The 82,636-nt window shown below is 51.0% G+C and carries 55 protein-coding genes; 30 read left to right on the forward strand and 25 right to left on the reverse strand.

The window, feature by feature from the left end:
- The 5 genes from JHJ32_RS20420 to JHJ32_RS20440 all read right to left on the reverse strand — a co-directional run.
- Nucleotides 1–2,307: ABC transporter permease (locus JHJ32_RS20420; protein ID WP_200122225.1), on the reverse strand; the 2,307-nt coding region annotated here is incomplete at its 3' end.
- A 19-nt stretch (nucleotides 2,308–2,326) separates the two neighbouring features.
- Nucleotides 2,327–4,699, reverse strand: coding sequence for an ABC transporter permease (locus JHJ32_RS20425; protein WP_200122226.1), 2,373 nt, complete (start codon nucleotides 4,697–4,699; stop codon nucleotides 2,327–2,329).
- Nucleotides 4,700–4,762: 63 nt separating this feature from the next.
- A complete protein-coding gene (locus JHJ32_RS20430) occupies nucleotides 4,763–7,126 on the reverse strand; it encodes an ABC transporter permease (protein ID WP_200122227.1) in 2,364 nt (787 codons plus the stop codon).
- Nucleotides 7,126–7,800 carry an ABC transporter ATP-binding protein gene (locus JHJ32_RS20435; protein WP_079717864.1) on the reverse strand — a complete coding sequence of 225 codons (675 nt, stop codon included), beginning with the start codon at nucleotides 7,798–7,800 and terminating at the stop codon, nucleotides 7,126–7,128. Before JHJ32_RS20435 ends, JHJ32_RS20430 begins: the two co-directional genes overlap by 1 nt.
- 428 nt (nucleotides 7,801–8,228) lie before the next feature.
- Nucleotides 8,229–8,870 carry a DUF6266 family protein gene (locus JHJ32_RS20440; RefSeq protein ID WP_200122228.1) on the reverse strand — a complete coding sequence of 214 codons (642 nt, stop codon included), beginning with the start codon at nucleotides 8,868–8,870 and terminating at the stop codon, nucleotides 8,229–8,231.
- A 287-nt stretch (nucleotides 8,871–9,157) separates the two neighbouring features.
- Here JHJ32_RS20440 and glgP point away from each other — a divergent pair, with 287 nt between their 5' ends.
- Nucleotides 9,158–10,813: an alpha-glucan family phosphorylase gene (gene glgP / locus JHJ32_RS20445; RefSeq protein ID WP_200122229.1), complete on the forward strand. Its 1,656-nt coding sequence runs from the start codon at nucleotides 9,158–9,160 to the stop codon at nucleotides 10,811–10,813.
- Between the two features lie 104 nt (nucleotides 10,814–10,917).
- Nucleotides 10,918–11,598: a YceI family protein gene (locus JHJ32_RS20450; protein ID WP_200122230.1), complete on the forward strand. Its 681-nt coding sequence runs from the start codon at nucleotides 10,918–10,920 to the stop codon at nucleotides 11,596–11,598.
- Nucleotides 11,599–11,759: 161 nt separating this feature from the next.
- Here JHJ32_RS20450 and nagA read toward each other — a convergent pair whose 3' ends face one another.
- Genes nagA through JHJ32_RS20485 form a run of 7 tightly spaced genes read right to left on the reverse strand, consistent with a single transcriptional unit; the run spans nucleotide 11,760 to nucleotide 23,216 of the window.
- The gene (gene nagA, locus JHJ32_RS20455; RefSeq protein ID WP_200122231.1) at nucleotides 11,760–12,962 is read right to left on the reverse strand and encodes an N-acetylglucosamine-6-phosphate deacetylase; all 1,203 of its coding nucleotides are present in this window, start codon (nucleotides 12,960–12,962) and stop codon (nucleotides 11,760–11,762) included.
- A 15-nt stretch (nucleotides 12,963–12,977) separates the two neighbouring features.
- Entirely contained in the window at nucleotides 12,978–14,288 is a 1,311-nt protein-coding gene (locus JHJ32_RS20460; protein WP_200122232.1) for a sugar MFS transporter, read from the reverse strand.
- Nucleotides 14,285–15,031, reverse strand: coding sequence for a glucosamine-6-phosphate deaminase (locus tag JHJ32_RS20465; RefSeq protein ID WP_200122233.1), 747 nt, complete (start codon nucleotides 15,029–15,031; stop codon nucleotides 14,285–14,287). Before JHJ32_RS20465 ends, JHJ32_RS20460 begins: the two co-directional genes overlap by 4 nt.
- A gap of 30 nt (nucleotides 15,032–15,061) precedes the next feature.
- Nucleotides 15,062–16,501 (reverse strand): Gfo/Idh/MocA family protein, encoded by a 1,440-nt coding sequence (locus tag JHJ32_RS20470; protein WP_200122234.1) that lies wholly within the window; start codon nucleotides 16,499–16,501, stop codon nucleotides 15,062–15,064.
- Nucleotides 16,491–18,536 carry an acetylxylan esterase gene (locus tag JHJ32_RS20475; RefSeq protein WP_200122235.1) on the reverse strand — a complete coding sequence of 682 codons (2,046 nt, stop codon included), beginning with the start codon at nucleotides 18,534–18,536 and terminating at the stop codon, nucleotides 16,491–16,493. Before JHJ32_RS20475 ends, JHJ32_RS20470 begins: the two co-directional genes overlap by 11 nt.
- Before the next feature lie 44 nt (nucleotides 18,537–18,580).
- The gene (locus tag JHJ32_RS20480) at nucleotides 18,581–20,134 is read right to left on the reverse strand and encodes a SusD/RagB family nutrient-binding outer membrane lipoprotein (protein ID WP_200122236.1); all 1,554 of its coding nucleotides are present in this window, start codon (nucleotides 20,132–20,134) and stop codon (nucleotides 18,581–18,583) included.
- A gap of 10 nt (nucleotides 20,135–20,144) precedes the next feature.
- Nucleotides 20,145–23,216: a SusC/RagA family TonB-linked outer membrane protein gene (locus tag JHJ32_RS20485; RefSeq protein WP_200122237.1), complete on the reverse strand. Its 3,072-nt coding sequence runs from the start codon at nucleotides 23,214–23,216 to the stop codon at nucleotides 20,145–20,147.
- Between the two features lie 252 nt (nucleotides 23,217–23,468).
- Between JHJ32_RS20485 and JHJ32_RS20490 the strand changes: the two genes are divergently transcribed.
- The 4 genes from JHJ32_RS20490 (at nucleotide 23,469) to JHJ32_RS20505 (ending at nucleotide 26,903) form a co-directional block, all read left to right on the forward strand.
- Nucleotides 23,469–24,515 (forward strand): LacI family DNA-binding transcriptional regulator, encoded by a 1,047-nt coding sequence (locus JHJ32_RS20490; RefSeq protein WP_200122238.1) that lies wholly within the window; start codon nucleotides 23,469–23,471, stop codon nucleotides 24,513–24,515.
- Between the two features lie 87 nt (nucleotides 24,516–24,602).
- A complete protein-coding gene (locus JHJ32_RS20495; RefSeq protein WP_079717860.1) occupies nucleotides 24,603–24,890 on the forward strand; it encodes a DUF2089 family protein in 288 nt (95 codons plus the stop codon).
- 10 nt (nucleotides 24,891–24,900) lie between these two features.
- Nucleotides 24,901–25,485, forward strand: coding sequence for a hypothetical protein (locus JHJ32_RS20500; protein WP_200122239.1), 585 nt, complete (start codon nucleotides 24,901–24,903; stop codon nucleotides 25,483–25,485).
- 5 nt (nucleotides 25,486–25,490) lie between these two features.
- Complete coding sequence (locus JHJ32_RS20505; RefSeq protein WP_200122240.1) at nucleotides 25,491–26,903, forward strand: S9 family peptidase; 1,413 nt, start codon at nucleotides 25,491–25,493, stop codon at nucleotides 26,901–26,903.
- 4 nt (nucleotides 26,904–26,907) lie between these two features.
- Here JHJ32_RS20505 and JHJ32_RS20510 read toward each other — a convergent pair whose 3' ends face one another.
- The gene (locus tag JHJ32_RS20510) at nucleotides 26,908–27,393 is read right to left on the reverse strand and encodes a glutathione peroxidase (protein ID WP_200122241.1); all 486 of its coding nucleotides are present in this window, start codon (nucleotides 27,391–27,393) and stop codon (nucleotides 26,908–26,910) included.
- Between the two features lie 201 nt (nucleotides 27,394–27,594).
- Here JHJ32_RS20510 and JHJ32_RS20515 point away from each other — a divergent pair, with 201 nt between their 5' ends.
- On the forward strand, nucleotides 27,595–28,539 hold the full coding sequence (locus JHJ32_RS20515; RefSeq protein ID WP_200122242.1) for a LysR family transcriptional regulator: 945 nt from the start codon (nucleotides 27,595–27,597) through the stop codon (nucleotides 28,537–28,539).
- Here the strand turns inward: JHJ32_RS20515 and JHJ32_RS20520 are convergent.
- Together JHJ32_RS20520 and JHJ32_RS20525 are read right to left on the reverse strand one after the other, a co-directional pair.
- The gene (locus JHJ32_RS20520) at nucleotides 28,514–29,299 is read right to left on the reverse strand and encodes a sulfite exporter TauE/SafE family protein (protein ID WP_200122243.1); all 786 of its coding nucleotides are present in this window, start codon (nucleotides 29,297–29,299) and stop codon (nucleotides 28,514–28,516) included. The genes JHJ32_RS20515 and JHJ32_RS20520 overlap by 26 nt on opposite strands.
- Before the next feature lie 91 nt (nucleotides 29,300–29,390).
- Nucleotides 29,391–31,778 (reverse strand): FtsX-like permease family protein, encoded by a 2,388-nt coding sequence (locus tag JHJ32_RS20525; RefSeq protein ID WP_200122244.1) that lies wholly within the window; start codon nucleotides 31,776–31,778, stop codon nucleotides 29,391–29,393.
- 179 nt (nucleotides 31,779–31,957) lie between these two features.
- On the opposite strand from JHJ32_RS20525, the gene JHJ32_RS20530 reads away from it, so the two are divergent.
- From JHJ32_RS20530 to JHJ32_RS20545, 4 genes are all read left to right on the forward strand, one after another.
- Entirely contained in the window at nucleotides 31,958–32,329 is a 372-nt protein-coding gene (locus JHJ32_RS20530; protein WP_079717853.1) for a BlaI/MecI/CopY family transcriptional regulator, read from the forward strand.
- Nucleotides 32,330–32,334: 5 nt separating this feature from the next.
- Nucleotides 32,335–34,308 (forward strand): M56 family metallopeptidase, encoded by a 1,974-nt coding sequence (locus tag JHJ32_RS20535; RefSeq protein ID WP_200122245.1) that lies wholly within the window; start codon nucleotides 32,335–32,337, stop codon nucleotides 34,306–34,308.
- A 199-nt stretch (nucleotides 34,309–34,507) separates the two neighbouring features.
- A complete protein-coding gene (locus JHJ32_RS20540; protein ID WP_200122246.1) occupies nucleotides 34,508–35,869 on the forward strand; it encodes a hypothetical protein in 1,362 nt (453 codons plus the stop codon).
- 12 nt (nucleotides 35,870–35,881) lie between these two features.
- Nucleotides 35,882–36,805: a hypothetical protein gene (locus JHJ32_RS20545; RefSeq protein WP_200122247.1), complete on the forward strand. Its 924-nt coding sequence runs from the start codon at nucleotides 35,882–35,884 to the stop codon at nucleotides 36,803–36,805.
- A gap of 126 nt (nucleotides 36,806–36,931) precedes the next feature.
- Here the strand turns inward: JHJ32_RS20545 and JHJ32_RS20550 are convergent, their stop codons facing one another.
- The 4 genes from JHJ32_RS20550 to JHJ32_RS20565 all read right to left on the reverse strand — a co-directional run bounded on the left by JHJ32_RS20550 (nucleotide 36,932) and on the right by JHJ32_RS20565 (nucleotide 42,394).
- The gene (locus tag JHJ32_RS20550; protein ID WP_200122248.1) at nucleotides 36,932–37,234 is read right to left on the reverse strand and encodes a type II CAAX prenyl endopeptidase Rce1 family protein; all 303 of its coding nucleotides are present in this window, start codon (nucleotides 37,232–37,234) and stop codon (nucleotides 36,932–36,934) included.
- Nucleotides 37,235–37,242: 8 nt separating this feature from the next.
- Nucleotides 37,243–37,527, reverse strand: coding sequence for a hypothetical protein (locus JHJ32_RS20555; RefSeq protein ID WP_200122249.1), 285 nt, complete (start codon nucleotides 37,525–37,527; stop codon nucleotides 37,243–37,245).
- 97 nt (nucleotides 37,528–37,624) lie between these two features.
- Nucleotides 37,625–39,973 (reverse strand): ABC transporter permease, encoded by a 2,349-nt coding sequence (locus JHJ32_RS20560; protein ID WP_200122250.1) that lies wholly within the window; start codon nucleotides 39,971–39,973, stop codon nucleotides 37,625–37,627.
- 57 nt (nucleotides 39,974–40,030) lie between these two features.
- Nucleotides 40,031–42,394: an ABC transporter permease gene (locus JHJ32_RS20565; protein WP_200122251.1), complete on the reverse strand. Its 2,364-nt coding sequence runs from the start codon at nucleotides 42,392–42,394 to the stop codon at nucleotides 40,031–40,033.
- A gap of 295 nt (nucleotides 42,395–42,689) precedes the next feature.
- Between JHJ32_RS20565 and JHJ32_RS20570 the strand changes: the two genes are divergently transcribed.
- The 5 genes from JHJ32_RS20570 to JHJ32_RS20590 all read left to right on the forward strand — a co-directional run bounded on the left by JHJ32_RS20570 (nucleotide 42,690) and on the right by JHJ32_RS20590 (nucleotide 51,131).
- Nucleotides 42,690–43,754 (forward strand): mechanosensitive ion channel family protein, encoded by a 1,065-nt coding sequence (locus tag JHJ32_RS20570; protein ID WP_200122252.1) that lies wholly within the window; start codon nucleotides 42,690–42,692, stop codon nucleotides 43,752–43,754.
- Nucleotides 43,755–44,013: 259 nt separating this feature from the next.
- On the forward strand, nucleotides 44,014–44,598 hold the full coding sequence (locus JHJ32_RS20575; RefSeq protein WP_200122253.1) for an RNA polymerase sigma factor: 585 nt from the start codon (nucleotides 44,014–44,016) through the stop codon (nucleotides 44,596–44,598).
- Between the two features lie 74 nt (nucleotides 44,599–44,672).
- Nucleotides 44,673–45,824, forward strand: coding sequence for a FecR family protein (locus JHJ32_RS20580; protein ID WP_233632783.1), 1,152 nt, complete (start codon nucleotides 44,673–44,675; stop codon nucleotides 45,822–45,824).
- 141 nt (nucleotides 45,825–45,965) lie between these two features.
- Nucleotides 45,966–49,574, forward strand: a complete 3,609-nt coding sequence (locus JHJ32_RS20585; RefSeq protein ID WP_200122255.1) for a TonB-dependent receptor — start codon at nucleotides 45,966–45,968, stop codon at nucleotides 49,572–49,574.
- Between the two features lie 18 nt (nucleotides 49,575–49,592).
- Nucleotides 49,593–51,131, forward strand: a complete 1,539-nt coding sequence (locus tag JHJ32_RS20590) for a RagB/SusD family nutrient uptake outer membrane protein (RefSeq protein WP_200122256.1) — start codon at nucleotides 49,593–49,595, stop codon at nucleotides 51,129–51,131.
- Nucleotides 51,132–51,208: 77 nt separating this feature from the next.
- On the opposite strand, the gene JHJ32_RS20595 is transcribed toward JHJ32_RS20590, so the two are convergent.
- From JHJ32_RS20595 to JHJ32_RS20615, 5 genes are all read right to left on the reverse strand, one after another.
- Complete coding sequence (locus JHJ32_RS20595; protein WP_200122263.1) at nucleotides 51,209–53,587, reverse strand: ABC transporter permease; 2,379 nt, start codon at nucleotides 53,585–53,587, stop codon at nucleotides 51,209–51,211.
- A gap of 39 nt (nucleotides 53,588–53,626) precedes the next feature.
- Entirely contained in the window at nucleotides 53,627–55,999 is a 2,373-nt protein-coding gene (locus JHJ32_RS20600) for an ABC transporter permease (protein ID WP_200122270.1), read from the reverse strand.
- Nucleotides 56,000–56,116: 117 nt separating this feature from the next.
- Nucleotides 56,117–57,370, reverse strand: coding sequence for an efflux RND transporter periplasmic adaptor subunit (locus JHJ32_RS20605; RefSeq protein ID WP_079718670.1), 1,254 nt, complete (start codon nucleotides 57,368–57,370; stop codon nucleotides 56,117–56,119).
- 184 nt (nucleotides 57,371–57,554) lie between these two features.
- Nucleotides 57,555–58,847: a M28 family metallopeptidase gene (locus JHJ32_RS20610; RefSeq protein ID WP_233632784.1), complete on the reverse strand. Its 1,293-nt coding sequence runs from the start codon at nucleotides 58,845–58,847 to the stop codon at nucleotides 57,555–57,557.
- Nucleotides 58,848–58,872: 25 nt separating this feature from the next.
- The gene (locus JHJ32_RS20615) at nucleotides 58,873–60,753 is read right to left on the reverse strand and encodes a CocE/NonD family hydrolase (protein ID WP_200122277.1); all 1,881 of its coding nucleotides are present in this window, start codon (nucleotides 60,751–60,753) and stop codon (nucleotides 58,873–58,875) included.
- 133 nt (nucleotides 60,754–60,886) lie between these two features.
- Between JHJ32_RS20615 and JHJ32_RS20620 the strand changes: the two genes are divergently transcribed.
- Nucleotides 60,887–62,191 carry an aminotransferase class V-fold PLP-dependent enzyme gene (locus JHJ32_RS20620; protein ID WP_200122279.1) on the forward strand — a complete coding sequence of 435 codons (1,305 nt, stop codon included), beginning with the start codon at nucleotides 60,887–60,889 and terminating at the stop codon, nucleotides 62,189–62,191.
- 4 nt (nucleotides 62,192–62,195) lie between these two features.
- Here the strand turns inward: JHJ32_RS20620 and murF are convergent, their stop codons facing one another.
- Complete coding sequence (gene murF, locus JHJ32_RS20625; RefSeq protein WP_317043128.1) at nucleotides 62,196–63,500, reverse strand: UDP-N-acetylmuramoyl-tripeptide--D-alanyl-D-alanine ligase; 1,305 nt, start codon at nucleotides 63,498–63,500, stop codon at nucleotides 62,196–62,198.
- Between the two features lie 219 nt (nucleotides 63,501–63,719).
- Here murF and JHJ32_RS20630 point away from each other — a divergent pair, with 219 nt between their 5' ends.
- From JHJ32_RS20630 to JHJ32_RS20690, 13 genes are all read left to right on the forward strand, one after another.
- Nucleotides 63,720–64,304 carry an RNA polymerase sigma factor gene (locus tag JHJ32_RS20630; RefSeq protein WP_079718657.1) on the forward strand — a complete coding sequence of 195 codons (585 nt, stop codon included), beginning with the start codon at nucleotides 63,720–63,722 and terminating at the stop codon, nucleotides 64,302–64,304.
- 180 nt (nucleotides 64,305–64,484) lie between these two features.
- Entirely contained in the window at nucleotides 64,485–65,657 is a 1,173-nt protein-coding gene (locus JHJ32_RS20635) for a FecR family protein (RefSeq protein ID WP_200122281.1), read from the forward strand.
- A gap of 190 nt (nucleotides 65,658–65,847) precedes the next feature.
- The gene (locus tag JHJ32_RS20640) at nucleotides 65,848–69,309 is read left to right on the forward strand and encodes a TonB-dependent receptor (RefSeq protein WP_176146275.1); all 3,462 of its coding nucleotides are present in this window, start codon (nucleotides 65,848–65,850) and stop codon (nucleotides 69,307–69,309) included.
- 95 nt (nucleotides 69,310–69,404) lie between these two features.
- Nucleotides 69,405–71,162, forward strand: a complete 1,758-nt coding sequence (locus JHJ32_RS20645; RefSeq protein ID WP_200122283.1) for a RagB/SusD family nutrient uptake outer membrane protein — start codon at nucleotides 69,405–69,407, stop codon at nucleotides 71,160–71,162.
- Nucleotides 71,163–71,232: 70 nt separating this feature from the next.
- Entirely contained in the window at nucleotides 71,233–72,195 is a 963-nt protein-coding gene (locus JHJ32_RS20650; RefSeq protein WP_079718662.1) for a sugar phosphate isomerase/epimerase, read from the forward strand.
- A 72-nt stretch (nucleotides 72,196–72,267) separates the two neighbouring features.
- A complete protein-coding gene (locus JHJ32_RS20655) occupies nucleotides 72,268–73,479 on the forward strand; it encodes a nucleoside permease (RefSeq protein ID WP_200122284.1) in 1,212 nt (403 codons plus the stop codon).
- Nucleotides 73,472–74,005, forward strand: coding sequence for a gluconate 2-dehydrogenase subunit 3 family protein (locus tag JHJ32_RS20660; RefSeq protein ID WP_079718664.1), 534 nt, complete (start codon nucleotides 73,472–73,474; stop codon nucleotides 74,003–74,005). The genes JHJ32_RS20655 and JHJ32_RS20660 overlap by 8 nt, the downstream gene beginning before the upstream one ends.
- A gap of 173 nt (nucleotides 74,006–74,178) precedes the next feature.
- Nucleotides 74,179–75,876 (forward strand): GMC oxidoreductase, encoded by a 1,698-nt coding sequence (locus JHJ32_RS20665; protein WP_200122286.1) that lies wholly within the window; start codon nucleotides 74,179–74,181, stop codon nucleotides 75,874–75,876.
- Nucleotides 75,873–76,973, forward strand: coding sequence for a Gfo/Idh/MocA family protein (locus tag JHJ32_RS20670; RefSeq protein ID WP_079718666.1), 1,101 nt, complete (start codon nucleotides 75,873–75,875; stop codon nucleotides 76,971–76,973). Before JHJ32_RS20665 ends, JHJ32_RS20670 begins: the two co-directional genes overlap by 4 nt.
- A gap of 29 nt (nucleotides 76,974–77,002) precedes the next feature.
- Nucleotides 77,003–78,103 (forward strand): S9 family peptidase, encoded by a 1,101-nt coding sequence (locus JHJ32_RS20675; protein WP_079718667.1) that lies wholly within the window; start codon nucleotides 77,003–77,005, stop codon nucleotides 78,101–78,103.
- A gap of 134 nt (nucleotides 78,104–78,237) precedes the next feature.
- Nucleotides 78,238–79,998: an N-acetylmuramoyl-L-alanine amidase gene (locus JHJ32_RS20680; RefSeq protein ID WP_200122288.1), complete on the forward strand. Its 1,761-nt coding sequence runs from the start codon at nucleotides 78,238–78,240 to the stop codon at nucleotides 79,996–79,998.
- A gap of 50 nt (nucleotides 79,999–80,048) precedes the next feature.
- Entirely contained in the window at nucleotides 80,049–81,395 is a 1,347-nt protein-coding gene (locus JHJ32_RS20685; protein WP_079718672.1) for a deoxyguanosinetriphosphate triphosphohydrolase, read from the forward strand.
- 44 nt (nucleotides 81,396–81,439) lie between these two features.
- Entirely contained in the window at nucleotides 81,440–82,429 is a 990-nt protein-coding gene (locus tag JHJ32_RS20690) for a hypothetical protein (RefSeq protein WP_079718669.1), read from the forward strand.
- Nucleotides 82,430–82,636: the final 207 nt, after the last annotated feature.

The following is an 82,636-nucleotide window of genomic DNA, read 5'->3' on the forward strand; positions in this document are numbered from 1 at the left end:
CATAGCAATAGCGGTGATACCAGCGGCAGCAAAGACCCACCACTGAATGTTGATGTGGTAAGCAAAGTCGGTAAGCCAGCGGTGCATTGCCCACCAGGCAACCGGTAAGGCGATGCCGATGGCAACCAATACCAATTTAATGAAATCAGACGAAAGCATCTGCACAATATCTGCAATTGATGCGCCCAGCACCTTCCTTATGCCGATTTCCTTCACACGTTGCGCTGTGCTGTATGAAGCAAGGCCAAATAGTCCGAGGCACGAGATGAAAATGGCTAAAACCGCAAAGTTGACGAACAACCGGCCGAACTGCTCCTCGCTTCGGTATTGCCTATTGAAATATTCATCCAGGAAGAAATAGGTAAACGGCAGGTTCGGAACGGCCGTTTTCCATTCTTTTTCGATGGCCGCCATCGTGGCAGGCAGGTTCCCGGCGGTGAGTTTGACCGATACCAGATTCCAGCTTCCGGGCTCAATGCGCATGGTCAGCGGTTTGATTTTCCCTTGCAAGCCCCTAAAGTGGAAGTCTTTCACCACACCGACAATCGTACCTTCTCTGCCCCACTGTTTGAAACGCTTGCCGATCGCCTCGTTTGGCGAGTGGTATCCAAACAGGCTTACCGCCGCCTCATTGACTACCATCGCCTGCGTCGAATCCGTAGCAAAGTCGCGCGAAAAACCGCGTCCGGCAACCACATCGATGCCGTAAAGGTCGAGGTAGTCGAAATCGACAAAATACAGGTCGAGGTTAGCAATCTGCAAATCGCCATGGCTATTTTCGATTTCGGAGTAAGCGCCAGGATTGCCACCGCCCGGGACACTGCCGGACAGCGCCGTGGCTTTTACCGCAGGGATATGGGCCAGCGCTTGCTTGAATGCCTCCTTGGCGGGGCTGCCCTTCGTGTCTATCACCAGCGTTTGTTCTTTGTCGAAACCGAGGTCCCGGTTTCGCATATACCGCATTTGATTGTATACAATGACGGTGCCGAATATCAGGGCGATAGAAATGGTAAATTGTATCACAACCAACGCTTTCCGCAAAAATATTCCCCGTGTGCCGGAAGCAAAACGGCCTTTCAATACGGCTACGGGACGGAAACCCGATAAGACCAGCGCGGGGTATATGCCTGCCAGCAATCCCACGCAAATGGCGGCGAGAAATAAGATGCCTATATAGCCCGGGTTAGCGAAAAGGATCATGCTAACCTGCTTCCCTGCTAAATAGTTGAACAAGGGAAGCAAGGCGAAGGTGAACCCCAGCGCAAAGACAAACGCGATCAAACAGAGCAATATGGAGTCGCCCAAGAACTGTTTGATAAGCTGAGATTTAGCTGCGCCGACCACCTTGCGTATGCCCACCTCCTTTGCGCGTTCCGCAGAACGGGCTGTGGTCAAGTTGATGAAATTGAACGCGGCAATCAACAAGATGAATACCGCGACAATGGAGAAAATATATACGTTATTGATATTGCCCACATTGGACCCGTCGCGTGTCGAATAGAGGTATACTTCCTTGATCGACTCCAGAAAAAGGGTTACAAACATCTGGCTTTGCTTCATTTCGCTGCCATTTCGCTTTTCGAGAAAATCGGGGAACTTCGCTTGAAGACCGTCGGCCTGGGTGCCCGCCCTCAGCAGGAGGTAAGCCTCGGAGCCATAATTTCCCCACTGTTCATCCAGTCCAGCGTTGAGTTTCTGGGTGAGTGTGGTCATCGATACCACCATGTCTGCTTTCAGCCGTGTATTCTCCGGCATATCTTTCATAATGCCGGTTACCGTTACCGGAAGTTGTTCCTGACCGACGTGCAGTGTTTGGCCTACGGCGTTGTCGCTGCCGAAGTATTTCTTGGCCGATGACTCCGACAGCACCATGCTGAACGGTTCTTTGAGTGCCGTTTGGGCATCTCCTTCAAGAAGCGGGAAATCGAATACGGAGAGAAAAGCAGAGTCCGCAAATGCGCATTCGTCTTCCTGAAATTGTACTTCGTCCCTTTTAACGACGAAGTCGGCTCTCGTAAACCGGACGAATGCTTCCACTTCACCGAACTCATCGATGACATTGGGCGGTACTGCCCACGACGGGCCGTTGGCATTGATGGTCTCCGTCGGGGTTTTGATATCGGCAACCAGGCGATAAGTACGATCTGCCTTTGCATGGAATGCGTCGTAGCTTAGCTCAAAGCAGACATAAACAAAAATGAGAAAACTGGCCGTCAACCCTACAGTGAGTCCCATGATGTTGATGAAGGAAAAGACCTTGCTTTTCTTCAGATTGCGCCAGGCGAGTGTTAAATAGTTCTTGATCATAACTTATGCGTTCTGTCCCTCACTCATCCCTTAGTGCTTCGACCGGGTTGGCCACCGCCGCGCGGACGGCCTGCCAGCAGACAGTCAGCAGGGCAATGCCCACCGCTACGGCACCGGCCAGCACAAACATCCACCATTCGACGTCAATGCGGTAGGCAAAATCTTCCAGCCACGTGTTCGTGGCCCACCAAGCGATGGGTGTACCCACGGCAATCGATATCAGCACCAACCGGATGGAGCCCAGCGACAACAGTTCCACAATGCTGCCCACGCTCGCCCCCAGTACCTTGCGGATACCGATTTCCTTTACCCGTTGGCGCACCGTGTAGGTAGACAGGCCCAGCAGTCCAAGGCACGAAATGAAGATGGCAATGCCGGCAAATATATTGAACAAGAGTCCGGTACGTTGGTCTGTCGTATACTTAGCCTCAAACTGCTTATCCAAGAAACTGAAGCGGAAAGGAATGTCCCCCGCATACTGTTTGTATTGTTTTTCCACCGCTGCGATGGCCTGCTGCGCCGTTTGGGCGTTGGTACGCACGTACAGAATATTGCCACTCCACCAACGGAAAAACAGCAGAGGCTCGATTTTCTTTTTTAAGGGTTGGAAGTTGAAATCTTTCACTACGCCAATGATGGTGCCCGCGCGGCTATGGAAGCTGATGGGTTGGCCGATATAAGGTGGGACGAGCCCCATTTCTTTTATTGCCGCCTCATTGACGATATACAGGTTGCTGTCTGCAGGCGTACCCGAAAAGTTACGGCCTTCCAGCAGTTGCATACCCATGGTAGGGATGAAGTGCTGGTCGATGACAGCTTGGTTGATGATGACCTGGCTGTTGGCCGGTTTCCCCGGCCAGTCAAGGTCGCTGGTAGACGACTCATAATTAGCAAGGTCATAGATGTCAGCCAAGGAAACGCCGGTAATTCCCGGTTTGCCGCCGAGTTCATTTTTTATGGCATCGATATGTCCGCTTACCGCATCGGGCAGCGGTACAGTAAAGACATAATCTTTGTTGTAGCCCAAATCCAGTTTTCGGATATACTCCAGTTGTTTGCCGATGACCAGTGTAGCCACAATCAATACCATGGAGATAGCAAACTGGAATACCACCAGTATTTTACGGAAGTAGGCAGAGCCGATGCCGGAGGCAATCCTGCCCTTCATGGCCTGTAACGGATGGAAATCCGACAGCAGCAATGCGGGATAGATGGCGGTGGCCAGCAAGGTACCCACGGCGGAATAGCCCACTACCGTCCAAATGCCGGCATCGGTAGGCGACAAATGCAACTGTTTGCCGGCAATGAGGTTGTATACGGGAAGAAGCACGAAAATAAGTCCGAAGGCGGCCAATAGCGCGAAGCAAAACAGCAAGGAGGTCTCCGCGATGAACTGGAAGAATAGTTGCCGTCTATTGGCACCGATGATTTTCCGTATACTGACCTCCCGCGCACGCACCAGGGCCCGTGCCGTTGAGAGGTTGATGTAGTTGATGGCGGCGATGGCCAGTACCAGGATGGCGATGACGAGAAAAATCTGTACCATCCGTGCTGGCGCGTTGTTGCCGTCGGCCGCTACCAAATGCAGGCTGGCAAGGGGTTGCAGCCCGTAGCGGGTATCGCTCTTGCCGTTACGCGCTTTGTCGTATGCCGCTGTGAAACCGAGTTCGGCTTCTTGCGGGGCCGTGCCTTCCTGCAATTTGACGTAGGTGTGGAACGCATAATTGCCCAAGTCCGCGTCGATGGTTTTCCATTCGCCATTGCCGCCGTTTGCGGTGAACAGCTGCGCGTAATAACCCATGGGGAAAAGTGCATCGAACGCGAGCGTCGAGTTGTCCGGGAAGTCACGCAATACACCGGCAACGGTAAAATTATCGCCCCGGAATTGCAGCACCTTGCCCATGGCATCACCGTCGCCAAAAAACTTCCGTGCCGTCGATTCGGTGACGATAACACTGTTGTTATTCGGAAACAAGGTGGCTCGGCTGCCCTGTAGGAGCTCAAAATCAAACACGGTCAGGAAGGTGCTGTCTACGCAGGCGGCGGCAAAACCATCGAGCACGGTGCTGCGGTCGGCGTTGGCCAGTACCTGATCATATTCACTGTAAACGCGGACGATGGATTCGACACGCGGAATGGATTGGGCATAGACCGATAACGGGCCCGGTACACCTTCCCAAACCATATCCTGCCCATTCGCTTCGAAATGAGCAAGGATTTTGTATATGCGGTGATGGTCGCGATGGAAGCGGTCGTAGCTCCGTTCATGCTGTACCCATAGCAACAGCAGCACGGCGGTTGCCAATCCCAAAGCTAATCCACAGACATTGATGATGCTGTAGAACTTGTTGCCAACTATGTTGCGCCAAGCGGTTTTTAACTGGGTTTTCATCGTTATTTTTGTTTATGCTTTGGCCGTAGGCTATAAGCAATACGCGATAGCCTGCTGCCAAAATCACTCGTTTCTCAGTGACGATACCGGGTTGGCTATCGCTGCCTTGATCGCTTGTGAGCTCACCGTTGCCAAGGCCAATAGCAGTGCTCCCGCGCCGGAGAGGATGAATGTTCCCCAGCCAAGCGGGACGCGATAGTCGAAGGATTGGAGAAATCTGTCCATCGCCCAATATGCGATCGGAAAAGCCACCAGGCAGGCAACGAGTACTAGCACCACAAATTCTTTCGACAACAGCTTGGTTATCGAAAACACCGAAGCGCCCAGTACTTTGCGGACGCCGATTTCCTTGGTCCGGTTTTCGGCCATAAATGCAGCCAGTCCGAATAAGCCGAGGCACGAGATAAGGATCGTCAGGAATGCGAACAGCCCTGCCAACGTGCCCGTCTGCTGGGACTCGGCGAATTTTTTCGAATAAGCGTCGTCGACAAAGGTATATTCAAACGGATATTCCGAATTATAGCGTTTGAAGATGCTTCCCGTTCTGCGCAGGGCTTCTGCAGTGCTGAGTGCCGGGTTGAATTTGATGTGCATGGTGTTGAACCAACCTGCCGCTCCCTCAATGATCATCGGTGGGATGGGATCAAACGGCGAACGCATAATGAAATCCTTGATCACCCCGATGACGTGCCAGTCGCGGCCGTCGTCCTGTATGATCTGTCCGATGGGATCCGCAAAGCCCATCGCTTTCACTGCCGATTCGTTAAGGATAACGCCCAAAGAATCAGTGGGATACTTGGATAGGTCAAAATCCCTTCCCATAACCAGCGTCAAGCCAGCGGTTCCCACAATGTGCTCGTCCACACAGAAACGGTCAAAGACAGTTTTGTCGCCTGGCTGTTTGCCCTGCCATTGGAACCCCCAACTGTTGCTCCATCCCTCGGTGAGGGGAGAGCTGGTGCGGGTCACGGACTGTGCCACGCCGCTGTTAAGCAGCTCGTGTTTGATGAGCGCGCTGTTCTTGGCTACCTCGCCCTGCTCAAATACGTAGATCAAGTTGTTTTGGTTATAGCCGTTTTCCCGTTCTTTTCCGTACTCAATCTGGCGTTGTACGACCAGCGTGCTCACGATCAGGATAATGGCAATCGAAAACTGCACCACGACCAATACCTTCCTTGCACTGAAGGAGGCCTGTGCCCTCCGGAACGTCCCTTTAAGGACCTTTACGGGCTGAAACGATGAAAGGAAGAATGCCGGATAGCTTCCCGCCAATAAGCCGGTGAAGATAATAAATCCGATGGCGGCTAACCAGAAGCGTGCGTGGCCAAAGTCAATGGATAGCTCGCGCTCCACGAGCGCATTGAAGGCAGGCAGTGCCAGCAGTATAAGGCCCAACGCGATTACGCTGGCAATGAAAGCGGTAAGAATGGACTCGCTGATGAATTGCCCGATCAGTGAATGGCGGTAAGCGCCGGCTACCTTTCGGATGCCCACTTCCTTGGCCCGTTTTTCACTCCGGGCGGTGCTCAGGTTCATGAAGTTAATGCAGGCGATCAGCAGGATAAAGCCTGCAATGACCGTAAATAGGCGGACCATCTCGATGCGGCCGCCCGCGATCTGCCCGTTTTCATATTTCGACCGCAACCACCAGTCCGGCAAGGCGTGCAGGAAAACTTCGTTGTCCTCGTTTCCGTCCGAGTGGCGGATCGTGATATCTTGGATTTTGCTATTCACCGCGTCCCGGGAGGCTTTCGGCACCAGCTCCACGTAGGTTTGGACGGAATTGTTTCCCCAGTAATTATCCGAAGCGCCAAGTCTTTCCATATAAGTCCAGGGCATGAAGTACTCCACACCTTTGAACCGTGTATTGCCGGGCAGATTCTTTAGCACGCCCGATACCGTGGCTACATCCAATGTGTCGATGCGGATGGTTTTTCCCAGCGCTTCGTCTTTGCCAAATAGCCGCTCGGCCAGCGCTTCCGTGATCACGATATCGGTAGGGCGGATGAGTGCGCGTTTGGCATCACCGGCCAAAAGCGGGAAGCTGAACATCTGAAGGAATGCAGAGTCAACGAACGCACCGCTGGCCGTGAGCTTTTTGTCTCCCACGGTCATAAGCATGCTTCCGAACTGGGAATACCGGCTGGTGTTGGCAATCTCGGGAAACTCATTCTCCAGCGCAGGTGCCAGGGGCTTGGGTGTGGAAAACCAGGTATGCAGTTTACCGTCAAGCATGGATTTGTTGCCCGCAAGGTAGAGCTGTTCCCGCTTTGCGTGAAACATATCAAAGCTCATCTCGTTCTGTACCCAAAGCAGGATAAGCATTGCCGCCGCCATTCCGAGGGCGAGTCCGCCAATGTTCAGCACGGAATACCCCTTGCTTTTCTGAAGGTTCCGCCAGGCGATTTTTATGTAGTTCTTAATCATTATCCCACAGTTTCCATCAGCACCTGCCCATCGAGCATGCGGATGATGCGGTCGGCGTAGCGGGCGTCATGCTCGCTGTGCGTTACCATGACGATGGTGGTGCCGGCTTCATTAAGCTCCGTGAGCAACTGCATGACTTCATTACCATTGTTGGAGTCGAGGTTACCCGTAGGTTCGTCCGCAAGGATGAGCTTGGGTCGGTTTACTACCGCACGGGCTACCGCTACGCGCTGCTGCTGACCTCCGGAAAGCTGCTGCGGAAAGTGATTGCGCCGATGCATGATCTGCACTTTCTCCAACACTTCCTCCACCCGTTTCTTGCGTTCGGCAGCGGGCACCTTGGTGTAGATAAGCGGCAATTCAACATTCTCGAACACCGTCAGCTCGTCAATCAGGTTGAAGCTCTGGAAAACAAATCCGATATTGTGTTTACGCAAGTCGGAGCGTTTGCGCTCATTGAATTTAGCGACTTCAATGCCGTTGAACAGGTAACTCCCGTTGTCCAAATCATCCAATAGTCCCACAATGTTGAGCAACGTGGACTTGCCACAGCCGGATGGACCCATCACAGCTACAAACTCGCCTTCTTTCACGTGGATGCTCAGGTTATTGAGCGCTACCGTTTCCACCTCCTCGGTGCGGTAAAATTTTTGTAGTTCGGTAATTTTAATCATGTTTATTTTGCTTTCAGCAGTCGGCTATCGGCTATCAGCGGTCGGCCTGATGCGTGGTTCGTTATTTGTTGTTCTTAGCTATCGGCCCCGGAATGCTCCGGGACTTCGTGTTGCTCAGCAGTCAGCTTTTGGCAATCCTTGTTTTTAATCCTTATTCCTTATTCGTTGAATCCTTATTCCTGAACTATTCATTATCGTTCCAATTTTTTAATGAGTTGAAAATCAATATTATGGAATTTTTGGGTTTTTAGGACTGTTCGATATCGAACACCCTGCTGTCCGCTTGCGGACAATTGCATCGCCGCATAGCAGATCCTTCGCTTGATTGTTCAGTTTTATACCAACGGATGTACGTGCTTTGTAGCCTTGGGCGGTGCATTGTCCTTGGCTTAAGGATTCAGGAGCTGTTGTGGTATTCCATCTTTGGGCTATTCGGCCGCCACGTGGACATGGGTGCTATCGGAAACCCGTTCGCTTCCAAACGACATGAACGTGAGAAAGACTTCTATTTCAGTACCGGTCCAATTTGCCGATGCCGGAAGGATGCACGCCCCAGCATCACGGGTTGTTTCGTTGAGGAAATTTTGCCAAACACCCGACGCATGCGAATAAATGAGTATGGATAGCCTATCGGAGCCATAGGCATCTTCTGCGCCGGAGTTGTCCTGCCAGGAGATATGAAGCCCGCCGTCGGTCCATTCGGCGTTTACTGCCTCGGCACCCGGAAGGTTGCCTTGACTGGTACGGAATTGGCTCCAGTCGATTTCAAGGTGCGGATATTCTCCTTTAATCGCCTGTTTTTTGTTAAGGGAAAGTGCGAGGTTAAACGCACTCATGTTTAGCGGCTCCGCTACGTTGCGGAAGCTCGTGCGGATGAATACCGTCAAGGGTTTGAGCGCTTCCATAATGACCTTCATAGCCTGCTCATTAGCCAGCCGGGCCTCGCTTCTCGGTTTGTGGCTTTTACGTGGTAATCCGCGAATGACGTCGAGGCCCTTCCACTTGTAGCCAACCACACTGCCTACTTTTCCGCTGAAGCTCCCGTTTGGTCCGTTCTTGAATACCGCCATGAGTGATCGCCTTGTGTTATAATGTTTTATAATCAAATTTACATTGTTGGTTTGGATAATCAAAATATAAATAAAAGTTAAATAATATTTGATACGGGTTTTATTCGGATTTTCCCCTATGAAATCCCTATAAAAACCCTATTATATGCGAATAATATCTGATTGAAGTTGAACGTTTTTGGTGTTTCAATGTGTAAATAGGGTTATTTTTTGATTATCTTGCTTTTCTCCACCCTATATGTCGGCCTGCTTTGTTTTCTTTGCAATGCGAACATCAAACAATCGGTATGGCCGCTTCACATTACCCCTTTCCTTTTCCGGTACAGGAAGCGTTCACCAAACGGGTGGCGTATTTCTCCATGGAGTTTGCGATTGACCAGGCACTGAAAATTTACAGCGGTGGCCTGGGATTTTTGGCTGGCTCGCACATGCGAAGCGCCTATGCGTTGCGGCAGCACCTTGTGGGAGTAGGCATGCTGTGGAAGTTTGGTTACTATGATCAGGGACGCCATGCGGACCAGACATTGCGCGTGGATTGGCAGCAAAAGCTGTATGCTTACCTCGAAGATACGGGCATTACATTCACTATTCGCATCCATGATGCGGACGTCTGGATAAAAGCCTATTACCTGCCACCCGATGTCTTCCAGAGCGCCCCCCTGTACTTGCTGACAACGGATTTGGCCGAAAATGATTACATCTCCCAGACCATTTCGCACCGATTGTATGATGGCAATACGGCCACAAAGCTGGCGCAGTACATGGTATTGGGCATCGGTGGCGGAAAATTGCTTGATTTGCTGGGATATGACGCCGAAGTGTACCACTTGAACGAAGCTCATGCATTGCCGGTAGCGTTTCATGTGCTGCAAAAGTTCAACAAAGACCGGGAAGCATTACGGGAACGTTTGGTGTTTACCACCCACACGCCCGAAGAGGCCGGTAACGAGAAACATCCCTTCGACTTATGCCTGGCGATGGGTTACTTTAGCGGATTATCCAAGATGGAGGCACAGGAGGTTACCGGAATTGATGATGCGCAATTCAATCTTTCCTTAGCCGCGTTGCGGCTGGCCAGAAGGGCGAATGGCGTGTCCCGGCAGCATGGACGTGTGGCCCGTGAGATGTGGGGCCGGTATGATAATATCTGTGGTATTGGTCACATTACCAACGCCCAGCACTATCGTTATTGGGCGGATGCCGAGCTTTATGGGGCTGCAGATCAAGGAAACGATGCCCGGCTGGCCCAACGCAAGAAGGCCCTGAAACGGCAGACGTTCCTTACCGTGGCCGATCAGACGGGCCGATTGTTCAGCCCAGATGTGCTGACCATTGTCTGGGCAAGGCGATTTGCAGGCTATAAGCGCGCCGACCTGCTGCTTCGCGACCGCAACCGATTTGAGCGATTGATAAAGAATACCGCATATCCCATCCAGATTATCTGGGCAGGCAAGCCCTATCCGGGCGATCAAGGTGCCATCGATCTGTTCAACTCGCTTGTGCATCTCAGCCATCAATATCCCAATGTGGCCGTGCTCACCGGCTATGAGTTGGCGTTGAGTAAATTGTTAAAGCAGGGGGCCGACATCTGGCTCAATAACCCGCGGATACCGCGTGAGGCATCGGGAACCAGCGGTATGACCGCTGCCATGAACGGTGCGCTCAACCTTTCGACCAACGACGGTTGGATACCTGAGTTTATTAAACCGGGAGTCAACGGATTCTTGATACCGGAGGCGGACTACCAGCACATCGGGATTGATGAACAGGATAATCATGATGCGTATTATCTGTACGAGTTGCTGGAGCAGCAGGTGCTGCCGATGTATTATGAGCGGCATCACGAGTGGCTGGGCTTGGTGAAGCAGAGCATGGCAGATGTCCGCACTGCGTTTGGCAGCGACCGTATGGCCAGGGAGTATTATGAACAACTGTATAATTAGCCCCGATCCGTGTATCCGCCGCTCATTTTTTTAAACTACGATGACATTTCGTGTTTGAACATGTATTTGTTTTTGCTTTTCTTTGCTGCCCAAATCGATATGATATGAAAAAAATTAACGTATTTATTTTAGCGGCTGCCGCACTGATTGCGGCTTCATGCGGTAACAATGCGTCCAACAGTGCAGCGGTCAGTGAAGAACAACAGGTTGCTGAAAAACAGGGCGATATTTACTCGGTTGATTTAGCGGCATCAACGATCAGTTGGAAGGCGTTCCATAAAGGAGGCTTTGCGCCGCGCTGGGGAACACTGCCTGTTCAATCCGGAGAGATCGCCTTGGCTGATGGCAACATCACTGCCGGTGATTTTGTCATCAATATGGAAGGCTTGAAAGTGGACTCGGCGTCCGTGACGGAAGGCGATAAAAAGCATACCGATTTGGAGGCGCATCTGAAAAATGAAGACTTCTTCAATGTGACCACCTATCCGACCGCCGGATTCAAGATCACGCAGATTGCCGAGTTGGACGGTACGGCGGCAGCTGGAGCTATTGAGGGAGCAAACAAATTGGTGAGTGGCAACCTGACGCTCCTTGACAGCACGCTGAATATTTCCTTCCCGGCCAAAATCACCGTGACGGAAGGGCGAGCAGAAGTGCAGGCCCAATTTACCGTTAACCGTACCGACTGGGGGATTAAGTTTGGCACTTCCGAGGCTGACCCCGCTGAATGGGGAATCAGCAAAGACATCGAAATCGGTGTTGCGGTAGTCGCTGTCAAACAGTAATGGCATATTAAACTACAAACAAAAAAAGAGATGTTTACCGCATCTCTTTTTTTGTTATATACAGGCTTTATCACCCTTTCGTGCTGCAACCCGACTATGGCCGAGGATGTCGGTGGCACGGAGAGGCTTCCGTTACCGGCCTGCTGTCACCATGCCCGACGTCATGATTGATGGGATGCCAGGAAGATCGGGCTGCCGTTGACCCACGTAGCCGCGATGTTGATGCGGTCGTCAAACACGGCGAGGTCGGCATCCATGCCGATGGCCAGGGTGCCTTTCCGGTCTTGTATGCCTAAGATGCGTGCCGGCGTGGCGGTCATCATCTGCACGGCCTCGGCGAGCGGCACTCCGGCGAGGTGGACCATGTTGCGGATCAGCCTGTCGGCTGTGGCCACGCTGCCGGCAAAGGAGCTCCGGTCGGGCAGTTTGGCTACGCCGTCTTCAATAATCACGTGCAGGCCGGTTTGATGGTTTCCCAAAACGCTTTCCCCTGGGGGCATTCCGGCACCACGCATGGCGTCAGTTATCAACGCTGTGCGGTGCGGCCCCTTGAATTTATGTACCATCCTGAGTAAGGGGGCGGGGAGGTGAACGCCGTCAGCAATGATTTCAACGTCCATTTCATCCAGCAGGTAGGCCGCCTCGATGACTCCCGCATAGCGGAAACACGCACGCCGGGTAACGCCCGACATGCCGGAATAGAGGTGCGTTGTCAGCGTGTAACCGTTTTCGACCGCCGCGACAACGTCTTCGTATATGGCATCTGTGTGCGCCACAGCAGCCAGCACCCCCTGCGTGCGGAGGTAACGCCCGAACTCCAGCGCCCCCGGCAATTCGGGTGCTGCGCTCCAGCGCCGGATATGCGGCGAGCTGGCCAGTATTTCCCGGTATTCGTCGGGGTCGGGGTCGCGGATGTATTTCGGATCCTGTGCTCCCCGCTGGTCCAGTGCAAAATATGGCCCTTCCAGGTGCAGCCCGAGGAACTGTGCACCGCGGGTATTCAGCCGATTGGCCTGGTCATATACTCCCAGCGTTTTGAGCAAATCTTCTTTCTCGGCGGTCAATGTGGTCGGGCACATGGCTGTAGTGCCGTAACGTGCATGAATTTCAGCGATAGCCAGGTAAGCCTCCACGGTGTTGTCCATGAAATCGTGTCCGCCGCCGCCATGGATGTGCAGGTCAATGAACCCGGGAGCAACGTACCGGCCTTCTACGTCAATCACTTCGGCATCCGGAGTATCAATCGAACCGGGCTCCATATCCCGTATCTTGCCGTTCTGGATCACCAGGCAGCAGTGGTCAATAATCCGTTGAGGGGTGATGGCCCGGGCATTGATAATCTTGATGGGTTTTCCAAATTCCATTCGTTTAAGCTTATGTCAGGTCCACCGGCGTATCCGGTGGCCCTTAAATGCATAAAAAATCAAATATACATAACAGGGAACGAGCACCCAATAGCCGTCCCTAAGGGAATAATTGTCGGCCAGGTAGCCATATATCAGGGGCAGGAGTGCATTCCCGCATAGTCCCATAATCATAACGGATCCGCCAAGTTTGGTGAATCTTCCCAACCCATCCAGCGCAAGCGGCCAAATGCCGGCCCACACCAGTGAATTGGCCAATCCAAGGAGTACAACAAACCAGATGGAGACGTCCGCATTGTGCCCCAGCAGTCGTATGTCGCCCGAAAACAACAGGATGCCAAGCGAAAATGATAAACCCAACAGGGTGCAAGTCCGCAAAGCGGTCAATTGGCTGAACAGCTTCGGCGTGCAGGCAATGCCGATCAGGTAGCCGACGATGGTGGCCGCCAGCGTATAGGAGGGAAATGCCTTGGCCTGCAGTAAATCCATTCCCATTGAACCCGCATAGCCAATGATGGTATCAATGGCAATGACCTGCGTGCCTACGTGCAGGAAGATGGCAAACGCACCGAGGATAAGGTGAGGAAACTGGAAGATACTCGTTTTTCCCTCGTTCTGCGAGGCCACCTCGGCCGATTCGTGCTCGGTGTCGATTTCGGGGAGGGGTGAGTAGCGGACGACTAACCCCAAGGCAAACAATACGGCACTCACGCACGCATAAGGAACGATCACCCGCCGGATGAGGGCATCCAGTGTTTGCGCCCGGGTTTGGTCATCCATCAGCGGGATTTGCGCGAACAGCGCACTGTCCGTGGGCCGGAGGATGGCTGCAGCAAACGCCAGTGGCGCAAGGATGCCTGCCCCTTTGTTGCAGATGCCCATGATGCTGATGCGCTGGGCAGCCCGTTCTTTGGGACCCAGCACCGTGATATAGGGATTGGCGGCCGTCTGCAGGATGGCCAGGCCGCCGCCCAGTGTGAAGAGCCCCACCAGAAACAGTTCATACGTCCGCACCAGGGCCGCAGGTACAAAAATAGCCGCTCCCAACGCCATCAACCAGAAGCCCGCCATCATACCCCGCTTGAAACCCACCCGTTTCAGCAGGTACGCCGATGGCACGGATACAACGAAGTACGCGATGTAAAATGCAAAGGCTACCAGGTAAGACTGGAAATGGTTCAGCTCGCAGGCTATCTTGAAGTAAGGAATCAGGATGGCATTCACCCAAGAGACAAAGCCGAAGATGAAAAACAGCATCCCGATAATGCCTATCGAGATGACTGTTTGCTTTTTCGTGAGTGATTCCGCGGTGGTCGTAGGCGTCATACGCTGCTTTTAGAAAGTAGTTGGGCGGACTCGTTGTCCAGGAAAAAGCCGCAGCTCGGATGCTGTTGTAGGATACTCGCCGGATACCGGTTGCTTACCTCCTGTTCGAGGCTGTTTTTGACCGCCTGCGCCTTGCGGGCGTCGGGGACGGAGCAGATGATGTGTTTGGATTTCATGATCTGTTTTACGGACATGCTGATAGCCTGCAACGGCACGTCATCTATCGAGGCAAACCAGCCTTCATGGAATTGCTGGGCACGGCAGGGCGCATCAAGGTTCACCACGAGGTACGGTTTTTCGGTGTCAAAATCTGCGGGCGGGTCGTTGAAGGCAAGGTGGCCGTTTTCACCGATGCCTACCAGTGCCACGTCGATGGGGTGCTGGCCGATCGATGCGCCCAGCCGCTCAGCTTCGGCGTGTGGGTCAGCTTCGCCGTTGATGAGGTAGGCCGCTTTCAGGGGAGGGACATGCTCGATGAACCGCTCCTTCAGGTATTTACGGAAGCTGGCTTGGTGGGTGATGGGCAGGCCGATGTATTCATCCAGATGAAACATGGATACCTTCGGCCAGTCGATCCCTTCTTCGGCAACCAGTTGTCGGAGGGTTTCGAATTGGCTGGTGCCCGTGGCTAATATGATGTTTGCAAATCCTTGCCGGTCGATGGCTTCCCTGATCTGTACTGCCGCTTTTTTCCCTGCGGCTCTTCCTAACTCCTGTGCATTTGCAAAAACGTGAATGTCCATTGTTTGATGTCTGTATTGATAGTGAAAAAATTAAATTAACGTTACATCGGTAGTACCCCCTTTTTCCAGGGTGATGTCCACGGGTTGATTGGTTTTCCAAGCCCCATTGGTAAAATCGGGTAGATCGATCGGCGCGCTGCGGTTGGCTACGGACCATTCGCTGAGGGGAGCGATCACGCTCCATGTGGCCGCATCGTACACATCCATGTCTACGGGCAGGCCATTGCGAAGGCAATCAATGAGCCGCCAATCCATCAGGAAATCCATGCCACCGTGTCCGCCGACCTTTTTGGCAAGCTCGCCGATTTTTCGGACAATAGGCGGTGTATATTGCGCTTCCAACTGTGCGAACCCGGTTTCATCGATCCACCCTTCATGCCCCGTGGCAATACGCCCGGGCAATGGGTATTTCTGTGCCGTCGCTTTTGTGCCGCTAAGCAGGTGAATGCGTGAATAGGGGCGGGGCGAGGAGACATCGTGCTGCAGCATGATGGTACGGCCTTTTTCCGTGCGGATGGTGCTGGTGTTCATGTTGCCACGGAACGTCGGGCCGATATGTTTGCGTAAATCGGGGTTTTTGGCGGCCGCTTCTTCAGCGAGCGGGCCGAGCATAAAGTCGTTCGATGCCATGGAGGTCATATAGACCAGCCGATCGCCCCGGTTGATGTCCATGGCCTGGCATATCGGGCCGAGTCCGTGAGTGGGATACAGGTTGCCGTTGCGGCGGGTGTTTTCCTCCAGCCGCCAGTAGTCGTAACGCTTTTCCGGATCGACCAAACTATCAAGGATGTCGTGGATATAGGCACCTTCACCGTGTATCAGTTCGCCGAAAAATCCCTGCCGTACCATGTTGAGGGTAAGCAATTCGAAGAAGTCATAGCAGCAATTCTCCAGGATGACGCAGTGCCGTTTTGTTTTTTCGGAAGTTTCGACCAGTTTCCAGCAGTCTTCCACCGTGGTTGCGGCGGGAATTTCCAATGCCACATGTTTTCCCTGCTCCATCGCATACAGCGCCATGGGCGCGTGGAGTTTCCAGTGTGTGGCGATGTAAACCAGATCGATGTCGTCGCGGTTACATACCATTTTCCAGGCCTCATCCGTTTCGGTATACAGGGCCGCTTCATGCCCCGGCCGCTTGATCCGCTCTTTGGCTGCTTCGGCTTTTTCCGGCCGGACATCGCAGATGGCGTTGATGGCTACGCCCTGGATGTAGCTCATGCGTTCCACGGCGGCGCTGCCGCGGTTGCCCACACCGATAAAGCCGATGCGCACAGTCTCGATTGGCGGCGCGGCATAACCGCTCATGTTGAAGTGCTGTGTATGGGGCTTTTCGGCTTGTGCGCGGATATGGGCTAAGTGGTCGTCTGCGGCCTTGCCGGTTCCTGCACAAGCGCCTCCCCACACCGAGGCACTTACCAGCGAGGCTCCGGCAAGCCCCGATTGCTTCAGGAATGTTCGTCTATTGCTCATTGGCTAATCCTTCCGTTTCGTTTGTTTTTATTTCAGTTACAAAGGGTGGGCAGTCCAGTTGCCGCACCAGCGTTTCAATTTGCTTGATATAATCTTGGCGTTCTTGGTCGCCCAACAGCCTTCCGGATAAGGTACGTGCACGGTAGATGGTCGTGGGCGTACCCGCCATGGCCAGGAGCAGCGGAATGTCCCCCCACTGCAGGATCCGGGGCACATGGATGGCCATGGAATACGCGTCAATGCCTTCCCGGGAATCAAAAAGGTAGGTGCAGGGCACGTCAATGAGCCGGAGCCGGTCGGGGTGCTTTGCGGATAACGCAAGGGCATATGCCGTAGCAACCCCAGCCTCCCGGTAGGCTTCGATGCAGACGCTTGTGTTGCCGAGGCGCTCGGTGCAGAGTTGTAGCAGCAGCTGGATTTCGGCAGCCCAGATACCCATGACGGGCTTTCCAAGCCAAAGTGAGGAACGCGCCAGGGTATGGAAAGGTGGCAGCCCCCCGTCAATCCGCTGGGCCTCATCCGAAGCCTGCTCTCCCGTTCCCCATAGGTCGGCCACCATCACGCCATATCCTTGGCTCCGCAGCTGTTGGATGCGCTGTTGGGGCAGCTTTGTCTTGCCTGCACCGTGCAGGAGCAAGATATAACTGCCGCCTTGTTTGGGTTTAGTAAACAACACGGGAATGATATTTCCCGCATCGGTTTCGACCACCAGCCGTTGCCAACCGCTGTCTGCCGTCCCAACCGTGATTTGCCGGGCAGCAAGGGGTTGGGCATTCAACAGCTGCCGGAGCGTATCCTGCAGACCGGACAGACGGCGGCGCGTGTTCTTGGCCTGCAGCGCGCGCAGGCGCTGGCCTTCTTCCTGGCAAAAGCGTTCGGTAGACCACACTGCTTCGTCCCGGTTGCCATCGGGATATGTAGCCAACAGCAAAGGGTCAAACAGTTGCACGGGAGGAGTTTCCTGCGGGATGCCCGTCCCTTCCCCTTTCAGGTGGTGGTTAAACCAGCCGAGCAGGTGCTCCCGCATTTCTGCGCTATAATCATGTCCTCCTGCCGCAATGTGATAGGCAATGCGATCGGCGGCGCCCAGTGTACGGTATACGGTCTGAGCCTGGCGGAAAGATACCAGCATCTGCTGGGGCATAAAACTTGGATTCTTTTCTTCCACAGCGTTGACGATTTTCAATGCCCGTGGCGCCACCAGTGCCAATATCCCGCCTTCCTCGGTATAGGTCAGCCCGTTGGGGAGCAGCTCACATACGCAATTGCTGTTCATGATGTACGAGCAGAATGTGCCGACGCTTACTACCGGCATTACGGCTTTCACCCGTTCGTCGAGCGCGGCGAGCCACATGGACTGGTTGCCGCCACCACTCGCGCCTGTGGCACCGATGCGGGTGCTGTCGACGAAGGGCAGCGACGACAGCAGGTCGATGCCGCGCATGTTATCGGCCAGTTGCAGGCCCATGAGGGTGTGGCCGGTCGCCATGAGCGAAGCGCCGAGGTTGGCCCCGTGGTACTCCTGCTGGCCGGCAATGGTACCCCGTTCACCGGCACCCCAAGCGTCCAGTGCAAGGCACACATACCCACTCCGTACGAGGGTCTGTGCTACGGCCTGGAACAACGGATGGCGGCGCCCGTCCGGCCAATGGCCATGAGTAACCACTACCGCAGGGAAGGGGCCACCGCCATCGGGAACATACAAATTGGCTGGCGCCCAAATGCCCCGTTGGGTTTGGAAACTGATGTTGCGTACCGTGAATCCTTCACCGCGGACGGCACCGGTTTCGCGCATCTCCAAAGGAAGGTCACGATGATACGTGAGGGCCAGATCACGGTTTACCTGCGCTTTAAGCGCGGCGGCGTGGACGAACCATTCCGGTGCAGCCTCCGGTACCAGGTGTTTGGATGCGGCCCTGGCGCCATCCAACCGCAGCTGGATGGCCGTAAGGTCGGTCCGGACACCGTCAAGGACGGGTGGCAACGAGTTTTCTTGGCCCGATGAGGAAAGGGCGATGGTACTGATCATGACCATCAAAAATAGCTGTTTTGTTGCCAAGGCTACCACGTCTCGACGGATTAATCGACGTCCCACCATACACGCGTAGCAGCGTTGTCTGCGCCGTTGAGCAGGGCACGTCCCTTTGCCAGTTCCGCTGCATTGTTGTTTTCCTCAACAATGGGGAAAGGCATGCGGTTGATGAATGTGCCTTGGGGCAAATCGGGGTTGTTCGACTGCACCACGGGATACATGGCCGGAAAGCCTGTACGGCGGAATTCCGCCCACGCCTCCATCCCGTCGGGAAAGATTGCCAGCCATTTTTGTACACCGATCTGTGCCCGTTGGGTTGCGGCATCCGCGGCCCAACGGATGGGGGTATTGGCCACGGCAGGCGAGTTTTCCGAATCGCCGGGTGCCACGGGCGTCGCCGTTGATATGAGGTAAGCGTCAATGGCTGCTTGGTTGGCCCCCCATTGGCTGAGGCTCACCGCGATGCCCTGTTCGTAGCATTCTTGGGCGGTGGCGCCCATGTTCCACCCGTTGAGGGCTCCTTCTGCCCTAAGGAACCAAGCTTCTGCCGCATTCATGACGTGTTGCCTGGCCTCCAGGTTGGGCATCCACGAAGCGGAAGCGGCATTCCATACCACCCAGTATGTGCCTACGTTGGCGTTTTGCGCACTGGTGTTCCGTGGATTATTGAGTGCGGCAGCCGGAAGGCCGTTACGTAGGCTGTTATATTCGCCGTTGGTCACATCGGGTTGGAAATACCGTTGCAGGCGGGGGTCGGCGTATCCCTTAAGGTAGGAAGCCATGGTCGAACTCATCGCGAATTCGTTCCAAGCGGCCACCTGCGCCAACCCGTTGGTGTCGTTGCCCCGGAGCGATTTGAGCAGCGATGCATGCTGGCTATTGTCGGTCATCACACCTGCTGCAACCGCCGCTTCGGCTTCGGATTGAGCCCGATCGGGGTCTACCAGGGATATCCGTAAGGCCAAACGCAGGCGCAGCGTATTAGCAAACGCAATCCACTGGTTTACATCACCATCGTACATCAGGTCGAACCCTTGGAATACCCGGGCATCGGCGCCCAGGGCATTGAGGTCGTTGACCGCCTGATCCAGCCGTTTGAAGAAGTCATCGTAAATCTCCGCTTGGCTATCATACGGGATTTCCTCGATGGGGTCAGCCGCCTGGAAGTAGGGCACTGGGCCGAAGTGGTCAGTGAGGCGGTGGAAGGCATACACCCACAAAATATGGGCCAGGGCCTGCTCTCCCGACGCGGGCGGCGCGTTTTCAATGATAGCCTTCAGCTGTGGCGCCGTATTGGTGTAAACCACCGTCCAGAAACGCCGCTGCCAGTCGGGAGTAAGCACATAACGGTCTGTCTGGAAGGAAGTAACCGATAAGGCATAATACTGGGCGTACAGATCGGCCCCCAGGTTTTGCACTGTCTGGTAAAAACTTCTATCCATCACGGCAGCCGATTGGGCCCTCGAAAACATGAAGGGCATTTCTCGGGCACCGACGTTTGGCAGCGCAGACGGGTCGGAGTTTAAGTCCGTAAAGTTGTCGGTGCAGGATATGGCCAGCAAGGCGACAACCAATATCAATAAGCCATTTAATTTTTTCATATTTCGTACGTTAAAAAGACAGTTTGACATTGAGTCCTACACTCCGTACCGGCGGCAACAGCCCTGCTTCCACTCCCTGATAGTTGCCGATGCCGAGGGCGGCCTCCGGATCAATGGGAATGGTGCGCCGTTTCATACCGGGGATGTCAAGTGTAGACTTGCCCCGGTACAGGAAAAACAGGTTGCGTCCGGTAAGCGACAATTGGGCCCGTTTAAACGCGCTTCCGCCCGGCAACGCAAAGGTGTATCCGACTGACGCTTCGCGTAGGCGGAAGTTGGTGGTCGAATAGGTGAAAAATTGCCCCCATGCATCGCGGCCATTCTGTGAGACCGCCGTCCAGAACGTCTGGGCGTCGATCGCTGTCGTGTTGGGCGACCCATCGGCTTTTACACCGGGAAGCACCAACCCGCCGTCGCGGTATTCGGTGGTGTATTCGCCAAGCCCATAGGCACCTAAAAATGAATCGGTACCGGATACCATTTCGCCGCCCACGCGGCCGTCGAACAAGAGCGACAGGGAGAACGCCCCATACCGGAGGTTGTTGCCCCAGCCCAGCAGGAAATCGGGGTTAAAGTTGCCGATCTTCTGGTTAGCCGTTACGATGGGGAGTCCGGCATCGTTGATCAGGAAGTTGCCGTTGGCGTCCTTTTCCCAGGCGAAGCCATACAGGTCGCCGTAAGCCCCGCCTTCAACGGCCACGACGCTGGCTAAGCGCGTGCTTGTGGAGAGGTCTGCGCGGTTGGAGCGTTCGTGCAAGTCGATAATCCGGTTTACGTTCCGGGAAAAGTTGATGTAGGTGGTCCAACTGAACCGTTCGTTCTGTATCGGTGTGCCATTGAGTTGCAGCTCAATACCCTTGTTTTCGATGTTGCCGGCATTGATGTATTGCCGGTTGAATCCGCTGGCGAGCGGCAATCCGATGAACAGCAATTGGTTGATGGTGTTCGTTTTATAAAACGTAGCTTCCAGCCCGATGCGGTTATCGAGGAATTGCCAGTCGAGGCCCAGCTCATACGCACGTGTCAGCTCGGGTTTAAGGTTGTGGATGGCGCGTGTGGCATCCCGGCTTACAAAGCCCTGGCCGGCGCCCAGGGAAAAGCGGTACAGTTGGTCGAGCAAGTAAGGCGCTGCATCATTGCCCACCTCGGTAAAGGAAGCCCTTAACTTGCCGAGGGACACCCAGTCGGGCAGGGTGAAGGCGTCCGAGAGAATGGCCGACAGCCCCACTGAGGGGTAAAAATAGCTGTGGGGTGCAGGCAATGTGGATGACCAGTCATTCCGTGCAGAGACATCGAGGTAAAGATAATCACGAAAATTGAGCTGCATATTGCCATATACCGACTGCAATTCGCGCTCGATGGCCAATACATTGTTAAATGCGGGTGTGGTGGCAAACGCCAGGTTGAACTGGTTAGGGATACTCAATCCGTTGGCCATGTTTTGCAGGCCGTTGCTTTTCCGGGTGAGGAGGCTGCCCCCTACATTGTAATGAATGGAAAAATCCGCCGACAACCTGTTTTCGCCCGAAACCAGTACATCGATATTCCGTTCACTCCGTACGGTATTGGTTTCGAAGTATTGCCCGCCCGGCTGTACGTTGCCAAGCGACACGGTGCCGTTGTAATAACGGCCGGTCTCCTTGTCGTCATATCGGTCAAAACTATAGCGTGCCATCACGCGCAGCCAGTCTGTAAGCTCATAGGTCGCAGAACCTAATAGGGTAATACGGTTGCGTTCGTCGTTGACCGAGGTGCGGTTAAGGTCCCAATAGGGATTGTCGAAAATGGACGAGGTGGTCCAGTATTTCCGTGTAGGTTCTCCGGTGACGGGGTCTGTCCCCTCGAAGTCCCGCAGCTCATCCTCACTCATGTCGCGCGGCATGATGTACGTACCCATGGGTGTACCGGTATCCCCCAGTCGTGGCTTGTTGTGTACCTGCTGGTTGACATAGGTGATTTTCGCATCGGTGCTGAGTTTCGAAAAGAAGCGGTTGGTTATCCGGAGGTTAAGCGTATTCCGGTCCATTTTGTTGCCGGGCAGGATTCCGGCGTTGTGGTTATGGGTATACGAAGCGTAGCCTTGCATCGTTTCTGTACCTCCGGAGAGGTTTATGGAATTGTTGACCGTCGCGCTCGTTTGAAATACGCTGCGGACGTTGCCGGGGTACGTGGTGGCAGGTGCTCCCCAGCTTTCTGCGGCGGTGGCGCCTGCTGTACCGCCATTGCCCCGGCCGTAAACGTTCTGGTAATCCATCAACAAATTTGGCTGGTCGACGCTGATGCCGCCATTGTAATCAATGGCCAACTGGCCTGTTTTACCACGTTTGGTGGTGATCACGATGGCGCCATTGGCGGCGCGGCTGCCATAGAGCGCCGCGGCTGTCGCCCCTTTCAGGATATTGACCGACTCGATATCGTCTGGATTCAAATTACTTGCCCCGTCGCTGCCTCCATAAGAGTTGAACGTGCTATTAGCCTGGGTGTTGGGCGAATTGTCAATGGGGACGCCATCCACAACAATCAGTGCGTTGTTGTCGCCGCTGATGGACCGGTTGCCGCGGAGGACGACCCGTGCGGCGGCACCCGGACCGGTTGCCGCAGGCGTGATAACAGCGCCGGCCACTTTACCGGTCAGGCTGGTCATCACGTTACCGCTGTTATCCCGTACTTCGTTGAGCTGTTCAGACGATAGTTGCTGCGTAGCATAGCTCAACGAACGGGTTTTTCGGGTGATGCCGAGTGCGGTCACCACCACTTCGCCGAGCTCTTCGGCAGCAGAAGGATGCAAAAGTACGTCATACGCACTCGCTTCGGCCACGGTCACCTGGTGGCTTTCATAGCCCATATAGGAGAAGGTCAGCACCTCGCCCGTTGACACTTGTAGCATGAACCTTCCGGCGTCATCGGTAGCAGTCGCAGCATGGCTGCCCTGTACGTTGACCCCGGCCAAGGGTTGTTTGGTCTGTGTATCCATGACCCTACCGTTGATTGTTCGTTTTTCCTGTGCATGGGTGTGAAGCGCTCCAATGGCTTGGCAGAGCAGAAGCCAAAGGCCATAAACAGCAATACGTTGTTTCATCATTTACATTTTTGTTAGTTGTTTGCAGTTACATGATTCCGATGCCCCAGGGCATATTATTATTTGTTTACTCAAGCATGTTCCGATCCCGCTATTTGAATACCCGGTTGTACGTAATTGGTAGTCCAAAAATATCGACGCCATAGGGCTAAACCAACGGATCTTCCGTTTATATTAGCGAGAACGTTACCGAAAATAAGGTATAAGCAGGAGCTTATTTGCGTATCTTCGCTTTCCGGTTATAAGCGCGTTTATATGCCTGAAAACATCACGATCAAAGATATCGCCCGTCTATTGAATATATCGGTGTCAACGGTTTCCCGTGCGTTGCGCGATGCGTACGACGTCAATCAGGAAACACGGGAAAAGGTGCTTCGGCTCGCAAAAGAACTCAACTACAAGCCTAATTTCGGAGCAGCCGGCCTGGCCGGAGGTGGCACGCGGAACATCGGCATCATCTTGCCTTTCATCACGAACTACTACTTCTCGATGGTCATTACCGGAATCCAGGAGGTTGCTTACTCCAGGGGATACAACATTGTTTTGTATGTGACCAACGATGCTCCCGACCGGGAAGAAGATGTTTTAAAGAATCTCAACACCCAAAACTTAGACGGCCTTTTGGTATCCATATGTTCCGATTCCATGTCCAGGGGCTATTTGGAAACGATTATGGCGCAAGGTACGCCGGTTGTTTTTTTCGACCGGGTGTTGGAACGGATTGAGGCTTCCAAAGTGAGGCAGGACGACTATAACGGTGCTTTCGAAGCGGTGGAACACCTCGTCCAGCAGGGGTATCGCCAAATCGCGCATATCGCGGGCCCCGTTGATCTTGAGTTTACCCAACAGCGCTTGTCCGGATATCTTGCGGCTTTGGAGAAACACGGACTGGAGCGGGACGACCTGTTGATCGTGCACTCGGGCTTTTCCCAAGCCGATGGTGAGCGGGATATGGAAATGCTCCTGGCTGCCGGATCGCTGCCGGATGCTATCTTCGCGGTAAATGATCGGAAGGCAATCGGTGCAATGCTTACGCTTAAGAAGCATGGCATCGCCATTGGACGCACGATTGGGGTCATCGGATTCACGGACGATCCGATGGCTTCCATCATCGCGCCTACGCTATCCACTGTCGCCGAGCCCGCCTATGATGTAGGCAAGATCAGCTGCGAGCTGCTGTTGGAGCACATTGTCCGGAAAAATAACTTCCAACCGCGGGAAATTGTCCTGCCGGGCAAGCTAATTCCCCGCGAATCCACTTCCCGCATAGCCTCTACCACCGAGCAAAATGCAGTAACCTGACGTCAAAGCGACTGGTAAATAAAAAATATTCAATAATATTAATTGTTGTATTAATATTATTTAGTTTTGCATTGATAAATTTAAGCTATGAAGTTAAAATTTCCGGTTCATTGTCCAAGTTGCTCGGGTATCCTCACGGTTACTGAACTCACCTGCGGCAACTGCGAGACCCGGGTGTCTGGAAACTACGTGCTGCCGGTGCTGATGCAGCTCACCGCCGAGGAGCAGGAGTTTGTTCTTCAGTTTTTCCTGAGCAGCGGCAGCCTCAAGGAAATGTCTGCGCAGACGGGCAAGAGTTACCCGACGGTTCGCAATCGATTGGATGATATGATAGCCCATATCAGGCAACTGGAGCAGCAACAAAAGACAAAATAAACATGATGCTATGCAACAACGTGCTTTAGTCAACCCTTTTGCATACTACGCTGAAAAACGGCTGGTCGTGGTCGGGTTGGCGGCCACAGCAATCGGCTCGGTACTGGGGTGGTTATTCAACGCCCGTTTTGATGGTGTGCTGGACCTCCACTTCGTGCAGCAACTGAGGGTCTGGCAGCCGCTGCTGGACAATGGCATCAATATCCTGAGCCTTACCCTGCCCCTCTATCTCTTCGGGTTATCCATCAATGGTAAAACTCGGCTAATAGACGTAGTGGCTGCAGTGCTGGTTGCACGCATTCCATTCTATGTCCTTCCCTTGGCAAACATAGGCGGTTACATGTACGGCGCAGCCAACCAGTTGGTGACCGGCACGATGGAAGGAACTCCGGTAGGAATGGGTACGATTGCGGCCAACATTGCTTTTTTTGCGGCGGCCGTATCGGCGATGGCCGTTTTCGTTTTTTGGCTGTTTCAGGGCTTTAAGACCGCCACCAACAGTAAAAAGGCCGCGCATAAATGGATTTTCGGGGCGTGTATTGTACTGAGTGAGGTGATTTCAAAGATGATGCTTGTACTGGTTAGCAAAATTTAATTCCTATGCGGACACTTATACTTTTCTTTCTCTTCCTTGCAGCCAGGCTGCAGGCGCAGGACATTAGCGGTACCTGGCAAGGAGCGCTGGATATCTCGGGGATCAAATTGCGCGTGGTGCTGCATATCAAACATACCGAAGACGATTATACGGCCACGATGGACAGCCCCGATCAGGGTGCAAAAGGTATTCCGGTTGCATCGGTCGCCTTTGCAAGCCCCGTGCTGAAGCTGGAAGCACCCGCTATCGGGGCTCGTTATGAAGGTAGGCTGAAAGCCGATACGGTAATCGCCGGCACCTTATTCCAGAATGGTGCGGAGCTGCCCCTCGAACTGGTGAAGCAGGCTGCCGGGGCGGGCGATACCTCCGATGAACGGCCACAGGAGCCGCAGCCTCCTTTTCCTTATCACATTGAAGAGGTGAGCGTGTCCAACCGAGATGCGGGTATCACCCTGGCGGGGACGCTGACGAGACCATTAGGAGGTGGGCCGTTTCCGGCCGTGGTGCTTATCAGCGGCAGCGGTGCGCAAAACCGCGATGAGGAGCTATTCGGACACAAGCCCTTTTGGGTGATCGCCGATTACCTTACGCGGCACGGATATGCCGTGCTGCGCTGTGATGACCGGGGGGTGGGAGCTTCGACGGGTAATTTTGCGGCAGCAACTACCGCTGATTTTGCATCAGACGCCTCGGCAGCAGTCGATTTTCTCCGGTCGGCAGCAGCCATTGACCCAGGTGGTATTGGCTTGCTGGGCCACAGCGAAGGCGGCATGGCCGCGGCCATGGTGGCGGGTACGCGCAGCGATATCGCCTTTCTCGTGCTTTTGGCATCGCCTGGGGTCCCTTTGGATAGCCTCCTGATGACGCAAACCCGGATGATCGGCGCAGCTTCGGGGCTTTCGCCGGCTCAGCTTAGCGCGAATGCCCGGCTAAACCGCCAGCTTTATGATCTGGTGATTGGGGAAGACAACCCAGACGTGCTGGACAGTAAACTTGAGGGGTTCCTATCATCTTCATTACAAGCAGCAATAAACGACAGCACGATTACCGCGGATGAAGCCACTGCTGCTGTCAACCGGCAAAAAGCGCAGATCAACACCCCGTGGATGCGCTATTTCCTGCGATTCGACCCCGCAAAATACCTCTCGCGCGTGACATGCCCGGTGTTGGCCTTGAATGGCGACAAGGATTTACAGGTCGCTGCTCAGGAAAACCTTGCAGGAATTGCGGCAGCACTGCAAGCAGCGGGAAATGACGAAATAACCATCAAAGTACTTCCCGGCCTAAACCACCTTTTCCAGGAAAGCAGGACCGGCCTTCCCTCGGAATACGGTACCATCAATCAGACCATCTCTCCGGCGGTATTACAGGCGATCGCGGAATGGCTCGATCAATACGTGCGTAAAACGCAAGTATAATGTTTCATGCATTCAGCCATTTCAAGATATCAGGTTCGATGGCTTCCGGCTTGGTGGTGGGTGCGTAGCGCTTGCGGGGCCTGCCATCTTTGTCGATAACGAACTTCGTGAAATTCCACTTGATACGGCTGCCGAACAAACCGCCCAACTGGCTTTTCAGGTACCTGAACACGGGATGGGTGTCTTTGCCATTGACATCGCATTTCTCGAACAGCTGGAAGGTTACCCCGTGATTGACTTTGCATGTTTCCTCCACGGTGTCATTGGTTTCGGGCTCCTGCCCCATGAACTGATTGCAGGGGAATCCCAGCACGACCAGGCCCCGGTCTTTATAACGTTGATGCAGGGCTTCCAGACCTTCAAATTGCGGTGCCAGGCCACATTGGGTGGCCGTGTTGACCACTAAGACCACCTTACCCTTGAAGGTTGACATCGGAATGGCTTTCCCCTGTGGGGTATTGGCGGATAAATCGTGGAACGTCGTTGCCATAAGGCTAAGGTACGGAAAATCCGTTTATTTCTATTTCCAGTTGTTGGCTTTTTGGCTGGCACGCTCACTCCGATCACGCCCCTAGGCCAGAAAGCCAACAACCGGAAATGCTGTGAATAGCTCAGGTCTGAAAATTGTCGTGCATCCGCATGGCATTTATTGTTAAGTACTTTGTATTTTTATCCCCAGTATTTCATAGCTATGTTATCCACAAGTCACCGGGTGTTTTTGGAAGTGGCCGCCCATCTCAGCTTTTCCAGGGCCGCGAAATTGCTCTTCATAAGCCAGCCTGCGGTTAGCCGGCACATCAAACTTTTGGAAGAGCAATATAAATTCGCGTTGTTTGCGCGTTCGGCCAATGGCATCCAACTGACATCGGTAGGCGAAAAAGTTTACAGCTACTTGTCGGAAGCACAGGAGCTCCAACGGAAAATCGATTACGAAATCAGCACCTTGCAATCGGAACAGGCGGCAAAGGGAAACCTCTTGATCGGCGCCAGCACGACGGTCTCGCTATACATCATCCCGGCCTTGGTGTCCGGTTTCTTGCAGGAGTTTAAAAAGGTATTCATCCGGGTAGTCAACCGGAATATGGAGCATGTCATCCATGCGCTGATGAATAAGGAGATAGATCTGGGCATTGTCGAAGTGGACAATAAACTAGGTGCGTTTAGCTACGATTATTTTACCTCCGACCGTATCATTGTGGTCTGCTCCCCCTTGAATCCGATAACACGGAAAGATACATTTACCTTGGATGATTTGGTAAAGGCCCCCATTGCGCTGCGGGAAAACGGTTCCGGCACCCTCGCGGTGGTACAGCGGGAACTGGATAAAGCGGGCGTATCTATTTCAGATCTGAATACGCAGGTGCGGTTGGGCGGCACCGAGGCGCTTAAGAACTACCTGTTGGCCGATAGGTGCATCGGTTTCGTACCGCAAAGGGCCGTTGCGAAGGAACTGGCCAGCGGTGAGCTGGTCGAACTTACTATTACCGGGCTGACGTTTGAGCGCGATTTTTTCTTTGTGAGGCGAAAAGGTGATGATTTTGAGCTGACCAAGCGGTTTATCCGGTTCTGCAAGCAGCAGACCGTGACCGGCAGCCCGTCGTCCAGTAGCCTCAATGTAATTCCTGAAGCAGGATAAAAACGGCCATGCCGATGACCAGCCACCCGAAGCCTTTTTGAAGCTGCGGACCCGATACCTTGCTTGAGGCCATCAATCCCAGCGAAGCGCCCAACGTGGCAAGGGCGGTGAAAGTCAGCAAGAATGGCCACTCGATAGCGGGGTTGGGCAGGCTGCCCAGAAAGCCGATGAAGGTATTGACCGCTACAATGAACAACGTGGTGCCCATGGCTTGCTGTACGGATAGGTTGCCCAGGAATATCAGCGCAGGGATAATGAGAAAGCCGCCTCCATTGCCGACCAAACCACCCAAAGCACCAATAATGATGCCTTCGGCGATAAATAGTGGCCATGTCTTTGTAAGCGATTTGGGGTTGGCTGCCCCTGCCGCCGGTTTCCGGCGCACCATGGAGATGCCTGCCCCGAGCATCAGTGTGGCAAACAGCAAAAGGATACCCATTGGTTTTTCAAGGGGGAAACCGCCGATATGGATGACGGGGTCGGGTATCCGGGGAAGGAGCCACTTCCGCGTCAGGTATAGCGATGCTACGGAAGGCAGGCCGAAGGCACATACCATGCGCCAGTCGACCAACCGTGCCTTCCATTTGCTTGCTACGCCGATAAAGCTCGTGGTGCTCACCATAAACAGTGAGTAGGTGGTCGCGAGCAGCGGATTGATATGGAAAAGGTATACAAAAGACGGAATGGCGAGCAAAGCGCCACCACTTCCGGTAAGGCCGATAATCAGGCCAATGACCAAGGCCGAGCTGTAAGCGATCATGTGGTAAATTTGCCGCAAAGCTATGACCTCCCGGGATATCCCGGTGTTCGAGATTCGTTATCGGCTATAAGCGCTTGTTATAGCGATGGCGTCATTCATCCCGCAGGCTTTCCGCAGGATTGGCCGATGCAGCTTTTATGGCTTGGAAACCGACAGTAGCCACTGCGATGGTGAGGGCGATTAGTCCGCCTAACGCAAACACCCACCATTGGATAGTAATGCGGTAGGCAAAATCATCCAACCAGGTGTTCATCAACCACCATGTGATGGGGGTGGCAATGAGGAATGCAACGCCAACAAGTGTTACAAAATCCGCAGACAATAAACGTACAATGTTGGAGGCGGAAGCGTCGAGCACCTTGCGGATGCCGATTTCTTTCGTGCGCTGAACGATATTCAGCGATGCCAATCCCAGCAATCCCAGGCAGCCAATCATGACCGCAATGGCCGAGGCGGTCCAGATCAATTTCTGCTGGACGTACTCCGCAGCATACAACTGCTCGACCTGTTCGTCAACGAATTGGTAGTCTAACAATTCAGCAGGATAGCGGGCTTTCCACTCCTGTTCGAGGTGATCGATAAACGAGGCGATTTGTCGGCTATCCAGCTTGACGGCGATAGCCTGTATACGGTCTTTGTGGTATCCGATAACCGTCGGCTCGATGGTTTGGTGCAATGAGTGCGTGTTGTAATCGTGTACCACGCCCACAATGACGCCGGGGGCTTCGCTGTACATTCCGCCAAACAGGAGCGGCTTGCCGACGACCGCCGCTGGTTCTTCGAGGCCTAATTGCCGTACCATGGTTTCGTTGACAAGGTATTCGGCCATGGCCGCATCCGTCCGAAGGTTGCGGCCGGCTAATAAATCTATGCCAAAAGTCTGGAGGTAGGCACTGTCGGCAAAAGTGGAACGGGCAGGCCAGGTTTCCCATTCGGATCGGTCGTCGAAGCGCAAGGTGCCGCCGCGCTGGTCATGGTTGGCCGGCGAGCGGAAACAAAAGCTGTAGGATAGCACAGCGGGCTGCGCATCGAGATAGGTTTTCCATGGGCTGGGGTCTTTCGTGCCTTTAGGCAAAGCTATCATCAGCACCGAATCCCTATCAAAACCGATATCGGTGGATTGCAGGTAATGTACCTGTAGCATGATGACAAGGGTGGCCATGAGCAGGCATTGCGAGAGCGTATTCTGGATGATGACAATGGTTTTCCGCCCGCCCGAGGTGCCAAAGGCGACCTGTTGTTTCAATGCATGAAGGATATTCAGCCGACCGATTATCCAAGCTGGATATAGCCCGGCAGCCAAACCCGTAACGAGCCAAGCTGCGGCTGCTACAGGAATGAGTTGCGACCAAGGAAAAGGCGCCAATGGTTCGGCGGCGAAAAGGTGTTTGTTGGCCAACGGTAAGGCCGCAAGCAGCAAACCGATGCCAAGAAGGGTAGCAAGCGCTGCGGTACCGAGGGATTCCACCATGAATTGGCCGAACAGTTGCCCATGGCTGCCGCCAAGGGCTTTCCGGGTGCCAATTTCGGCACTACGTCGTGCATACTGGGCCAGCGAGAGGTTGACGTAGTTAAGCAGCGCCATGATCAGGATGCCCAAGCCGATGATACCCAACGTGGCCAAAAGGGATTGTTGCACGGTGCCGCCATAGCGGCTGTCGAAATGGAGGGTCGATAAGGGTTGCAAGCGGAATTGGAATTGACGGCCAGCCGCTGGACCGAAGGCTTCGTTGGTCAGCATTTGCAGTCGGTCTTCGATGTGCGAAGGAGGCGTGCCGCCCGCTAAACTTACGTATACTTGATTGGGACTATTCAGGTAACCCCAGAATGTGAAAAACTGGTCGTCCATTCCCGGAATAACCGTTTTTAAGGACGGCAAGGAGATGTAATAGTCGCTTTTCAGGCTGGTATTGGAAGGCCGGTCGTCAATGATACCCACCACTTGCAAAGGAACGTTATTTTCCACATGGATGGTCTTTCCCATGGGATCAACGGTGCCAAAGAGCCGCTTGGCAGCGGATGCCGTGAGCGCTACGGTTTGTGGCTGGTCGAGACCGGCGGAACTACCAGCGAGCCAATGATAGTCAAATAGCGCAAACCAATCGGACGAAGCGAATGCACCTTTCTTGTCAGAGCCGAAAATCCGGTCGCCGACGCGAAGGGTAAAATCTTGGTTGACCATGGCATACGCGGCATGGTCGATCCCCGCGATGTCGTTTTTCAGTGTTTGGTAGATGGCGTAGGATACCCCGCCATAGTGCTCGGTTTTTTCAAGGTGGAGATCGTACACAATGCGGTACGTGGTGTTGGCGTGTTGGTGGTGCGTGTCATAGCTCAGGTGGTAGCTGATGTACCGGTAGATAAACAGGCCGCACGCAATGGCCAAACCTAAACCAACGATGTGGATGGCCGTGTAATATTTACGCCGTTTGAGGCTTCGAAGTGCAGTTTTGATGTGGATCGTTAGCATGCTGGCCATCGGTAATCACTTTTCTTCACCCAAAGATAACAATCTTCGCCAAACAAGCGCTGGCCTTCACCGTGCAGGGAGCACTAAACAGAACGTGCCACGCTGCCAGAAACAAAAAACATTAAAAATATTTTGATATTACGAATAACTTCGTACTTTTGAAATACGAAATAAATCGTATATAAAATATGGCGCATATAAAACCAACGGAAAGCGAGTTGGAAATTTTACAGATTTTATGGGAGAAAGGTGAAGCCAGCGTGCGGGAGGTTCATGAAATTTTGGTAAAAAACAAAGATGTGGGTTATACAACCACGTTGAAGATGATGCAGATCATGCACGAGAAGGGACTGGTAAACAGGGATAGTTCAGCAAGGACGCATATCTATAGCGCCAATGTGAGCCGGGAATCGACGCAGCAACATTTGCTTGACAGGATGATTGCTAATGTGTTCAATGGATCGGCTGCGCGGTTGGTTATGCATGCATTGGGCAACAATACGGCTAGTGCGGAAGAAATAGCGGAAATAAAAAAGTACCTCGATAATTTAGAAAAGTAACGGTCATGGAAAATTTTGCACCATTGATTTTTAACGGGCTGGGGTGGGCGATCTTTCATTCGCTTTGGGTGGGGGCTGTCCTTTACGGTTTGTTGATGCTGGTATTCCAGCTAAGCAACTGGCGGGCCAAGACAAAGGCGTCACTGCTGGCGGCGGCACTGTCGGTATTGTTGACGTTTTTTTGCCTAACGTTTTTTTACGATTTGATTAATCGCATCTTGTCCAGCCAGCCCATAACGGTCACAGGCAGCGATATTGCCCTGCTCCAATTGATTGATTACGACAGCTCGGTGTCTATACAATCACATATGGAGCGTTATTTTCCTGTGGTTGCCGCGTTTTATATCCTCGGTGTGTTTTTACAATCGGTATTGGTCGTCAACGGCTTCCGGAAATTGCATGTCATCCGGAAGCAAGGGTTGCTGGAAGTGCCTGATTCGTGGAAAACGCTGTTTGCCAGTACAAAACAACAACTCGGGCTCCACAGGCCTATCGCGTTCCATCTTTCCACGCTGGTAGACCTCCCCATGGTCATCGGGCATCTAAAACCCATCATTTTATTTCCCATGGCGCTTTATACGGGTATGCGCATGGATCAGGTGGAGGCGGTACTTATCCACGAGCTGGCACACATCAAACGGAGTGATTATTTCGTGAACCTTGTCAAAACCCTAACGGAAACATTGCTGTTCTTCAACCCCTTTGTGTGGCTTATCGGCAGGATGCTGGAGGTAGAAAGGGAAAACGCCTGCGATGATGTGGTGGTGGGGTTCATGGGGCGGCCTGTGCAATACGCACGGACGCTCCTGTGGTTGGAAGAGCAACGGCAGCTGCCACGCCACAGCCTGGCTATGCAGGCCATCGATAAGAAAAAACAATTGTTACACCGTATCCAACGAATGACCAACATGGAAAAAAATTATTTGAACGCCAAGCACAAACTGGCTATCCTGACCTTGATACTTGGTTGCATCGCGTCGCTTGCCTGGGTGAAACCTTTTATAAGGGATGCGGCGCCAATTGAAACGACTGATTTACTACGCGCTACCATTGGTGAGCAGACCGGCTTTCCAGCGGATTCGGCAAAGGCAGTGACGTTCCGGTCGGTAGCAAGTGATACGGTGCCCGCGGGTAAAGAACCGTACATCACGTTCATTGGTAAAGATAGCGATACGCTGATCTTCGACGAATATGAAGACCTTCCTGACAGCCTAAAAGAGGAAGTAGATCACCGTCGTTACTTAGCCGACTCCCTCCGCATTATGTACAGCTCATCCGCTTGGAAAGAGAAAATGGATAGAATGCGGTTGTCGAAGGAAGAACGGGACAAAATAACTGCGCAGGTACAGCGGCATATCGATTCGCTGAACAAGCTTTTCGAGTCAAAAGAATGGAAGGAAAAATTTAGTGCCATCGCACAAAATACGGATGTCATCCGTAGGCAAACGGATTCCATCCGCGCTTATTTTGACTCGTCTGCATGGAAGGATAAACTGAAAGCGCATGCAGATTCGCTAAGCGCATTTTTCAATTCTTCGGAGGGAAAAAAGGCAAGGGAGCGATTGAAGCAACAACTGGAAGACAATAAAGCGAATATTACGGAATGGCGCGATATGATTATCCAGCAGGACCGGATTACGCAGCGCTACCTGGATTCTGTCAGGACATACCTGAGTTCACCGGAGTGGAAAAGCAAGATGGAAGAATGGAAGAAAGCATCAAGGGGTGATGATACCACGCTCGTGTGGCCTTCCATGACCCTTACAGGAAAGAAACACCATGTAGAACAACTCTTGGAACAAAGAAGGGTGATGCAACAGTACGAAGCACTAAACCAAGAAGCGTTGGATGCCCTGCAACAGCACTATGCAGTTGTCAGCGAGGAGCAAATGCAGCGGTACCTAAAGGCGCTTAAGCAATTTCAAGAACCGTACATCGACGGTAGTGTCAAACCTTGGGTTCGTTTGGATAGCCGGTAGGCTTACTCATCCCTTAAACTCCTCGTCGGATTGGTCAACTCGGCCATAGCATCTTGCCGACAATGTGTGATCTTCCCCTGTTTTTGCGGATTTACGTAAAAATTCTCGTTATTCCCGAAAAATTTTTGGCGTTTTGCGAAGAAAATGCGATTTTGCTTGTGAACATACTGCCCATATCAACTAACCACGATGGATAATTATGGAAAAGAATCACTCCGCTCTGAACTGGAAAAACATGTTGTGTTGGGCGCTCATTGTATTGGCTTTCGCCTGCAATAAGGATGAAACCCCAAATATTTCCTCGGATACCGATCCTGTAGTCGATGCAAGGGGCTTTTTCGACAGAAAAGGACACCCACAGCCGATAGACACCATGGGTGTGAGCTACAGGTATAAAAAGGGGGCCTTGCCCCTGTGGGATGCCGCAAAAGTGAGGCAAAGGGGAGATACCACAATCATCTTTGTGCCCGTTGTCCCGCAGGAGAATTTTTTTATCGTCAACGGCGATGGAGATGCTCAGGCGGCACTGACGCCCCAACTGCGCGCGATGAAGTGTGCGGGCAAGCCATGGTCTTTTTCACTGCTTACATATGTTCCCGAGGACGGAGGTGAACCGGTGGCCGGTTTCACAGGCACGGTACTGATCAACGACTGGTTTGAGGGGACAACCGGTTATGTGCACTTGTATGATGGAATGCCTTTACAGAAAAATGTACGGGAAAGCATCCGCAAACAGATGGGTTGGGAAACGTTTTGTTATGACAAGACGGTATACGGTTGCGTAAACGGGATATGCAAATTGTACCATGTGTCTGGCAGTACCTGCATAACGGTCTATATAGAGGATAACGATAATGGCCAAGGCCCCGTCCCTGAAGAATACGATCCGCCTGGGGGTGGGCCTCCTGTAAACAGTCCGCCACCACCGCCACCACCTACTGAAAGTTGGGACATCAACAATGAGATTGATGATCCATGCTTAGGACAGACCATAAATAAAGCTTTGGATCGATCAGAGCCAGTAATGGGTTTAATCACCGACATTATCCGTGAGTTGGACGGTGACAAAAGTGTTGAAATCAATGTAGTGGACGGCGTCACACCAAGCGGTAAGCCGGGAGAGGCGATCAATCAAGACCTAACAACCGTGGGCGGTATTCCCACTAAGTTTAGTGCGACAATTATCCTTCATGAGACTTATATGCAGGATGTGTCGCAGGAGGGAGCCGTCGCCATCTTTATTCATGAGGTACTGCACGCGTATCTCGCAAAGGCTGACCTTATCAGTGGGGCACAGACCAATCAACACCAGACTATGGCCACAAAATATGTAGCCCCTATGGCAAGTTATTTACAGGGCTTATTTGGTATATCCCAGTTCGATGCGTTTTCATTGGCTTGGAGCGGATTGACCTATACGGGTGCTTATGCCAGTGTGACTTCTTTCGATATTGGCGGAACAACTTATTCGAAAAGCGATATCGTACAGGCATCTGCAAAATACATGGGCAGAGGAGCAGATGGAAACCTGTTGAAGGGAAAAGAATTATGCGATGATTAAAAAAATGATGCGATGATGAAAACTATCGTAAAAGTTGTGCTTATCGCTTTTTGCAGCGGATCCACTGTTAGCGCTGTAGCGCAAGAGAAAAAATACATCATGGTGGACATGCTGGATAGCTTGGACAAGCGTGACGAGCGGTACAGTTTAAACCGATATACGCTGAAGACCAAGGAACTGTATGGCGTAGACGAAACCATCGAACTATACAATGTACACCTTAGTGGCCTCATTCTGTTTTCCGTCTTGCCCGACTTTACCGGCAATGAAAACTGGAGTGAAGTAACCTTGGCGGATATCCGCAATGAGGTGTTCGACGAACGGACCTTCCGCAGCACCATGGAAAAACATATTTTGTCGGAAAGCAGCACAGATAAGAAAACGATGCAGTATAGTTTGGTGAAAACAGACGATGGCAAGTATTTCAAAAGTAATTTTTGCCTGGCGGAGTTTTTTTTCATGGATGATTATCCGTCTTTATTTAATGTGCCATTCGGAACGATTAATATTCAACAGGACTTACTAAGCATTCGGCAAATGATGGATGTTTATTGGGATTCGCTCAACATACCCCAACATTGGTCTTTTCCCTTGGATGTACGGCAATTGGGAGGTACGCTTTTACTACCTAATAGACGGCTCCTCCAACGGGAGTACCTTTCAAGGGAGCTGGATATAAAAGATGAACCCGCTTACCAGTTTTGGACATTTACGGATTGGAATAGCCATGATACTTACAATCTCCATCGGGGCATTGATCGGTTCATTTACATGCCCGGCAAGGGAATAGTGGGTGGGTCGTACGATTTCTATTTCCTGTTTGAAGAAAATTGGGGTTTCATCGAAAAGGGCAGGGATAGGCATGCCAAAACCAAGGATGAACTATGGGAAAACATCCTTGAGGAAAAAGTCATGCTGGCCGAGGAGCTGAAATGAGGACATGGTGCCTGACCATCCATGACAGGGACGCGATCCAGTCATTTAACGGAACGAAGGACAATGGGAGTGCCTTCAGGTTTTGCTCGCTGCATAAACCTGGCTCACGCTATTTACAATGGTTGGTCAACGTGTCTTCGGCATAAACCTCAAATTCTTCCAAAACAAGATCAGCACCAACCAAACGACTGCACACAGCACGGTGACTTTCATATCCCGCAACATCATCAGGGCATGGATGGAAGCCGCTACCAGCAGCGAGTTCGTTTTGTCCGTGGCGTAAGCCATGATGATCGATACGATAATACATAGCAGGACGAAAATGTGAAGTCCGCCAAACGGGTCGAAGCTATCAAAAATCAACAGATGCCAAAACGCCCAAAGTATGCCGGTGATAATGCCTTTTAACCAAAAAGGTATAGTGCTCAATTTGTCGTTTAGAAACCCGCGCAGACGCTTTCTTCAAGCAGGTCGTAAATCAAGGTCGATAAGCAGAATATAAATGCCCATAGATGTGGATTCAGGCTGATGTTATTTTTGAATCCGACGACCGTATAGGCGATTAAAAAAACACTACTGAAAAGCAGGCCGGCCAGCGGCCTGTTCCCAAGCAGCGTGGTTCGCCGCTCTGTTTTGAAAAGACGGTAAGCGAGTATGCTGGCAAGTAACAGTCCAATGCCGTGATTCCAATCAAAAGGAACCTTGAGGGCAAACAACCGCATCCAAACTTCACTAATAGCATTCGCGAACTGGATCAGCAAATACGTCAACCCACAGGCAAGCAGGTAAAAAAGAGCGATGTTAGCTCATTTTATTTGGTCATTCATCCCTTAAACTCCTCGTCGGATTGGTCAACGCGGCCTTGATGGCCTGAGAACTCACGGTGAGCAGCGCGATAAACAGCGCACCGAGGCCAATGGCGGCAAACACCCACCAATGGATACCGGTATGGTAGGTGAATTTATTCAGCCAGCTGTCCATTACCCAATAAGCGATGGGGAAGGCCACAAGGCAGGCAATGCCGACGAGTGTCAGAAATTCCTTGTTGAGCAAATTGACCAACGACAATACCGACGCGCCCAATACCTTGCGGACCCCGATTTCCTTGGTACGGTTTTCGGCCATGTAGGCGGCAAGACCAAACAGGCCGAGGCACGAAATGAAAATGGTGAGGAAGGTAAAGAGACCCGCGATGTTGCTTAGTTGTTGGGTATCCCTGAACTTTGCGGCATACTCCTGATCGATAAAGCTGTAATTGAACGGTTCGTTGGGGTTATATTCTTTCAGAATTTGCCGGGTTTTATCCAGCGCGGCCTGTGTGGGCAGGCCGGGGTTGAATTTGATATGCATGACGGAAAACCAACTGTTGGCACCATACATCACGATGGGCCGGATTTGTTCAAATGGAGAACCCATGATCACGTCTTTCACCACACCGACGATGTGCCAGTCCTGCCCGTGGTCGCGGATGGTTTTGCTGATAGGCTCGTCAAGGCCCATGGCACGTTGTGCCGATTCGGTAATGAGTGCCGCGTTGGAGTCGGTGGAAAATTTGGCGAGGTCAAGGTCCCGCCCCTGTACCAGCTCCAAGCCGAGGGTTGTCACCGCTCCTTCATCGACATGGAGGCGGTCAAACGTCTGGGTGTTGTCGGGTGTCTTTCCATCCCAATCGATAAAGCCGTTGCTCCAGATGCTTGTCACGGGGGAGAGGCTCCGGGTAATTGACGTTGCTACGCTATCCTTGAGCAGCGCATGCTTAATTAGCTGAAAATTCTTGGCAATGTCGCCCGACAGGAAAACATAGATAAGGTTGTTTTTGTCATACCCGTTCTGGCGATCCTGCGCATGCTGGATTTGCTGCCGGATAATGAAAGTGGCCACCATGAGCATGATGGCGATGGTAAATTGCAGCACCACCAAAGCCTTGCGCGGGTTGACTGCCTTGTTGAACCCTTTGAACGTGCCTTTGAGCACCTTCACCGGCTTGAATCCGGAAAGGAAGAAGGCCGGATAACTTCCCGCGAGGACTCCCGTAAACAGAATTACACCCAAGATACCTGCCCAGAGTGGGATGCTACGGAAGTCGATGGCCAGCCGTGTGCCTACCAACTCACCGAAAGCAGGGAGGCTGACCAGTACAATGGCAATGGACAGTGCACCCGCAAGTGATGCCAACAGGATGGATTCGGTGAGGAACTGGCCGATGAGTGCATACCGCCGCGCACCGACGACCTTCCGCACGCCGACTTCTTTAGCGCGTCTTTCGGAGCGGGCGGTGGAAAGGTTCATAAAGTTGATGCAGGCAATGAGGAGAATGAATAAGGCAATGGCGGTAAAGAGCCGCACCATTTCAATCCGCCCTCCGGCAAGGTGGCCGTTTTCAAATTCAGCGTGCAACCACCAGTCGGGAAAGGAATGGAGGAAAATCTCGTTTTTCGTGTCGCCGTTTTTGATGGAAACATCTTGGATGTTTTGGTTTGCCTTAGCCAACTGCGCTTGGGGGGAGAGCTCCACATAGGTGGTCACGGAATTGTTGCCCCATAGATCGTCCGACTGACCGATGCGTTCCATATACGTCCACGGCAGCAGGTAATCAAACCTGAACCGCGTGTTGGTCGGTAAATTTTTCAGTATGCCCGACACCGTGGCATAGTCTGCGCTGTCGATGCGCACTTGTTGCCCGAGTACATCCGTTTTGCCAAACAGCCGCATGGCGAGTGCTTCGGTGATGACGATGTCGTTGGCGCGGGATAGCGCCATCTCCGGATTGCCAGCAACGAGCGGGAAATCAAACATGGAGAGGAACGTACTGTCCACAAACGCTCCCCCGGCGTTGGCTTGGGTTTCGTTCACGGTGAAGAGAAAACCCGTGCGGGCATAGCGGGTGGCCTGGGCGACCTCCGGATAATTGGCCACGAGCGTAGGCCCCAAGGGTTTTGGCGTGGTGGGCCAGCAGTGGAGTTCATTGTTCAGTATGCCCCGGTTCATGGCCACATACAGGCGGTCGCCTTTACTGTGGAAATTGTCGACACTCCGCTCGTGCTTCACCCACAGCAGGATGAGCAGGGCGCTGGCCAAGCCAAGGGCCAACCCAGCAATATTCAGGATGGAAAAGCCTTTGCGCCTGCCGAGGTTTCTCCATGCGATTTTGAGGTTATTTGTTATCATTTCTTTTGGTGTTCCTTTAATTTATGTCACCCATCACTCACTACCCATCACTGTTCCCTATTCATCTCTTAAACTCTTCGTCGGATTCATCAATGCTGCCTTGATGGCCTGGGAACTCACGGTAAGCAGAGCGATGACCAGCGCGCCGGCCCCAGCCAGGGCAAACACCCACCAATGCAGGTCGGTGCGGTACTGGTAATTGCTGAGCCAGTCGCTCATCATCCACCAGGCGAAGGGGAAAGCTACGGCACAGGAAACCAATACGAGCATGACAAACTCCCGGTTGAGCAGGCCGACTAACGACGAGATCGAAGCTCCCAGCACTTTGCGGATGCCCATTTCTTTGGTGCGCCGTTCAGCGGTGAAAGCGGCGAGGCCGAACAGACCGAGGCAGGAGATAATAATGGATAGCACGGCGAATACGCCCGCCAGTTTCTGGATGAGCATCTCGGATTTGAATTGCCTGTCAAATAATTCATCCAGAAATTGGTAATCAAACGGATATTCCGGATTATGCGTCTTGATGATTTTCTCGATCTGAGGAATGACCGTTGTCAAGTTGGCTCCTGCTTTTATTTTTATGTTAAGCTGGCCCCAAGGCGGTGTCTCGAACGGATAGAAAAATAGCGGCGCAGGTACGCCATACATATTGTTATAGACGAAATCCTTGACCACACCCACGATGGTAAAAGGTTTCCCATTATATATGGTCTGTCCCACTACCTTTCCGTCTGATTGGATAAGCTTAGCAAACGTCTCATTGACGATTGCACTGGCACTATCACCTAATAGCTGCGGTCTAAAATTTCGGCCATCTACCACTTCCATCCCCAGCGAGGGTACCAAATCTGCATCCGCACGAAAGTTATAAATATTCACTTGTTTGTCAGGGGCTTTCCCTTCCCAGCCCACATTCCAGGAATAGGTGCCGATATACAATATTCTTCTTTCACTTAGCCCTGCACTTTCTACCCCTCCGGTCGCGACCAACTGTTCCTTGATGGTCTCGATACGCTCTGCCATCTTCCCACGTAGGGGTGTCAGCAGGACCTGGCTACGCTCATAACCCGCATCACGTCCTTTGGCATGTTGGATTTGCTGGAAGATGATGACCGTGCAAATGATCAGCGTGATGGACATCGTATATTGGAGCACGACCAGCGCACGGCGGACAAGTCCCGCTGTCCCGACTTGTTGCTTGACACCTTTCAGTGTGGATATGGGGTTGAATGACGACAGGTAGAATGCCGGGTAAATTCCCGATAGTAGACCGCAGACCAATACGATGCCGCCCAAGAAAAAGAGGTGCGTGGGATTGAACAGATCCATCACCAGTTCCTTTTCGATCAGATTATTGAAGATTCCGATAGCAAGATGAATGAATCCAACGGCAAGCAAGGCGGATATAGCAGCCAAAATTAAAGATTCGCCCAAAAACTGACCAATAAGTGATGTCCGTGTAGCACCCACGACCTTGCGCATGCCGACTTCCTTGGTTCGCTTTTCGGAGCGTGCCGTGGCGAGGTTCATGAAGTTGATGCAAGCAATGAGCAATACCACCCAGGCAATGATGCTGAATAACCGGACGTATTTCATGCGGCCTTCCTGTTCGTTGCCGTCGCTGTCAAAGCTACTGTATAGCCGCCAACGCTCCATCGGGTAGAGCATATTGTACGTGGTCGACTGTTCGTCGCTGGATTGGCGGATGACAAAGTCGTGGAGCATGTCATTGACCTGGGCCACATCAGCCGATGGTTCCAACCCCACATAGGTCATCAATACGTTATTTCGCCACTGCCGTATCCACTGGTTTTCTTGTTCATATACCTCAAACGGGATCAGCCAATCAAATTGGAACGTGCTGTTTTTTGGAAGGTCTTTCACTACACCGGAAACTGTATAGCTTTTGTCGTTGTCGACACGCACCACCTTTCCGAATGCGGGTTCATCACCAAAAATCCGGGCAGCTGCCGATTCGGTGAGGACGACCTTATCGGGGTTGTCCATAGCCGTAGCCTTGTCACCTTCCACAAATTCCAGTGAGAAAATATCCATCAAATCCGGCTCGGCATAGTACCCTTCCTGGAAGATATTGTTGTCTCCGAAACTGAACATATTGGAGGTCATCCAGGCGACACGGGCAGCGTGCCGTATACCGGGTATTTCTGCCTTTATCGCTGGCCCCAGCAGCCCCGGTACGGCATCGGAAACATTGGTCACCCCATCTAAAGTCTGCTTTGATTTTACGATATAGCTATTTTCTTTGTTGGGAAAATTGTCATACGTCATCTCGTCCTCCACCCAAAGAAAAATGAGCGAGGCAGCGGTGATCCCTACCGCAAGACCAACGATATTAAGGAAGCTATACCCCCGGGTTTTCCAGAGGTTTCGGAAGGTGGTTTTGAAGTAATTTTTTAACATGGCTTTAAGCAATTAGCAATGAGCTTCCTGTATGATGCGGAATGCCCGAATATCGTTCCAAAAACATAATGGATTGGTTCTTAGTGTTTTTTGTTTGCAAGAGAGATGGTTGGTGTTCGGAACCGGACACTGCATGTTCGATATCGGACGGTCTTAAGCGGCAAGGGCTGGGCTGTTGTGAAAAAGTCCGGATTTTGGAAACAAGGCTGCATTTTGTGTGTTTATAACCACGGCAACCGTGCAAAAAAGCACTTTTTTTATTCATCGGTGTTGTGTACGATATCTGGACTAAAACATGGAAAATTTACAACTTTTTTTGGTCGATGCTCCGGCGTGGCTGTGGAACTTGGTTTTGTTTGGGTTGGCTGTCGCTGTCGGATTGTTATTCAAACTGATAATGATTCCTGTTATCCGTTGGAAAGCTGTTGACGACGGACGATATTCGCTTTTCCGATCAGCTGTACGGCATTTAAATAAAGTGATTAATGTGTTTTTGCCGATTTTGTTTCTCAATGCCTTAAAACCGTTTATGCGATTATCGCCCCGATGGGCAGGGGTAGTCGACCAGGTAATTGAAATTTTGTTTATGGTGTGTTTCGCCATCATCGTCATCCGTATCATCCGCATTGCGGAAGATAATGTCAATCACCGGTTTGACTATCACGCAGCGGATAACCTCAAAGCGCGTAAAATCCGTACACAGACCCAATTTATCCGGAAGCTATTGGTTGTTTTGGTGGTGGTGGTCACGCTTGCAACGGTTTTGCTGACCTTCGAGAGCATGCAGAAAATCGGCGCGGGATTGCTTACCGGCGTAGGGCTTGGTGGTATCATTATCGGCTTTGCGGCTCAAAAATCATTGGGGAACCTGTTGGCGGGATTCCAAATAGCTTTCACGCAGCCCATCCGCATCGATGATGTGTTGGTAGTGGAGGGTGAATGGGGAAAAATTGAGGAGATTACACTGACCTATGTAGTGCTTAATATTTGGGATAAGCGGCGCCTAATTTTACCTATTCAATATTTTATCGAACGGCCGTTCCAAAACTGGACGCGTACATCGGCCGAGATCCTGGGTACGGTATTTATTCATACGGATTTTACGGTATCCGTTGACGTGGTGCGTGACGAGCTCACACGGTTGCTGACGGGGCATGAATTGTGGGATGGCCAGGTCAATGTCGTTCATGTGACCGATGTCAAAGAACAGACCATGGAAATCCGAGCATTAATGAGCTGCCGTAACTCTGGTGAGGCGTGGGAACTGCGGTGCTATGTGCGCGAAAAGCTAATTGCCTTCTTGCAGGAGCGTTATCCGCAAAGCCTTTCGCGTACCCGTGTCGAGCTGGTTGAGCATTAGGGGAAGACGACCGCGCAGGAGACCAACGCGGGCATGAATTTCTGCTTGTTTACAGCTATTGGATTTTGGCCTAAGCGCGTGAACGGAGTGAGCGTGCCAGCCAAAATCCAATAGCTGTAAACATCGTGAGTCGCTCAAAATCTGAAATTTGTTGCGCACCAAGTTGTAGTATTGGTAATACAAATCACTTTGGTTAGTTTTGCGTACCCGTAATGAGACACTAGCTAAGCGCCAACGAATTTAACTGCCAAAGGTAAAGATGGACGATCGTGACCGTATTAATGACCAGACCTTGCTGAAGGCGCTCTGTGCTGGTGATAAAAAGGCGTTTACGGCGATCTATGAAGCGTATCATGCTAATTTGTATGTGTATGCGTTCAAGCTCGTAGCCGATGCGGACGAAGCGGCAGATATCGTGCAGGACGTGTTTATCTATATTTGGGAGAAACGTGTCGAGCTCTTGATACGAGGGCCTTTGCTTCCTTATCTTTATCAATGTGTCAGGCATCGGTTCTTAAACCTGACCGATCATCGCAAAGTACAGGAGAAGTTTGCCAATTATGTACAGCATGGTATAGCCAATGGCGTGGACACCATCAGCAGCCATATCGCAGAGAAAGAACTGATAAGTTACCTGGATAGTGTGGTCGCAGGGTTCTCCAAGCGTATGGGGGAAGTGTTTCTTCTCAAACAGGAGGGGTTGAGCAATGAAGAGATAGCGGATCGCCTGCAATTGTCTGTAAAAACCGTAAAAAACCTATCAAGTGAATCAATAAAACGTCTTAAACTGAAATTAACGCGGATCATTGTCGTGTTTTTTTCGATAATTCTGTTGCTTTTTTAAAAAAATAGGAAAAAAATCGGGATTTTTTAATGGGTTCGCTTCCATAGCAAATGAAGGCCAGGATGCCGGAACGCATGGAACATAACAGGGCAAAAGAACTTTTGGAAAGGTACAGGTCAGGCCTGTGCTCAGCTGAAGAGCGGGAAATGGTGGAAAGCCACTTTGCGCGTTATATCAGGGACAACGACCAACTGCCTAGCCTCGACGATTGGATACGGGTTGAACGGAATATGTATGAAGCGATGCAAGCGCGGATACACCGGCCGCCGTTCAACGGGCGGCTATTGTGGATGTATTCGGCCGCGGCTCTGGTGATCGTATCGGCGGTAGCGTTGCTGTTTTATTCACTGGTCCGCCAGCCCTCAGCGGAGCAGCATGTTGCTGGCAGTCGTCCAGCGGATGTTGATCCGGGAACGGAACGGGCGGTGCTAACATTGGCCGACGGGAGGAAAATCGCGTTGGACGAGGCGGGTATAGGGCAATTGGCGACAGAGGGCGGAGTCATCATCAATAAAACCGCTGACGGCCAGATTTTATACGAAGCAAACGAACAGGAAGGAAGTGCGCTCGCGTTCAATACAGTGGAAACGCCTAAGGGAGGGTATTTTAAAATTGTCCTTCCGGATGGAACGGGCGTGTGGCTTAATGCTGCATCGTTGTTGAAATATCCTAACCACTTCTCGGGGCATGAACGTCGTGTGGAACTTCAAGGAGAGGCCTACTTCGAGGTGGCAAGCCAATATTCGGCGGCCTCTGAGCGCGTCAAAATGCCTTTTGTTGTCGCGACGGCGACACAGGAGGTGGAAGTACTGGGCACGCAGTTTAATCTTAACGCTTATCCGGACGAGCCGGATGTCAAAACGACGTTGTTGGAGGGGACTGTACGTGTTTCCGACCGTGAAGGGCGGCTTTCGAAAACCCTTCGTCCCGGCGAGCAGGCGGTTTTTGCAGGCGGGGAACTTTTGACCCACCCAGTGGATGCGGAGGCGGCAGTCGCGTGGAAAAACAACCTGTTCCTGTTTTATCATGCGGATTTGGCTACCATCATCCGGCAGATCGAACGTTGGTATGACGTCGAATTTGATTATGCGAGCCTTCCTAAAACGGGGAGGCTTTATGGCGAGATTTCGAGGGACAAAAAGCTTTCGGTAGTGTTGGCAGCGCTAAGTGAATACACCGGACTGCACTTTGATTTGGAAGGAAGGAGGGTTGCCGTGATACCGTAGACCTTGACTCACTATTACCGTACGCTAAGCTGCCTAAGCAGTGGCTGGAACCGCTACCAACAGTCCCAGCCGTAGTCTGGCTGCATTAGATCTGATTTTTTACGAATAGAACAGAACTCCATAACCAAACATAACAAATGTATGAAATATGTTTCTTACCTCGGGGCTGCCGTGTGTAATTTGACGCGAGTTATTGCCTCCTGCGGCGAGCAGCTCCGTAGATGCTCATTAGCCATGAAATTAACCCCTTTATTTTTATTGGTTTTCGCGTTGAATACCCTGGCGGTCAACAGTCTTGCCCAAAAGGTGAACATCCACGCGAACAATACGCCACTTGAACGTGTTTTGCGTGAAATCAGGAAGCAAAGTGGCTATGACTTTTTATTCCGTGAGGAGTACTTAAGCCAATTCAGACCGGTGACCATAAACGTGTCGCAGATGGAGATCGGTGATTTATTGCCTATCTTGTTTGCCGACCAGCCCTTTGACTATAAAGTCAACGAAAAACTGATTACGCTCAGTCCTAAACGTCGGGCCGCCGGCCCTCTGGAGGTAACAGCCCAGACGAGCGTCCAAGGTACGGTAAGGGATAGCCTCGGCAATGCGCTGGCAGGCGTGAGTGTGCATATTGCAGGCACCAATAAAGGTGTGGTCACCGATCAGGCTGGCCGGTTTTCGATAGCAGACGTTCAGTCGGGTGCGACCTTGGTCTTTTCGTCAACGGGATACCAGACCCGTGAAATTGTTGTGGGTACGCAAACAACCTATGATGTCGTGTTATCCCAGATCTCCCAAGAAATAGATGAAGTGATCGTCGTCGCATATGGTACCGCAAAAAAGCGCGACTTCACAGGCTCCGTTGCGTCTATTTCGGCTGACAACATCAAACAGCAGCAGGCTGCCACTATTTCGCAGGCGCTGGAAGGAGCGGTAGCCGGCGTACAGCTAAATACGGAGAGTGGACAACCCGGCCGAGATGCTCGTATCCGTGTACGGGGTATGGGAAGCATTAATGCGTCAAACGATCCGTTGATTGTCGTGGATGGTGCGGTTTCCAACTTACCATTGTCTTCCTTAAATCCCGATGATGTAGAATCGATTGTGGTGTCGAAAGATGCCGCCGCCAACTCCATTTACGGTTCGCGCGCCGCCAACGGATTAATCCTCGTAACGACAAAAAAGGGCAAATTGGGGAAACCGAAAATAGGGGTAGACTTCCGTTGGGGCGGTGTCAGTCAAGGTGTGCCAGATTTCGAGGTGATACGCGATCCGGCAACCTATTATGAATATACGTGGAAAGGCATATATAATTATATGCGATACATACAAGGGCATACCGACGAGGACGCCCGCCAGTATGCAAGCAGCAACCTGTTCACGGCAAATGGGGCAAGTAATACAGGCAATGGGCTTGGCAATTACATGGCCTACCGGATTCCTGAAGGAACGACCTTGATTGATCCCGCCACGGGCAGGATCCGCTCGGATGCGCAACTGCTTTATCACGATGATTGGCAGGATTATTTCCTGAAGACGGCTTTCCGCCAGGAATATAATGCAAACGTCAGTGGCGCAACCGAAAATACGGATTATTTTGTATCACTGGGTATGTTGAAGAATCCATCGTTTGTCATGGGCTCGGATTTCGACAGGCACTCGGCAAGGTTGAACTTGAATACCAAGATCGCTCCGTGGCTGAAGGGTGGAGGCAACATGTCCTATTCAAAAACCTATACCAACGAGCCGCAGGGGTATACCGGAGGTACAGTGAATACCAACATTTTTACTTTCATGAATCTTTTTGCGCCGACATATCCGATTTACGCGTATGATCGCGATGGCAACGTCATCCGGAATGCCAATGGAAACCCAACGTTTGACCTCGGGACCAACCAGACGTATTCGCCGTACGGCCCGACAAGCCGCAACGCATTCAATGGATATTCGCCGGCAGTCTATTTTGAGAAAGACCTGACGGAAAATACCAACGATTATTTTTCTGGAAGGGGATACCTGGAAGCAACGTTTTTGAAGGACTTTACGTTGAAAGCGGACATCTCCGTAGATAATCAATACCGCCAGTACAGGGCTTATGGAAATAACGAGAGCGGTACTGCGGCGCGTGACTACGGGGGGACGATCGAGGGGTGGTGGGCCAAGGCCATGACCATCAATGCCACGCAATTGCTGACGTGGAACAAAACATTCGGCCAACACAACGTTGATGCGTTGTTCGGGCATGAGTTTAATAAGTACCGGTATGATGAGATGCGAGGCACCAAATACCGGATGTTTGCACTGGATAATCCAAGTATGGGCAACGCCGTGAGGGTGTTGTCGTTGAATGGCCAAGAACGTGAGAATGCCTTGGAAGGGTACTTCAGCCGGTTTAACTACAATTTTGCGGGCAAGTACTACCTTTCGGCGAGCCTGCGGACTGACGGTTCATCTTACTTCCGAGGCAACCGCTGGGGTACATTTTGGTCGCTGGGCGGTGCCTACCGCATTGCCGAAGAAGCTTTCATCAAAGATAACATCGCATGGATAAACGATTTGCGGCTGCGGGGCAGCTATGGTGTACAGGGCAACAATGGGGTGCCGGCATCGACGCAATACGCTTGGACAAATACATACCTGCTTTCTGGTGTGGGCAGTATAACCGATGCGGAGTTTGCCTTGGCTGCAAACACCTGGGGCGATCCGTCGATCACATGGGAATCGAACCAGATTCTTGATTTGGGATTGGACTTTCGTCTCTGGAACCGCTTTTATGGTACGGTAGATTACTTCCGCCGTAAAACGGTGGATATGCTGTTGGCGGTATCGTATCCGGCTTCGGCCGGCCGTTCGGGCGCGTTGCAGAACGTAGGTAAATTGTTGAATACCGGATTGGAGCTTGAACTCGGCGTGGACATCATCCGTCATGAAAACCTCCACTGGTCATTCAATGTCAATGCATCGCGTTACCGGACCAAATTGCTGGAAATTCCTGATAACATGGGATCGCGCGACCTTGATGGGGGGTACCTTTCCGGTAACTACCTGCGCAGGGCAGGTACTGATTATTTCAACTTGTATATGTACCGGTATGCGGGCGTGGATCCGGAGACGGGGTTGGGCATGTTGTACAAGCGCCTGAACGAGTCTGATTTGGCCAACTATCCGGGACATGCGGCAGGCGATATCGTGACCACCACCGTAGGCTCCGAGGCGACGCGCTTTGAATTGGGTACTGCGACACCCGATTGGGTTGGCGGCGTGTCTACCAACGTGCGTTACAAAAATTTCGATATCGGTGTGGTGGCCAGCTGGCAGCTGGGCGGCAAGGTGGTGTCACGTACATATCAAAATCTGGTTTCGCAAACCATCGGCCGTGGTGTGCACGTGGATATGCTGAACGCGTGGACGCCTGATAACCCGAATTCAAACATCCCCTTGCGTGCATTGGGTGGCACGAACTTCGGCGTGTCGCCGATTGGAGGCGGAGAGGGCCAGTATTCGGATTTCAGCCTGTTCGACGCGGATTATTTCAACTTGCGGACAATTAACCTCGGGTATCGGTTATCGCCCGCGCTAGCCCGGCGGTTGTTCTTGGAAGGGGTACGCATCTATGTCGCAGCGGAAAATTTGTTCTTTGTTTCGGCAAAGAAGGGGCTGGATCCGCGCCAAGTGGTCGATGGTACGACCATCAACCCGTTCAACTACCCGCAAACGAAGGCGATATCATTGGGACTTAACATTAGCATTTAACTAGAATAAATTCGTGCAATGAAGAAGATACGTTATATAATGCTTGGCGCCGCGTTGCTTATGGCCGGTGCGTGCAGTGATCAGTTGGATATCAATCCGACAGGCAACCGGATTACCGAGGAAGACATCCAACGGCTGGTGAAGGAGGACCCGGATTTGGTGTTGGAACCCATGCTGAATACGATGGTGGCTGCTATCAATACTTATACGTTTGCTAATTCGGTGGATACACGCAATTGGCCGGTGATGAATATCCTGCTCAGCCTGAAAGGCAATGATATGGTGCTGGCCAACCGGAACGGAACGTGGTTGGTGAACGATTATGAACTACGGGCATACCGGGAAGAAAGCACGGCGAGGGTCGCCGTATATTGGGGGACGCTGTATAAATATGTTTATTATGCCAATGAGATTTTGGGCTTGATACCACCGGATGTGGATTTGAACACGGCTGATGGCTCGAACGAGAAAATCATGCGGTATAAGGCGGCCGCACTGACGATGCGTGCGTTTTCCTATACGTATTTGATGTGGCTCTACCAAGATGATTACTTGCATGGCGGCGCTGAAAAACCAGGCGTGCTCTTGCACTTGGATAATAACGATCCGTTTAAAGATCGGGCGCCGGCTTCGGCGGTGTGGGCTCAGGTGATTGCGGATGCCACGGAAGCTGTACGGCTGTTTGAGGCCGCAGGGTCATACAAGACGGAAGATCGGACGGATATCGACGGCTCCGTTGCAAGTGTCGTATTAGCTCGCGCGGCGCTGACCATGGGCGACTGGAGCACGGCTATCGCTGCGGCTGATAAGGTAATCGCTGCCTATCCCATGCTGATGAATGAGGCGCAATATACAACCTCGGGGATGACCGTGCTGGACAACGAGGCTATTTTCGGGTATGAAGTGGATGTGAATTCAAGTAGAGGTACCTCGTCATTCCCCGGATGGATGAACCCTTGGGGAGAAGGTGGATATGGTGGTTCGCAGGGGTCATGGGTAGCTATTGACCAGCGGCTTTATGACCAGATTCCGGAAACCGACTATCGCAAAGCGAATTTCGTAAGCGAGGACTATATCGAATTTACCTACCCCTCGTCGGGCGCAACCATCCACTATCCGAAGTATGCCAGCACCAAGTTTGCCGCTGGTATCATTTCTGGACAGACAACCGCCTATTACCAGAACGAAATTTACATGCGGGCGTCGGAAATGCTATTGGTAAAGGCTGAAGCGGAAGCCCGAGCAGGCAATGACGAAGCCGCCCAACGAACACTTTTTCAGTTGGTATCACAGCGCGATCCCGCTTACACCCAGTCTACCAATACGGGAGAGGCGCTGTTTGCCGAAATTCGGCTGCACCGCCGGATTGAATTGTGGGGCGAGGGCGGATTTGAGTTTTATGACAATAAACGCTGGAATCTGCCGGTAGATCGGACCGGCTCAGCGAACCATGTGTATAAGGAGGTCACCCTGACTCCACAACGGGATTATACATTGCAGCTCCCGCTGGAAAGCGAACTGCTGCTTAATCCGAATATTACGCAACAAAATCCTTAAACGTCGTTGTTAAAAAAAAGCGGGGTGATACGTTTTTGCGTATCACCCCGACTTTTTTCGATGGCGTCACCTCCCGGTTACTCCGTCCGTATAGCCTTAATCGGATTTTCCTGTGCCGCCCGCAGCGATTTGCCACATACCGTAACGGCTGCAATGGCGAACGCCGTAAAACCGGCCACGGCAAACACCCACCATTCGATGCCCGTGCGGTATACATAGTTATCGAGCCATTTATTCATTATCCACCACCCCAGCGGAAACGCTACAAGAAATGATAGTCCCACTAATTTCAGGAAGTCCATGGAGATGAGCAGGATGATATGGGATACACTTGCGCCGAGTGTCTTGCGGATGCCAATTTCCTTGACCTTGGTTTCAGCGGTAAACGTAACGAGACCAAAGAGTCCCAAGCATGAAATCAGGATGGCGATACCGGCGAATACATTGAATAGCCGGCCCGCCTGAATATCGCTTTTGTAAAGCTTGTCAAACGATTCATCCATGAACTGATAATCAAATTCGAACTCGGCGTTGTATCGCTTCCACAGCGTTTCCACGGCGGCAATGGCCCGGGCTGCTTCTGCACCGGTGGTTTTGATATACATGCCGTTGAGTGGAACCGTGGCATCTGCAAATAATACGCAGGGGGCGATGGTTCTTTTCAAATCGGCGAAATGGAAATCCTTGACGACACCGGCGATCGTCACCGGGCGATAGCGGAACGTGATCGGTTTGCCCACAGGGTCGCTGAGCCCCATTTGCCTGACGGCGGTTTCGTTGAGGATGACATACCCCGAATCCGACGGTGTGCCGGTAAAGCCGTGCCCTTCGACTAATTTGAGATCCATGACGTCCAAAAATTGATGGTCCACGGCCATTTGGTATACCATGAAGTTGGCCATGCTGGCGGGTTTCCCTTCCCACTCAATATCACCGGTACCGGAGCCGATGTTGCTGATGTCGCCGCTGGCCGCCGTAACGCTTTTGATGCCGGGCTGATTTACCAGCTCGGTGCGCACGGCTTCAAAGCGGCTCAGAAAATTTTTTTGGTTAAATAAAAATACGTTTTCCTTATCGTAACCCAATTCCTTTTTGCGGATGTATTCGAGCTGGCGACTGATGATGATGGTTGCGATGATAAGCACTACGGAACAGGTGAATTGAAGGATGACCAGCGCTTTGCGGAACCCGTTGTTTTTGCCGATGCCTGGCAAAACGCCTTTCAAGGCCTGTGCAGGCTTGAAGGTCGAAAGTAGCAACGCAGGGTAGATGCCCGCCAATGCCACAACGGAAAGTAGGGTGCCACCAAAGAGCAACCACACCCGGGAATCAGACAGGCTAAATACCATTTCTTTGCCGGAAAGGCTATTGTAAAGTGGCATGGCCGCATAAGCAAATCCGATGGACAGACACATCGCGATGAAGAAGACGACAACGGATTCGGTGATGAACTGCCAGAAAAGGTGGCCCCGGTTGGCCCCGACGACCTTTCGGACGCTGACCTCTTTGCTCCGCCGTGTAGACCGGGCAGTGACGAGGTTGACGTAATTGATGGATGCAATCAACAGAATGATGAGGGCAACCCAAGCAAAAATCCGTACCTGCTGCATGCCGCGCTCTTCGCCCTTACCATTGTACAGGTGAATGTCTTTTAGTGGCTGTAGGAAGTAGACAAGTGTTTTGAATAATTCTGCTTCGTTGTTTTTCCGGTGTAGGTCGGCCAGTTGGGTTTCAACAGTTTTCGGAGTTGATCCTGCTTGGAGTAAAAAGAAAGTACGATAGCTAAAGCTTCCCCATTCTTCATTAATGCCTGCACCTTCCCGATTTTCGTTGAGCAGTTCGATGGGAAGTAGAAAATCGGTCTCTATGGAGGAATTGTGCGGGAAATCAGCAATGACACCGGTCACCCGGAAGTTTCGTTTGCCATCAGGATTGTTGGGATCGAGATTGAGCACGACCGTTTGGCCCAACACCTCCTCATGACCGAAGTACTTGCGTGCCAATGTTTCGGTCAGCACGATGGAATTGTTGTCGGGAAATGGAAGTTGGCGATTGCCGGCCAACCACGCGAAATCGAACAGATGGAAGAAGGAGGGGTCGACCTGCTGCCCGGACTCAGCGAACGTACGGTTATCGTTCGGTTTGCTGATGGATGCCTCGCTGTTCGTCATCCGGCATGCGGCCTCGACGCTGGGCAATTCCGATTGGCCAAACACCGCTAAAGGAGGTGGTCCTACAGGCCAAACGTTTTCGGAAGTGACATCGAAAGTTGTCGAAACCTGAAAAATCCGGTTGCCCTTGCTATGCATCCGGTCATAACTCAGTTCATCCCAAACCCAAAGGAGAATGAGGATGGCGGCGGAAAGACTTAGCGCCAATCCGAAAATATTAATGGCTGAATAGGCGCTATGCTTGGCAAGCGCCCTGAAAGCCGTTTTAAGATAGTTCGTCAGCATCTTGTTTGTTTTTATGTGGTTGCTTCAACTGAGGCATAATTACTCGTCCCGCAAGCTGCGTACCGGATTTGCCATCCCCGCTTTGATGGCTTGATAGCTGATAGTGAGTAGCGAGATAGAAATCGCAAGTACACCTGACAGCGCAAATACCCACCATTCTACACCTATGCTATACGTGTAGCCGGCAAGCCATTTATTCATCGCATACCACGCGACAGGAGAGGCTATGACAAACGCCACGAATACCAATTTGAGAAAGTCCTTAGACAGCAAGACGGTCACGTTGAATACCGAGGCACCGAGTACCTTTCTTACACCGACTTCCTTGATCCGGCTCTCTGCGGTGAACGTGGCAAGTCCAAATAACCCAAGACAGGAAATAAAAATGGTCAAACCGGCAAATAGTGCGGCCAGTGTGCCCACCCGTTGTTCTTCCCTGAATTTTCTCGCATACGCTTCATCTACAAAACGGTATTCAAACGGATAATCCGGATTGTGGATTTTTAAAACCTGTTCGGCAATCGCTAAGTTACGTTGCGTCGAATTAGCCGGGTTTAATTTGATATGGATGGTCGTAAACCATGATTTGGGTCCGAAAACAACCAGTTGCTGTACATTTTCAAACGGAGATTCGTAGATAAAATCCTTTACCACGCCAACCACGCGCCAGTCTTCACCGTCTGCCCTCAAAATGGTATTTAACGGATCTTCCAGGCGCATCATTCTTACAGCGGTCTCGTTTAGCAAGATCGAAGTCGAATCGCCGGGAAATTGGTAAATGTCGATATCGCGGCCCATGACCAATGTTGCGCCGATGGTCTTGACAAAGTCAGCATCGGTAGCCATCCGCACGAAATCTATTCGCTTGTCTTCTTCTGTGCTACCCGTCCAACTCCAGCCCCAGCTGTCGCTAAAACGGGTGATGATGGGGCTCATGGATTTCGTGACGGCTATCGCGGCGCCTTGGCTGATTAACTCGTTTCGGATAAGCTCATAGTTGCGTTCGATAGCCCCTTCCATGGATAGATACACGAGGTTGTCGCGGTCATACCCATTATCTCTCGACTGTGCATATCTGATCTGTTGGGAGACAATGATGGTGGCAATGATGAGGATGATGGCGAAGGTAAATTGCAGCACAACCAGTACCTTTCTTGGGCTGACGGTGGCATGGCTGCGCTTGAACAAGCCTTTCAGCACTTTGACAGGCTTGAAAGCCGATAGGTACAGGGCCGGATAGCTGCCAGCCAATAGTCCGCAAATCACGACAAAGGAAAGTGAAAACAACCAAAATAGCGGATTCCCCAGGTCTACTGACAGGGCCTTATTCACCAAGCCGCTAAAGGCCGGCAGGGTAAGGAATACAAAGCCCAAAGCAAAGACAAATGCGATCGCGGCCAGCAACAGGCTTTCGCCCAGAAATTGGCCGATCAGTAGTTCTTTCTGTGCACCGACAACTTTGCGGATACCCACTTCTTTTGCTCTTTTTTCACTTCGGGCGGTACTGAGGTCCATGAAATTAATGCAGGCGATGATGAGAATAAACCCGGCGATGATCACGAATAACCGCACCATTTCAATTCGGCCGCCCGTATAATATCCATTTTCTTGTCGGGAGTACAGCCAGGCTTCCGTAAGCGGCTGGGTGAACACTTCCCGGTTTTTGTATAACGGATCATTTGCCAGGTGATCCTTGGTAATATTTTTTATTTTTTGATCGAATGCTGCGTGTGATACTCCTTCCTTCAATAACACAAACGTTGCCAGTGCATTATTTGCCCAAGAGCTATCCCGCCAACCTAATCGGACACTGTAATCCCAAGGCATCAAGTAGGCAAAATCGAAACGGGTGTTGCTTGGCAAATCTTCCAGAATGCCCGACACGGTGAATTGATCGGTACTGTCGATTTTAATGATTTTGCCCATGGGGTCGGCGTCACCGAATAGGTTTTGCGCCAGTTTTTCGGTAAGGACAATGTTATAGGTGCCGTTAAGAGCGGTTTTCGGATCGCCCTGCTTCAGTGGTAAGCTGAATGTGGTCAAAAAGCCGGGATCTGTAAATGCACCCCGATGTTTTTGTTTTTTGTCGCCCACGGTAAACAGAAAGCTGTTGAAGTCATTGTACCGGATGGCGTCTTCTACTTCGGGGTAATCCTGTTTTAGCGTAGGCGCCATGATGTTTGGTGTCCATGACCAAGCGTTGATGACGCCTTCGTTGATATCCCTATTGTTGGCGATGAAAATCCGGTCTTTCTTTTCGTGAAATTGGTCGTGACTTACTTCGTTTTGTATCCAGATTAAAATCAACATGCATGACGTCATCCCAACACTTAGACCTAAAATGTTGATGAACGAATAGACTTTGTTGCGCACTAAATTCCGCCACGCGACTTTTATATAGTTGTGTAACATACTAATCTGTTTTTTTACTCCGTACCGCCATCCTGATTAAGGCGGCGGTCATGCCTACATCCTATCGGCATGGTTGCATGCGGTCCTAAAAGCCGTCTTGAAATCGTTTTTATCATGTTAGTTGCTGATTCTCAACTCTTGTACCCTATCATACGTTTCGTAGCTTGACGTCACCACTTTATCTCCCGGCGCTAAGCCGCTGATGACTTCGTAGTAATCGGGGTTTTGACGGCCAAGTTGCACATCCACACGGTAAGCAGTTTTGCCATCTTCGGTGAGTTTGAACACCCAGTTGCCGCCGGTTTGTTGGTAAAAGCCGCCTTTGGCGAGTAATACTGCCTTGGTTTCGTCACTGAGCGCCAGGCGGATTTGTAACGTCTGACCGCGGCGGATGCCATCAGGCACCTCGTTTACAAATTCCATGTCGACCTGGAACCGGCCGTTGGTCACCTGGGTATAAACCTTTTTGATGACTAATTTGTAGCTTTTGCCGGCAAAGGTAAATTCGCCTTCCAAATCAGGGTAAATACGGGAAATATAGTGCTCATCGATATCGGCACGTACCTTGAAACCGGTTAGCACATCGATCTGTCCAAGGCGCTCGCCTGGATTTTTGCTCTGGCCGATTTCAGCGTCAAAGGAGGTAAGCTGTCCATCGACCGGTGCCCGGAGAATGAGGTCGTCAACCTTCTGGCGCATGAGATTAAGAGCGGCTTGTGTACGCTCATACATCTGCCGGTCTTGATTGACCTTCTGCATGGTGGATACGGAATCTTGTGTAAGGATTTGTTTAGTCAGCTCCATGCGTTCCTTTTGGTAGTTGTAATCATTGAGCGCCTGTTGGTACTCCTGAGAACCGATGGCCTTTTGTTCATAAAGGGTTTTATTGAGCTTATACACGCGTTCGGCTTCCTTGAGCCGGTTTTCCACGTCGGCCATCTGGTTGCGGTTATTGATCGACATTTGCTGGGCATTGGTTTGTGCTATTTGCGATTGGGTGAGGAGGTTAAGTACAGAAGTCTCCTGGTTGATCAAGCTCAATTCCAAATCGGTGTTGGAAAGCCGCATGATGGGATCGCCTTTTTTAAGCTTGGCGCCGTCTTCTACAAATTTCTCTTCCACACGCCCGCCCACGGACGCGTCCAAAAAAATGCTGGTAATAGGAAGTACGGTGCCGTTTACAGGGATAAATTCGCGAAAAGAATCTTCTTTAACTTCGGATATGGTGATGCGTTCGGCATCCACATTGAGCCGTGAATTGCCGGACGTAAAATAATAACTGGCAAATATCAACGCAAGAATACCTGCCCCGCCTACAACCATCGTGATGCGTTTACTGTTCCATCGTTTTTTCGGTAATGCTCTGTCCATTTTTTCTTTTTTGTAATCAGTGGTCTGCGTGAAACCACCGACCACTTCTATAAAACGCCGTGCCAAAAATGTAAGTGTGTTTAAAACAGGTGATTGCCTGGTGTTATAAAACGAAACTGTCCGATATCGGACACCTGATGTGCGATAGCGAACATGTGCGGCTGAATAGTGTGCAGGTATAAAATTACATCAACTTGAAGAAGTCGATGATGAGGCTTTTCAGCTGTACGTAGGCCGTGAACGGCAGCGTGGAGGCCCGGTCATGGATGTCGTGGTAAGCGGCGATGCCTCCCTGCGTGTAAATGAAAAAACTGGGAACGCCCTCCTGGTAAAACGGGCAATGGTCACTGTTGCACGACTCGCCACGGCTATTTATTGCCTTGAGGTATTGTTGATCGTCATTCAGCTGCGTCATGCGGCTGAACGCTTCGGGGAAAATGGGGGCGTTGACCACCGTAATGCCGTCGTCACCGGTACCTACCATGTCGAAGTTGATCAGAAACTTGATTTTTGCCAGATCGATGGGGGTGTTTTTGACGAATGCTTTGGATCCGAGCAAACCGGACTCTTCCCCCGAAAAGGCGATGAATACCATCGAGTATTTCGGGGGATGATTGGCATAGTGCCTAGCCAAATCTAAGATAAAGGCAGTGCCGCTTGCGTTGTCATTGGCACCGGGAATGTACGTTTTTTTGCCCATGCGGCCGAGGTGGTCATAGTGCGCGCATACCACGATCATGGAATCGGGGGAAGCGGTGCCCGGTATGATGCCGGCGACGTTTTGGGTGGTATAGTTGGGTGTCCAAACCGACTCAACGGTAATAGCAATCGACGATATTCCTTGGGGATCAAGCCGGGGCTGGTTGACAAAGATGACCGGTCTTGCGCTGGGTTTCGTCTGCGACGACCACGTCAATTTACTGTCGTCATAAATAATCACTCCGGGTAATGCAATATCAGGGTCGTTGCGCAGAAACAAAATAGCCGCATCAGCTTGTCTCGCCAGTTCCCTGGATTCGTCCGCTGGTTTACGGTTGTCAATCAACAGGAAATGCCCGTCCTTAACGATATCACTCACAGGCACGCGATCGCCATACAGGTCGCTCCTTTTGATTGTGTTCACTGCAAACCGGCCATCCACAGATGGGCTTCCGGACCAGACAATAAAATCGACTCCGGGTGTGAGGCGATGATTATCAAGTGAAACGCGTAGATCGCCGGGGAAGGTATTGGCACCTAGCTCGAAATGCTGGAAATAGTCGTTTTCGAATAAGGGTTTTACGCCTGTCTTTTTCATTTCTGCAGCGATAAAACGCGCCGCCTTTTTATCGCCGTTCGCTGCATAACCCCGGCCATTGAACGCAGGAGAGGCCAGCCGCTTGACTACCTGTTTGGCATATTGTGTATCGTCGCTTTGTGCTGAAGTGAGGAGTGATGGGACGATAAAAAGAACGATGGCTATAAATTTTCTACACATGTTTGTGGTCTATTGCAATTTCTCGTTAATCAATGGTCATCAGTTCGATATGGGAGGGGTGCTCAGGTGTAAAAAACACTTCATGCCACGCCGGTGTAAAGTCGGTTTCATCGGCGTGGTAGATGTCTACAAATTGCTGCGGGTTGCGGTCGACCAATGGAAACCACGAGCTCTGGACCTGTACCATAATACGGTGACCTTTTTTGAATGTATGTGCGGCATCCTGCAAGTCAAACGAGATCGGGGTCACCTTGCCCGGTTCAAGCGGTTCGGGCTTTTCGAAGCTATTTCTGAATTTGGCCCGCATCACTTCGCCGCGGACCATCAGTTGGTAGCCGCCCATGACGGCCGTGGGCCTTTCCGGATGGTTGGGCGTGTTGTCGGGAAAGACATCGATGAGTTTTACTACAAAGTCGGCATCCGTGCCGGTGGTTTTGACAAACAGGTTGGCCGTTAAGCGGCCGGCGATCTGCACGTCGTCTGCCAAGGGCTCGGTCATGAACACCAGCACATCCGGCCTACGGGCGGCGAAGCGTTGGTCTTCGACCATGTATGCACTGCCACGGAGCAGCCTGATTTCGGCCGTATAAGGTACCGGGTTGCCGGGATCACTGTAATACGCAGCCGAAGCAACCTTGCCGGCTTCGGCAGGCGCTTCAAAGCCAAGTTTGCCGCCGGGAAGCAGATACAGCTTTTGTGTTTTCGCAAATCTTGGCGGCCACTGGCGGTAAGCGTTCCAGATATGGCTTCCTGTATCAAAGATGTATGCCTCCGGCAGGTGCGGATCCGGCTTGCCTTTCAGGTGATGCATGAAAAAAGGCCATTCGATGTTTTCGCGGTAAAACTCGGCTGTGGCTGATCCAAAAGGTATATTGTCAAGCCAGTCGCCTCGGCCCCGCGCCCAGGTGCCGTGATACCAGGGGCCCATGACAAAATGTTGTCGGGTCTGTGGGCTTTGGGTGGCAATGGCGGTCTGTGTTTTGATGGGGCCGTAGAGGTCCTCCTGGTCGAACCATCCACCAACCGTGAGTACAGCTGGTTTGACATCCTTCAAGTGGGGGAGGGGAGTACGTGCCTGCCAGAAACTATCGTATGTCCCATGTGTCATCAGGTCATTCCACAGCGTATTATTGGTGCCCGCTAATTTGGCGGTAAGGTTTTTTAGCGTTTTGGCGGTTAAGTAGAAGTCGTATCCGTCCGGTGTTCCATACGCGTTGTATCCGGGCATGCCGCGGGGTGATATGCTATCCCGTTCGCGGCCGTAGGATGAAACGAATGCGAACGACCCCATAAGCATGAATGCACCATTATGGTGCCGGTCGTCGCCCATGAACCAATCGGTTACCGGTGCTTGAGGCGATACCGCCACAAGCGCGGGATGAGCATCGATGAGGCCCGCCGTAGCGTAGCCACCAGGAGCCGAGATACCCCACATGCCCACTTTCCCGTTGTTGTGCGGGATGTTGTGCACGAGCCAATCGATGGTGTCATAGGTATCCGAGCTTTCGTCAATATCCTGACGATGCGTTTTATTGGGGTTGTAGGGACGTACCGCAACAAAGTTGCCTTCGGACATGTATTTGCCGCGGATATCCTGATAGACGAAGATAAACCGTTCATGCGTAAAACGAATGTTGGGACCTAATGGGGCTCGATAAGCGTCCGGGCCGTAGGGGGCAACGCTATATGGCGTACGCATCAGTAAAATCGGATATACCTGCGTGGTATCCTTGGGTGCGTAAACAGCGGTGAAGAGTTTTGTCCCATCGCGCATGGGTATTAAAAATTCTCTTTTTTTATAGTGTTCACGAATGAAAAGCGTGTCGGCGGGTGTGGGTTGGGAAAGTGCTGCGAGACTGATGGATAAAACGGTAAGAATAACGCAGCTTATGCGGTAAATGTTCATGGTTTTGTGTTCGTGTCTTAAGTAACTGGCTAAAAAAGCATGCAATGGTAGCCAAAACCGCGCTCATTTGCAACAAAAATCATAACTTCGCTGCGCTCAGCAATATTTTTGGGCATAAAGTTATTCCAGATACATGAAACAGTTGCATAACCGTCGGGATTTCCTGCGGGGAACCGCCTTATTGATGGGGGCTTTTTCAGGGCAAAGTCTATTTTCTAAGTCGATGGCAAAGTCCATAGCTCCATTTGATAAAAAAATGGCAGGAAAATCGGCATCTGAAGTGGCGCGTGATGAAGATTACTGGTCGGTGGTACAGCAAGGCTACAGTGCCAGTTTTTCTAATATCCTGATTTTAAATAACGGCGGTGTGTCGCCGCCTCCCATTGTCGTGCAGCAGGCCGTGGAAAATTATCATAAGCTGGCCGACCAAGGGCCTTCTTACTATATGTGGCGTATCCTGGATCAAGGGCGTGAGCCACTTCGGCAGAAATTGGCCCGCTTGGCCGGCACGGACCCTGAGGAAATCGCAATCAACCGGAATGCTACGGAAGCGTTGAATACGGTCATTTTCGGCATGGATCTCCAGCGCGGGGATGAGGTTATCGGATGCCACTTGGACTATCCAAACATGATGCATGCCTGGAGGCAGCGGGCCCAACGTGAAGGGATTGTCTATAAGCAGCTGGCTTTTGACTTTCCGATTGAAGACGATGACTTGATTGTAGCGGCCTACCGCGACGCGATTACGCCACGTACCAAGGTCATCCATGTGACGCATGTCATCAATTGGGTAGGCCAAATCATGCCGGTAAAAAAAATCTGTGAAATGGCCCATGAGCATGGAATCGAAGTCATCGTGGATGGGGCGCATTCATTCGGTCTGCTGGATTTCAAGGTCTCGGACCTGGGGTGTGACTATTTCGGCACCAGCTTGCACAAGTTTCTATCGGCACCCGTAGGTACAGGAATGATGTGGATGAAACGCGAGCACATCGGAAAAATCTGGCCGTTGGTATGCGATGGCGAGCCAAAAAGGAGCGATATCCGGAAGTTTGAAACGCTGGGCACGCGCAGTTTCCCGTTAGAGCAGGGGATCGGCGAAGCGATTAATTTCCATGAAGGGATTGGCCCGAAGCGAAAAGAAGAGCGTGTACGTTACTTGAAAGACTACTGGGCAAAGGAGGCTGTGAGCCATATTCCCCGGGTACGGCTGCATACGTCACTCGCTGCCGCCTATTCCTGCGGGATTTGCGGGGTAAGCATGGATGGCATGACCGCGCCAGAACTTGACGCTGCCTTGTTCAATCGGTATAAGATACACACGACGGCCATGGTAAACGACTACGTGCACTGCGTGCGGATCACCCCACACGTATACACCAGCCTGAGCGATCTGGATCGCTTGCTCGATGCACTCCATGGGATCGCAAAATCATAAGTGGTTACAGATCGTCCACCAATCGCTCGAAAGCCATACCGCGTGACGCCTTGAGGAGTACCAGCGCGCCACGGACGGGCTGGTGGCGCAGTGCGTCCCTGGCAGCTTCTGTGGTCTCATAGAACTCGGCATGGGGATGGCGGTGCTGCATGAAAGCTTCGCCTACGAAAATGGTGCGTACGGCACCCAATGCGGCTGCTTGCTGGACTACCTTGCCATGCTCTTCATAGGATTCGTCACCCATTTCGAACATGTCGCCAAGGATGACAACCTTGTGGCTGGCCTCAAGAAACCGGAGATTGTCCAATGCGGCAGCCATACTGCTCGCATTGGCATTATAATAATCGCAAATCACGGTATTGTGTTTGGTTTGGGTAAGCTGCGAGCGGTTGTTGGCTGGTGTGTAGTCGGCTATCGCCTGGTTGATATTGCCGGGCGTGATGCCAAAATGCCTGCCGATGCATATTGCGGCGAGGATATTTTCCGTATTGTATGCGCCGGTAAGCTGGGTGCGTACCGTACGCGGCGTTGCATCTCCTTGTTCCCGCCAGCGCAGCTCAAGCATGGGGGAGGCATGCGCTAACTCGCCTATCAGGTCATTGGTCGCCGAAAAGCCATAGTTGACGATGTGCTGGATATTCCTTGCACCAGCCATCTCGTTGAGCAAAGGATTGTCGTTTTGCAAAAACAACGTGCCCTGATGGGCGGCGAGGTAGTCATACAGCTCACCCTTCGTCTTTTTTACACCTTCAAAACCGCCGAAGCCTGCTAAGTGCGCTTTGCCAACATTGGTGATCAGGCCGTGGGTGGGATGGGCAATATCGCAAAGCAGTGCGATTTCGCCGGGATGGTTGGCTCCCATCTCGATAACAGCGATTTCGGTTTGGTGCGAGATAGCGAGTATGGTGAGCGGCACGCCGATATGGTTATTGAGATTGCCCTTGGTGGCATACGTAATGAACTGCTTCGAGAGTACAGCATGGACCAATTCTTTCGTGGTGGTCTTGCCATTCGAGCCCGTGATCCCAATAAAGGGTATCTGCAGCTGCATGCGGTGGAAGCGGGCTAATTCCTGCAAAGCGATCAACACATCATCAACAAGCAAAAAGCGATCGTCACGCCGGTATTGACGTTCGTCAATGACAGCATACCGGGCACCTTTTTCGAGCGCCTCAGACGCAAACTGATTGCCATTGAAATTCGACCCCTTGAGGGCGAAAAACAGACTGTCGGGCTGGATATGACGTGTATCCGTACTGATAAGTGGATACTTGAGGAAATAGGGGTATAATGCAGCAGGCTCCATCATGCAAGTTTAGCGAATATTGCTGATTTCAGGAAATAAGTCAAAACTTGTGTAATGCATGATGTAGGAGCAACGGATTCGGTAAACGGCTGTCGCTGCTCATAAATTTGATCTTTGTTGCGTTTTAATCACAAAAAAATGTAATTTTACCGGACAAATTTATCCCGCGACCAATTATATCTCAGGCAATTCAGCTAAATTGAGGTTTTTTTTATTGAAGAGATGGATGAAACATCACTGTTGAACGGCTTGATTGCCGGAGACAAACGAGCTTTTTCAATGCTTTTCAGTGCGTACTGGAAAGAGCTTTATGCCTATGTTATCCGTATCATAAAGGATAAGGAAGAAAGTGTTGATATCGTACAAGATGCGTTTACGTCGCTGTGGCAACAACGCGAGCAGTTGCATGAAGTGAAGTCATTGAAAGGCTATATCTTTGCCATGGTGCACCACAAGGCTATCCGATTTATCAAAAGCAGTATACGGCACCGCGATTATGTCGTTGCGATGGCAGCTTATTTTCCGGATCCACACCATTCATTGGAAGCAGAGATCGATGCGCATGATTTGGCCGCATTCATCAACGCAGAAATTGCGAAACTGCCACCAAAGATGCGGGAAGTATTTCTCTTGAGCCGAAATGAACGGCTTTCTTACAAGGAAATTGCGGTGAAGCTGTCTATTGCGGAGAACACGGTTAGAAAGCAGGTCAGTTTTTCGATCAAATACCTCAGGATGAAAATAAATAAAGCCTATTTCTCCGTAGGCGCTGCGCTGTTTGTGCTGATAAGGGCGTTGCTGTCTTAAAAGCTGCTTGAACCACCTTTTTTTGCTCCTAAACAATTCAATTCATTATTTGTTTGTAAAATTTCTTGAGTTTGCTGAATTTTTCTTGTTGATAACGAGTGGTTTGCGTTTTTTTTGATCTGGGCAATACTACTTTTCCGGCCGCCAATACACTTAGCGACTGTTACCCGGTGATAAACCATGAAAAGGAAAGCTGTCAACGATTTAATCAAACGATATCTTCAGGGCGATTGCACAGCGGAGGAGCGCCAAATCCTTTATTTGTGGCTCGCTAAGCAAGCTGCTCAGGAAGAATGGGAATGGCAGCCGGAAGAAGAAGTGGAGGTGGAGCACCAGTTGCGGTTCCGGTTAAGACATCTGTTGGAAAATCCGAAACCCCTGGAGGCGGAGTCTCCGCAGCGAACCAGGAGCTTATTCGGAAAATTGGCCGGTGCGGCTGCCATCCTGTTATTGGCCTTGACAGGGCTGGGAATTTGGTTTCTCGGTCGTCATCCCCTACCAACGGTAGGGACCGTTGCTATACAACAGCGTGAACCCGTAGCATTTCAAACGTATGCGGCGTTGACGATTCATGCTGAAGGAAAAGACTATTTGGTAGATAGTTTGCCAATCGGGGTCGAAACAACTGTTGGACAAGCCGTGGTCAAAAAGACATCGATTAATAGCTTGAGCTATTACCAACGTTTGGGCGACATGGATTCGTCGTCCAGGGTCTTTGCCAAGCATACGATTTTTGTGCCGAAGGGGCGGGACTTTAATGTGACGCTTCCCGACGGATCGGACGTGTGGCTCAACACCGAGTCCGCATTGGAGTTTCCCACACGCTTCACTGGAAGCGAGCGTCGTGTAACGATATCTGGAGAAGCATTCTTTGACGTGACGTCTGATAAAACAAATCCATTCATCGTTGCGGCCAACGAAACGGAAGTCATTGCCACGGGCACCCAGTTCAATGTTAAAGCCTACCGGGATGAAAAAGCTACGTATGCAACATTGGTTGAAGGCATGATTACGATGGCCACGCCTGAGGAATCGCTATCAATGACGCCAAGCCAACAGGCCATAACACAGCAAGGGATGCCAGGTATACAGGTATCTTCGATAAATGTCGCCAACATTATCGCCAAGAAAAATGGATATTTTGCTTTTTATAAACAGGATATTACCAGTATCATGAAAGAGGTATCGCGATGGTATGATGTAGAAATTTATTTTCAGGGGGAGATCTCGCCGCGACTCTTCGGTGGCACGTTTTCCAGAAAACGTACGCTGAATGAATTGCTGGAATATTTTCAGTCGATCGGCAATTTTAAGTTTAAGCAGAAAGGAAGGAGGATTATCGTTATGTCATGACATCAACTCCATAAAAAAACCAGAAGTGCTCGAACACTTCCGGTTCATTATCCAGCGGCAAACGCTGTGATTAGGTCAATCAATTGCGGAAACAATTTTTAACAAACCTAATATGCAAATGTATAACATTTTTGCTGCCCGAGCAAGAGGCAGTAGTCACGCTCTTTCCCTAACTAGACTTTTGATAACCATGAAGCTATGTATTGCATTGATGCTTATAGCGGTATTTCAAGTCAAAGCGACAGCATATGGTCAAAACGCGACCATTCAAGCCAGAAATGTTTCACTGGTCTGGATTTTTGAAGAATTAAAGAAGCAAACGGATTATGATTTCCTTTATGCATTCGACGATCTCAGTGGAAGCAAACCACTCACTGTTAACTTCAAAAATGCTCCCATTACCAAGATTCTGGATGCCGTTTTTGCCAATCAGCCTTTGTCTTACCGTATTAAAAAGTCGATGGTATTGGTTACGCGCAAGCACTTACAGGCACCGATAGCCACCGTCACACAAGATTCTACCAGACAAATCATGGGAACAGTAACGGATGAAACGGGAAATCCCTTAAGTGGTGCATCCGTATCCATACAGGGTGGTGCTGGTAATGGCACCTACACGGATCAGAGCGGCCGATTCTCACTTACGGTGCCGGCGAATTCTTCGTTGGTTGTTTCGTATGTGGGATTCGAAACTAAAACTGTCCCTACCGATCAACGGACGACATACGGCATTGCCCTTGTTGAAGAGCCCAGCGTGCTGGAAGAGGTCGTTGTGGTCGGTTATTCTACCCAAACCAAAAAAGAAATCACCGGTTCGGTAGCCATCGTGGATGTGGAAGATATGAAGAATGTCCCTGCAGGAAGCGCTGAGCAGATGCTGCAAGGCCGGGCATCAGGTCTGAACATTACGACGTCCGGCAGTCCGGGCTCGGCAAGCAATATCCGGATTCGAGGAATTACATCATTCGGCAACAACAGTCCTTTGGTCATTATCGACGGTGTACAGGGCGAATTGACCGACATCAATTCGAACGATATCGAATCGATACAAGTGTTGAAAGATGCAGGCGCAGCTGCAATCTATGGGGTGCGGGGTTCGAATGGCGTGATTGTCGTAACCACCAAAAAAGGAAAAGCCGGTGCGGCTAAAATTACTTACGACGGTTATTACGGGATTCAGACACCGCCGAGCGGCAATGTCTATAACCTGCTAAATACGCAGGAAATGGCCGAGGTGACCTGGAAAGCATTCATTAACTCCGGGCAAGTGGATGCCAACGGTAATCCCAGTCATGTGCAATATGGCAACGGCCCGACTCCCGTTATACCGGATTACATCCTTGTGGGCACAAATACGGGTGTGGTGGGTAGCTTGACCGAAGAACAGCTGGCAAGTTACAACGTTGATTATAGCAGGGGAGATATCTATCAGATCATACCGGCAAATAAGGAAGGGACGGATTGGTTCCATGAAATATTCAAACCGGCTCCCATACAAAGCCATACGGTGTCAGCCTCAAGCGCTGGCAATAAATCGTCTTACTTTTTCTCTGCGGGGTATTTCAACCAACAAGGGACGATGATAGACTCTTACCTAAAGCGGTACAGCGTACGGGCCAATACATCGTTCAATATCAAAGATAATATCCGTGTGGGGGAAAACCTATACCTGTTTACCCGGGATAATCCGAGCGCATACACCGGCGTACAAAACACTTCCGATACCGGTAACCCATTGATGCTGTCTTTCATGATGCAGCCCATTATTCCGGTATTTGACTTGATGGGCAACTACGCGGGTACGCGGGCCCGGGGATTGGGACAAAGCCCCAGCCCTTATGCCGTGGCTCAGCGCAACGGTGGGTATCATAACAGTTCGTGGACCGCTCAGGGAAACATCTTCGCGGAGATCGACTTTCTTAAGCATTTCAATTTCAGAACTTCTTTCGGTGGATTCGTAAGAAGTGGAAATACCAACAACTTCCTGCGCCGGACGTATGAAGATGCCGAAAACAATTCAATAAATACGTACAACGAGGGTTCGTCGTATACCCAGCAGTGGACATTCACCAATACGCTTCAATACAACCAGAAGTTTGGACGGCACCAAGTAAAGGTGTTGGCGGGCTTGGAGGCTGTGGAGAATACTGGCCGGACGCTCGGTGGCAGCTCGGCCGGATACTTCAGCGACGATCCAAGCTTTCTTACATTAAGCTCGGGTTCGGGCAACTTTACCAATCGTAGCAGCATGTCGGAGTATACCCTGTACTCCCAGTTTGGTAAAGTTGACTATAATTTTGACGAGAAATACATCGTCGGGGTCACGCTCCGTCGCGACGGATCGTCCCGGTTTAGTGAACAGAATCGCTGGGGAATGTTTCCGGCGTTTTCCGCAGGCTGGCGAGCATCCGAAGAACGTTTTATGGAAGGAGTAAGCTGGCTTGACAATTTGATGATTCGTGGGAGCTGGGGCATTTTGGGCAATCAGCTTAATGTGGATCCCAGCAATGCTTACACGCAATATAACAGCACGGTGGGCGGCAGTTTGAATTCGTACTATGACATCGGTGGGACGGGGTCAAGCCCCCTGCAGGGATTCCGGCTTAGCCGGATAGGAAACTTAGCTACCGGATGGGAAGAAGACCGGCTTTCCAACATCGGGCTGGATATGACCGTGCTGAATTCAAAACTTGACCTTTCGGTTGAGTATTACCAGAAACGGATAAATGGGCTGTTGTTTGAAGATCAATCGCCAGCCACGGCTGGTGGAGCTTCCCTGCCAACGGTAAACATCGGGAATATCGAAAACAAAGGGGTCGATTTTAATGCAAACTACCATGGGACAGCTGGAGAGCTGACCTTTGATTTAGGATTGAACGTGACTCGTTATAGGAGCCGCGTGGTTGATTTGCCGAACACGTATTTTGATACGGGTACTACCCGGACGGGAAATTTCGTGAGGAACCAAGTGGGGCATCCCGTTGGCGCATTCTTCGGCTATCAGGTTGAACGGCTTTTCCGCGATGCGGACGATGTGGCCAATTCGCCCGCGCAGGATGCCGCAGCCCCAGGTCGGTTTAAATATGCGGATATCACCGGTGATAACCAGATTTCTACCGCAGACCGTACGTTCATCGGGGATCCGAACCCCGATTTTACCTATGGCTTGAATATGAACGCAAGTTATAAGCAATTCGGGTTGACCATGTTTTTTTACGGTTCGCAAGGCAATGATGCCGTGAACTATCAGCGTTGGTGGACGGATTTTTTTCCGTCGTTGCAGGGCGTGAAGAGCAAGGACCTGTTGTACAATTCATGGCGCCCCGATAACCTGGATGCTAAAACGCCCATTATTGAAAACCAATCGAACTTTAGCAACAACGCGGTTCCTAATTCTTATTATATCGAGGATGCTTCTTTCTTAAAGCTGAAGAACATCATGCTCAGCTATACATTTGGAGGGAATCAATTGACCCGTTTGGGTATCAATCAGTTGCGGGTCTACTTGCAGGTGGCGAATCTTTTCACCATCACGAAATATACCGGACTGGATCCCGAACTTGGCGGTACGGAGAGCGCGTTCGGTATCGATTATGGCAACTACCCGAATAATCAACGTAACTATAACTTAGGTGTAAGTTTCACATTTTAAGGAATTGATCGATATGAACCTGCATAAATAGGCATAAACAAAAGGACATGAATGATTTATGCAAGATTCATTGCCGTCAAAAACAAATTATTCGAATGAAAAAATTCATTTTAAAGATAACGGTATACAGCATGGGTGTGGTGACACTTTTAGGTGTGAGCTCATGCAGTGATAGTTTTTTGAAAGTCGATCCCTTGGGGACATTGAGTGATCAGACGCTGGCCAATGCCGCAGGTGCGGAAGGCTTACTCATCGGTGCCTATTCGCTTTTGGACAAAGTCGGCGGGGCAGGCAGTGGCAATGGCATTTCGAGCTCAAACTGGGTGTTTGGAAGTGTGGCCGCTGATGACGCGTACAAAGGCTCTACGCTCGGAGACCTTCCGGATATTTTGGCGGTAGAAACGTTCGCGGGGAATCCGGCTACTGGTTTGTTCAACAGCGAATGGCGCGTGTTGTATGACGCGATACAACGGAGTAACGAGGTGCTGCGTGTCCTCGAGTTGGTGAACGACATCTCGGACGCGGAAAGAACGCGGATTGCCGCAGAAGCGCGCTTTTTAAGGGGGCATTTTCATTTTGAAGCGAAGAAAAAATGGAATAACGTGCCCTTCCTGGATGAAAGCATCAACTATAACAACGGTAACCTGAATGTCCCAAACACAGCGGACATTTGGCCGAAGATTGAAAACGATTTTGTTTTTGCGGCTGAAAACCTTCCGTCAACACAGTCGGCGATAGGCAGGGCCAACAGTTGGGCGGCGAAGGCGTATTTGGCAAAAACCTACCTTTTCCAAGGCAAATACTCAGCCGCCAAGCCATTGTTTGACGACATTATCACGAATGGAACAAACCCCCTGGGCGTGAAATATGATTTGGTGAACTTCCATGACAACTTTAACGCGGAGCGATCAAATAATGCGGAAACGGTTTTTGCGGTACAGTTTTCGGTGAATGATGGCTCGAACGGCCAAAATGGCAACCGTGGCGACCGGCTCAACGGGCCTTATAATTGGGGGCCTCCGGGGGGCAGCGGCTTTTTTCAACCCTCCCAGAGCTTAGTTAACTCATTCCGGGTGAACGAAGACGGGCTTCCTTACTTGGATAATTTCAACGCAGTGGACGTGAAAAATGATCAAGGGATATCCTCCACGACGCCGTTTACACCGGATGAAACCGCCCTTGATCCGCGCTTGGATTGGACTGTGGGGCGCCGTGGTATTCCATATTTGGATTGGGGTGTACATCCGGGGCAAGCAGCCGTTCGCGAGCAATCGAGCGGCGGACCCTATGCACCAATCAAAACGGTTTATTACAAGGCACAAGAAGGTGTGTATTCAGATGCTACGGCATTGTACGGCATCTATACAACCATCAGCTACAAAATAATCCGCTTTGCGGACGTGTTGCTGATGGCGGCAGAAGTGGAAGTGGAATTGGGTGACTTAGTGAGAGCAACCGAACTGGTAAACCGCGTGCGCAGCCGGATGAGTGATCCCGCCACGTGGGTACATACCTATATCAACAATGATAACCCCGGAATGGGTTTCACCGATATTCCGGCGGCAAACTACAAAATCGGGCTTTATCCGACATTTCCTAATCCGGAATATGGACGGAAAGCCGTACGATTCGAACGGAAACTGGAATTGGCCATGGAAGGACACCGTTTCTTTGACCTGGTAAGGTACGGTACCGTGGCCGAAGAGCTTACGGCTTACTGGGAGAAAGAAAAAGCGGTCCATACGTATTACGGATCGGCCGTCTTCCAAGTCGGTAAGCATGAGTATTACCCCATTCCACAAGCTCAGATCGATTTGAGTTTGGGAACCCTGGTGCCGAACCCCAATTATTAACGTATATAAACATCAAGGAGCATCGTTAGTTGCTTGACTTTTTAGTAACAAAACAAGTAAATTTTAAAAAATGGAAAATTCAACATCATTATCACGCCGGTCATGGCTGAAAAATGCAGCTGTCATTGGTGCTTCAGCGGTAGCTGCACCTGGCTTGATTGCTAAAGCGGACGCCAAAGCTTCCAAAGCCGCACCTTATACGCCTCCCATACGGTTTGCAGTGTCTACGTATTCATACTGGCATTTCGAGAAAGTCAAATATCCGATTGAAAAGGTTATTGAAAACGCTTCAAAGCTGGGTTTTGATGGGGTGGAAATCCTGCATAGACAAATGGAAAGCGAGGAAGTGCCTTACATGAATAAATTGAAGCGTCTTGCCTTTGACGCTGGATTGGCTCTGCCGATGCTTTCGATTCACCAAAGTTTCGTGCAACCAGATATTGAGCGCCGTAAGCGTGATATTGCCCATACTAAGCGTTGCATCGGACTGGCCGTGCAAATGGGAATTCCCTGCATCCGGATGAATACCGGTAGCTGGGGCACCGGGCGGTCAGCACCTGATTACTATAAAACGGGTAAAGAAACCCCGCTTCCGGGGTATACCGACGAAGATGCGATTAAGTGGTGTATCGATGGCTTGGGCGAATGTTTGGTCGATGCGGAAAAAGCAGGGGTGATATTGGCTATCGAAAATCACTGGGGGCTTTCGTCCAATATTGACTACCTCGAACGTATTTATACAGCCCTCAAGGACTCGCCCGCAATGGGGCTTAACCTGGATACAGGAAACTATGTAGGTGATCCGTACCCGCAATTTGAGCGGTTGGTGGGATATGCCAACATCATTCAGGCGAAAACGTACTATGGAGGTGGCCATTATTATGATTTGGATCTCGACTATCCGCGTATAGGTAAGATTGCACGTGATAAAGGCTTCAAGGGATATGTGTCGTTGGAGATGGAAGGTAAGGAAAACCCGGATATTGCCGTGCCCAAAAGTTTGGAAGTGTTGCGTAACGCATTTAATGGGTAAGTAGAGGATGATGGAAGGAAGCCTACAGTGGCTTCCTTCTTTAAGATAGTTTGCACACTTTTTAATCGCTATATGGATGTTTTTCTTCGGTTGAGGTTGTCGTCGATGATGTTCCTGCAATATTTTGTATGGGGCATGTGGTACGTAACCATGGGCACCTTCATGATGACCCACCTTAAGGTTGGAGCCGTGGAGGTGGGGAGTGCGTATGCGACCTTTTCCATCGGGGCCATCATTTCCCCCTTTTTTGTCGGATTAGTGGCTGATCGTTTTTTCCCTTCCCAACGTGTATTGGGTGTATTGCATATCGCTGGAGCTGTTGTGCTTTTCTTTGTGGGCAAGGTTACGGAATTTTCCGCATTCTGGTGGTTGATCTTACTATATACGATACTGTATACGCCAACCATTTCGCTTGCCAACTCCATTTCTTTCAGGCAAATGGATAATCCGGGAAAGCAGTTTCCTGCGGTACGGGTGCTGGGCACCATCGGATGGATAGCGGCCGGCCTGTTAATAGGTTATCTGGAGCTGGATAGCTCGTCACTTATTTTTCATGTTGCGGCAATTGCTTCGATAGCACTCGGGATGCTAAGTTTTATGCTTCCGCATACGCCGCCGAATCGGACGAACAACGCCTCCTGGAAATCGCTGTTAGGACTCGAAGCATTGGTGCTGTTCAAAAGCCGTGCTTTCTTGCTGTTTTTTGTGTTATCCATACTGATTTGTATCCCTTTGACGTTTTATTACAATTTCGCTAATCCTTTTTTAAATGATATAGGCGTATCCAATGCTGCGGGGAAAATGACACTGGGCCAGGTATCGGAAGCACTGTTTATGCTACTTATTCCGTTTCTGTTTGCAAAACTGGGTGTCAAGCGGATGTTGATTTTGTCATTGGTTTGTTGGATATTGCGCTATCTGTTTTTTGCGTTCGGGGACGCTGATAACGCCATGTGGATGCTTTTGGTTGGCATTGCATTGCATGGTGCATGTTATGATTTCTTTTTCGTCACGGGGCAAATCTATACAGAGCATGTGGCTGGTGAGCGGATCAAGAACGCTGCACAAGGGCTTATCACGTTTGCGACGTATGGGATTGGGATGTTTTTGGGATCCTATATTTCGGGGTACCTTACGGAACAATATGTCATCATCGGTGGTGACCACACAACGTATAACTGGGAAAGCGTTTGGTTAATTCCTGCATACATATCGGTAGCGCTGCTTGTGCTATTGGTATTATTTTTCAACGAAAGGAAAAAAAGACAACAAGTATATGAATAGAAGACAAGCAATCAAAGGTGTAGCGATGCTCATCGGCGGTACCGCTACCATTTCTACCTTTGGGTTGATGACTCAGTCGTGTTCGGGAGAGCGCGGAGAAACGTCAGCGTTCAGCGATACCGAACGGGAGTTGATGGACGCGGTATGTGATACATTGATTCCGGAAACGGATATACCGGGGGCAAAAGCTGCCGGCGTCGGACCATTCGTGTTGATGATGCTGGAAGATTGCTACAGTGAGGAAGACCGCGAACTCGTATCGAAGGGATTGTCGACCCTGGAAAAAGAGGCCAGGCAATACCATGGCAAATCTTTCAACAAGTTGACGCCGGAAGACCGCGAGAAGTTGCTTAAAACATTTGAGGGAGACAGCGCACCGTTTTTCGGCTTGATTAAGCGGTTGGCCAACCAGGGGTATTATACGTCTGAAATCGGCGCTACGCAAGCGCTGGTGATGGATTTTATACCGGGTGACTACCATGGGTGCCTGCCCTTGCAGGAAGGGCAGCGTGCTTGGGCAATGTAGCGCGGATAATGACTGGCGTCTATCCAGAAACGCAGGGACTCGGCTACCCTGGTATCCAGCAAGGAGCACATGGGCAGAAAAACGCAAATGACGTGTCGTAAAGACCGTTTACCGGGAGATCGCAATGAAGCCAGAGACGGGATAGACAGACACTAACTAAATAAAACAAAAGGATGTACCTAAATATTACTGCAGAAAAAACGAATACCTATGATGCTATTGTCGTCGGCTCTGGTATTAGTGGGGGTTGGTCGGCCAAGGAGCTGACCGAAAAGGGGCTGAAAGTACTCATGTTGGAGCGCGGCCGCAATATAGAGCATATCAAAGATTACGAAAATACCTTAAAGCAGCCCTGGGAGTTTAAGCACCGGGGGGAGCTGACTAATGAACAGAAGCGTACCCACCCCGTGCAGACCCGGCATGGGCACTACAATGAATACAACGAAAGTTTCTGGGTGAACGACGAAGAGAATCCGTATGTGGAGGTGAAGCGGTTTGACTGGTTCAGGGGCTACCACGTTGGCGGGCGGTCGCTGATGTGGGGGAGAGGGTGTTTACGGATGGGCGAAGTGGATTTTGAGGCAAACGCTAAAGAAGGGATAGGCGTGGACTGGCCTATCCGTTATCAAGATATTGCACCTTGGTACGACTACGTGGAGCGCTTTGCGGGCATAAGTGGGCAGGCCGAAGGGCTGGCCCAATGCCCCGACGGGGTTTTTTTACCGCCCATGGAAATGAACTGCGTGGAAAAGGAGGTCAAGAAGCGAATAGAAGCGCATTACAACCGGGAGCGGGTGCTGACGATTTTTAGGATGGCCAACCTGACCGTGCCGCACAACGGCCGGGGCAAGTGCCAGAACCGAAACCTCTGCGCCCGGGGCTGTCCTTATGGCGCATATTTCAGCACGCAATCGGCCACGTTGCCTGCTGCCGTCGCGACAGGAAATCTGACGTTGCGTCCATTTTCGGTAGTGAGCGAAATAATCTATGATAAGGAAACCAAAAGGGCAAAGGGTGTTCGGGTAATCGATGCGCAGACTTTGGAAACTACGGAATATTACGCCAAGATCATCTTTCTGAATGCGTCGACGTTGGGAAGTACTTACATCCTCCTGAACTCGGTTTCGGATGCTTTTCCTGAAGGAATGGGTAATGGAAGCGGCCAATTGGGGCACAACTTAATGGACCATCACTTTAGGGTAGGTGCATCGGGCACGTTCGAAGGATTTGAAGATGTTTATTACTCCGGCAGAAGACCGGCGTCTGTATATGTGCCCCGCTACCGTAATTTTGGAAAAGATAAGCGTGATTATTTGCGGGGATTTGGAATGTCCGGCAGTGCGAGCCGTTCAGGATGGCAAAAAAACATTGCTGAACTGAGCTATGCGGAAGAAATAGAAGCACGGACAAAGCCGGGAGAGTGGCGTATGGGACTCGCAGGATGGGGTGAGACCCTTCCCTACTACGAGAATCGGGTGTGGCTGGATCATGCAAAAAAGGATAAATGGGGATTGCCACTGCTGGCCATTGATGCGGAGTTTAAGGAGAACGAGCTGAAGATGCGTGTGGATATGAAGAATGACGCTGCCGAAATGCTGGAAGTGGCTGGTTTGAAAAACATCAGTACCTATGATCGACCTTCGCACCCGGGTGCATGTATCCATGAGATGGGTACCGCCCGAATGGGGCATGATCCGAGGACTTCAGTATTGAATAAATGGAACCAATTGCACGAGGTACCTAACGTGTTTGTAACGGACGGAGCGTGCATGACATCTACGGGGAACCAAAATCCATCGCTTACCTACATGGCGCTCACTGCGCGGGCGTGCGACTATGCTGTCAGCGCGCTAAAAAAAGGAGACTTATGACCAATAACCAACGTGCCCCGCTCCGCATACTTGTAGTGGGCTGTGGAAATATGGGGGCATCTCATGCCCATGCGTACCACGGACTGGAAGGTTTTCAGATCTGTGGCCTGGTTTCCCCCGGAAAGAGCAAAGAAGTCCTCAACGACGCGCTGGGAGGGGGTTATGCCTTATACGACAACTATTTGGAAGCGCTGAAGCTTACCAAGCCCGATGCGGTGTGTATCGCTACGTATCCTGATACACATGAGGCGTATGCAATCGCGGCTTTTGAGGCAGGAGCTCACGTATTTCTTGAGAAGCCGCTCGCGGACACGGTTGACGGCGCTTTGCGTGTGAAGGCCGCGGCTGTGGAACGTGGTAAAAAATTGGTGGTGGGTTATATTCTACGGCACCACCCTTCGTGGATGCGGTTTATTGCGGAAGCCCGCCGTTTGGGAACCCCGTTGGTTATGCGGATGAACTTAAACCAGCAAAGCCACGGCGCCATGTGGGATACCCACCGTAATCTGATGAAGAGCCTTAGCCCCATTGTCGACTGCGGTGTGCATTATATCGATGTGATGTGCCAAATGGCGCCTGGGGTGCCAACGCAAGTGAGCGCGATAGGTGCACGACTGACGGATGACATTGCCGACACCAATTATAATTACGGCCAATTACAGCTTCGCTTTTCAGATGGATCGGTCGGTTGGTATGAAGCGGGTTGGGGGCCGATGATCAGCGAGACGGCTTACTTTGTAAAAGATGTTATCGGGCCTAAAGGTTCGGTCTCAATTGTGGCTGCTAACGCCCAGCAGGATGGAAAATCGGATGCTGTGGCGTCGCACACCAAGACGGAGCGACTGCGGTTGCATCATGCGGCTTTAGATGGTGCCAATGAGTTTGTGGCGCCGGATGAATGGATCAGTATGGAAGACGAACCCGATCACCAGGAACTGTGTAATCGCGAACAGGCCTTTTTTCTTCGGGCCATCGTTGAAGATCTGGATCTTTCCCGTGCGACGGACGACGCCATCAACAGCCTGCGTATTGCGTTTGCTTGTGATGAATCGGTGCGTACAGGGCGGGTTGTGCAGCTGCCGGCCATGAATGCATAGGAATTTTTGTACCTCATACTTAATTAGTCATGTTTATTATCCCCTCTTTTCGCTGGGCGCGGCTGGCATGTTTAGGTGCTGGGCTTTTTGTGTCCCAAATCGTGGTGGGCCAGCAGGCCGACCAGTCGTATGAACGGTTGCAAAGTCAGTTTGAAAATTTGCAACACCAATTTCAGCAGCTGAATAAGGTTATTGACGATCTGAATTGGATGCTCGGACTGGATGACTTTGCTTACATGGACAAAGTGCAACTTACAGGACCGCCACCAGCGGTGGAGCGGAATCCGACCGGCCAGGGTGCTGGCAATCCGTTGAAATTCATGGCCTATGTGTTTATCCCTAAACCTTTTAATCCTGATGATAAATACCCATTGCTTGTATTGCCCCATGATGGCGTACATGGGAATTTCAGAACGGCATACGCGCATATCATCAAGGAGCTTATGATACAAGGGTATGTGGTGGTCGCCCCGGAATACCGGGGGAGTAGCGGATATGGCAGGGGATTTTACCAACAGATTGACTACGGCGGATTGGAGAATGAAGATGTGCGGGTGAGTAAAGATTTTATGTTGGATCAGTATAGCTTCATTGATAAAAACCGGGTCGGTATCATGGGGTGGAGCCACGGAGGAATGATCACCTTGATGAATTTGTTTAATTTTCCGAAGGATTATAAAGTCGGGTTTGCCGGGGTGCCGGTAAGTGACCTTATCGCCCGTATGGGATATAAAAACGATGGATATCGGCAGTTGTACTCGGCAGATTATCATTTGGGCAAAAGCGCCGACCAAAACGTGGCGGAATACCGGAAGCGTTCGCCGGTTTGGAATGCGGATAAGTTGGAAACCCCGTTGTTTGTACATGCAAATACCAACGATGAGGATGTGAATGTGCTGGAGGTAGAACACCTGATCAAGTCCCTCCAAGCGGCAAATAAGACTTTCGAGTATGAAATATTCGAGAATATGCCCGGCGGACATGTCTTTGACCGGCTGGATACTAAAAAGGCGGTGGAAGTCCGGTTGACGATCTATCAGTTTCTCGGGCGGTACTTAAAACCTAAGCACCCATTCACCGACCCGACCTCGCTGTTGAAGGCGAGTTATTACCCGATGCCTTCGCCTTAGCTGCCCCAATGGGAAATGGAATATAAGCGTACAATGTAATCTGATTTTTTTTATTCTTGCTAATCAAAAACCAATCCCCCAAGTGTAGCGGTGATGGCGGGGATGGAAAGAATACGCAAAGGGCTTGAAAGATCATGGATTACGCTTCATTGTTTCGCTTTATAATAGATTTTAGGACAAAGTTTATTTTGATTGCCGGTTGGCCGTTGATGCTGGCTGCGCAACAGGCGCCAAAACTAAAAGTTGCCTTCCCCACTTCGGATAGTACGATCGTGGCGGAAGGCATTGCCTTTTTCAAAGGGCAGGCTGATCCTTCAGGTATGCTTTTCCTCAATGGCAACGAAGTACAGGTATACCGTACCGGTATGTTTGCCGCGCCACTGCACCTGACCGAAGGGGACAATGAGCTGCATGTCCGGTACATTGTTGGTTCGGATACGGTGTGTCGGCGAATGGTTGTGGTTTATAAAAAGCCTGCTCCGCCCCAACCGACGAGCGGTTTTGCCATCGATGACGTGCGTCTATCGATGGAGGGGGATTTATGGTTGCAGCCCGGCGATTTACTACAGGTAGAAATGAAGGCTCCTCCGGGGATGAAAGCCACGTTTTATAAAGGTATTCCACTTTTTGAAGTGGACACGGCAGATGCGGAGGTGGCGGGGATTTACCGGGGTGAATATGTGATCCAACCGTCCGATAGTTTGATGGAACAGGCTATTCGGTTTGTGTTATACGACGAAACTACCCAACAAACGGTAACAAAGGACAGCCGCCAGCGGATTACTGTATTGAACCAATCCCATGCATTGACGGGCTTGACCAAGACCAATGATGTCCCCTTATTCTATGGCTTAGGCACCGATCGTTTGGGCGGAGCCAAGATGGGGTATCTAGATAGTCTGGTGAAGTTGGAAATAACAGGCAAAATGAACGATATGTACCGGTTGAGGCTCTCTGAACAAGTGCAGGCTTACGTGCCGGTAGATTTTGTTCGCTTGCAGCAAGGTGTACATTTTCGACCTTATTCGCTTACCGGTAGCTGGATGGTGTCGTCGGATAGCACGAACGATTTCATCCGCATTGGCCTGAATGAACGGCTTCCTTATACCGCAATTGTACAGCATGCGCCCACGCGCATCGTGGTGGATATTTATGGTGCGGTGTCTAACAGTAATTGGATAACACAGAAGGACAGCCTTATAGCGATTGAAAATGTGTGGTATGAGCAGGTTAGTAAAGGTGTATTTCGCGTATATGTCGAGACGAAGCAACCACAATTGTGGGGATATGATGTGGGGTATAGCGGTACTCAGCTGGTCATCCGTGTAAAGGCCCAGCCTCCAAAGCTTGACCTTGGAAAGCTGCGCGTCGCCGTGGATGCAGGGCATGGCGGGCGTAATCGTGGCGCAACGGGAATGACAGGGGCACTGGAGAAAGACCTCAACTTATCCATGGCATTGAAATTAAAAACTGCCTTGGAAAGGATAGGCACGACGGTGATTATGACGCGGGAAACAGATCGGTCCTTCAACAACGGCGACCGGCTGACGTGGCTCAAAGCGCAGCATCCGGATTTATTGATAAGTATTCACTGCAACGCCTCGGTAAACCCCTTGGTACAGGGAACGTCTACCTATTACCGGCATCACGCGTACCGGCCCCTGTCGCGCCATATTCTTGCCCAGTTGCGAAAACTGGGGTTGGCGGATTTCGGTAATGTAGGCGGATTTAATTTCGCACTCAATGCGCCCACGGGATTTCCATCCGCTTTGGTGGAGGTAGCTTTTCTATCGAATCCGGCCGACGAGGAGCGGTTGTTGGATATTGGCTTTCATGATGAGGTCGCTGAGCGCATTGTGGATGGGCTGCGGGATTTTTTGGAGGCGGTTCAGTAACCCACGATGTTTAGTCAATTTTGTCTTACCTTTGCCTGCACATGGACGTAATGAATTGGAAACAATTGCTCTCCGCCAAGCGGTGGGGATACGAATCCCGCCAGGTAGATGATCAGCATGACGCGCGGTCCGAATTTCAGCGGGACTACGATCGGCTGATTTTTTCGTCGCCTTTTCGTAGACTTCAAAACAAAACACAAGTTTTCCCATTGCCGGGCAGTGTATTTGTACACAACAGGCTTACTCATAGCCTTGAAGTAGCTAGCGTAGGGCGGTCGCTGGGGCGTATTTTTTATAATGAAATGCGTAGGGCAAATCCGGAGATAGACAACGAGATTCCCTATTTGCAGGAAGTGGGTAATATTGTATCCGCTGCATGTTTATCCCATGATTTAGGGAATCCCGCCTTTGGGCATTCGGGAGAGGCAGCTATTTCAAACTATTTTACAGATGGGATTGGGGTTGAATTTAAAGACCAAGTTACGCCGGCTGAATGGGCCGATCTGACTCACTTCGAAGGTAACGCTAATGCGCTGCGTATACTTACGCATCCTTTTGCGGGTAAAGATGAGCACGGCTTTGCGCTGACTTATACGACATTGGCTGCCATTGTGAAATATCCGTGCGCCGCCATTGATGGGCACGACAAAAATACACACCACCGAAAGAAGTATGGCTTCTTTAAATCTGAAGAGCCTGTCTTTGAAAAGATAGCGCAAGCGTTGGGGCTGATTAAAGATGCGGACGTACAGACGGGCTATAAGCGTCATCCCTTGGTTTATCTGGTGGAAGCGGCGGACGACATCTGCTACAATATCATTGACCTTGAAGATGCCCATCGGCTTGGCATCTTGTCTTACGAACAGGTCGAGCGCCTGTTGTTGCCGGTTTGCCGCGATGACCAACTGGAAGGACGCTTAAAAAAACTTGCCGATTTTGATAGCCGGATAAGTTTGCTGCGGGCAAAGGCGATAAATACACTGATTATGTCTTGCGCAAAAGTCTTCGCAGAAAACCAAGATGCCCTTTTGCGGGGGCAGTTTGGCCAGCCGTTAATGGCTGCGGTAGATGTTGATTTGGTCAATGCCATGCGTGCGATCGAGCAGGTGTCGGTAGAAAAAATTTACAATGCGCAATCGGTCGTGCAAATCGAGGTTGCGGGCTATAAAGTCATGAACGGTCTATTGGAAGAGTTTATCCCCGCCTACCTCAAACAGGAGCGGACGAAATATGATACGAAGCTGCTGGCATTAATGCCCCAGCAGTTTTACACCCAACGGCAGGATACGTACGCTAAAATTCGGTCGGTACTTGATTTTGTTTCGGGGATGACTGACCTCTACGCCGTGGAGCTTTATCGGAAAATAAAAGGAATATCATTTCCCTCATTGGATTAAGGCAAGGTACCGACCTTGCCATTTAGCAAATGACGCGTTAGTTTATGCATACAACTCTATACAACCCATTCACCGACTTCCGGTTCGACAATAATAGCTGCTTCTTGAGCGGGCAGCCGTTGCAGTCGGTGGATGAACACATACAGGTCTTTCCGCACTGGCTCATGCGCAAGTTTGATTTGGAAGACAAGCCCTTCAAGCTGCTTGATGAAAGTATGCGTACCTATAAGCAATTGCAACTGCCATGTGCGACGGAAGTGGCTGAACGGATTGCCGAGCTGGATAGACAGGTGGAGCAAGCGTTTGACAGTGGGTACCATGCGGTAAAGGAGTTGGAAAGCGTATTGCTGTTTCAGTGGGTGGCTAAGATGGTGTATGGAGTTGTCTTTAATGAGATACAAGCAGGCATACGCCAGCAAATGCTTAGCGGAGAGGCCATGAATTTTTCACAGGTACTGGCGCATAAATTTAAAAATTTGCACTTAATGCTGCAGTCGCTTATCAGGCCTATGCAGTTTGATGGTGCTATACCTTTTTCCGTGGTGGTTGTACCGGTGGACAATCCCGAAAATACATTCGGCTACCGCGACGAAATCAATACGTTGGTGTACTCACTTAGGATGAATGATTTTGGCCTTATCGTGTGCTTGCAGGATAATGGTACCAATAACGTATATCATGGGGAATACCTGGAAAAGATAACGGGGAAGGTGCTGCATCCGATTCAGTTTGAAGAATTATGCGCAAGGTATTTTTATTCGGCATATTTATTTAGCCGGTTGCCTGAATATACCGTATTGACGACGCCTGATATGGTATATGTCGAACCGATGCCGCTGGCCAGTATGAGCATGAGGCCGATGTTTGATCAATGGCAGGTGAAAACATTCGGGCAGGTACTCGAGAATTTTTGGAAGCCTTGGGGGTATTCGTTGTTCGAAATTATCAAAAATCCTGAACGGCCGATGTCGTTTTTGCTGGACGCCAACGGCGATTTTATCCCAGCAAATGCGATTTCACTGGAGAGAGAATGATCGCGAGGATAATTGATGCTTGATTTTTATTCAATTTTATTTGGCATCAACAGGTAAAAATGGCTACCTTTGATGCCCTGCTTTTTTGAAAAGTAGGTTGTTGTTCATTGAGAAGGAATTACCAGAAAAAGGGAAGAGCTGATAATTAAGTGATTAGATGTTTTTTGATAGAAATTTTGAAAAACATTTTGAATATCAAAAAAACTC

The organism is Parapedobacter sp. ISTM3, assembly GCF_016533505.1.
Classification (GTDB): Bacteria; Bacteroidota; Bacteroidia; order Sphingobacteriales; family Sphingobacteriaceae; genus Parapedobacter; species Parapedobacter luteus.

What these genes read in the sequence shown, in the direction of transcription:
- JHJ32_RS20510 (WP_200122241.1), bottom strand. Translation starts at nt 27,393, where the DNA reads ATGGCAACGACGTTCCACGATTTATCCGCCAATACCCCACAGGGGAAA.
- JHJ32_RS20660 (WP_079718664.1), top strand. Translation starts at nt 73,472, where the DNA reads ATGAATAGAAGACAAGCAATCAAAGGTGTAGCGATGCTCATCGGCGGT.
- JHJ32_RS20595 (WP_200122263.1), bottom strand. Translation starts at nt 53,587, where the DNA reads ATGCTGACGAACTATCTTAAAACGGCTTTCAGGGCGCTTGCCAAGCAT.
- JHJ32_RS20690 (WP_079718669.1), top strand. Translation starts at nt 81,440, where the DNA reads ATGCATACAACTCTATACAACCCATTCACCGACTTCCGGTTCGACAAT.
- JHJ32_RS20600 (WP_200122270.1), bottom strand. Translation starts at nt 55,999, where the DNA reads ATGTTACACAACTATATAAAAGTCGCGTGGCGGAATTTAGTGCGCAAC.
- JHJ32_RS20470 (WP_200122234.1), bottom strand. Translation starts at nt 16,501, where the DNA reads ATGAGCAATAGACGAACATTCCTGAAGCAATCGGGGCTTGCCGGAGCC.
- JHJ32_RS20505 (WP_200122240.1), top strand. Translation starts at nt 25,491, where the DNA reads ATGCGGACACTTATACTTTTCTTTCTCTTCCTTGCAGCCAGGCTGCAG.
- JHJ32_RS20450 (WP_200122230.1), top strand. Translation starts at nt 10,918, where the DNA reads ATGAAAAAAATTAACGTATTTATTTTAGCGGCTGCCGCACTGATTGCG.
- JHJ32_RS20440 (WP_200122228.1), bottom strand. Translation starts at nt 8,870, where the DNA reads ATGGCGGTATTCAAGAACGGACCAAACGGGAGCTTCAGCGGAAAAGTA.
- JHJ32_RS20605 (WP_079718670.1), bottom strand. Translation starts at nt 57,370, where the DNA reads ATGGACAGAGCATTACCGAAAAAACGATGGAACAGTAAACGCATCACG.
- JHJ32_RS20540 (WP_200122246.1), top strand. Translation starts at nt 34,508, where the DNA reads ATGGAAAAGAATCACTCCGCTCTGAACTGGAAAAACATGTTGTGTTGG.
- JHJ32_RS20585 (WP_200122255.1), top strand. Translation starts at nt 45,966, where the DNA reads ATGAAATATGTTTCTTACCTCGGGGCTGCCGTGTGTAATTTGACGCGA.
- JHJ32_RS20620 (WP_200122279.1), top strand. Translation starts at nt 60,887, where the DNA reads ATGAAACAGTTGCATAACCGTCGGGATTTCCTGCGGGGAACCGCCTTA.
- JHJ32_RS20530 (WP_079717853.1), top strand. Translation starts at nt 31,958, where the DNA reads ATGGCGCATATAAAACCAACGGAAAGCGAGTTGGAAATTTTACAGATT.
- glgP (WP_200122229.1), top strand. Translation starts at nt 9,158, where the DNA reads ATGGCCGCTTCACATTACCCCTTTCCTTTTCCGGTACAGGAAGCGTTC.
- JHJ32_RS20460 (WP_200122232.1), bottom strand. Translation starts at nt 14,288, where the DNA reads ATGACGCCTACGACCACCGCGGAATCACTCACGAAAAAGCAAACAGTC.
- JHJ32_RS20575 (WP_200122253.1), top strand. Translation starts at nt 44,014, where the DNA reads ATGGACGATCGTGACCGTATTAATGACCAGACCTTGCTGAAGGCGCTC.
- JHJ32_RS20680 (WP_200122288.1), top strand. Translation starts at nt 78,238, where the DNA reads ATGGATTACGCTTCATTGTTTCGCTTTATAATAGATTTTAGGACAAAG.
- JHJ32_RS20435 (WP_079717864.1), bottom strand. Translation starts at nt 7,800, where the DNA reads ATGATTAAAATTACCGAACTACAAAAATTTTACCGCACCGAGGAGGTG.
- JHJ32_RS20495 (WP_079717860.1), top strand. Translation starts at nt 24,603, where the DNA reads ATGAAGTTAAAATTTCCGGTTCATTGTCCAAGTTGCTCGGGTATCCTC.
- JHJ32_RS20515 (WP_200122242.1), top strand. Translation starts at nt 27,595, where the DNA reads ATGTTATCCACAAGTCACCGGGTGTTTTTGGAAGTGGCCGCCCATCTC.
- JHJ32_RS20650 (WP_079718662.1), top strand. Translation starts at nt 71,233, where the DNA reads ATGGAAAATTCAACATCATTATCACGCCGGTCATGGCTGAAAAATGCA.
- JHJ32_RS20525 (WP_200122244.1), bottom strand. Translation starts at nt 31,778, where the DNA reads ATGGCCAGCATGCTAACGATCCACATCAAAACTGCACTTCGAAGCCTC.
- JHJ32_RS20490 (WP_200122238.1), top strand. Translation starts at nt 23,469, where the DNA reads ATGCCTGAAAACATCACGATCAAAGATATCGCCCGTCTATTGAATATA.
- JHJ32_RS20465 (WP_200122233.1), bottom strand. Translation starts at nt 15,031, where the DNA reads ATGGACATTCACGTTTTTGCAAATGCACAGGAGTTAGGAAGAGCCGCA.
- JHJ32_RS20565 (WP_200122251.1), bottom strand. Translation starts at nt 42,394, where the DNA reads ATGTTAAAAAATTACTTCAAAACCACCTTCCGAAACCTCTGGAAAACC.
- JHJ32_RS20475 (WP_200122235.1), bottom strand. Translation starts at nt 18,536, where the DNA reads ATGGTCATGATCAGTACCATCGCCCTTTCCTCATCGGGCCAAGAAAAC.
- JHJ32_RS20425 (WP_200122226.1), bottom strand. Translation starts at nt 4,699, where the DNA reads ATGAAAACCCAGTTAAAAACCGCTTGGCGCAACATAGTTGGCAACAAG.
- JHJ32_RS20570 (WP_200122252.1), top strand. Translation starts at nt 42,690, where the DNA reads ATGGAAAATTTACAACTTTTTTTGGTCGATGCTCCGGCGTGGCTGTGG.
- JHJ32_RS20545 (WP_200122247.1), top strand. Translation starts at nt 35,882, where the DNA reads ATGATGAAAACTATCGTAAAAGTTGTGCTTATCGCTTTTTGCAGCGGA.
- JHJ32_RS20645 (WP_200122283.1), top strand. Translation starts at nt 69,405, where the DNA reads ATGAAAAAATTCATTTTAAAGATAACGGTATACAGCATGGGTGTGGTG.
- JHJ32_RS20590 (WP_200122256.1), top strand. Translation starts at nt 49,593, where the DNA reads ATGAAGAAGATACGTTATATAATGCTTGGCGCCGCGTTGCTTATGGCC.
- JHJ32_RS20675 (WP_079718667.1), top strand. Translation starts at nt 77,003, where the DNA reads ATGTTTATTATCCCCTCTTTTCGCTGGGCGCGGCTGGCATGTTTAGGT.
- JHJ32_RS20665 (WP_200122286.1), top strand. Translation starts at nt 74,179, where the DNA reads ATGTACCTAAATATTACTGCAGAAAAAACGAATACCTATGATGCTATT.
- JHJ32_RS20560 (WP_200122250.1), bottom strand. Translation starts at nt 39,973, where the DNA reads ATGATAACAAATAACCTCAAAATCGCATGGAGAAACCTCGGCAGGCGC.
- JHJ32_RS20640 (WP_176146275.1), top strand. Translation starts at nt 65,848, where the DNA reads ATGAAGCTATGTATTGCATTGATGCTTATAGCGGTATTTCAAGTCAAA.
- JHJ32_RS20580 (WP_233632783.1), top strand. Translation starts at nt 44,673, where the DNA reads ATGGAACATAACAGGGCAAAAGAACTTTTGGAAAGGTACAGGTCAGGC.
- nagA (WP_200122231.1), bottom strand. Translation starts at nt 12,962, where the DNA reads ATGGAATTTGGAAAACCCATCAAGATTATCAATGCCCGGGCCATCACC.
- JHJ32_RS20430 (WP_200122227.1), bottom strand. Translation starts at nt 7,126, where the DNA reads ATGATTAAGAACTACATAAAAATCGCCTGGCGGAACCTTCAGAAAAGC.
- JHJ32_RS20685 (WP_079718672.1), top strand. Translation starts at nt 80,049, where the DNA reads ATGAATTGGAAACAATTGCTCTCCGCCAAGCGGTGGGGATACGAATCC.
- JHJ32_RS20480 (WP_200122236.1), bottom strand. Translation starts at nt 20,134, where the DNA reads ATGAAAAAATTAAATGGCTTATTGATATTGGTTGTCGCCTTGCTGGCC.
- JHJ32_RS20520 (WP_200122243.1), bottom strand. Translation starts at nt 29,299, where the DNA reads ATGATCGCTTACAGCTCGGCCTTGGTCATTGGCCTGATTATCGGCCTT.
- JHJ32_RS20615 (WP_200122277.1), bottom strand. Translation starts at nt 60,753, where the DNA reads ATGAACATTTACCGCATAAGCTGCGTTATTCTTACCGTTTTATCCATC.
- JHJ32_RS20670 (WP_079718666.1), top strand. Translation starts at nt 75,873, where the DNA reads ATGACCAATAACCAACGTGCCCCGCTCCGCATACTTGTAGTGGGCTGT.
- murF (WP_317043128.1), bottom strand. Translation starts at nt 63,500, where the DNA reads ATGATGGAGCCTGCTGCATTATACCCCTATTTCCTCAAGTATCCACTT.
- JHJ32_RS20635 (WP_200122281.1), top strand. Translation starts at nt 64,485, where the DNA reads ATGAAAAGGAAAGCTGTCAACGATTTAATCAAACGATATCTTCAGGGC.
- JHJ32_RS20535 (WP_200122245.1), top strand. Translation starts at nt 32,335, where the DNA reads ATGGAAAATTTTGCACCATTGATTTTTAACGGGCTGGGGTGGGCGATC.
- JHJ32_RS20655 (WP_200122284.1), top strand. Translation starts at nt 72,268, where the DNA reads ATGGATGTTTTTCTTCGGTTGAGGTTGTCGTCGATGATGTTCCTGCAA.
- JHJ32_RS20500 (WP_200122239.1), top strand. Translation starts at nt 24,901, where the DNA reads ATGCAACAACGTGCTTTAGTCAACCCTTTTGCATACTACGCTGAAAAA.
- JHJ32_RS20610 (WP_233632784.1), bottom strand. Translation starts at nt 58,847, where the DNA reads ATGTGTAGAAAATTTATAGCCATCGTTCTTTTTATCGTCCCATCACTC.
- JHJ32_RS20630 (WP_079718657.1), top strand. Translation starts at nt 63,720, where the DNA reads ATGGATGAAACATCACTGTTGAACGGCTTGATTGCCGGAGACAAACGA.
- JHJ32_RS20555 (WP_200122249.1), bottom strand. Translation starts at nt 37,527, where the DNA reads ATGCGGTTGTTTGCCCTCAAGGTTCCTTTTGATTGGAATCACGGCATT.
- JHJ32_RS20485 (WP_200122237.1), bottom strand. Translation starts at nt 23,216, where the DNA reads ATGATGAAACAACGTATTGCTGTTTATGGCCTTTGGCTTCTGCTCTGC.